Origin of the sequence: Streptomyces adelaidensis, assembly GCF_016598475.1 — a bacterium.
GTDB lineage: Bacteria > Actinomycetota > Actinomycetes > Streptomycetales > Streptomycetaceae > Streptomyces > Streptomyces adelaidensis.
This window is the reverse complement of record NZ_JAEMUX010000036.1, coordinates 1-81,984: the sequence shown is the minus strand read 5'-3', so window position 1 is coordinate 81,984 and position 81,984 is coordinate 1. Positions and strand designations below refer to the sequence as shown.

General features: G+C 71.1%; 70 protein-coding genes and 2 pseudogenes. 26 read left to right on the top strand and 46 right to left on the bottom strand.

Going from position 1 to position 81,984, the window contains the following annotated elements:
• Positions 1 to 116 precede the first annotated feature (116 nt).
• The 5 genes and pseudogenes from I8N67_RS21675 to I8N67_RS21655 form a co-directional block, all read right to left on the bottom strand.
• Positions 117 to 1,604: a lysine N(6)-hydroxylase/L-ornithine N(5)-oxygenase family protein gene (locus I8N67_RS21675; protein WP_200304826.1), complete on the bottom strand. Its 1,488-nt coding sequence runs from the start codon at positions 1,602 to 1,604 to the stop codon at positions 117 to 119.
• Entirely contained in the window at positions 1,601 to 2,968 is a 1,368-nt protein-coding gene (locus tag I8N67_RS21670; RefSeq protein WP_200304825.1) for a pyridoxal phosphate-dependent decarboxylase family protein, read from the bottom strand. Before I8N67_RS21670 ends, I8N67_RS21675 begins: the two co-directional genes overlap by 4 nt.
• 191 nt (positions 2,969 to 3,159) lie before the next feature.
• Positions 3,160 to 5,664 carry an aminopeptidase N gene (gene pepN / locus I8N67_RS21665; protein ID WP_200304824.1) on the bottom strand — a complete coding sequence of 835 codons (2,505 nt, stop codon included), beginning with the start codon at positions 5,662 to 5,664 and terminating at the stop codon, positions 3,160 to 3,162.
• A 48-nt stretch (positions 5,665 to 5,712) separates the two neighbouring features.
• Positions 5,713 to 6,245, bottom strand: a pseudogene (locus I8N67_RS21660) (response regulator).
• Positions 6,246 to 6,478: 233 nt separating this feature from the next.
• The gene (locus I8N67_RS21655) at positions 6,479 to 6,886 is read right to left on the bottom strand and encodes a chorismate mutase (protein ID WP_200304823.1); all 408 of its coding nucleotides are present in this window, start codon (positions 6,884 to 6,886) and stop codon (positions 6,479 to 6,481) included.
• A gap of 83 nt (positions 6,887 to 6,969) precedes the next feature.
• Between I8N67_RS21655 and I8N67_RS21650 the strand changes: the two genes are divergently transcribed.
• Complete coding sequence (locus tag I8N67_RS21650) at positions 6,970 to 7,872, top strand: hypothetical protein (protein WP_200304822.1); 903 nt, start codon at positions 6,970 to 6,972, stop codon at positions 7,870 to 7,872.
• A gap of 243 nt (positions 7,873 to 8,115) precedes the next feature.
• On the opposite strand, the gene I8N67_RS21645 is transcribed toward I8N67_RS21650, so the two are convergent.
• Together I8N67_RS21645 and I8N67_RS21640 are read right to left on the bottom strand one after the other, a co-directional pair.
• Positions 8,116 to 9,036 carry an SDR family oxidoreductase gene (locus I8N67_RS21645; protein ID WP_200304821.1) on the bottom strand — a complete coding sequence of 307 codons (921 nt, stop codon included), beginning with the start codon at positions 9,034 to 9,036 and terminating at the stop codon, positions 8,116 to 8,118.
• A gap of 59 nt (positions 9,037 to 9,095) precedes the next feature.
• Positions 9,096 to 9,845, bottom strand: coding sequence for an SDR family oxidoreductase (locus I8N67_RS21640; protein WP_200304820.1), 750 nt, complete (start codon positions 9,843 to 9,845; stop codon positions 9,096 to 9,098).
• Positions 9,846 to 9,898: 53 nt separating this feature from the next.
• Here I8N67_RS21640 and I8N67_RS21635 point away from each other — a divergent pair, with 53 nt between their 5' ends.
• From I8N67_RS21635 to I8N67_RS21620, 4 genes are read left to right on the top strand one after another with little or no spacing between them, the layout of a single operon-like run.
• A complete protein-coding gene (locus I8N67_RS21635) occupies positions 9,899 to 10,696 on the top strand; it encodes an enoyl-CoA hydratase family protein (RefSeq protein ID WP_200304819.1) in 798 nt (265 codons plus the stop codon).
• Positions 10,689 to 11,537, top strand: coding sequence for a CoA transferase subunit A (locus I8N67_RS21630; RefSeq protein ID WP_200304818.1), 849 nt, complete (start codon positions 10,689 to 10,691; stop codon positions 11,535 to 11,537). The genes I8N67_RS21635 and I8N67_RS21630 overlap by 8 nt, the downstream gene beginning before the upstream one ends.
• Positions 11,537 to 12,310, top strand: a complete 774-nt coding sequence (locus I8N67_RS21625) for a CoA-transferase subunit beta (protein ID WP_200304817.1) — start codon at positions 11,537 to 11,539, stop codon at positions 12,308 to 12,310. The genes I8N67_RS21630 and I8N67_RS21625 overlap by 1 nt, the downstream gene beginning before the upstream one ends.
• The gene (locus tag I8N67_RS21620) at positions 12,310 to 13,362 is read left to right on the top strand and encodes an NAD(P)H-dependent flavin oxidoreductase (RefSeq protein ID WP_200304816.1); all 1,053 of its coding nucleotides are present in this window, start codon (positions 12,310 to 12,312) and stop codon (positions 13,360 to 13,362) included. Before I8N67_RS21625 ends, I8N67_RS21620 begins: the two co-directional genes overlap by 1 nt.
• On the opposite strand, the gene I8N67_RS21615 is transcribed toward I8N67_RS21620, so the two are convergent.
• The 3 genes from I8N67_RS21615 to I8N67_RS21605 all read right to left on the bottom strand — a co-directional run bounded on the left by I8N67_RS21615 (position 13,346) and on the right by I8N67_RS21605 (position 16,073).
• Entirely contained in the window at positions 13,346 to 14,503 is a 1,158-nt protein-coding gene (locus tag I8N67_RS21615) for an acetyl-CoA C-acetyltransferase (protein ID WP_200304815.1), read from the bottom strand. The two genes, I8N67_RS21620 and I8N67_RS21615, sit on opposite strands and share 17 nt — an antisense overlap.
• Before the next feature lie 50 nt (positions 14,504 to 14,553).
• Positions 14,554 to 15,165, bottom strand: coding sequence for a TetR/AcrR family transcriptional regulator (locus I8N67_RS21610; RefSeq protein ID WP_200304814.1), 612 nt, complete (start codon positions 15,163 to 15,165; stop codon positions 14,554 to 14,556).
• 116 nt (positions 15,166 to 15,281) lie between these two features.
• Positions 15,282 to 16,073, bottom strand: a complete 792-nt coding sequence (locus tag I8N67_RS21605; protein ID WP_200304813.1) for an SDR family oxidoreductase — start codon at positions 16,071 to 16,073, stop codon at positions 15,282 to 15,284.
• A 48-nt stretch (positions 16,074 to 16,121) separates the two neighbouring features.
• On the opposite strand from I8N67_RS21605, the gene I8N67_RS21600 reads away from it, so the two are divergent.
• Entirely contained in the window at positions 16,122 to 17,261 is a 1,140-nt protein-coding gene (locus I8N67_RS21600) for an acyl-CoA dehydrogenase family protein (RefSeq protein ID WP_200304812.1), read from the top strand.
• Between the two features lie 31 nt (positions 17,262 to 17,292).
• Positions 17,293 to 18,453: an acyl-CoA dehydrogenase family protein gene (locus tag I8N67_RS21595; RefSeq protein ID WP_200304811.1), complete on the top strand. Its 1,161-nt coding sequence runs from the start codon at positions 17,293 to 17,295 to the stop codon at positions 18,451 to 18,453.
• Here the strand turns inward: I8N67_RS21595 and qcrB are convergent.
• Both qcrB and I8N67_RS21585 read right to left on the bottom strand, forming a co-directional pair.
• Positions 18,428 to 20,077 (bottom strand): cytochrome bc1 complex cytochrome b subunit, encoded by a 1,650-nt coding sequence (gene qcrB, locus I8N67_RS21590; protein WP_200304810.1) that lies wholly within the window; start codon positions 20,075 to 20,077, stop codon positions 18,428 to 18,430. The genes I8N67_RS21595 and qcrB overlap by 26 nt on opposite strands.
• Positions 20,078 to 20,163: 86 nt before the next feature.
• On the bottom strand, positions 20,164 to 20,883 hold the full coding sequence (locus I8N67_RS21585; protein WP_200304809.1) for a vWA domain-containing protein: 720 nt from the start codon (positions 20,881 to 20,883) through the stop codon (positions 20,164 to 20,166).
• A 155-nt stretch (positions 20,884 to 21,038) separates the two neighbouring features.
• On the opposite strand from I8N67_RS21585, the gene I8N67_RS21580 reads away from it, so the two are divergent.
• Positions 21,039 to 21,974: a rhomboid family intramembrane serine protease gene (locus I8N67_RS21580; protein ID WP_200304808.1), complete on the top strand. Its 936-nt coding sequence runs from the start codon at positions 21,039 to 21,041 to the stop codon at positions 21,972 to 21,974.
• A 139-nt stretch (positions 21,975 to 22,113) separates the two neighbouring features.
• Here I8N67_RS21580 and I8N67_RS21575 read toward each other — a convergent pair whose 3' ends face one another.
• The 3 genes from I8N67_RS21575 to I8N67_RS21565 form a co-directional block, all read right to left on the bottom strand.
• The gene (locus tag I8N67_RS21575) at positions 22,114 to 23,574 is read right to left on the bottom strand and encodes a glutamate synthase subunit beta (protein ID WP_200304807.1); all 1,461 of its coding nucleotides are present in this window, start codon (positions 23,572 to 23,574) and stop codon (positions 22,114 to 22,116) included.
• Positions 23,567 to 28,171, bottom strand: coding sequence for a glutamate synthase large subunit (gltB, locus tag I8N67_RS21570; RefSeq protein ID WP_200304806.1), 4,605 nt, complete (start codon positions 28,169 to 28,171; stop codon positions 23,567 to 23,569). Before gltB ends, I8N67_RS21575 begins: the two co-directional genes overlap by 8 nt.
• A gap of 374 nt (positions 28,172 to 28,545) precedes the next feature.
• Positions 28,546 to 29,274 (bottom strand): VIT1/CCC1 transporter family protein, encoded by a 729-nt coding sequence (locus I8N67_RS21565; RefSeq protein ID WP_200304805.1) that lies wholly within the window; start codon positions 29,272 to 29,274, stop codon positions 28,546 to 28,548.
• A 290-nt stretch (positions 29,275 to 29,564) separates the two neighbouring features.
• Here I8N67_RS21565 and I8N67_RS21560 point away from each other — a divergent pair, with 290 nt between their 5' ends.
• The 6 genes from I8N67_RS21560 (at position 29,565) to I8N67_RS21535 (ending at position 36,956) form a co-directional block, all read left to right on the top strand.
• On the top strand, positions 29,565 to 30,659 hold the full coding sequence (locus I8N67_RS21560; protein WP_200304804.1) for an ADP-ribosylglycohydrolase family protein: 1,095 nt from the start codon (positions 29,565 to 29,567) through the stop codon (positions 30,657 to 30,659).
• A gap of 221 nt (positions 30,660 to 30,880) precedes the next feature.
• Entirely contained in the window at positions 30,881 to 32,326 is a 1,446-nt protein-coding gene (locus I8N67_RS21555) for an ADP-ribosylglycohydrolase family protein (RefSeq protein WP_372443772.1), read from the top strand.
• A 7-nt stretch (positions 32,327 to 32,333) separates the two neighbouring features.
• The gene (locus I8N67_RS21550) at positions 32,334 to 33,518 is read left to right on the top strand and encodes an ADP-ribosylglycohydrolase family protein (protein ID WP_200304803.1); all 1,185 of its coding nucleotides are present in this window, start codon (positions 32,334 to 32,336) and stop codon (positions 33,516 to 33,518) included.
• The gene (locus I8N67_RS21545; RefSeq protein ID WP_200304802.1) at positions 33,515 to 34,924 is read left to right on the top strand and encodes an ADP-ribosylglycohydrolase family protein; all 1,410 of its coding nucleotides are present in this window, start codon (positions 33,515 to 33,517) and stop codon (positions 34,922 to 34,924) included. Before I8N67_RS21550 ends, I8N67_RS21545 begins: the two co-directional genes overlap by 4 nt.
• Positions 34,921 to 36,120, top strand: a complete 1,200-nt coding sequence (locus I8N67_RS21540) for a CaiB/BaiF CoA transferase family protein (RefSeq protein ID WP_200304801.1) — start codon at positions 34,921 to 34,923, stop codon at positions 36,118 to 36,120. The genes I8N67_RS21545 and I8N67_RS21540 overlap by 4 nt, the downstream gene beginning before the upstream one ends.
• The gene (locus I8N67_RS21535) at positions 36,117 to 36,956 is read left to right on the top strand and encodes an HpcH/HpaI aldolase/citrate lyase family protein (RefSeq protein WP_200304800.1); all 840 of its coding nucleotides are present in this window, start codon (positions 36,117 to 36,119) and stop codon (positions 36,954 to 36,956) included. Before I8N67_RS21540 ends, I8N67_RS21535 begins: the two co-directional genes overlap by 4 nt.
• Before the next feature lie 78 nt (positions 36,957 to 37,034).
• Here I8N67_RS21535 and lgt read toward each other — a convergent pair whose 3' ends face one another.
• From lgt to hisI, 11 genes are all read right to left on the bottom strand, one after another.
• Positions 37,035 to 38,060, bottom strand: a complete 1,026-nt coding sequence (gene lgt / locus I8N67_RS21530) for a prolipoprotein diacylglyceryl transferase (protein WP_200304799.1) — start codon at positions 38,058 to 38,060, stop codon at positions 37,035 to 37,037.
• Positions 38,061 to 38,186: 126 nt separating this feature from the next.
• Positions 38,187 to 38,960: a DsbA family protein gene (locus tag I8N67_RS21525; protein ID WP_200304798.1), complete on the bottom strand. Its 774-nt coding sequence runs from the start codon at positions 38,958 to 38,960 to the stop codon at positions 38,187 to 38,189.
• A gap of 116 nt (positions 38,961 to 39,076) precedes the next feature.
• Positions 39,077 to 39,895, bottom strand: a complete 819-nt coding sequence (gene trpA, locus I8N67_RS21520) for a tryptophan synthase subunit alpha (RefSeq protein ID WP_200304830.1) — start codon at positions 39,893 to 39,895, stop codon at positions 39,077 to 39,079.
• Positions 39,896 to 39,909: 14 nt separating this feature from the next.
• Complete coding sequence (trpB, locus tag I8N67_RS21515) at positions 39,910 to 41,202, bottom strand: tryptophan synthase subunit beta (RefSeq protein WP_200304797.1); 1,293 nt, start codon at positions 41,200 to 41,202, stop codon at positions 39,910 to 39,912.
• 323 nt (positions 41,203 to 41,525) lie between these two features.
• A complete protein-coding gene (trpM, locus tag I8N67_RS44265; RefSeq protein ID WP_200304829.1) occupies positions 41,526 to 41,720 on the bottom strand; it encodes a tryptophan biosynthesis modulator TrpM in 195 nt (64 codons plus the stop codon).
• Positions 41,721 to 41,876: 156 nt separating this feature from the next.
• Positions 41,877 to 42,686, bottom strand: a complete 810-nt coding sequence (gene trpC / locus I8N67_RS21505; protein ID WP_200304796.1) for an indole-3-glycerol phosphate synthase TrpC — start codon at positions 42,684 to 42,686, stop codon at positions 41,877 to 41,879.
• Positions 42,687 to 42,859: 173 nt separating this feature from the next.
• Positions 42,860 to 43,339 carry a DUF2752 domain-containing protein gene (locus I8N67_RS21500; protein WP_200304795.1) on the bottom strand — a complete coding sequence of 160 codons (480 nt, stop codon included), beginning with the start codon at positions 43,337 to 43,339 and terminating at the stop codon, positions 42,860 to 42,862.
• 78 nt (positions 43,340 to 43,417) lie between these two features.
• Complete coding sequence (locus tag I8N67_RS21495) at positions 43,418 to 43,690, bottom strand: HGxxPAAW family protein (RefSeq protein ID WP_200304794.1); 273 nt, start codon at positions 43,688 to 43,690, stop codon at positions 43,418 to 43,420.
• Between the two features lie 153 nt (positions 43,691 to 43,843).
• Positions 43,844 to 44,488 carry a TIGR02234 family membrane protein gene (locus I8N67_RS21490; RefSeq protein ID WP_200304793.1) on the bottom strand — a complete coding sequence of 215 codons (645 nt, stop codon included), beginning with the start codon at positions 44,486 to 44,488 and terminating at the stop codon, positions 43,844 to 43,846.
• Between the two features lie 52 nt (positions 44,489 to 44,540).
• On the bottom strand, positions 44,541 to 46,028 hold the full coding sequence (locus tag I8N67_RS21485; protein ID WP_200304792.1) for an anthranilate synthase component I: 1,488 nt from the start codon (positions 46,026 to 46,028) through the stop codon (positions 44,541 to 44,543).
• A gap of 11 nt (positions 46,029 to 46,039) precedes the next feature.
• Entirely contained in the window at positions 46,040 to 46,486 is a 447-nt protein-coding gene (hisI, locus tag I8N67_RS21480; RefSeq protein WP_234046050.1) for a phosphoribosyl-AMP cyclohydrolase, read from the bottom strand.
• Positions 46,487 to 46,629: 143 nt separating this feature from the next.
• Between hisI and I8N67_RS21475 the strand changes: the two genes are divergently transcribed.
• Positions 46,630 to 47,265: a TIGR03085 family metal-binding protein gene (locus I8N67_RS21475; RefSeq protein WP_200304791.1), complete on the top strand. Its 636-nt coding sequence runs from the start codon at positions 46,630 to 46,632 to the stop codon at positions 47,263 to 47,265.
• 66 nt (positions 47,266 to 47,331) lie between these two features.
• On the opposite strand, the gene hisF is transcribed toward I8N67_RS21475, so the two are convergent.
• From hisF to hisD, 8 genes are read right to left on the bottom strand one after another with little or no spacing between them, the layout of a single operon-like run.
• On the bottom strand, positions 47,332 to 48,087 hold the full coding sequence (gene hisF / locus I8N67_RS21470; RefSeq protein ID WP_200304790.1) for an imidazole glycerol phosphate synthase subunit HisF: 756 nt from the start codon (positions 48,085 to 48,087) through the stop codon (positions 47,332 to 47,334).
• Entirely contained in the window at positions 48,084 to 48,485 is a 402-nt protein-coding gene (locus tag I8N67_RS21465) for a RidA family protein (RefSeq protein WP_200304789.1), read from the bottom strand. Before I8N67_RS21465 ends, hisF begins: the two co-directional genes overlap by 4 nt.
• Entirely contained in the window at positions 48,482 to 49,207 is a 726-nt protein-coding gene (priA, locus tag I8N67_RS21460; protein ID WP_200304788.1) for a bifunctional 1-(5-phosphoribosyl)-5-((5-phosphoribosylamino)methylideneamino)imidazole-4-carboxamide isomerase/phosphoribosylanthranilate isomerase PriA, read from the bottom strand. The genes I8N67_RS21465 and priA overlap by 4 nt, the downstream gene beginning before the upstream one ends.
• A gap of 2 nt (positions 49,208 to 49,209) precedes the next feature.
• Positions 49,210 to 49,860, bottom strand: a complete 651-nt coding sequence (gene hisH, locus I8N67_RS21455) for an imidazole glycerol phosphate synthase subunit HisH (protein ID WP_200304787.1) — start codon at positions 49,858 to 49,860, stop codon at positions 49,210 to 49,212.
• Positions 49,851 to 50,015 (bottom strand): CG2302 family histidine operon protein, encoded by a 165-nt coding sequence (locus tag I8N67_RS21450; protein WP_200304786.1) that lies wholly within the window; start codon positions 50,013 to 50,015, stop codon positions 49,851 to 49,853. Before I8N67_RS21450 ends, hisH begins: the two co-directional genes overlap by 10 nt.
• Positions 50,012 to 50,605 (bottom strand): imidazoleglycerol-phosphate dehydratase HisB, encoded by a 594-nt coding sequence (gene hisB, locus I8N67_RS21445; RefSeq protein ID WP_200304785.1) that lies wholly within the window; start codon positions 50,603 to 50,605, stop codon positions 50,012 to 50,014. Before hisB ends, I8N67_RS21450 begins: the two co-directional genes overlap by 4 nt.
• Positions 50,602 to 51,714: a histidinol-phosphate transaminase gene (locus I8N67_RS21440; protein ID WP_200304784.1), complete on the bottom strand. Its 1,113-nt coding sequence runs from the start codon at positions 51,712 to 51,714 to the stop codon at positions 50,602 to 50,604. Before I8N67_RS21440 ends, hisB begins: the two co-directional genes overlap by 4 nt.
• Positions 51,711 to 53,054, bottom strand: coding sequence for a histidinol dehydrogenase (gene hisD, locus I8N67_RS21435; protein WP_200304783.1), 1,344 nt, complete (start codon positions 53,052 to 53,054; stop codon positions 51,711 to 51,713). The genes I8N67_RS21440 and hisD overlap by 4 nt, the downstream gene beginning before the upstream one ends.
• 182 nt (positions 53,055 to 53,236) lie before the next feature.
• On the opposite strand from hisD, the gene I8N67_RS21430 reads away from it, so the two are divergent.
• The 4 genes from I8N67_RS21430 to ybaK all read left to right on the top strand — a co-directional run bounded on the left by I8N67_RS21430 (position 53,237) and on the right by ybaK (position 57,329).
• A complete protein-coding gene (locus I8N67_RS21430) occupies positions 53,237 to 54,817 on the top strand; it encodes an oxidoreductase (protein ID WP_200304782.1) in 1,581 nt (526 codons plus the stop codon).
• A gap of 162 nt (positions 54,818 to 54,979) precedes the next feature.
• Positions 54,980 to 56,035 (top strand): hypothetical protein, encoded by a 1,056-nt coding sequence (locus I8N67_RS21425; RefSeq protein ID WP_200304781.1) that lies wholly within the window; start codon positions 54,980 to 54,982, stop codon positions 56,033 to 56,035.
• Between the two features lie 11 nt (positions 56,036 to 56,046).
• A complete protein-coding gene (locus I8N67_RS21420) occupies positions 56,047 to 56,787 on the top strand; it encodes an LON peptidase substrate-binding domain-containing protein (protein ID WP_200304780.1) in 741 nt (246 codons plus the stop codon).
• Between the two features lie 35 nt (positions 56,788 to 56,822).
• Positions 56,823 to 57,329 carry a Cys-tRNA(Pro) deacylase gene (ybaK, locus tag I8N67_RS21415; RefSeq protein ID WP_200304779.1) on the top strand — a complete coding sequence of 169 codons (507 nt, stop codon included), beginning with the start codon at positions 56,823 to 56,825 and terminating at the stop codon, positions 57,327 to 57,329.
• 182 nt (positions 57,330 to 57,511) lie between these two features.
• Here ybaK and I8N67_RS21410 read toward each other — a convergent pair whose 3' ends face one another.
• The 4 genes from I8N67_RS21410 to I8N67_RS21395 form a co-directional block, all read right to left on the bottom strand.
• Positions 57,512 to 58,198: a DUF2567 domain-containing protein gene (locus I8N67_RS21410; protein WP_200304778.1), complete on the bottom strand. Its 687-nt coding sequence runs from the start codon at positions 58,196 to 58,198 to the stop codon at positions 57,512 to 57,514.
• A gap of 34 nt (positions 58,199 to 58,232) precedes the next feature.
• Positions 58,233 to 59,057, bottom strand: a complete 825-nt coding sequence (locus I8N67_RS21405) for an ABC transporter permease (RefSeq protein ID WP_200304777.1) — start codon at positions 59,055 to 59,057, stop codon at positions 58,233 to 58,235.
• 106 nt (positions 59,058 to 59,163) lie between these two features.
• A complete protein-coding gene (locus I8N67_RS21400) occupies positions 59,164 to 60,189 on the bottom strand; it encodes an ABC transporter ATP-binding protein (protein ID WP_200304776.1) in 1,026 nt (341 codons plus the stop codon).
• A 144-nt stretch (positions 60,190 to 60,333) separates the two neighbouring features.
• Positions 60,334 to 61,551, bottom strand: coding sequence for an NYN domain-containing protein (locus tag I8N67_RS21395; protein ID WP_200304775.1), 1,218 nt, complete (start codon positions 61,549 to 61,551; stop codon positions 60,334 to 60,336).
• A gap of 241 nt (positions 61,552 to 61,792) precedes the next feature.
• On the opposite strand from I8N67_RS21395, the gene I8N67_RS21390 reads away from it, so the two are divergent.
• On the top strand, positions 61,793 to 61,957 hold the full coding sequence (locus I8N67_RS21390) for a hypothetical protein (protein ID WP_200304774.1): 165 nt from the start codon (positions 61,793 to 61,795) through the stop codon (positions 61,955 to 61,957).
• 105 nt (positions 61,958 to 62,062) lie between these two features.
• On the opposite strand, the gene dnaE is transcribed toward I8N67_RS21390, so the two are convergent.
• A complete protein-coding gene (dnaE, locus tag I8N67_RS21385; RefSeq protein WP_200304773.1) occupies positions 62,063 to 65,602 on the bottom strand; it encodes a DNA polymerase III subunit alpha in 3,540 nt (1,179 codons plus the stop codon).
• 203 nt (positions 65,603 to 65,805) lie between these two features.
• Here dnaE and I8N67_RS21380 point away from each other — a divergent pair, with 203 nt between their 5' ends.
• The 4 genes from I8N67_RS21380 (at position 65,806) to I8N67_RS21365 (ending at position 70,709) form a co-directional block, all read left to right on the top strand.
• A complete protein-coding gene (locus I8N67_RS21380) occupies positions 65,806 to 67,131 on the top strand; it encodes a DUF2252 domain-containing protein (protein WP_200304772.1) in 1,326 nt (441 codons plus the stop codon).
• Between the two features lie 95 nt (positions 67,132 to 67,226).
• Positions 67,227 to 67,913, top strand: coding sequence for a hypothetical protein (locus I8N67_RS21375; protein WP_200304771.1), 687 nt, complete (start codon positions 67,227 to 67,229; stop codon positions 67,911 to 67,913).
• 82 nt (positions 67,914 to 67,995) lie between these two features.
• Entirely contained in the window at positions 67,996 to 68,796 is an 801-nt protein-coding gene (locus I8N67_RS21370; RefSeq protein ID WP_200304770.1) for a DsbA family protein, read from the top strand.
• A gap of 245 nt (positions 68,797 to 69,041) precedes the next feature.
• On the top strand, positions 69,042 to 70,709 hold the full coding sequence (locus tag I8N67_RS21365; protein WP_200304769.1) for an alkaline phosphatase D family protein: 1,668 nt from the start codon (positions 69,042 to 69,044) through the stop codon (positions 70,707 to 70,709).
• A gap of 64 nt (positions 70,710 to 70,773) precedes the next feature.
• On the opposite strand, the gene I8N67_RS21360 is transcribed toward I8N67_RS21365, so the two are convergent.
• The gene (locus tag I8N67_RS21360) at positions 70,774 to 71,343 is read right to left on the bottom strand and encodes a dienelactone hydrolase family protein (protein WP_200304768.1); all 570 of its coding nucleotides are present in this window, start codon (positions 71,341 to 71,343) and stop codon (positions 70,774 to 70,776) included.
• 107 nt (positions 71,344 to 71,450) lie between these two features.
• Here I8N67_RS21360 and I8N67_RS21355 point away from each other — a divergent pair, with 107 nt between their 5' ends.
• Positions 71,451 to 72,575, top strand: a complete 1,125-nt coding sequence (locus I8N67_RS21355) for a mechanosensitive ion channel family protein (protein ID WP_200304767.1) — start codon at positions 71,451 to 71,453, stop codon at positions 72,573 to 72,575.
• A 7-nt stretch (positions 72,576 to 72,582) separates the two neighbouring features.
• Here I8N67_RS21355 and I8N67_RS21350 read toward each other — a convergent pair.
• The 5 genes and pseudogenes from I8N67_RS21350 to I8N67_RS21330 form a co-directional block, all read right to left on the bottom strand.
• Positions 72,583 to 73,793, bottom strand: a pseudogene (locus I8N67_RS21350) (Na+/H+ antiporter); the annotation flags it as partial.
• Between the two features lie 126 nt (positions 73,794 to 73,919).
• Positions 73,920 to 74,405: a GNAT family N-acetyltransferase gene (locus I8N67_RS21345; RefSeq protein ID WP_307835310.1), complete on the bottom strand. Its 486-nt coding sequence runs from the start codon at positions 74,403 to 74,405 to the stop codon at positions 73,920 to 73,922.
• Entirely contained in the window at positions 74,402 to 75,346 is a 945-nt protein-coding gene (locus tag I8N67_RS21340; RefSeq protein WP_200304766.1) for an RluA family pseudouridine synthase, read from the bottom strand. The genes I8N67_RS21345 and I8N67_RS21340 overlap by 4 nt, the downstream gene beginning before the upstream one ends.
• Positions 75,347 to 75,422: 76 nt before the next feature.
• The gene (gene lspA / locus I8N67_RS21335; RefSeq protein WP_200304765.1) at positions 75,423 to 76,034 is read right to left on the bottom strand and encodes a signal peptidase II; all 612 of its coding nucleotides are present in this window, start codon (positions 76,032 to 76,034) and stop codon (positions 75,423 to 75,425) included.
• Between the two features lie 81 nt (positions 76,035 to 76,115).
• On the bottom strand, positions 76,116 to 76,964 hold the full coding sequence (locus tag I8N67_RS21330; RefSeq protein ID WP_200304764.1) for a TraR/DksA family transcriptional regulator: 849 nt from the start codon (positions 76,962 to 76,964) through the stop codon (positions 76,116 to 76,118).
• Between the two features lie 637 nt (positions 76,965 to 77,601).
• Between I8N67_RS21330 and ileS the strand changes: the two genes are divergently transcribed.
• Positions 77,602 to 80,739: an isoleucine--tRNA ligase gene (ileS, locus tag I8N67_RS21325; protein ID WP_200304763.1), complete on the top strand. Its 3,138-nt coding sequence runs from the start codon at positions 77,602 to 77,604 to the stop codon at positions 80,737 to 80,739.
• 207 nt (positions 80,740 to 80,946) lie between these two features.
• On the opposite strand, the gene I8N67_RS21320 is transcribed toward ileS, so the two are convergent.
• On the bottom strand, positions 80,947 to 81,984 hold a 1,038-nt coding region (locus tag I8N67_RS21320), incomplete at its 5' end, for a V-type ATP synthase subunit E (protein ID WP_200304762.1).

The following is an 81,984-nucleotide window of genomic DNA, read 5'->3' as shown; positions in this document are numbered from 1 at the left end:
GGTCTGTGCCGGAGTGGTCTGTGCCGGAGTGGTCTGTGCGGATGCTGGTCATGGCCGAAAAGTAGGCAGTTTTATTGCAGCCGTCACCACTCCTGCCCTACTTCTTTGCCTTTCGATTACCTTGCGTCGATGAGCGGGGTGAGTGGGGTGAGGGTCTTTTCCTTGCGTGCGGACGGGATTCGTGGCCTGGGTTCGAGGCCGAAGGTGGTGAAGGCGGTGCGGCCGGGGAGGGGGTAGGGCTCCTTGTCGGTGAGGGTGTTGAGGATGGTGGCGCTGCGCCAGGCGGCGAGGCCGAGGTCGGGGGCGCCGACGCCGTGGGTGTGGAGTTCGGCGTTCTGGACGTAGACGTGGCAGCCGGAGGCGGTCACCGAGGGGTCGAGGACCATCCGGAACTTCTCGTCGACTCGGGGGCGCTCGCGGCTGTCGCGTCGGATGTAGGGGTCGAGGCCGGCGAGGACGCGGTCGAGGGGGCGTTCGCGGTAGCCGGTGGCGAGGACGACGGCGTCGGTGGTGAGGCGGGAGCGGGTGCCCTGCTCGATGTGTTCGAGGTGGAGTTCGACCTTGGTGGTCGCGAGGCGGCCGGCGGTGCGGACGTGGACGCCGGGGGTGAGGACGGCGTCGGGCCAGGCGCCGTCGAGGGTGCGGCGGTACAGCTCGTCGTGGATCGCGGCGATGGTGTCGGCGTCGATGCCCTTGTGGAGCTGCCATTGGGCGGTGACCAGGCGGTCGCGGGTCGGTTCGGCGAGCGCGTGGAAGTAGCGGGTGTAGTCGGGGGTGAAGTGTTCCAGGCCCAGTTTGGAGTACTCCATGGGTGCGAACGCCTCCGTACGGCCCAGCCAGTGCAGTCCCTCCCGTCCGGCGGGCCGGTGCCGCAGCAGGTCGAGGAAGACCTCGGCGCCGGACTGGCCGGCGCCGATGACGGTGACGTGTTCGGCGGCGAGGAGGCGGTCGCGGTCGTCGAGGTAGTCCGCGGCGTGGATGACGGGCACGCCGGGTGCCTCGACGAGTGGCTTGAGGGGTTCGGGCACGTACGGTTCGGTGCCGACGCCGAGGACGATGTTCCGGGCGTAGGTACGTCCGTGTGCGGTGCTCTCCGCGTCGTCGTCGAGCTGGGTGAAGTCGACCTCGAACAGGTCGCGTTCGGGGTTCCAGCGCACGGAGTCGACCTGGTGTCCGAAGCGGAGTCCGGGGAGGTTCTCGGCGACCCAGCGGCAGTAGGCGTCGTATTCGGCGCGCTGGATGTGGAAGCGCTCGGCGAAGTAGAAGGGGAAGAGCCGGTCGCGGGCCCTGAGGTGGTTCAGGAAGGACCATGGGCTGGCGGGGTCGGCGAGCGTCACCAGGTCTGCCAGGAAGGGTACTTGGACTGTGGCGCCTTCGATGAGGAGGCCGGGGTGCCAGTCGAATCCGGGGCGCTGTTCGTAGAACACGGCGTCGAGTTCGGCGAGGGGGTGGGCGAGGGCGGCGAGGGAGAGGTTGGCGGGGCCGATTCCGACGCCGATGAGGTCGCGGGGGGCGTCGGGTTCGTCGCTGGGTGGTGGGTCGGCGGGGGTGTTCGGGGGTGTGGGGGACAGCGGAGGCGTAGGGGGCGTCGGGGACGTGCTCATGTGGGGGTGTGTCCTTCTGCGAGTTCTACGAGCTTCAGCAGGGTGGCGAGGTCGCCGGGCCGGGTGTGGGGGTTGAGGAGGGTGGCTTTGAGCCAGAGGCGGCCGTCGAGTACGGCGCGGCCTATGACGGCCCGGCCGTCGTGGAGCAGTTTTCGGCGTACGGCGGCCACGGTGTCGTCGGATGCCCCGGCGGGCCGGAAGAGGACCGTGCTGATGGTGGGCCGGTCGTAGAGCTCGAAGGCGGGGTGTGCCTCGATGAGGGCGGCGAGGTCCTGGGCGAGGGCGCAGACGTGGTCGACGAGTGCGGCGAGTCCGGCGCGGCCCAGGGTTTTGAGGGTGACGGCGGTTTTGAGGATGTCGGGTCGGCGGGTGGTCCGTAGTGAGCGGCCGAGCAGGTCGGGGAGGCCGGCGTGGGTGTCGTCGTCGGCGTTGAGGTAGTCGGCGCGGTGGGTCAGTACGGCGAGGTCGGCGGCGTCGCGTACGGCGAGGAAGCCGGCGGCGGCTGGTTGCCAGCCGAGTTTGTGCAGGTCGAGGGTGATGGTGTGGGCGCGGGTGAGGCCGTCGAGGGCGGGGCGGTGGTGGTCGCTGAAGAGGAGGCCTCCGCCGTAGGCGGCGTCGATGTGGAGGCGGGCGCCGTGGGTTTCGCAGAGGTCGGCGATCTCGGGGAGTGGGTCGATGAGTCCGGCGTCGGTGGTGCCGGCGGTGGCCGCGACGAGGGCTGTGCGGGCGGGTGTCTGGGAGAGGGCGTGGTCGAGGGCGGCGGGGTCCAGGGTGCCGGAGGGTGCGGGGACGGTGAGGGGTTCGGGGAGGCCGAGGAGCCAGGCGGCGCGGGTGAGGGAGTGGTGGGCGTTGGCTCCGATGATCAGTCGTACGCCGGGGTGGGTTTCTCGTGCGAGGAGGACGGCGAGTTGGTTGGACTCGGTGCCGCCGGTGGTGACGAGGGCGTCGGCGGCGCCGGTCTCGGCGGCCAGGGCGCGGGTCACGAGGGCTTCGAGGGCGGAGGCGGCGGGGGCCTGGTCCCAGGAGTCGAGGGAGGGGTTCAATGCGGAGGCGGCGAGGTCCGCGGCGGCGGCGACGGCCAGGGGTGGGGTGTGGAGGTGGGCCGTGCACAGGGGGTCGGCGGGGTCGGCGGTGCCTGCGGCGAGGGCGCGGACCAGCCGGTGGAGTGCGTCGGGGTCGCCTTGGGCGGGGAGCGGGTCGCCGAGTGCGTCGCGCATCCGGGCTGTGACCGCTTGCGGGCCGCCGGCGGGGAGGGGGCCGCCCCGCTCGTGGGCGCCTTCGCGGAGTGCGGTGAGCACTGTGTCCAGCAGTGGTTCGAGTGCGCCGGGGCCTTGGGGACCTGAGGCGAGGGGTGGGGCGGTCATGGGGTCCTCCGGAGCACGGGGAACCCCATCTTGTACGCCAATTGGGTGCTGACACCCGAAAATGCCGCCAATTACAGCCAAAAGAGCGTACGGCAGCGCGCCTTGAAGGGGGGCGGGGAACTGCGCGATCAGCCACACACAGCCGCGAGCCCGCAGTCAACCCCCGCCCCGACGGCGCGTTCGTAAGTCGCCTACGCCTCCCGCGCGCGCAACGCACGCCCCAGGTCGTCCAGTTGGTCCACCAGCTTGCGCCGAAGGGCCGGAATCGGCTGACCGTCTCGGAGACACCGCTCCCCCAGACCGAGGGTCTCCGGGTCCACGGCGTAGAGGGGGAACGCCCACCGTCCGGCCGCCTCCGCGATGGCCGGTCCTCGTCGGGCGGCCAGCGTCACCGCGTCGGTCCAGTAGCGCTCGACGTACTCGTGGAGGAGGTCCGTCTGTTCCGGTTGCCAGAATCCCTGGGCGGTGGCGGTGAAGAGGTAGTTGGAGAGGTCGTCGGTGGTGAACATGGCGTCCCAGGCGGTGCGCTTGGCGTCCGGGTCGGGCAGGGCGGCCCGGCAGCGGGCGGCGCCCTCCTGGCCGGTGGCGCTCGGGTCCCGCTCCAGTTCTTCGGCGATCGCGGCGGTGTCGACCGCACCGAGGGCGGCGAGCCGGCCGAGGACGCGCCAGCGCAGCTCGGGGTCGAGTTCGGGTCCGCCGGGGACGGTGCCTTCGGCGAGCCAGGCGGCGATGGTGTCGGGGTGGGCTGCGACGTCGATGAAGTGGCGTACGGCGGTGAGGCGCAGGCCGGGGTTGTCGCCGTCCTCGGTGCGGCGGATGAGGTCGCGGCACAGGGCGGTGAGGGTGGACAGGCCGGTGGGGCGCTGGGCGGGGGCGAGGAGGCGGTCGGCGACCTGGGTGGTGGCGAAGGCGAGGACGCCTTGGACGATGGCCAGGTCGGTTTCGCGGGGGAGGTGGGCGCGGGCGGCTTCGAGGTAGGCGGCGGGTGGGAGTTCGGCGTCGCGTACGGCGTCGCGCAGGGCGTTCCAGACGACGGCGCGGGTGAGGGGGTCGGGGAGGCCGGAGAGGTGGCCGGTGACGGCGGTGAAGGAGTCGGGGTCGAAGCGGACCTTGGTGTAGGTGAGGTCGCCGTCGTTGAGGAGGAGCAGGGCGGGCCGTTTGCCGATGGGCTGGTCGGTGGTCTGGGGGATGTCTAGTTCGATGCGGTCGCGGAGGGTGAGGTGGCCCTGGTCGTCGCCGAGGTCCTGGTCGTAGAGGCCGACGGTGATGTGGTGGGGGCGGCTGCCGGCGTGGTCGACGGTGAGGGTGTGGGTACCGTCGGGGCTGCGGGTGATCTTGGGGGTGAGGGTGTCGACGCCGGTGGTGCGCAGCCAGGCGTCGGCCCAGGCGTGGACGTCGCGTTCGGTGGCCCCGGCGAGGTTGTCGATGAAGTCGGCGAGGGTGGCGTTGCCGAAGCGGTGGCGGGTGAAGTGGGTGTTGATGCCGGCGAGGAAGTCTTTCTCGCCGAGCCAGGCGACGAGTTGGCGGAGGGCGGAGGCGCCCTTGGCGTAGGAGATGCCATCGAAGTTGAGGAGGGCGGCGGCGGTGTCGTCGACCGCTTCGGGGGCGACGGGGTGGGTGGAGGGGCGCTGGTCGGCGTCGTATCCCCAGGCTTTGCGGGCGATGCCGAAGTCGACCCAGGTGTCGGTGAAGCGGGTGGCTTCGGTGAGGGTCTGGTAGCCCATGTACTCGGCGAAGGACTCGTTGAGCCAGATGTCGTCCCACCATTTGAGGGTGACGAGGTCGCCGAACCACATGTGGGCCATTTCGTGGGCGATGACCATGGCGCGGGTCTGGCGTTCGGTGTCGGTGACGGCGGAGCGGTAGATGAACTCGTCGCGGAAGGTGACGAGGCCGGGGTTCTCCATGGCGCCCGCGTTGAATTCGGGGACGAAGGCCTGGTCGTAGGAGTCGAAGGGGTAGGGCTCCTCGAACTTCTCGTGGTAGCGGTCGAAGCAGGCGCGGGTGACGTCGAGGATTTCGTCGGCGTCGGTGTCGAGGTGGGGGGCGAGGGAGCGGCGGCAGTGGATGCCGAAGGGCAGGCCTCGGTGTTCGGTGTGTACGGAGTGCCAGGGGCCGGCGGCGACGGCGACGAGGTAGGTGGAGATCAGGGGGGTGGTGGCGGCCCGCCAGGTGCCGTCGTCGTGGTGTTCGGTGATGCCGTTGGCGAGGACGGTCCAGGTGTCGGGGGCGGTGACGGTGAGGTCGAAGACGGCCTTGAGGTCGGGTTGGTCGAAGGCGGCGAAGACGCGTTGTACGTCGTCCATGAAGAGCTGGGTGTAGACGTAGGTCTCGCTGTCGGTGGGGTCGGTGAAGCGGTGCATGCCTTCGCCGGTGCGGGAGTAGCGCATGGCGGTGTCGACGCGCAGTTCGTGTTCGCCCGGGGTGAGGCCCTTGAGGGGCAGGCGGTTGCCGTCGAGGGTCTCGGGGTCGAGGGGCTGTCCGTCGAGGGTTGCGGAGCGCAGTTCGGCGGGCTTGAGCTCGACGAAGGTGTCCGCGGCCTTTTTCTTTCCCCGCACGGTGAAGTGGATGGCGGTGCGGGAGTCGAAGGTCTCGTCGCCGCGCGTGAGGTCGAGTGCGATCTCGTAGCGGTGGACGTCGAGGAGCCGGGCACGGGCTTGCGCTTCGTCGCGCGTCAGTACGGACATGAGGGACATGCTGCCTGATGCCTTTGGCACGGGACAGGGGCGGGCCTGGTACGCGACCTATGTCCGGTCGTGTGCGCCGTTCGCGGGGCCGTGTGCGGGCTGTGCCGCGCGGTTCTTCGAGCCGTCGTGCCGCGTGGGGACGCGGCCCTTGTCCTGGTGGTCGGTGAGGCGGGCTCGGAGGTCGCGGACCTCGCGTTCGAGGGCGTGTGAGCGGGCGTGGGTGTCGTAGAGGTCGCGGACCTTGGTGCGCGGGGCCCAGGGGGCGACGGGTTTCATGACGAGGTCGGCGACGCCGAGCCGGAGGGCGGTGGAGGTGAGTTCGGCGTCGGGGCCGAAGCCGGTGAGGAGGATGACGGGAATGTGCTGGGTCTGTTCCACGCGCCGCATGCAGTGGACTACGTCGAGGCCGCTGACGCCGGGCATGCGCACGTCGAGGAGGAGCAGGCCGACGTGGCCGCGGAGGACTTCCTTGAGTGCCGCGTCGCCGCTGGTGGCGCGGGTGAGGCGGTGGCCGAGGGGCGGGTGCTTTCCAGGGCGTACAGCGTGTCCTCGTGGTCGTCGACGATGAGGATGGCGGCTTCGGGCCGCATCGTGGCTTCGGGCCGCATCGTGGCTTCGGGCCGCATCGTGGCTTCGGGCCGCATCGTGGCTTCCGACGGCGTCCTGGCTTCCGGCGGGATGGCGGATGTCCCCGTCCCCTCGCGCGGACCGGGGGTTCGCGATCTGTGGCTGGTGATCGGCGGCCCTGGCCCGCGCCCTCGCTGCGTGCGGTCGGTGCTTGACGAAGAGTGCTCACGCAGGATGCCTCTGGGGAGGCTGGATGTCACTCCCCTGTGCGCGTACCGCCTGTGCCGGTCGCACCGGCTCCGCCGGGCGTGCCGTTCAGGGTGTCGTCCGCGATGCGTTCGTGGTGCCGGATGACCTCGGCGATGATGAAGTTGAGGAGTTTCTCGGCGAATGCCGGGTCGAGCTTGGCGCTTTCGGCGAGGCCGCGCAGCCGGTTGATCTGCTGGGCCTCGCGGGCCGGGTCGGCGGCGGGCAGTTGGTGTCCGGCCTTGAGGTGGCCGACCCGCTGGGTGCACTTGAAGCGCTCGGCGAGCATGTGGACGACGGCGGCGTCGATGTTGTCGATGCTGTCCCGCAGCCGTGCGAGCTCGGCCCGCACGTCCGCGTCGACCTCGCCGGTCGCGGCCGCGCCCGTGTTCGCCTCGTTGGTGTTGCTGGTGGTCATGGTCATCCACCCTACGTCGCTCGGGTCCGCCGCCCGTACCGGCTTAGAGTGGAACGTATCGAGGCGTCTTTGGGGGTGCGGACGTGGCGAACGGCGGGCCTGTCGAGCACGGCTACCCGCACCTGGACATGGTGCGGGCGTCGATCACCGCCCTGTACAAGCGGCTCTCGTACGACACGATCCGGACGTTCGCCGCCAGTGTGGCCCCCGTCGACGTGGCGTTCTGCGACACCGACGACCTCCATCTCGGGGCGCAGCGGGTGGCCCGCGAGCTGGTGCGGCACTATCGGCTGCCGGATGCCCGGGTGATCGTCGCGTTCCGGGAGATGACCCACGCGGCCAATGTCGAGCTGGCGGCGGGCCCCGAGTATTTCGTGGAGCTCAATGACCGTTTCCGCACACATCGCCGGGACATCGGCGCGGCCCTCGCCCACGAGGTCATGCACGTGTATCTGCATCGCCTCGGGCTGTCCTTTCCCGGCACCCGCGACAACGAGATCCTCACGGACACGGCGGCGGCCTATCTGGGGGCGGGGTGGCTGCTGCTGGACGCGTACCGGGAGGACGCCGCGTCGTCGCAGAAGCTGGGGTATCTGACGCCGGAGGAGTTCGGATACGTGCTGGCCAAGCGGGCCCAGCTGTTCGGTGAGGATCCTTCGGTCTGGTTCACCAGTGCGCAGGCGTATGCGGCGTACGCGGAGGGGCGGGCGCGGGCTCGCCGGGATGAGCAGCAGCCGCCGCTCACGGCGGCGGGGTGGGCGGGGCGGCGGCGGTACGCGAGGGATCGGCGTCATGCGCAGGACCCGCGGTCGGCTGGGGCGGGGGTGGGGGTGGGGGTGCCGTATGTGTTCACGGCGGAGGGGCGGGGGGTGTTGCGGGTGTCGTTCGACTGTCCGACGTGTCATCAGAGGATCAGGGTGCCGGTTCGGGGGCGGGTTCGGGCTCGGTGTGGGTTGTGTCGGACGGTTTTGGAGTGCGATACGTAGGTTTTTGGGGCGCGGGCGGGTTTTTGGGGCGCGGGCGGGTTTTTGGGGGCGGGCAGGTTTTTGGGGGCGGGCAGGTTTTTGGGGGCGGGCAGGTTTTTGGGGCGCGGGCGGGTTTTTGGGGCGCGTCAGGGGGGTGGGGGATCGGTTTGTTCGGCGGGTGCGGGTGTGTGTGGGCTGGTCGCGCAGTTCCTCGCTCCTCTGAGGATCCTGGGGCGCGGCCTTGTCCGGAAGGGTGGGCATGGCTCAGCCGGACCCGTACACCTGCCCGGGTGGCTGGGCCTCCGCCAGCAGCTTCCGTACGGTCTCCCCGGCGTCCGTCGGGCTCCATCGTGACTGCTTGTCCGTCGTGGGGCCGGGGCGCCAGCCCTCCATGACGGTGATGCGGCCGCCCTCTGTTTCGAAGACTCGGCCGGTGACGCCCTCGCTCGCGGCGGAGCCCAGCCAGACGACCAAGGGCGACACGTTCTCCGGGGCCATCGTGTCGAAGCCGGTGCCGGGCGCGGTCATGGTTTCGGTGAAGACGCCCTCGGTCATCCGCGTGCGGGCGGCGGGGGCGATGGCGTTGACCTGGACGCCGTAGCGGGCCAGTTCGGCGGCGGCGACGAGGGTGAGGCCCACGATGCCGGCCTTGGCGGCGCTGTAGTTGCTCTGGCCGACCGAGCCGAGCAGGCCCGCTCCGCTGCTGGTGTTGACGATCCTGGCCGTCGGCGGGCGCCCGGCCTTGGTCTCGGCGCGCCAGTGTGCGGCGGCGTGTTTCAGGGGGAGGAAGTGGCCCTTGAGGTGGACTCGGATGACGGCGTCCCAGTCGTCCTCGTCGAGGTTGACGAGCATACGGTCGCGCAGGAACCCGGCGTTGTTGACGAGGGTGTCGAGTCGGCCGTACGTCTCCAGGGCGGTGTGTACGAGGGAGGCGGCGCCCTCGGTCGTGGCGATGTCTGCGCCGTGGGCGATCGCGTCCCCTCCCCCGGCGCGGATCTCCTCGACGACCTGGGCGGCCGGGCTGTCGGGGTCCGGGGTGCCGTCGAGTCCGACGCCGAGGTCGTTGACGACGACGCGGGCGCCCTCGGCGGCGTGGGCGAGCGCGTGTGCGCGGCCGAGGCCACGGCCCGCGCCGGTGACGATCACGACGCGGCCTTCGCAGAGCCGGTGTGTGGTGCTGCTCATTGCGATACCTGTTCCCCTTCGTCCGTTTGTTCTTTTGCCCGTTTGTTCTTGTGTCCGTTTCAGCCGTGGTCTGTCTGTCTGTTGGCCGTCGCCGCGTCGAGGAAGGCGGGGCGTTCGCCGCCGCCGTGGACCAGCAGGGAGGCTCCGGTGATGTATGCCGCCGCGTCCGAGGCGAGGAAGACGGCTGCCTCGCCGACGTCGGAGGGGTCGGCGAGGCGGCCCAGCGGGACTGTGCGGGCCACGGCTGCGATGCCTTGGTCGTCGCCGTAGTGGAGGTGGGACTGTTCCGTGCGGACCATGCCGAGGACGAGGGTGTTGACACGTATCTCGGGGGCCCATTCCACGGCCATCGAGCGGGCCAGGTGCTCCAGGCCGGCCTTGGCCGCGCCGTACGCCGCCGAGCCGGGCGACGGGCGGCTGCCGCTGACGCTGCCGATCATCACGATCGTGCCCCGGGCCCGCCGAAGGTGGTCGTGGGCGGCGAGGGAGACGGTCAGCGGGGCGGTGAGGTTGAGTTCGACGACGCGGGCGTGGCTGCGGGCGTCCGTCCCGGTCAGGGGCCGGTAGGGGGTGCCGCCGACGTTGTTGACGAGGACATCGACTCGGGGCAGGTCGTCGAAGAAGCGGCCTACGGCGTCGGGGTCCCGTACGTCCAGGGGGATGAACTCGGTGCCTTTGAGGGGTGCTTCGGGTGGGTGGCGGGCGCAGGTCACGACCTCGGCGCCGGCTTCGGTGAAGGCGTGGGCGATGCCGGCGCCGACGCCGCGTGTGCCGCCGGTGACGACGGCGAGCTTCCCGTTGAGCCGCATCCGCTGCTACCTTTCACCTAACAAACGTTAGATTGAAGGTAGCTGATGCTCCGATGGGTGTCTCCACCTCGTCCCCCGAAAAGGGGATTTTCGTTGTCACGGTTGACTTCCCGCCCGTCAACGCGCTGCCGGTGCGCGGGTGGTTCGAGCTGGCCGACGCCGTGCGCGAGGCGGGGCGCGATCCCGGCGTCCGGTGTGTCGTGCTGGCGGCGGCGGGGCGCGGGTTCAACGCCGGGGTGGACATCAAGGAGATCCAGGCGGCGGGACGGAACGCGCTGATCGGCGCCAACCACGGCTGCGCGGCGGCCTTCGCGGCGGTGTACGAGTGCGAGGTGCCGGTGGTGGCGGCGGTGCAGGGGTTCTGCCTGGGCGGCGGGATCGGGCTGGCCGGCAACGCGGACATGATCGTGGCGAGCGACGACGCGACCTTCGGGCTGCCCGAGCTGGACCGGGGCGCGCTGGGTGCGGCCACACATCTGTCCCGGCTGGTGCCGCAGCACCTGATGCGCGCCCTGTACTACACCTCGCGTACGGCGACCGCGGCCGAGCTGCGGGCGCACGGCTCGGTGTGGCGAGTGGTGCCGCGTCCCGAACTGCCGGTCGCCGCACTGGAGTTGGCGCGGGAGATCGCCGCGAAGGACGGTCGGCTGATCCGGCTGGCCAAGGCCGCGATCAACGGCATCGACCCCGTCGACGTCCGCCGCAGCTACCGCTTCGAGCAGGGCTTCACCTTCGAGGCGAACCTCAGCGGGGTGGCCGACGAGGTACGCGACACCTTCGGGAAAACCGAGGGGAAGTCCGGGGCGCAGGCCGGGGAACAGGCAGGGAACGAGGGGAACCCAGGTGAGTGACAAGACGATGACCGCTGAGGAGGCCGTCTCGCGGCTGGCGAGCGGGATGACCCTCGGCATCGGCGGCTGGGGCTCGCGCCGCAAGCCGATGGCACTGGTGAGAGCACTGCTCCGGTCCGAGATCACCGATCTCACGGTCGTGTCGTACGGCGGCCCGGACGTCGGCATGCTCGCCGCCGCCGGACGCGTACGGAAACTGGTCGCCGCCTTCGCCACCCTCGACTCCATCCCCCTCGAACCGCACTTCCGGGCGGCGCGCGAGCGGGGCGCCTTCGAGCTGATGGAGATCGACGAGGCGATGTTCATGTGGGGGCTGCGGGCCGCCGCGAACCGGCTGCCCTTCCTGCCGGTACGGGCGGGCATCGGCTCGGACGTCATGCGCGTCAACCCCGGCCTGCGGACCGTGACCTCGCCGTACGACGACGGGGAGACCTTCGTCGCCATGCCCGCCCTGCACCTGGACGCCGCGTTCGTGCACGTCAACCGGGCCGACCGGCAGGGCAACGGCCAGTACCTCGGCCCGGACCCGTACTTCGACGACCTCTTCTGCGAGGCGGCCGGCACGGCGTACGTCTCGTGCGAACGGCTCGTCGACACGGCCGAGCTGACGAAGGACGCCCCGCCCCAGACACTGCTGATCAACCGCCATGTGGTGACGGGCGTGGTCGAGGCGCCGAACGGCGCGCACTTCACGTCCTGCGCCCCCGATCACGGGCGGGACGAGGCGTTCCAGAGGCACTACGCGACCACGCCCTGGGGGGAGTTCGCCGAGCGGTTCCTGGCGGGCGACGAACACGCCTATCAGTCGGCCGTGCAGGCCTGGCACAAGGAGCGCTCCTGATGACCTCGTCCGCCTCGCCCCTCGGGGAGGTCGCGGTCTCGACCGCTCCGCCCACCCGCGCCGAGTACTGCGTGCTCGCCTGCGCCGAAGCCTGGCGCGGGGCCGGGGAGATCCTCGCCGGCCCCATGGGCCTCATCCCGTCGCTGGGCGCACGCCTCGCCAAGTGGACCTTCTCGCCGGATCTGCTGCTGACGGACGGCGAGGCGATGCTCGTGGGCCTCGACGGCACGCCGGAGGGCTGGCTGCCGTACCGCAGGCATCTCGCGCTCGCCACGGGCGGCAGGCGGCACGTGATGATGGGCGCGAGCCAGCTCGACCGCCACGGCAACCAGAACATCTCGTGTATCGGCGACTGGGAGCGCCCCCGGAGGCAGTTGCTCGGGGTGCGCGGCGCGCCGGTGAACTCCCTGAACCACGCGACGAGTTACTGGGTGCCGAAGCACTCCAGGCGGGTCTTCGTGGAGAAGGTCGACATGGTGTGCGGGGTGGGGTACGACCGCGCGGCCGAGCATCCCGTGACGGCCCGGTACCACCATCTGCCGCGTGTCGTGTCCGACCTCGGGGTCTTCGACTTCGCCACGCCCGACCGCTCGATGCGGCTGGCGTCGCTGCATCCGGGGGTCACGGTCGGGCAGGTCAGGGAGGCGACCGGCTTCGATCTCACCGTCCCGGACGAGGTGCCGTACACCCGTGAACCCGGCGCGGCCGAGCTGCGGCTGATCCGCGAGGTGATCGACCCGGAGAACACCCGCGCGCGCGAGGTGCGGGGCTGATGGACACGGCACTCACCCGGCTGGTCGGCGTCCGCCATCCGATCGTGCAGACCGGTATGGGCTGGGTGGCCGGCCCCCGGCTGGTCTCCGCCACGGCGAACGCGGGCGCCCTCGGCATCCTGGCCTCCGCGACCATGACTCCCGATCGGCTTCGGGACGCCGTACGGGAGGTGAGGTCCCGTACGGACGGCAGGCCCTTCGGAGTGAATCTGCGGGCGGACGCGGGGGACGCGCGGGAACGGGTGCGGATCATCATCGAGGAGGGCGTCCGGGTGGCGTCCTTCGCGCTCGCGCCGTCCAGGGAGCTGATCGCCGAGCTCAAGGACGCGGGCGTGGTCGTGATCCCGTCCGTCGGTGCCCGGCGGCACGCCGAGAAGGTGGCCGCGTGGGGTGCGGACGCGGTCGTCGTACAGGGCGGGGAGGGCGGCGGGCACACCGGGGAGGTGGCGACGACCGTGCTGCTGCCGCAGGTCGTGGACGCCGTGGGCATACCCGTGATCGCCGCCGGTGGCTTCCACGACGGGCGCGGTCTGGTCGCCGCGCTGGCCTTCGGGGCGGCCGGGGTCGCGATGGGCACGCGGTTCCTGCTCACCTCGGACTCGACGGTGCCGGACGCGGTGAAGGCCCGGTATCTGGCGGCGGCGGTCAAGGACGTCACCGTCACGAGGGCCGTGGACGGGCTGCCGCACCGCATGCTCCGTACGGAGTTCGTGAACGCCCTGGAGAAGTCGGGCCGTACCCGCGCCCTGCTGCACGCCGTGCGCCACGCGGCCGGCTTCCGGCGGCTCTCCGGGCTCACCTGGCGCCGTATGGTCCGCGACGGGCTCGCGCTGCGGCACGGCAAGGACCTCACCTGGAGTCAGGTCCTGCTGGCCGCCAACACACCGATGCTGCTCAGGTCCGCGATGGTGGAGGGCCGTACGGACCTGGGGGTGATGGCGGCCGGGCAGGTCGCCGGGGTGATCGACGACCTGCCGTCCTGCGCGGAGCTGGTGGAACGGATCATGAAGGAGGCGGAGGAGACCTTGAAGGGCCTCACAGCCGCTCGATGATCGTCACGTTCGCCTGGCCGCCCCCCTCGCACATCGTCTGGAGCCCGAAGCGGCCGCCCGTGCGTTCCAGTTCGTGCAGGAGGGTCGTCATGAGTTTGGCGCCTGTCGCGCCGAGCGGGTGGCCGAGGGCGATCGCGCCGCCGTTGACGTTGACCTTGTCCGGGTCGGCGCCGGTCTCCTTGAGCCAGGCGAGGACGACGGGGGCGAAGGCCTCGTTGATCTCGACGAGGTCGATGGCGTCGAGGGAGAGGCCGGTCTTCTTCAGGGCGTGGGCGGTCGCCGGTATCGGGGCGGTGAGCATACGGATGGGGTCCTCGCCGCGTACGGAGAGGTGGTGCACGCGCGCGCGGGGCGTGAGTCCGTGCTCGCGCACCGCCCGCTCGGAGGCGAGGAGCAGCGCGGCGGCGCCGTCGGAGACCTGGGAGGAGCAGGCGGCGGTGACGGTGCCGCCGTCGATGACCGGCTTCAGCCCGGCCATCTTCTCCAGCGAGGTGTCCCGGCGCGGTCCCTCGTCGACGGTCACGTCGCCGTACGGCACGGTCTCGCGCGTGAAGCGGCCCTCGTCGACGGCGCGTACGGCCCGCTGGTGGGACCGCAGGGCGTACTCCTCCTGGTCGAGGCGGCTGATGCCCCACTTCGCGGCGATCATCTCGGCGCCGGCGAACTGATTGACCGGCCGGTCCCCGTATCGTGCCCGCCAGCCCTCGCTGCCCGCGAAGGGGCCTTCGGTGAGGCCGAGCGGCAGGGCGGCCTGGCGGGAGGCGAAGGCGATGGGGATCATCGTCATGTTCTGGACGCCGCCGGCGACCACCAGGTCCTGGGTGCCGGAGAGGACGGCCTGGGCGGCGAAGTGCACGGCCTGCTGCGAGGAGCCGCACTGCCGGTCGACGGTCGTGCCCGGTACCTCCTCCGGCAGCCCGGCGGCCAGCCAGCTGGTCCGTGCGATGTCCCCGGCCTGCGGTCCGACGGTGTCCAGGCAGCCGAAGACGACGTCCTCGACGGCCGCCGGGTCCACGCCGGCGCGCGCGACGAGTGCTTTCAGCGCGTGCGCGCCGAGGTCGGCCGGATGGACCCCGCCGAGCCCTCCCCCGCGCCGCCCGACGGGCGTCCGGACCGCTTCGACGATGTAGGCCTCGGCCATGTCAACTCCCTTACAGGAAAGGACTGTTCACGCACCAGGAACTGACAGAACTATGCGCGTACGGCGATCCCGTCCAGCACCATCGACAGGTACTGCCGGGCGATCTCCTCCGGGCTGTGCTGTCCGCCGGGCCGGTACCAGGACGCGGCGACCCACACGGTGTCGCGCACGAACCGGTACGTGAGCCTCGTGTCGAGGTCGGCCCGGAAGACCTGGGCGGCGACTCCGTGCTCCAGCGTGGACAGCCACGCCTTCTCGAATCTGCGCTGCGAGTCCGCGAGGAACACGAAGCGCTCCTGCGCGACCAGCTGCTTGGCTTCCTTCTGGTAGATCGCGACGGCGGCGCGGTGCCGGTCGATCTCCCGGAACGACTCGGTGACGAGGGCCTCCAGCGTCTCGCGCGGGCCGAGTCCGGCCGCGAGGACGGTGTCGTAGCCGTCCCAGAGCTCGTCGAGGAAGGTCCGCAGGATCTCTTCGAGCATCGACTCCTTGGAGTCGAAGTGGTAGTAGAGGCTGCCCGCGAGCATGCCCGCGTGGTCCGCGATCTTGCGTACGGTGGTGGCGTTGTAGCCCTGCTCGGCGAAGACCTCGGCGGCGGTGTCGAGGAGTTCACGGCGGCGGGCGGGCGCGGCGGTCACCTGGGGCTTCTTCTTGGTCGGCACGGATCCATTGTGGTCCGTCGGTCCATTGCGATGCGTCGCTCCGTTGTGATCCGACGTTCGGTTGTGATCCGACGTTCCGTTGTGATCCGACGATGCATGGTGGTCCGCTCCGGTCCTCAGGCGTGCTGGCTGCTGACGGAGACGATCTCTCCCGTCATGTACGAGGAGTAGCCGGACGCCAGGAACACGATCACGTTGGCCACCTCCCACGGCTCGGCGTACCGGCCGAAGGCCTCGCGGGCGGTCAGCTCCTCCAGCAGCTCGGGGGTCGTGACCTTCACCAGGTGCGGGTGCATGGCGAGGCTCGGCGAGACCGCGTTGACCCGCACCCCGTACTGCGCCGCCTCCGCGGCCGCGCACCTGGTCAGCGCCATCACGCCCGCCTTCGCCGCCGCGTAGTGCGCCTGGCCGGCCTGGGCGCGCCAGCCGACGACGGAGGCGTTGTTGACGATCACGCCGCCCGCTCCGGCGCTCCTCATCGAGCGGAGTGCCGCCCGGGTGCACCGGAATGTGCCGTTCAGCGTCACGTCGAGGACTCGGGACCACTGGTCGTCGCTCATGTCGACGAGGGCGGAGGTCCCGCCGAGCCCCGCGTTGTTGACCACGATGTCGAGCCGCCCGTGTTCCCGTACGGCGGCGTCGAACAGCGCCCGTATCTGCGCCTCGTCGGTCACGTCGCAGGGCATCGCCCCGACCGACTCCGCCCCGAACTCCCCGGCCAGCTCGGCCTCGTACTCCTTGAGGCGTCGGGTGTGGGCGTCGCTGAGGATGACGCGCGCGCCCTCCTCCAGGAAGCGCCGGGCGGTCGCGCCGCCGATGCCCGCGCCGGCCGCCGCGGTGATCACGGCGGTGCGTCCGCGGAGCAGTTCGTGCCCGGGAACGTACGCCGGACCCTCGACGTTCTTCATGACAGCACGCTAACCTACCAAACACTTGTTAGGGAAGGAGGGTGGCCCGTGGACCTCGCCCGTTCCCCCGCCGAGGAGGCCTTCCGCGCCGAGGCGCGCGCCTGGCTGCGTGCCCATGTCCCGCCGGAGCCGCTGCCCTCCCTGGAGACGGCGGAGGGTTTCGCGGCCCACCGCGGCTGGGAGGCCGAGCTGTCCGCCGGCCGCTGGTCGGTGGTGACCTGGCCGACCGCGTACGGCGGGCGCGACGCGGACCTCCAGCGCTGGCTGATCTTCGAGGAGGAGTACTACGCGGCGGGCGCCCCGGGGCGCGTCAGCCAGAACGGCATCAGTCTCCTCGCCCCGACCCTCTTCGACCACGGCACCCGGGAGCAGCGGGCGCGCGTACTGCCGCCGATGGCCTCCGGCGAGGTGGTGTGGGCCCAGGCCTGGTCGGAGCCCGACGCCGGTTCGGACCTGGCCTCCCTCACTTCCGGAGCCGTGCGCACGGACGGGGGCTGGCTGCTGAGCGGCCAGAAGGCCTGGTCGTCGCGCGCGGCCTTCGCGGATCGCGCGTTCGGCCTGTTCCGCAGCGAGCGTGGCACTCCGAAACCCCATCAGGGGCTGACGTACCTCATGTTCGACCTGCGCGCGCCGGGTGTGACGGTCCGGCCGACCGGCCGCCTGGACGGCAAGCCGGCCTTCGCCGAGCTCTTCCTCGACGAGGTGTTCGTCCCGGACGAGGACGTCATAGGCGAGCCCGGCCAGGGCTGGCGCATCGCGATGTCGGCGGCCGGCAACGAACGCGGCCTGATGCTCCGCTCCCCGGGCCGCTTCCTCGCCTCCGCGAACCGGCTCCTGGCTCTCTGGCATGCCCGGGGCAGCCCGTCGGCCACCCGCGACCGCGTCGCCGACGCACTGATCGGCGCCCGCGCCTACCAGCTCTTCACCAGCGCGAGCGCCTCCCGCTTCCTCGACGGCGAGACGCTCGGCCCGCAGTCCAGCCTGAACAAGGTCTTCTGGTCCGAGTACGACATCGCCCTGCACGAAACGGCGCTCGAACTGCTCGGCGAGGAAGGCGAGTTGGCGGACACCGACTGGTCCGAGGGTTACGTCTTCGCCCTCGCCGGCCCCATCTACGCCGGCACCAACGAGATCCAGCGCGACATCATCGCCGAGCGCCTGCTCGGCCTGCCGAAGGGCCGCCGCTGATGCCTGTCCTCACCCCGAAGGGCCGCCGCTGATGCGCTTCCTCCTCGACAGCGAGCAGCGGGCCTTCGCCGAGTCGTTGGACGCGATGCTGGCGGCCGCGGACACCCCGGCGGTCGTACGGGCCTGGGGGCGCGGCGAGCACGCGGCCGGGCGTGCGCTGTGGTCCCGTGTCGCGCGGGCCGGCGTCTTCGCGCTGGCGGCTCCGGAGGCGTACGAGGGGGTGGGCCCCCTTCCCGTCGAACTGGCGGTCGCCTTCGTGGAGCTGGGGCGGCACGCGGTGCCCGGCCCGCTCGTGGAGACGGTGACGACGGAGGTCCTCCTGGCCGGGCTGGACGACCCGGGCCCGGCCAAGCGCCTGCTCCCGGCGCTGGTGACCGGGGAGGCCATGGCCACGGTCGCGCCTTCGAGGCCGAGGCCGTCGGCGCTCGCGCCGCAGTCGGGGCCGGGGCCGGGGCCGGAGTCGGGGCCGGAGTCGGAGTCGGGGCCGGAGTCGGGGCCGGGGCCGGGGCCGGGGCCGGAGCCGGAGCCGCCGACACCGGGGCGGGAGCCGGGGCCGTACGCCCTCACGCGGGAGCCGAAGTCGCACGCGCTCGGGCTCCCGCTCGCACTGGACGGTGACGCGGCGGCGATCCGTCTGTCGTTCGACGCGGAAGAGCTGCGCCTGTCCCCCGGTCACGGCCCGATCCGCCCCTCCGTGGACCCGGCCCGCCGCCTGACCCCCCTCACCCCCGGCGGCGAACTCCTCGCCACGAACCCGCCGTCCGTCGCCCAAGCCCTCACCTGGGCCCGGCTCGCGGTCGCCGCCCAGGCCCTCGGCGTCGGACTCGCCCTGCTGGACAGGACGGTGGCGTACGTCGGGCAACGCACCCAGTTCGGCGTCCCCATAGGCTCGTTCCAGGCGGTGAAGCACCGGCTGGCCGACGCGAAGGTGGCCCTGGAGTTCGCGCGCCCGCTGGTCTTCGGGGCCGCGGTCACCCTGGACCCGGCCGACGTGGCCGCCGCCAAGGTGACGGCCTGCGAGGCGGCGTACACGACCGCCCGCACCGCACTCCAACTGCACGGCGCGATCGGCTACACGGCCGAGTACGACCTGTCGCTGTGGCTGACCAAGGCGCGGGCGCTGCGGACCGCGTGGGGCAGCCCGGCCGAATGCCGGAGTGCGGTTCTCAGTGGTGGTGGTCGCCGCTGGTGAGTTCCCGGTACTCCTCGACCGTCGGCTTGGGAATCCGTGTCCCGGGCCCGAACATGGCGTGGGCGAGGCGGCCGCGCAGCCGGTCGACGGGCCGGACCCGGCGCCGCACCCCGCCCGCGTCGACGACCGGCCCGACCTCGTACGGCGGGTCCTGATCGTGCTGCGTGAGCGCGAACAGCTGCTCCGGGGAGAGCGCCTCGTGGACCTCGACGTACTCGCCGTGCGGGAGCCGTTTGATGATGCCGGTCTCGCGGCCGTGCAGCACTTTGTCGCGGTCCCGGCGCTGGAGCCCCAGGCAGATCCGTTTGGTGACGATGAAGGCGACGACGGGCACCACGAAGAAGCCGATGCGCACGAACCAGGTGATGGCGTTGATGGAGAGATGGAGATGGGTGGCGACGATGTCGTTGCCGCCGCCGATCAGCAGGACGCCGTACAGACTCAGCCAGGCCACGCCCAGGCCGGTGCGGACGGGCACGTTGCGGGGACGGTCGAGGAGGTGGTGTTCGCGTTTGTCGCCGGTGATCCAGGCCTCGACGAACGGGTAGACGCCGATGGCCAGCATGATCAGCGGGAAGAGGGAGAAGGGGATGAGGACGCCGAGGGCGAGGGTGTGCCCGAAGGCGTTGATCTCCCATCCCGGCATCACCCGGATCAGGCCTTCGGAGAAGCCGAGATACCAGTCCGGCTGGGCGCCGGTGGTGACGAGATCGGGGCGGTAGGGCCCGAAGGCCCACACCGGGTTGATGGTCGCGATCGCGCCCATGAAGGTGAGCACGCCGAAGACGAGGAAGAAGAAGCCGCCGGCCTTGGCCATGTAGACCGGCATGAACGGCATGCCGACCACCGATTTCTGGTCCCGTCCGGGCCCGGGGTACTGCGTGTGCTTGTGGTAGAAGACCAGGATCAGATGGGCGACGACCAGCGCCAGCATGATCCCCGGCAGCAACAGCACATGGATCGGGAAGAGCCGCGAAATGATGTCGTGCCCGGGGAACTCCCCTCCGAAGAGGAAGAAGGAGAAATACGTCCCCACGACCGGGACGGACAGGATGGCGCCCTGCGCGAAGCGGAGACCGGTGCCGGAGAGCAGGTCGTCCGGGAGCGAGTAGCCGGTCAGCCCGGTGATGATGCCGAGGAACAGCAGCGTCCAGCCGAACGCCCAGTTCATCTCGCGCGGCTTGCGGAACGCGCCCGTGAAGAACACCCGCATCATGTGGACGAGCATCCCGGCGACGAAGACCAGCGCCGCCCAGTGGTGGATCTGCCGGATCAGCAGACCGCCGCGCACATCGAAGCTGATCTCCAGCGTGGACTCGTAGGCCCGGGTCATCAGGACGCCGTTGAGCTGCTCGTACGTGCCGTTGTACTCGACCTCGGCACCGCTCGGCTCGAAGAACAGGGTCAGCCAGACGCCGGTGAGGATCAGGATGAGGAAGCTGTAGAGGCAGATCTCGCCGAGCATGAAGGACCAGTGGTCCGGGAACACCTTGCGCAGATTGGTCTTGGCGATGCCGTACAGCCCGAGCCGTCCGTCGGCCCAGTCCGCGACCCGCTCCCCCTTGCCGCCCGTCGCGGCACCCCTCCGACTGCCGCCCGCCCCGACCGCCCGCACGCCGTCCATGCGTCGCCCTCCCCTCGGCCTGTCTCAGGGTGGCACGCACGCTCGATGATGTAAATGGGGCCCACTCCCCACTTCCGTGACTCCCCTCAGGGGACAATCCCCTGAGCGCGCGCCCCGGCCAGCCAACTCGGGAACTCCCCCAACAGCCGGTCGTACAACTCCCCGTCGGACACGGCCCTCGGATCCGAACCGGCATGAAAGAACCCTGCGTTGTCGACGGCCCGCTTGCCCGGCACCGCCAACTCGTCGAGCCTGCGCAGGAAGTCGAACTGCTTGCTGTCCGGGTCACCGAAGCCGATGAACTGCCAGAAGAGGGGGAGGCGGGCGGCCTTGCACACGTACCGTTCGGCTGCGAGCTTGTTGATCGGCCCGCCGTCGGTCTGGAACACGACGAGAGCGGGTGCCGTGGCGCCGCTGTCGAGATAGTGGTCGATCACAGTGTCCATGGCCAGGTGGTAGCTGGTCTTCCCCATGTGTCCGAGCCCGGCCACGATCCGCTCGATCCGCCCCTGGTGCTCGGCGAGGGCGATGTCCGCCACGGCGTCGACATCGGTCGAGAAGAAGATGACGGGCACGCGCCCGTCGTCGTCAAGGTGGGCCGACAGCCCGAGCACCCGATCCGCGAGCGCCTGCACACTCCCGTCCCTGTAGTACGGCTTCATGGAACCGCTGTAGTCGACGACGAGGTACACGGCGGCCCGCAGTCCGTCGAGCCCGTGTTCGTCGAGAGACACCCCGGCGGCCTTGTAGAGATCGACGAGCGCCGGGGCGGTCTCCCGCACCTTGCTGAGGCTGATCGCGGACATACGGGGGGCCTCCTGGCACCGAAGCTCTGCGGAACACCCGAGGCTATGGCACCGCAAACACCTCCCCCTCACCACCAGCCCCTCATCGTTCGCTATTTTGTTCGCCGCCGCCCTCACCGGCTCGTCATCAGTCCCGCACTCCCAAGGAGCCGGTCGTGGAACCAGAATCCCCGTCCCCCTCGCCGTCCGAGCCCGCCGTCACCACCTGCTACCGCCACCCGAAAGTGGAGTCGTACGTCCGCTGCACCCGCTGCGAGCGGTTCATCTGCCCGGACTGCATGCGCGACGCGGCCGTGGGCCACCAGTGCCCGGAGTGTGTGAAGGAGGGCGCGCGAACGGTCCGCCAGGCCCGCACGGCCTTCGGCGGCCGGATCTCGACCGTCCCGCTGGTGACGTACATCCTGATCGGCCTGAACGTCATGGCCTACGTCGCCGAACTGCTCCGTGCGGAGGTCGTGGACGACTTCGCGATGCTGGGCCGGGGCCTGGCCGGCCCGGACGGCCTGCACTACGTCTGGCAGAGCGCCTACCCGGCCGACTTCCACCTCGAAGGCGTGATCGACGGCGAGTGGTACCGCCTGCTCACCGGCGCCTTCCTCCATCTCCCGCCCACCGAGGGCACCTTCGGCATCCTGCACATCGTGATGAACATGGTCACGCTGTGGAACGTCGGCAGGATCGTGGAGTCCCAACTCGGCCGCACCCGCTACCTCGCGCTCTACCTCCTGTCCGCCCTCGGCGGCTCGGTCCTCGTCCTGCTCCTGGCCCCCGACGCCACCACGGTCGGCGCCTCCGGCGCGATCTTCGGCGTCTGCACCGCGTACTACGTCCTCGCCCGCCGCCTGGGCGCCGACCCGGCGGGGATCAACCGCTTCATGGCCGGGCTGCTGGTATGGCTGGTCATCTCGGCGGTCGTCACGTCCTGGCAGGGACACCTCGGCGGTCTGCTCACGGGTGGCCTGATCGCCTTCGCGTTCGCCTACGCACCCCGGGACCGGCGGCGGGTGCTGGTGCAGGCGGGGGCGTGCGCGGGGGTGCTGGCGTTGTTGGTGGTGCTGGCGGTGGGGAAGGTGTCGGGGATGACGGGCTGAGGTGCCCGAGAACATGCGGCGGCGCCTGCCCAGTCGTCCGGTCGGGGACTGGCGGGCAGGCGCCGTCTGTGTTCCGTACGCCTTTGTACGGGACGTATGTGGGGTGACCGTCAGGTCACCGTGTTGATTCGAGCGGCGGTCAGACCATCAACGACCGGTCGGTGGGCCGGATCGGCGAAGGCAGTTCGCTGGCGCCCGTGAGGAACCGGTCGCAGCCCTGAGCCGCGGACCGGCCCTCGGCGATCGCCCAGACGATGAGCGACTGGCCGCGACCCGCGTCACCGGCGACGAAGACGCCCGGAACGTTGGTCTGGAAGTCGGCGTCGCGGGCGATGTTGCCGCGCTCGTCCAGGTCCAGGCCGAACTGGTCGACCAGGCCGTTCTCCCGGTCGGTGCCCGTGAAGCCCATGGCGAGGGTGACCAGCTGGGCGGGGATCTTGCGCTCCGTGCCCGGCTTCGGGGTCAGCCTGCCGTCGATGAACTCGACCTCGGTGAGGTGCAGGAACTGGACGTTGCCGTCCTCGTCGCCCTCGAAGTGGGTGGTGGAGACGGAGTAGACCCGCTCACCGCCCTCCTCGTGCGCCGAGGTGACCTTGTAGAGCATCGGGAAGGTCGGCCACGGCTGGTTCGCGGCACGGTCCTCGCCCGGCCTCGGCATGATCTCCAGCTGTGTGACGGAGGCCGCGCCCTGGCGGTGGGCCGTGCCCACGCAGTCCGCGCCCGTGTCGCCGCCGCCGATGACGACGACGTGCTTGCCCTCGGCCGTGATGGGGGGCGCCACGAAGTCGCCCTCCTGGACCTTGTTGGCCAGGGGCAGGTACTCCATGGCCTGGTGGACGCCCGCCAGTTCACGGCCGGGGACCGGGAGGTCACGGGCGGTCGTTGCGCCGGCGGCGATCACGACGGCGTCGTAACGCTTCTTCAGGTCCGTGGCCTTGAGGTCGCGGCCGATCTCGATGCCCGTACGGAAGCGGGTGCCCTCCGCACGCATCTGCTCGATGCGGCGGTTGATGTGCCGCTTCTCCATCTTGAACTCGGGGATGCCATAGCGCAGCAGGCCGCCGATGCGGTCCGCGCGCTCGTACACCGCGACCGTGTGACCGGCACGCGTCAGCTGCTGCGCGGCCGCCAGGCCCGCCGGGCCCGAGCCGATGACCGCGACCGTCTTGCCGGAGAGGCGCTCGGGAGCCTGCGGGGCGACGTCGCCCGTCTCCCACGCCTTGTCGATGATCGAGACCTCGACGTTCTTGATGGTGACGGCCGGCTGGTTGATGCCGAGCACGCACGCCGACTCGCAGGGGGCCGGGCACAGCCGCCCGGTGAACTCCGGGAAGTTGTTCGTCGCGTGCAGCCGCTCCGACGCCGCCGTCCAGTCCTCGCGGTAGGCGTAGTCGTTCCACTCGGGGATCAGGTTCCCGAGCGGACAGCCGTTGTGGCAGAACGGAATGCCACAGTCCATGCAGCGCGAAGCCTGCTTCGAGATGATCGGGAGCAGGGAGCCCGGAACGTAGACCTCGTTCCAGTCCTTCAGGCGTACGTCGACGGGGCGGGACTTGGCGACCTCGCGCCCGTGGTTCAGAAAGCCCTTCGGGTCAGCCATTGATCGCCGCCTCCATCATCTTCTCGGTGATCTCGGTCTCGGAGAGACCGGCCTGCTCGGCGGCGGCCTTGGCGGCGAGCACTGCCTTGTACGTGCTGGGGATGATCTTGCTGAAGCGCTCCACGGCCACGGGCCACTCGGCGAGCAGCTTCTCGGCGACCGTCGAGGCGGTCTCCTCGGCGTGGCGGCGCACCACACCGTGCAGCCACTGCTTGTCGTCGTCGGACAGGGCCTCGACGGCGCCCACGTTGCCGGCGTTGACGTTGTCGCGGTTCAGGTCGATCACGTAGGCGACGCCGCCCGACATACCGGCCGCGAAGTTGCGGCCCGTCTCGCCGAGGACGACCGCGTGACCGCCGGTCATGTACTCGCAGCCGTGGTCGCCCACGCCCTCGGACACCACCGTCGCGCCGGAGTTGCGGACACAGAACCGCTCGCCCGTACGGCCGCGGAGGAAGAGCTCGCCGCCGGTCGCGCCGTAGGCGATGGTGTTGCCCGCGATCGTCGAGTACTCGGCGAGGTGGTCGGCGCCCCGGTCGGGGCGGACGACGACGCGGCCGCCGGAGAGGCCCTTGCCGACGTAGTCGTTGGCGTCGCCCTCCAGGCGCAGCGTCACACCGCGCGGCAGGAACGCGCCGAACGACTGGCCCGCCGAGCCGGTGAAGGTGATGTCGATGGTGTCGTCGGGCAGACCCGCGCCGCCGAACTTCTTCGTCACCTCGTGGCCGAGCATGGTGCCGACCGTGCGGTTGATGTTGCGGACCTTGACCTGGGCGCGCACCGGCTGGGCGTCGGTGGCGCTGGACGCGGCCAGGGCGTCGGCGGCGAGCTTGATCAGCTCGTTGTCCAGCGCCTTCTCCAGGCCGTGGTCCTGCTCGATCAGCTGGTGGCGCACCGCGCCCTCGGGCAGCTCGGGCACGTGGAACAGCGGGGCCAGGTTCAGGCCCTGGGCCTTCCAGTGGTCGACCGCGCGGGTCACGTCGAGCGTCTCGGCGTGGCCGACGGCCTCCTCGATGGTGCGGAAGCCCAGCTCGGCGAGGATCTCGCGGACCTCTTCGGCGATGAACTGGAAGAAGTTCACGATGTACTCGGCCTTGCCGGAGAACCGCTCGCGGAGCACCGGGTTCTGCGTGGCGATGCCGACCGGGCAGGTGTCCAGGTGGCAGACGCGCATCATGACGCAGCCGGAGACGACGAGCGGCGCGGTGGCGAAGCCGAACTCCTCGGCGCCGAGGAGCGCGGCGATGACGACGTCACGGCCGGTCTTCAGCTGGCCGTCGGTCTGGACGACGATGCGGTCGCGCAGGCCGTTCAGGAGCAGCGTCTGCTGGGTCTCGGCGAGGCCGAGCTCCCAGGGGCCGCCGGCGTGCTTCAGCGAGGTGAGCGGGGAGGCGCCCGTACCGCCGTCGTGGCCGGAGATGAGGACGACGTCCGCGTGTGCCTTGGACACACCCGCCGCGACCGTGCCGACGCCGACCTCGGAGACCAGCTTCACGTGGATCCGCGCCTGCGGGTTCGCGTTCTTCAGGTCGTGGATCAGCTGGGCCAGGTCCTCGATGGAGTAGATGTCGTGGTGCGGGGGCGGGGAGATGAGGCCCACGCCCGGGGTGCTGTGCCGGGTCTTGGCGACCCAGGGGTACACCTTGTGGCCGGGCAGCTGACCGCCCTCGCCGGGCTTGGCGCCCTGGGCCATCTTGATCTGGATGTCGTCGGCGTTGACCAGGTACTCGGAGGTCACACCGAAGCGGCCGGACGCCACCTGCTTGATCGAGGAGCGGCGCGCGGGGTCGTACAGACGGTCCGAGTCCTCGCCGCCCTCACCGGTGTTGGACTTGCCGCCCAGCTGGTTCATGGCGATGGCGAGCGTCTCGTGCGCCTCGCGGGAGATCGAGCCGTACGACATGGCGCCGGTCGAGAAGCGCTTGACGATCTCGGAGACCGGCTCGACCTCGTCGATGGAGATCGCTTCCCGGTCGCTCTTGAAACCGAAGAGCCCGCGGAGGGTCATGAGCCGCTCGGACTGCTCGTTCACGCGGTCCGTGTACTTCTTGAAGATGTCGTAGCGGCGGGTGCGCGTGGAGTGCTGGAGGCGGAAGACCGTGTCCGGGTCGAACAGGTGCGGCTCGCCCTCGCGGCGCCATTGGTACTCGCCGCCTATGTCCAGGGCGCGGTGGGCCGGCGCGATGCCGCTGGCCGGGTACGCCTTGGCGTGGCGGGCGGCGACCTCCTTGGCGACGACGTCGATGCCGATGCCGCCGATCTTGGTGGCGGTGCCGTTGAAGTACTTCGTGACGAACTCGTCCGCGAGGCCGACGGCCTCGAAGACCTGGGCGCCTCGGTAGGAGGCGACCGTGGAGATGCCCATCTTGGACATGACCTTCAGGACGCCCTTGCCGAGGGCGTAGATCAGGTTGCGGATGGCCTGCTCGGGTTCGATGCCTTGCAGGAACGTGCCGGCCCGGACCAGGTCCTCGACGGACTCCATCGCCAGGTACGGGTTCACGGCCGCGGCGCCGAAGCCTATGAGAAGGGCGACGTGGTGGACCTCGCGGACGTCACCGGCCTCGACCAGCAGGCCCACCTGGGTGCGCTGCTTGGTGCGGATGAGGTGGTGGTGGACGGCCGCGGTGAGCAGCAGCGACGGTATCGGCGCGTGCTCGGCGTCCGAGTGGCGGTCGGAGAGGACGATCAGCCGGGCGCCGTTGTCGATGGCGGCGTCGGCCTCGGCGCAGATCTCCTCGATGCGCGCGGCGAGGGCGTCACCGCCGCCGGAGACCCGGTAGAGGCCCGACAGCGTGGCGGCCTTCATGCCGGGCATGTCGCCGTCGGCGTTTATGTGGATGAGCTTGGCCAGCTCGTCGTTGTCGATCACCGGGAAGGGCAGGGTGACGCTCCGGCACGACGCGGCGGTCGGCTCGAGGAGGTTGCCCTGCGGGCCGAGGGAGCTGCGGAGCGAAGTGACCAGCTCTTCGCGGATCGCGTCCAGCGGCGGGTTGGTGACCTGCGCGAACAGCTGGGTGAAGTAGTCGAAGAGCAGGCGCGGGCGCGCGGACAGCGCGGCGATCGGCGAGTCCGTGCCCATCGAACCGATCGGCTCGGCGCCGGCCTTGGCCATCGGCGCGACGAGGACGCGCAGTTCCTCCTCGGTGTAGCCGAAGGTCTGCTGGCGGCGGGTGACCGAGGCGTGGGTGTGCACGATGTGCTCGCGCTCGGGCAGGTCGGAGAGCTCGATCTCCCCGGCCTCCAGCCACTCGGCGTACGGCTGCTCGGTGGCGAGGCCGGCCTTGATCTCGTCGTCCTCGATGATGCGGTGCTCGACGGTGTCGACGAGGAACATGCGGCCGGGCTGGAGGCGGCCCTTGCGGACGACCTTGGCCGGGTCGATGTCGAGGACGCCGACCTCGGAGCCGAGGACGACGAGGCCGTCGTCGGTGACCCAGTAGCGGCCGGGGCGCAGTCCGTTGCGGTCGAGGACCGCGCCGACCTGCTTGCCGTCGGTGAAGGTGACACAGGCCGGGCCGTCCCAGGGCTCCATCATCGTGGAGTGGAACTGGTAGAAGGCGCGGCGGGCCGGGTCCATGGAGTCGTGGTTCTCCCACGCCTCCGGGATCATCATCAGCACGGAGTGCGGCAGGGAGCGGCCGCCGAGGTGGAGCAGTTCCAGGACCTCGTCGAAGGACGCCGAGTCGGAGGCGTCCGGCGTACAGATAGGGAAGATCCGGTCCAGCGTCTCCTGCCCCCCGAAGAGGCCGGAGGCCAGCTGGGACTCGCGGGCCACCATCCAGTTGCGGTTGCCCTTGACCGTGTTGATCTCGCCGTTGTGCGCGACGAAGCGGTACGGGTGGGCGAGCGGCCAGCTCGGGAAGGTGTTCGTGGAGAAGCGGGAGTGCACGAGCGCGATCGCGGAGGCGAAGCGGCGGTCGGACAGGTCCGGGAAGAAGGGCTCCAGCTGGCCGGTGGTCAGCATGCCCTTGTAGACGATGGTCCGCGCGGACAGCGAGGGGAAGTAGACGTCGACCTCACGCTCGGCGCGCTTGCGCAGCACGAAGCTCTTGCGGTCGAGGTCGATGCCCGTGGCGGCCGAGCCGGAACCGTCGGTGACGAAGACCTGACGGAAGACGGGCATCGTCGAGCGGGCGGTCGCGCCGAGCAGCTCGGGGGCGACGGGCACCTCGCGCCAGCCGAGGACGGTCAGGCCCTCCTCGGCCGCGATGGCGTCGATGCGGGCGACGGCGTCCTCGGTGCCCTCCTCGGGCAGGAAGCCCGTACCGACGGCGTACGAGCCCGCCTCGGGCAGCTCGAATCCGGCCACCTCGCGGAAGAAGGCGTCGGGAACCTGCGAGAGGATGCCGGCGCCGTCACCGGAGTCGGGCTCGGAGCCGGTGGCGCCGCGGTGCTCCAGGTTGCGAAGAACCGTGAGCGCCTGCTCGACCAGCGCATGGCTCGCCTCGCCGGTGAGGGTGGCCACGAAGCCGACGCCACAGGCGTCGTGCTCGTTGCGGGGGTCGTACATACCCTGCGCAGCAGGGCGAGCATCCATGAAGGACCACTTCTGGCCATTCGTGGAGTGCTGGGACGGCTGGCGCGGCGTACGCATCGGCTCTCCCGTCGTCGTCATCTGGCATATGCGTGTGCCGAGGGACGACGTTGGCCCTCTGCGTAAAGTGCAAAATTTCGTGCAGGTTACATGATGGAGCGATTCTCGGGAACCGGGATACTTCGTTCCAACATGCGGACGCCGCGCAGGTGCGAAGCGGGTGCGGCGCACGGCGGCGGGATCAGGGGGAGTCAACCGGACAGATCGGTGTCCATCGACTCGGGGGCGCAGGAGACGTCGTCGCCCACTACTTACGGGTGCGGCGCGGGCGTCTTTGCCCGCGCGCTTACGGCTCATGCCCAGCGGTTAAGCATTCGAAACCGCCTAGTAACGACTACTTATGCGGTCCCGCGCATACGTAGCCATCCGATCCATCATACGGCCGCACCGAACAGGCTGCCCAGGGCGTACGTCACACCCGCCGCGGCACCTCCGAGGGCCAGCTGCCGCAGCCCGCTGAACCACCAGGTTCTGGCCGTCACCCTGGCCACCACCGCACCGCACCCGAACAGCCCGACGAGCGCCACCAGCACGGCCGGCCACAGCGCGCTCGCGCCGAGCAGATACGGCAGCACGGGGAGCAGGGCGCCCAGCGCGAAGGAGCCGAAGCTCGACGCGGCGGCGACGGCGGGCGAGGGCAGGTCGCCGGGATCGATGCCCAGCTCCTCGCGCGCGTGGATCTCGAGGGCCTGCTCGGGATCGCGCGAGAGTTGTCTCGCGACCTCGTACGCGAGCCCCGGCTCGACACCACGGGCGGCGTAGAGCGCGGCCAGCTCCTTCTCCTCGTCCTTGGGGTGCTTGCGCAACTCCCGCCGCTCGACATCGAGTTCGGCCTCGACGAGTTCGCGCTGCGCGGCGACGGAGGTGTATTCGCCGGCCGCCATGGAGAAGGCCCCGGCGGCGAGCCCCGCGAGTCCGGCGACGACGATCGCCTCCCGGCCCGCCGACCCGCCCGCGACCCCGGTCATCAGCGCCAGGTTGGACACGAGACCGTCCATCGCCCCGAACACGGCGGGCCGCAGCCAGCCGCCGTTCACGTCCCGGTGGGTGTGGTTGTCGCGGTGCGCCTCGTGCAGCGAGGCCTCAGTGTCGATGATCGCCATAGCTCGAACGTACGCTCGGAAAATCGCTTCTGCCAGCAAGGAAGGCCGTACTTACCCGGGCCTGCGAGGTGGGCCGACGACGACTCTCGACTGTTCGAGGAATCGTTGCCGCTCATTCGTACATGACCATGCACAGATGTCGACCGGGTGATACGGAGGCGTTCCGGGCGCCGGTGGGGCACCCGATGTGGCAGAGATCTTCCCAGCGAATCTTCGAAATCCTCGAAATCTTCAGAGCGGATCAACTGCCCATCGGGCCAGACCTGCCCACCGGGCCAGAGAGGCGCCATATGCCTTCCATCGCCTGCATTCCTCCGGTTTTGGCGCCGGGGGACGCCGCCGACCTCCGCGAGCGGGCACGCGGGGCCATGCTGGGACTCGCCGTCGGGGACGCGCTGGGGGCGCCCGCGGAGAACATGAAGCCGTCCGAGATCCGCGCGCGCTGGGGGCGCATCACGGGGTATGTGGCCGAGCGCCCCTCGGGCACGGACGACACGGAGTACGCGATCTTCTCCGGGCTGCTGCTGGCCCGGCACGGCTCGGCGCTGACTGTCAGCCATGTGGAGACGGCCTGGCACCAGTGGATCGCGGACCGGGACGAGGGCCCCTTCCGGGGCGCCGGCTTCAGCGAACGCGGCACCCTGGAGAACCTCCGCCGGGGCCTCGCCGCGCCGATCTCCGCCCAGCACCGGCATGCCTGGAGCGACGGCCTGGCCATGCGCGCCGCGCCCTTCGGCGTCTTCGCGGCGGGCCGTCCGGCGGAGGCCGCCCGCCTGGTAGCCATCGACGGCTCGGTCAGCCACGACGGCGAGGGCATCTACGGCGGGCAGGCGGTCGCCGCCGGCGTGGCCGCGGCGATGGCGGGCGCCCCCACGATCGCCGTCGTCGCCTCCGCCCTCGCCGTGATCCCCGACGACTCCTGGACCGCCCGCTCACTGCGCCGCGCGGTCGCCATCGCCCACCGCGGCGAACGCGCGGTCCGCTCCGCGGTCGTCATCGGCGGCTACCCCTGGACCGACCTCGCCCCCGAAGCCGTCGCCCTCGCCTTCGGCGCCTACGCGGCGGCCGACGGCGACTTCACCGAGTCGGTCCTCACCGCCGTGAACATGGGCCGCGACGCCGACACGACCGCCGCCGTCGCCGGCGCCCTGGCCGGCGCCACCCGGGGCGCCTCGTCCATCCCGCCCGAGTGGACCGCCGCCATCGGCCCCGCGAGAGGCAGTTGCCTGCCTTCCATGGCCGGCCACCACGTCCTCGACGTAGCCGAGTTGCTGACCCCCGACGAGTCCGGCAAGTGGATCACTGGCCCCCTGCCCGGCGACTGGACGACCCCCGATCCCACCGCGTACGTGCTGGCCACGGACGAGAAGGAGGTACAGCCATGACCCTGACATCGACGGACGAGGCGCCCGACCACAAGGTGGAGCCGGGATCGTATGAACCGCCGCCGGACGGGGCGGACGGCCCCGGCGGGTCCGGCGGGTCCGGCGGGTCCGGCGGGTCCGGCGGGTCCGGCGGGTCCGGCGGGTCCGGCGGGTCCGGCGGCGAACTGGACCATGGGCGACCGCACCTCGGCCGACCGGCCGACAGTGAGCCGCACCCCACCCTGCCGACCGACGCCGAGCCGCCTCCCGGCTGGTCGGCCGACGCCGAGCCGGGCCCCACCCGACCGACTGACACCGAGCCGCACGCCGCCCGACCGACCAACGCCGAGTCGCACCCCGCCGGGTCGACCAACGCCGAGTCGCACCCCGCCGGGTCGACCGACACCGACCCCCACCCCACCCCGACCCCATCGCCGGTCGGCAGCCCCTCGCAGCTCCGCCACCCCGCCACCCCCGCCGCCCTCGCCGCTCCCGACTCCCCAACTCCCCGGCTCCACCACCCCCCCACCCCCACGCCACCCACGCCGCCCAAACCCGCCGCCCCCCACCCCCGCCGCATCGAAGGCCTCCTCCTAGGCCTCGCCGCGGGCGACGCCGCGGGGTGGCCCGCCGCGCGGCATCGGGCCGCGCGGATGCCGGAGTGGACACGTCGCCTCACCCGTGAGCTGGACACGTTCGCCGAGCAGAACGCGACGACCACGCTGCCGGTGCCGATCGCCCTGAACCAACCCCCCGAGCCCCTACGCCTCGGCCCCTCCGACGACGCGGAGTGGGCGGCGTTCGCCGCGGAGGCGGTGCTGCGGGCCGGGGACGCGGGCGCGCTCGGCGACCTGAGCCTGGAGCGGCGCACCCGGGCCTCGATCGACCTGTCCTGGAACGCCGTGGCCAGCGAGATCGCGGCCGCCGCCGAACGCGCCCCCGAGGTCGAGTCCGCCGTACTCCCCCTGCGCGCCCGGATCTCCGTACGCGCCGGACTCGGCAACCTCGCCACCGGTCTGCGCCCGCCCGCCACCGGCCACGACAACCCGCACTACTTCGACGACGCGGCCTGCGTACGCGCCTGCGTGCTGGCGGTGGCGCACCCGGGCGACCCCCGACTCGCCGCCGAACTGGCCGAGTTCGACGCCCGCTACACCCAGGACGGCGACGGCGTGCACGGCGCCCGCGCGATGGCCGCCGCGCTCGCGCTCGCGCTCGTCGGCGCGGACGTCGACGACTGCGTGGCGGCCGCCCTCGCCGAACTCCCCGAGGAGACGGAGATCGGCCGCAACGCCCGGCACGCTCTGGATCTCGCCCAACGCCACAAAAAGGAAGGAACATTCGCCCTCGTCCCGCTCCTTGAGCACCAGATCGTCGACCACGTCTACAGCTACGGCATCGCCGCCGCGGAGACCGTCCCCGTGGCCCTCGCCCTCGCCACCGCCGCCCACGGCCGGATCGCCGAGGCCGTCCCCGCCGCCGCCTGCCTCTCCCGTGTCGCCGACTCCGCGCCCGCCCTCGCCGGCGCCCTGACCGGCGCGCTCGGCGGCGGCATCGCCATCCCCGACACCTGGCGGAACGCCTGCCGCACCCTCTCCGGCTGTGCCCTGCCCAGGCTCACCGGCACGGATCTCGTACACCTCGCCGAACTGCTCGCAGCCACGGAACTCGCCGTCCCAGGAGGATGATTCAGGCATGACACCACCAAACGAAGCCAAATACAACACAGTGGCTGATACCGGAGCGCCCCTCGAAGAGCGCATCACCGGCGCCCTGGTCGGCGCCGCCGTCGGCGACGCCCTCGGCGGCCCGGTCGAGGGCTACACCCCGGAACAGATCCTCGAACGCCACGGCGGCCGCGTCCACGGCATCGTCGGCCCCTGGAACGGCGACGGCTGGCGCACCGCCCGCCCCATCGCCCCGTACCACAAGGGCGACGGCCACGTCACCGACGACACCTTGATGACCCACGCGCTGGTACGGGTGTACGACCACGTCCGCGACCACCTGGACGCGTACGCCATCGCCGAGCACCTGGTGCCGGACATGATGACGACCCCGCGCTGGATCCCCGAACTGGAGGCGGAGGCCCTCCCCCTCCAGCGGGTCTTCCTCGCCGAGAAGTGGCTGGTGGCCCGTATCCACTACGGCCACATCGACCCCCGTGAGGCCGGCACCGGCAACATCGTCAACTGTGGCGCCGCGATGTACATGGCCCCCGTCGGACTGGTCAACGCGGCCGATCCGCCGGGCGCGTACGCCGAGGCACTCGACATCGCGGGCGCCCACCAGTCCTCGTACGGCAGGGAGGCGGCCGGCGTCTTCGCGGCGGCGTGCGCGGCGGCGTGCACGCCGGGCGCGACCGCCGAGTCGGTGATCGAGACCTGCCTCGCCCTGGCGAAGGACGGCACGCGCGCGGCGATCGAGTCGGTGTGCGAGGTGGCGCACCGGTACACGGACTTCGAGTCGGCGCTACGACCGCTCCGCGAGGCGGTGACCCCGTTCGACACGGTGGGCCCCGACTACCGTGCCCCCTCCCTCGGCGCCCGCCGCCCCTCCCGCCTCCACGCGATCGAGGAACTCCCCATCGCCCTGGGCATGTTGCTGGTGGCCCGTGGCGACTACCGCCACGCGGTCCTCGGCTCGGTGAACTACGGCCGCGACTGCGACTCGATCGCGACGATGTCGGGCGCCCTCGCGGGCGCGCTCGGCTCCGAGATCCCGTCCGACTGGGCCAAGACGGTGGCCGAGGCCAGCCGCCTCGACCTGCACGCCCCCGCCACGACGCTCACCGCGGTCACCCGCGAGATCCATGAGCGGGACGTCCGCCGCCGCCGCGCCCACGAGGCCGCCTTCACCACCCTGGCGTCCCTCCGGTGACCCCCCTCCGCCTCACCTGGGTCCAGCCGGAGGACCTCCTCGGCCACGAACTGCACCAGGCCCGCCAGGACGGCCGCGAGCCCTCGGCCATCGCCACCCGCTGGCACACGGCGGGCGGCCCCCCGGCCCCCCTCCGCGCCGGCTCCTCCCCCACCCCCCCGTCCCGCTACCTCCGCCAACTCGCCGAGGACCTCCTCGACGAACTGGCCGACCTGCCAAGCACGTTGACGGACGACGAGCCGACGGACCTGAGCAGTATCAAGGCCCTGTGCCCGAACTGGCCGGGCCGACCCACCCAGCCCGCCACGTACGAGTCAGTCACATACGAGTCAGCCACGTACGAGCCCGCCACGTACACCCCCCGCCTGGAAGCCGCCTGGCTCGGCCGCGCCGTCGGCTGCCTGCTCGGCAAACCCGTCGAGAAGCTCCCCCTCACCGCCATCCGCCAACTCGCCCGCGCCACCGGCAACTGGCCCCTCACCACCTGGTTCACCACCCGGGGCGTCCCTCCGGACCTCCTGGCGGCCCACCCCTGGAACCGCCGCTCGGCCTCCACCTCCCTGGCCGAGAACATCGACGGCATGCCCGAGGACGACGACCTCAACTACCCGCTCCTCAACCTGCTCCTCCTCCACCGCCACGGCCCGCACTTCACCACCGCCGACGTGGCGAGGCTCTGGCTGGACGAGCTCCCCGCCGGCCGCACGTTCACCGCCGAACGCATCGCCTACCGCAACCTCCTCACCGGCATCGAACCCCCGCACACCGCCCGCCACCGCAACCCGTTCCGCGAATGGATCGGCGCCCTGATCCGCGCGGACGTCCACGGCTGGACCCACCCCGGCGACCCGGCCGCGGCGGCCGGACAGGCCCACCGCGACGCCACCCTCACCCACACCGCGAACGGCGTCTACGCGGCGATGTACATCGCGGCCGCCATCGCCGAGGCAGCCACCGGCACCCACGACATCCACCACTGTCTGCGCACCGGCCTGACCGTCGTCCCCCCGGCCTCCCGCCTGGCGCGGGCGATCAACCACGCCCTCCAACTCGCCACCGAGGCCCGCGACTTCGACACGATCGTCGACGCGCTCCACACCGCCTACGCCGACCACCACTGGGTGCACGCCATCCCCAACACGGCCCTGCTCACCGCCGCCCTCACCCACGCGGACGGCGACTTCACGGCCTCCGTCTGCCGCGCGGTGTCGGGCGGTTGGGACACCGACTCCAACGGCGCGACGGCCGGCAGCATCGCCGGTCTGCTGGCCGGTTCCCCGGCGGCGCTCCCCGACCGCTGGACGGCCCCCCTCAAGAACCGCCTGGCCACCTCGATCGCGGACTTCGACGGCATCGGCTTCGACACCCTGGCCCACCTCACCCTCCGGGAGACCCCCCACCCATGACCCAGGCGTACGACCCCCCGCTCACGCACCTCCGCGTCCTCGACCTCGCCACCCTGTTCGCCGGCCCCCTCGCCGCCACCATGCTCGGCGACTTCGGCGCGGAGGTCATCAAGGTCGAGCACCCGACGAAACCGGACCCGTCCCGCGGCCACGGCCCTTCGAAGGACGGCGTGGGCCTGTGGTGGAAACTCCTGGGCCGCAACAAGCGCACCCTGACGCTGAACCTGTCGCGGCCCGGCGGCCGGGACACCCTCCTCCGCCTCGCCGCCACCGCCGACGTGATCATCGAGAACTTCCGCCCCGGCACCCTGGAGAAGTGGGGCCTGGGCTGGAAGGAGCTGTCCGCCGCGAACCCGCGCCTGGTCCTCGCCCGCGTCACCGGCTTCGGCCAGTTCGGCCCGTACGCCAACCGCCCCGGCTTCGGCACGCTCGCCGAGGCGATGAGCGGCTTCGCCGCGATCACCGGCGAACCGGACGCCCCACCGGTCCTCCCGCCCTTCGGCCTCGCCGACTCGATCGCGGGCCTGGCGACGGCGTACGCGGTGATGACGGCCCTGGCCTCCCGCGACCACACCGGCGAGGGCCAGGTCGTCGACATGGCGATCATCGAGCCGATCCTGACCGTCCTCGGCCCCCAGCCCCTCTGGTACGACCAGCTCGGCCACGTCCAGCCGCGCACCGGCAACCGCTCCGCCAACAACGCGCCCCGCAACACCTACCGCACCGCGGACGGCTCCTGGGTGGCCGTCTCCACCTCCGCCCAGTCCATCGCGGAACGGGTGATGCGCCTGGTCGGCCGCCCCGAGCTGATCGACGAGCCCTGGTTCGGCTCGGGCGCCGAGCGGGCCCGCCACGCGGACGTCCTGGACGAGGCGGTCGGCGCGTGGATCGCCCGCCACACCCGCGAGGAGGTCATCGAGGTGTTCGAGAAGGCGGAGGCGGCGGTCGCCCCCATCCAGGACGTGCGGGAGGTGATGACGGACCCGCAGTACCGGGCGCTGGACACCATCACGACCGTCGACGACCCCGACCTCGGCCCGCTGCGCATGCAGAACGTCCTCTTCCGCCTCTCCGCCACCCCGGGCGCCATCCGCTGGGCGGGCCGCCCGCACGGCGCCGACACGGATGCGGTCCTGACCGAGCTGGGCCTGTCCGAGACGGACATCGCGACCCTCCGCCAGGAGGGCGCCCTGTGACGTCCTTCCCCCTGACCTGGTTGTACGTCCCCGGCGACCGCCCGGAGGTGGTGGCCAAGGCCCTCACCGCCGGCGCGGATGTGGTGATCGTGGACCTGGAGGACGCGGTCGCCCCCGACCGCAAGGAGTACGCCCGATCGGCCACCGCCGAACTCCTCTCCGAGCCCCCGCCCGCCCCGGTCCACGTACGCGTGAACGCCCTGGACACCCCGCTCTGCGGAGAGGACCTGAAAGCCCTCTCCTCCCTCCCCGGCCTCGCGGCGCTCCGCCTGCCCAAGGTCACGTCGCCCGCCGAGGTGGTGCGCGTGGCGGAACGGACCGCCCCCGCGGAAGGAGGCGCGATCCCCCTGTACGCCCTGCTGGAATCGGCTCTGGGCGTGGAGCGGTCCTATGAGATCGCCTCTTCCCATCCCGCGCTCCACGGCATCGCGCTCGGCGAGGCGGACCTCCGCGCCGACCTGGGCGTCCAGGACGACAGGGCGCTGGACTGGCCCCGCTCCCGAGTGATCGTCGCCGCCCGCGCCGCCGGCCTGCCCGCCCCCGCCCAGTCCATCCACCCGGACACGAGAGACCTCGAAGGCCTGGCGGTCACCTCCGCCCGCGGCCGCGCTCTCGGCTTCCTGGGCCGCGCCGCCATCCACCCCCGCCAACTCCCGGTGATCGAACGCGCCTACGCCCCCACCCCGGCGGAGATCGAGTCGGCCGAGGAGATCCTCGTAGCCGCGGCAACCGACCCCGGCGCCCAAGCACTCCCCGACGGCCGCTTCATCGACCCGGCCGTGGTGGCGGGCGCCCACCGGACCCTGTCCCTGGCCGACCGCTCCGCCCGACACTGACCGCCCTGCCGACACGAAAAACCCACCCGCCTGTCAGGGCGGGTGGGTTTTTTGAAGCATCCGTCACGGAGCGACGCGTCAGCTCTTCTCGGCGGACTCGGTCTTCTTCCCGACAGCGGAGTCGGAGGTCTCGTCGTCCTTCGTGTCGGACTTCGCCGAGGACTTCGTCGACTCCGAGTCCCCGTCCTTCTCGTCCTTCTTCTCGACGTCCTTCTCGGCGCCCTTCTCAAGGTCCGCCGAAGCCGAGGCCTCGTCGGCGTCGCCCTGGCCGTCCCCCTCACCGTCGGAGACACCCGGCTCGACCACTTCCTCACGCCCCGGCCGCTTCCGCGCCGACAGCACGAGGTAGATCACGGCGAGCAGGAAGACGAACAGCGCGGTCCAGTTGTTGAGCCGCAGCCCGAAGATGTGGTGGGCGTCGTCGACGCGCATGTACTCGATCCAGAACCGCCCCGCGCAGTACGCGGCGACGTACAGCGCGAACGCCCGCCCGTGCCCGAGCTTGAAGCGGCGGTCGGCCCAGATGACGAGGAGCGCGACGCCGATGCACCACAGCGACTCGTAGAGGAAGGTCGGGTGGTAGGTGCCGGGCACCCGCCCGTCCGTGGAGGACGTGATCTCCAGGGCCCACGGCAGATCGGTCGGCTTGCCGTACAGCTCCTGGTTGAACCAGTTGCCCCATCGCCCGATCGCCTGGGCGAGGGCGATGCCGGGCGCGACGGCGTCGGCGTAGGCGGGGAGGGGGATGCCGCGCCTGCGGCATCCGATCCACGCGCCCACCGCGCCGAGGGCGATCGCGCCCCAGATGCCGAGCCCGCCCTCCCAGATCTTGAAGGCGTCCACCCAGTCACGGCCCTCGCTGAAGTACAGCTCGTAGTCCGTGATCACGTGGTAGAGCCGTCCGCCGACGAGGCCGAAGGGCACGGCCCAGACCGCGATGTCGGCGATCGTGCCGGCCCGCCCGCCCCGGGCGAGCCAGCGTTTGTTGCCGAGCCAGACGGCTACGAAGACACCGATGATGATGCAGAAGGCGTAGCCGCGCAGCGGGACGGGACCGAGGTACAGCACCCCGCGCGACGGGCTGGGAATGTAGGCAAGTTCCATGGCAGGGTCGACGCTACCCTGCCGGGCCCGGCCGACGGTGGGCAGCCCCGGCAACGGGTCCATAACGCCGCACCACGACTCCCTTGACGCCTCACGGACCCCGCGGGTCTCACAGCGCCACAGGGCTCACCCCTTGGCCTTCGCCTCCACCATCTCCTTCAGCTTGGCGGGGGTCATGGACTGGTCCGCGTAGATGTTGGTGCCGTTGAGGAAGACACTCGGGGTGCCCCCGAAGCCGCCCTTCTGGAAGGCCTCGTTCGACTTCACCACCCAGCTGTTGTGCGTGCCGTCCTCGACGCAGCCGCGGAAGGCGGAGGTGTCCAGCCCGTCCACCTTCTTCGCGAGGTCGAACAGCTTGGCCTCCTGGGCGAAGTCGTCACTCGTCTCTGCGGGCTGGTTCTCGTACAGCACGTCGTGGTAGGCGGGGAACTTGCCCGCGTTCTGTGCGCAGGCGGCAGCGTTGGCGGCCTTCCGCGAGCCGCTGCCGCCCATGTTCGCGTCGATCAGGGTCGCCAGGTGGTACTCGACCTTCAGCTTTCCGGCCTCGGTCAGCTCGTGGATCGTCGAGCGGTACGCGTCCTCGAAGGACTTGCAGGCCGGGCAGCGGAAGTCCTCCCACACCGTGAGAGTCGCCTTGGCGCCGGTGTCCCCGACGGGGATCGCGAGGCTGTCCTCGCCGTTGGCCCCCGAGGGCGCCACCACGGGGCCCGCGGTGTCGGCGTCGTCCTTGCCCGCGTTCGCCGCGACGACGCCGATCACGGCGGCCAGTCCCAGGACGCCGAGCACCGAGGCGCTCACGATCAGCACCCGACGGCGCTTCTCGGCGGTCTTCTGCTTCTCGCGCTCCTCCGCCAGCCGTTCACGGGCGGTGCGCTTTCCCTCACGGTTCTTCTCGCTCACATCCCGCAGAACGAACCGGGGAGGCGCACCGCGCCTCCCCGATCCCACTTCCACCCGTTCGAGTGAGCGGATTACCCGTTACGTCCAGCCGTTCCCGTACGACAAACGGGTGAACGTCACGCGCTCCGGCGCACACCCTTCGCGAGGTCGCCCGCCAGTTCCCGTACGGCGTCCAGGCCGGCCGCCTCGTCCGGTGCGTCCAGCATCAGCTTCACGAACGCGGAGCCGACGATCACGCCGTCGGCGAATCCGGCGACCTCGGCGGCCTGTTCGGCGTTGGAGACGCCGAGGCCGACGCAGACCGGCAGGCCGGTGCGGGTGGCCCGGGTACGCCGCACCAGGTCCTGGGCCTGGGCGCCCACCGATGCCCGGGTGCCCGTGACGCCCATCAGCGAGGCGGCGTAGACGAAGCCGCTGCCCGCCGCGGTGATCTCGGCGAGGCGAGCGTCCTTGCTGCTGGGCGCGACGACGAAGACCGTGCCGAGCCCGTGCTTCTCGGCGTGCTCCCTCCAGAGGGCGGACTCCTGGACGGGCAGGTCGGGCAGGATGCAGCCCGCGCCGCCCGCCTCCGCGAGCTCGGCGGTGAAGCGCTCGACGCCGTACCGGTCGATCGGGTTCCAGTACGTCATGACGAGTACGGGCTTTCCGGTGGCCTCGAAGGCCTCGCGGACCGTGCGCATCACATCCGCGATCTTGACGCCGCCGCGCAGGGCGATGTCGTCGGCGGTCTGGATGACGGGCCCGTCGAGGACCGGGTCGCTGTGCGGCAGCCCGACCTCGACGATGTCGGCGCCGCCCTCGAAGACCGCCTTGATCGCGGCGATGCCGCCGTCGACGGTCGGGAACCCGGCCGGCAGGTAGGCGATGAGCGCGGACCGCCCCTCCGCCTGCGCGGCGGCGAGGGTGTCACTCAACAGCTGGCCCTTTCCTCCAATAGATGCAGCGCCGCTCACTTGGCGTCCCCCTCGATCTCGGCGATGTCGCCGTCCGCGTCGGCGGCGACCGTCGCGTCGGCCGCGGTGTCGTACAGGTTGAAGTAACGGGCGGCCGTGTCCATGTCCTTGTCGCCACGCCCGGACAGGTTGACGACGATCAGCGCGTCCTTGCCCAGCTCTCTGCCGACCTCCAGGGCGCCGGCGAGCGCGTGGGCGCTCTCGATCGCCGGGATGATGCCCTCGGTGCGCGACAGCAGGCGCAGGGCCTGCATGGCCGCGTCGTCGGTGACCGCGCGGTACTCGCCGCGGCCGCTGTCCTTGAGGTACGCGTGCTCGGGCCCGATGCCCGGGTAGTCCAGCCCCGCCGAGATCGAGTAGGGCTCGGTGATCTGCCCTTCCTCGTCCTGCAGGACGTACGACCGCGAGCCGTGCAGGATGCCCGGCTCACCCGCGGTCAGGGTCGCCGCGTGCTCACCGGTCTCGACGCCGTGCCCGGCCGGCTCGCAGCCGATGAGCCGTACGTCCGCGTCCGGGATGAAGGCGTGGAAGAGCCCGATGGCGTTGGAGCCGCCGCCGACGCAGGCGACGGCCGCGTCGGGAAGCCGTCCGGCCTGCTCCAGCAGCTGTCGCCTCGCCTCCACACCGATCACCCGGTGGAAGTCGCGGACCATGGCGGGGAAGGGGTGGGGGCCCGCGACCGTCCCGAAGAGGTAGTGGGTGCGGTCGACGTTGGCGACCCAGTCCCGGAAGGCCTCGTTGATGGCGTCCTTCAGGGTCCGGGAACCGGACTTCACGGCGACGACCTCGGCGCCCAGCATGCGCATGCGCGCGACGTTGAGGGCCTGGCGCTGGGTGTCGATCTCACCCATGTAGATCGTGCAGTCGAGCCCGAAGAGCGCGCAGGCGGTGGCGGTGGCGACGCCGTGCTGTCCCGCGCCCGTCTCGGCGATGACCCGGGTCTTGCCCATGCGCCTGGTGAGCAGGGCCTGCCCGAGCACGTTGTTGATCTTGTGTGAGCCGGTGTGGTTGAGGTCCTCGCGCTTGAGGAACACCCGTGCGCCACCGGCGTGCTCGGCGAACCGCGGCACCTCGGTCAGGGAGCTGGGACGGCCGGTGTAGTGCACCAGCAGGTCGTCGAGCTCGCACGCGAACTCGGGGTCGGACTTCGCCTTGTCGTACTCCACGGCGACCTCGTCCACGGCGGCGACCAGCGCCTCCGGAATGAACTTGCCGCCGTACGCGCCGAAATACCCCTCGGCGCTGGGGACCTGACCCTCGGGGTCCGGGATGAAGAACTCACTGGACATACGGCTACCTCGCAGGGGCGTGGCCCCATGGTTGATCGGACATCGGAATCACACGCTCACGTACGCGCACGCTGTCCCCGGGGGCCGTTCGCCCGGCGGTCCGGGCGGCCGAGGCGTCCCTGAGCGGCGAGGTGCCGGCCCGCGACAGCCGGGGACCGGGAGCGGCCCGTGGAGTCACGGAGCGGTCGAACCTCGCACGACGGAAGGAACCCTCGATCGAACCACGGCGGCACGGATCGGTGGTGCCGAAGCGGCCGGAAGGGACGGGTTCACGGACCGGCGGGGCGCAAGCACCCGGCGTTCACGAGGCGGCGGACTCGGTGTCAGCCACCCGCGGAGGACCGGCGCGTACGCCGGCGGGGCCATCGCATGCCGTTGACCTGGCCCGGCTCGTCACCGATGACATAGCGGACCCGGCGCCCGTGGACGCGGCGGGCGGGCGCCCGGCAGCCACGGGGACGGCACCCGCGCGCGAGGCGGGCGTAGGGGTCCTTGACAGTCATGGTGATCGAGAACATCGGGGCACAGCCTACCGGCCCCGCATCACTCATGTGGGCGACATCGGCGCCCGGCTGCGACGGCACGGCGGCCGACCACGCGCACCCCACGGCTCCGGCCGCCGAAGCGGTCCCCGGCCGGCCGGTGGTGGAGCGGTGGTCGGCTGCGCTCATCGGTCAGCCGCGCCCGTGCCGCAGGGCCGGGTGCTCGCCGGCGGCGACGAGGTCGGCGACGGCGGTCCTGGGGTCCTTGCCGGTGACGAGGGACTCGCCCACGAGGACCGCGTCGGCGCCGGCGTTGGCGTAGGCGATGAGGTCGTGCGGGCCGCGGATGCCCGACTCGGCGATCTTGACAATGGAGTCGGGGATCTCCGGGGCGACGCGCTCGAAGGTGGTGCGGTCGACCTCGAGGGTCTTGAGGTTGCGCGCGTTGACGCCGATCACCCGGGCGCCCGCGTCCACCGCGCGCTCGACCTCGTCCTCGTCGTGCACCTCGACGAGCGGGGTGAGCCCGATGGACTCGGCGCGCTCGATCAGGGATTCGAGGGCGGGCTGGTCGAGGGCCGCGACGATCAGCAGGACCACGTCGGCGCCGTACGCCCGGGCCTCCCACAGCTGGTAGGAGGTGACGATGAAGTCCTTGCGCAGGACGGGGATGTCCACGCGCGCGCGGACGGCCTCCAGGTCCGCGAGCGAGCCGCCGAAGCGGCGCTGCTCGGTGAGGACGGAGATGACGGCCGCGCCACCCGCCTCGTAGTCGGCCGCGAGGGCGGCCGGGTCGGCGATCGCGGCGAGCGCGCCCTTGGAGGGGCTGGACCGCTTGACCTCGCAGATGACCTTGACGCCGTCGCCGCGCAGGGCGGCCGCGCCGTCCTTGGCCGCTGGAGCCCTCGCCGCACGCTCCTTGAGTTCGTCGAGGCTGACCCGCGCCTGCCGCTCCGCGAGGTCGGCACGGACTCCGTCGATGATCTCGTCGAGCACACTCACGCGAGCGGCCCCCTTTCAGACGGTGGAAAATCGGTGACAACGTTTGACAGCCGGGTGACGACTGTCGAGCGGTTCTCAGGGTTCTGGCGGTTCACTGCGATGGTATCCGGAGGAGGGCGTAGGCCTCGCATCGTGTTGACGGCGGTCCCATTACCTGGACGTTCGCCATTCGATCAAGGATGAAGCCAGCCGCCGAACGGCGAGTTCCGGACAACTGTGAAGACCAGCGCCAATCCGCCGAGCGTCCACAGCTGGACGGGGCCGAGTGCTATGCGCAGCGGTCGTCCGCGCGCCACTTGGACCACCCAGACCGTCCACAGCACCGCGAGGCCCAGGAAACCGGCCACGGCCAGCGCGTTGTCGGTGAGGGCGGTCGCGAGGTCCCCGTGCGCGAAGGCGTGCGCGCTGCGCAGGCCGCCGCAGCCGGGGCAGTAGAGGCCGGTGAAGCGCCACAGGGGGCAGACCGGGTAGTGACCGGGCTCGTTCGGATCCACGGCCCCGACATACGCGAAGGCCCCGCCGACGGCCACGAGCACTGCGGCGGGCACCCCCAGCCGACGCCACATGGCCGTGCCGGTCGTACCTGCCGTATCTGTCCTGTCGGCGCGCGGTGGCGGTGCCACTGGCTGAGTCTCGGCGTTCACACACCGCATTGTGCCCCGTGCGGGCCGTACGCGCGCGTGAGGGGCGGCCCGGCGGTGATGGCCGCCGGGCCGCCCCTCACGCGGAGCTCAGCTCTTGGCGCCGGCCGGCTCGGGGGTCGCGGTCGCGGTGGCGCTGCGCCCCGCCGTCTCGTACGCGGCGTGCGCGTCCTTCGGCTGGCCCAGGCCCATGGACCGCATGATCATGCCGACGACGCCACCGAGGACCGTGATGACCATGCCGGCCCAGAATCCCAGCGGCTGGGCCATCACCATGTACGCGCCCGAGACGCAGAATCCGATGATGGCAATGGTGACGCCGGTCCAGGCGGCCGGGGTGTGACCGTGGCTGCTGCCCGCCATGACTTGCTCCTCGTTGCTGTGTGCGTGGTGCTCGACGCGTCTCGGTCGATGCATGTCGCTCGATATCTGTGCTGAGTCGGACGCTCGTCGTCCATTGTCCCGTACGCGCGCGGCTGCCTTGAGCGGGGGTCGCGCCCCGGGTCCCGCCCCGGCCTACGCCGGGTCCGGGCCCGTCGGGTCCTCCCCCCGGTCCAGGGCTTTCCACATGTCCTCGGGCCGGTCGGGGTCGACGGGCTGGGCCTTGCGTGGCCGGGGGGTGCCGTCGCGCTCGTAGCGGCCGGACATCGCGGGCCACAGGCGTCCGTAGCGGAGCGCGAGCAGCCCGGCGAGGAGGATGAGCGCGCCGCCGACGGCCGCGACGTACGGCCAGCCGGTGTGGCTGAGCGTGCCGACGGTCGCGGCGCTGTCGCCGGAGGCCTCGGCGGCCTTGTCGTCGAGCGCCGAACTGTCGTACGCGCCGAGCAGCGCGGCGACGCCGGTGCCCACGCCGGAGAGCGCGAGCAGCGCGGCGACCAGGACGCGCCCGGACCGGCGGACGGCGAAGACGGCGACGAGCGCGGCGAGGCCCACTACGGCGAGGGCCGCGGGCACGCCCGTGATGTCGCTGCCCTTGGCGGTCAGCGGGAAGGCACCGCCGGCCACCGAGGCGGTGCCCTCCGACCAGCGCTGACGGCTGGCGAGCAGCGTGACGGCCGCGCCGAGCGCGCCGCTGGACAGTGCCAGGGCGAGGCTGCGCCGGCTGGAGCGGACGAACGCGGGTTCGGAAGGGGGCTGAGGTGCTGCGGTCACGTGGTCCACTATCGCCTGCGCCCCGGGGGGGTTGTCACCCGGGGTTCACGTGAGAAGCGCCCTATTGTCCGAGTCGGTTGGCCGTGTGCACCGCGCGCAGGACCGCCGCCGCCTTGTTGCGGCACTCCGTGTCCTCGGCGACTGGGTCCGAGTCTGCGACGATGCCGGCGCCGGCCTGGACGTAGGCCGTGCCGTCCCGGAGGAGGGCCGTACGGATGGCGATGGCGGTGTCGGAGTCGCCCGCGAAATCGAGGTAGCCGACGCAGCCGCCGTACAGGCCCCGCCGGGACGGCTCCAGCTCGTCGATGATCTGCATGGCGCGCGGCTTCGGGGCTCCGGAGAGGGTGCCTGCGGGGAAGCAGGCGGTCAGCACGTCGAAGGCGGTGCGGCCCTCCGAGACCCGGCCGGTGACGGTGGACACGATGTGCATGACGTGGGAGTACCGCTCGACGGACATGAAGTCGACGACCTCGACCGAGCCCGGTTCGCAGACCCGGCCCAGGTCGTTGCGGCCCAGGTCGACGAGCATGAGGTGCTCGGCGCGCTCCTTGGGGTCGGCGAGCAGTTCGTCGGCGAGGGCCTGGTCCTCCTGCGGGGTCGCCCCTCTGTGCCGCGTACCGGCGATGGGGTGGACCATGGCCTGTCCGTCCTCGACCTTGACCAGGGCCTCGGGGGAGGAACCGACGACGTCGAAGCCGTCGAAGCGGAACAGGTACATGTACGGGGAGGGGTTGGTCGCCCTGAGGACCCGGTACACGTCCAACGCGCTTGCGGTGCAGGGGGTTTCGAAGCGCTGGGAGGGGACGACCTGGAAGGCCTCGCCGGCCCGGATGCGCTCCTTGATGTCCTCGACGGCCTCCTGGAAGTCGGGGCCGCCCCAGAGCGCGGTGTACTCGGGCAGTTCGGAGGGCGGGAGGGCCGCCGGGGGCTGGGCGACGGGCCTGGCCAGGTCGGCCTGCATGGCGTCGAGGCGGGCGACGGCGTCGGCGTAGGCCTCGTCGACGCCCGTGTCCAGGTCGTTGTGGTTGATGGCGTTGGCGATCAGCAGGACCGAGCCCTCCCAGTGGTCCATCACCGCCAGGTCGCTCGTCAGCAGCATGGTCAGCTCGGGGAGTCGCAGGTCGTCCCGCTCGCCGGGGCCGATCTTCTCCAGGCGGCGCACGATGTCGTAGCCGAGGTAGCCGACCATGCCGCCGGTGAACGGCGGCATGCCCTCCTCGTGGGGGGTGTGGAGTGCCTCGATGGTGGCGCGCAGGGCGGCGAGGGGGTCGCCGTCGACGGGGACGCCGACCGGTGGGGAGCCGAGCCAGTGGGCCTCGCCGTCGCGGGCGGTGAGGGTGGCGTGGTTGCGGACGCCCACGAAGGAGTAGCGAGACCATTGAAACGCCGTGCGGCCGTTCTCGGCGGACTCCAGGAGGAAGGTGCCGGTCCGCTCGGCGGCGAGCTTGCGGTAGAGCGCGACCGGGGTGTCGCCGTCGGCGAGGAGCTTGCGGCTGACGGGGATGACACGGCGGTCGGCGGCGAGCTTGCGGAACGTCTCGAGGTCCATGGCGGCTGACCTTACTGATCCAGTGGCGGTACGCCGGAATCGGCGCCGCCCTCGACGGCCTGGAGGACGTCCTCGTCGAAGCAGGTGCGGGCGCCGGTGTGACAGGCGGCGCCGACCTGGTCGACCTTGACGAGGACGGTGTCGGTGTCGCAGTCCAGGGCGACGGACTTCACCCACTGGAAGTGGCCGGAGGTGTCGCCCTTCACCCAGTACTCGCGGCGGCTGCGCGACCAGTAGGTGCAGCGCCCGGTGGTGAGGGTGCGATGCAGTGCCTCGTCGTCCATCCAGCCGAGCATGAGCACCTCACCGGTGTCGTACTGCTGGGCGATGGCGGGCAGGAGCCCGTCGGCGCCGCGCTTGAGGCGCGCGGCGATCCCGGGGTCCAGCGCGCTGGGAGCGCCGGGGCCTGCGGGGGCTCCGGGACTGTGGGGGCTGCTGGAGGACGGCGTGCTGGTCATGCGTGTCATTGTGCCGCGCCGCGGTGACCTGCCTCGTCCGTTGTCCACAGGCCGGACCTTCTTGTCATACCAACGGCATCCCTGCCGCGTATCGGCCGGACCTGCGCTGGGCGGACGGGTGGCCCGGTCGTAGGCTGGCTGTCATGTCGACCCATGCCAAGCGTGAACGGCTTCTCTTCGCCGACCTGTTGGAGACCGCGGGGCCAGAGGCTCCCACCCTGTGCGAGGGATGGAAGGCTCGTGACCTGGCCGCGCATGTGGTGGTGCGCGAGCGCCGCCCCGACGCCGCCGGGGGCATCCTCATCAAGCAGCTCGCGTCGCGCCTGGACCGGGTGATGGAGGAGTTCGCCGCGAAGCCGTACGAGGAGCTGATCCAGCTCGTCCGGACCGGTCCGCCGCGTTTCTCGCCCTTCTCCCTCAAGCAGATCGACGAGGCGTCCAACACGATCGAGTTCTACGTCCACACCGAGGACCTCCGCCGCGCCCAGCCCGAGTGGGCCCCGCGCGAGCTCGACCACGTCTTCCAGGACGCCCTCTGGTCGCGTTTGGAGCGCACCGCCCGCCTCATGGGCCGTGGCTCCCCAACGGGTCTGGTGCTGCGCCGCCCCGACGGCCGGACCGCGGTCGCCCACAAGGGCACCCCCGTCGTCACGGTCACCGGCGAGCCCTCGGAGCTGCTGCTCTTCCTGTACGGCCGCCAGCAGGCGGCCGATGTGGAGCTGGAGGGCGACAAGGAGGCGATCACCAAGCTGCACGAGACGAAGCAGCTGGGTATCTGAGCGGTATCCGAAGCGGTGTAAGCCCCGGCCACCAGGTGACCGGGGCTTACATCAGCGTCTGCCGCGTCACCTCACAGGGTGACCCGCACCCCGCAGCGCGTCCTTCACCTCGCCGATCCGCAGATCGCCGAAGTGGAAGACGGAGGCGGCCAGCACCGCATCCGCGCCTGCCGCGATGGCCGGGGGGAAGTCCGTGAGGCGTCCCGCTCCGCCGCTGGCGATCAGCGGTACCGTCACGTGCTTGCGGACGGCCTCGATCATCTCGATGTCGTAGCCGTCCTTCGTGCCGTCCGCGTCCATCGAGTTGAGCAGGATCTCGCCCGCGCCCAGTTCGGCGGCCCGGTGGGCCCACTCGACGGCATCGAGGCCGGTGCCCTTGCGGCCGCCGTGGGTGGTGACCTCGAAGGAGCCGGATTCCGTACGGCGGGCGTCGACCGACAGCACCAGCACCTGGCGGCCGAAGCGCTCGGCGATCTCACGGATCAGCTCCGGGCGGGCGATCGCCGCCGTGTTGACGCCGACCTTGTCCGCGCCCGCCCGCAGCAGCTTGTCCACGTCCTCGGCCGTACGGACGCCGCCGCCGACCGTCAGCGGGATGAAGACCTGCTCGGCGGTGCGGCGCACCACGTCGTACGTCGTCTCGCGGTTGCCGGACGACGCGGTGATGTCCAGGAACGTCAGCTCGTCGGCGCCCTCGGCGTCGTACACCTTGGCCATCTCGACGGGGTCGCCCGCGTCGCGCAGGTTCTGGAAGTTGACGCCCTTGACGACCCGGCCGTTGTCGACGTCCAGGCAGGGGATGACTCGGACCGCCAGGGTCATGAATCCACGGCTCCTCTGAATGCTTCGATCTCTACTTCGACAAGGACGCGCGGGTCGATGAAACCCTCCACGACCAGCAGGGTCGCGGCCGGTCGCACCGGGTCGAAGAGTTCCTTGTGGGCCCGCCCCACCTCGTCGACGTCCCGCAGGTGCGCCAGATACATCCTCGTACGGACCACGGACCCGACGCCGAGCCCGAATTCGCCGATCGCCTCGATCGCGCTCGCGAAGGCGACCCTGGCCTGTTCGTACGGGTCGCCCTCCCCGTACAGCACATCGCCCTTGAAGGACGTCGTGCCCGCCACCAGGACGCGGTCGCCGACCGCGACGGCGCGCGCGAACCCGAAGGACTCCTCCCAGGGACTGCCGCTCTGCACGCGCCGCGCGGATCCGGTCATGACGCCACAGCCTCCAAGGCCTCTTCCAGGGTGAACGCCTTCGCGTACAGCGCCTTTCCGACGATGGAACCCTCGACCCCGAGGGGTGCCAGCGCGGCGATGGCCCGCAGGTCGTCGAGGGACGACACGCCGCCGGACGCCACGATCGGGCGGTCCGTCGCGGCACACACGTTGCGGAGCAGCTCCAGGTTCGGGCCCTGGAGGGTGCCGTCCTTGGCGATGTCCGTGACGACGTAGCGGGCGCAGCCCTCCTTGTCGAGGCGCTCCAGCGTCTCGTAGAGGTCGCCGCCGTCGCGGGTCCAGCCGCGGCCTCGCAGGGTCGTGCCCTTCACGTCGAGGCCGACCGCGATCTTGTCGCCGTGCTCGGCGATGATCTTGGCGACCCACTCGGGGGTCTCCAGCGCGGCGGTGCCGAGGTTGACCCGGGTGCAGCCGGTGGCGAGGGCCTTCGCCAGGGAGGCGTCGTCCCGGATGCCGCCGGACAGTTCGACCTTGATGTCCATCGCCCGGGTGACCTCGGCGACCAGGGACCGGTTGTCGCCGGTGCCGAACGCGGCGTCCAGGTCGACCAGGTGCAGCCACTCGGCGCCCGCGCGCTGCCAGGCGAGGGCGGCCTCCAGGGGGGAGCCGTAGGAGGTCTCCGTGCCGGACTCGCCGTGCACGAGCCGGACCGCCTGGCCGTCACGCACGTCGACGGCGGGGAGGAGTTCGAGCTTTGCCATGGCTACAGGGTTCCGATCCAGTTGTTCAGCAGCTGCGCTCCGGCGTCGCCGGACTTCTCGGGGTGGAACTGCGTGGCCCAGAGGGGGCCGTTCTCGACGGCCGCCACGAAGGGCTTGCCGTGCGTCGACCAGGTGACCCTGGGAGCGGCGAAGGCGGGGTTGCGCGTCTCCAGGGACCAGTCGTGGACGGCGTAGGAGTGCACGAAGTAGAAGCGGGCGTCGGCGTCCAGGCCGGCGAACAGCTCCGTGCCGGCCGGGGGCTCGACGGTGTTCCAGCCCATGTGGGGCACGATCTCGGCCTGGAGCGGCTCGACCGCGCCGGGCCACTCGTCGAGGCCCTCGGTCTCGACCCCGTGTTCGATGCCGCGCGCGAAGAGGATCTGCATGCCGACGCAGATGCCCATCACCGGACGCCCGCCGGAGAGCCGGCGGTCGATGATCCAGTCGCCGCGCGCCTCCTTCAGCCCCTTCATGCAGGCGGCGAAGGCGCCGACGCCCGGCACCAGCAGCCCGTCCGCGTTCATGGCCCTGTCGAAGTCACGCGTGATCTCGACGTCGGCCCCCACGCGCGCGAGGGCGCGCTCGGCGGAGCGGACGTTGCCGAAGCCGTAGTCGAAGACCACTACCTTCTTGGACGCGGTGCTCAATTCCACACCTCCAGCCTCATGGCGCCGGCGACGAGACACATCCCGGCGGCGATGGAGAGCAGCACGATGAGGCTCTTCGGCATCTGCTGCTTGGCGAAGGAGATGATGCCGCCGACCAGGAAGAGGCCGACGACGATCAGGACCGTGGAGAGGCCGTTCACAGCGCGCCCTTCGTGGAGGGCAGGATGCCGACCGCGCGCGGGTCGCGCTCGGAGGCGTAGCGCAGGGCCCGGGCCAGCGCCTTGAACTGGCACTCGACGATGTGGTGCGCGTTACGGCCGTACGGCACGTGCACGTGCAGGGCGATCTGGGCCTGGGCGACGAAGGACTCCAGGATGTGCCGGGTCATCGTGGTGTCGTACTCGCCGATCATCGGCGCCATCTTCTCGGGCTCGGTGTGCACGAGGTAGGGGCGGCCGGACAGGTCGACGGTGACCTGGGCGAGGGACTCGTCCAGCGGGACCGTGCAGTTGCCGAAGCGGTAGATGCCCACCTTGTCGCCGAGGGCCTGCTTGAAGGCGGCGCCCAGCGCGAGGGCGGTGTCCTCGATGGTGTGGTGCGAGTCGATGTGCAGGTCACCGTCGGTCTTCACGGTCAGGTCGAACAGACCGTGCCGGCCGAGCTGGTCGAGCATGTGGTCGTAGAAGCCGACCCCGGTGGAGATCTCCGTCCTGCCGGTGCCGTCGAGATCGATCTCGACGAGGACCGACGTCTCCTTGGTGGTCCGCTCCACGCGTCCTACCCGGCTCATGTGCTCTGCTCCTTCTTCAGTTCACGTACCGCGTCGAGGAACGCGTCGTTCTCGGCGGGGGTTCCCGCGGTCACCCGCAGCCACCCCGGTACGCCGTTGTCCCGGACCAGGACGCCCCGGTCGAGGATCTTCCGCCAGATCTCGTGCGCGTCCTCGAACCTGCCGAACTGCACGAAGTTCGCGTCGGACTCGGTGACTTCGTAGCCGATCGCGCGTAGCTCCTCGACCAGCCGGTCCCGCTCCGCCTTCAGCTGCTCGACATAGCCGAGCAGGGTGTCGGTGTGCTCGAGGGCGGCCAGGGCGGTCGCCTGGGTGACGGCCGAGAGGTGGTACGGCAGCCGGACGAGCTGGACCGCGTCCACGACCGCCGGGTGCGCGGCGAGGTAGCCGAGGCGCAGTCCGGCCGCGCCGAAGGCCTTGGACATCGTCCGCGAGACGACGAGATTCGGCCGTCCTTCGATGAGGGACAGCAGCGAGTCGCCGTGGCTGAACTCGATGTACGCCTCGTCCACGACCACCATCGACGGCTTGGCCGCCTGCGCGGCCTCGTACAGCGCGAGGACGGTGTCTGCCGAGACCGCGTTGCCCGTGGGGTTGTTGGGGGTGGTGATGAAGACGACGTCCGGCCGGTGCTCGGCGATCGCCTTCTCGGCGGCCGGGAGGTCGATCGTGAAGTCGTCTTCGCGCGGGCCGGAGATCCAGCCCGTGCCCGTGCCGCGCGCGATGAGGCCGTGCATCGAGTACGACGGCTCGAACCCGATGGCCGTACGGCCGGGCCCGCCGAAGGTCTGCAGCAGCTGCTGGATGACCTCGTTGGAGCCGTTCGCGGCCCACACGTTGGCGAGGCCGACCTCGTACCCGCACGTCTTCGTCAGATACTCGGCGAGCCGCGTGCGCAGCTCCACCGCGTCCCGGTCCGGGTAGCGGTTGAGGTGCCGGGCCGCCTCCCGGACCCGCTCGGTGATCCGCTCGACCAGCGGCTCGGGCAGCGGGTACGGGTTCTCGTTGGTGTTCAGCCGGACGGGGACGTCGAGCTGGGGCGCGCCGTAAGGGCTCTTGCCGCGCAGTTCGTCCCGTACGGGGAGATCGTCGATGCGTACGTCGCTCACTTGCCCTCAGGTACCTTCCAGCCGAACCGAGCCTTGATCGCCGCGCCGTGCGCGGGCAGGTCCTCCGCCTCCGCCAGCGTCACCACGTGGTGCGCGACCTCGGCCAGCGCGTCCCGTGTGTAGTCGACGATGTGGATGCCGCGCAGGAAGGACTGGACGGACAGACCGGAGGAATGGCAGGCGCAGCCGCCGGTCGGGAGCACGTGGTTGGAGCCGGCCGCGTAGTCGCCCAGCGAGACCGGGGCCCAGGGGCCGATGAAGATCGCGCCGGCGTTCACCACGCGCTCGGCGACCTCCTGCGGACGGGCCGTCTGGATCTCCAGGTGCTCGGCGCCGTACGCGTTGACGACCCGCAGGCCCTCGTCGAGGCCGTCGACCAGGACGATCGCGGACTGCCGGCCCGCGAGCGCGGGGCGGATCCGGTCCTCGATGTGCTTGGTGGCCTCGACCTGCGGCTGAAGCTCCTTCTCGACCGCGTCGGCGAGCGTGACGGAGTCGGTGACGAGCACGGCGGCGGCGAGCGGGTCGTGCTCGGCCTGGCTGATCAGGTCGGCGGCGACGTGCACCGGGTCGGCGGTGTCGTCCGCGAGGACCGCGATCTCGGTCGGGCCCGCCTCGGAGTCGATGCCGATGACACCGGTGAAGTACCGCTTGGCGGCGGCCACCCAGATGTTGCCCGGCCCGGTGACCATGGGAGCGGGCGGGCAGGACTCGGTGCCGTACGCGAACATCGCGACGGCGGTGGCGCCACCGGCCGCGTAGACCTCGTCGACGCCGAGCAGCGCGCAGGCGGCGAGGATCGTGGGGTGCGGCAGCCCGTCGGCCGGGTCATTTTCAAAAGCGGAGGCCTGCGCCGGCGAGGCGAGGGCGATCGACGGGACACCGGCCTCCTGCGCGGGGACCACGTTCATGATCACGGACGAGGGGTAGACCGACCGGCCGCCGGGGGCGTAGAGGCCCACGCGCTCGACCGGTACCCACTTCTCGGTGACCGTGCCGCCGGGGACGACCTGGGTGGTGTGCGTGGTGCGGCGCTGCTCCCGGTGGACGATGCGGGCGCGGCGGATCGACTCCTCCAGGGCCGCGCGGACGGCCGGGTCGAGCTGCTCCAGCGCCTGCGTGAGGGCCTCGGCCGGGACCCGTACCGACGTCAGACGTACGCCGTCGAACTTCTCCGCGAAGTCGATCAGCGCCGCGTCGCCCCGATGATGCACTGCCTCGCAGATCGGACGCACCTTCTCCAGGGCGGCCGAGACGTCGAAGTCGGCTCGGGGCAGCAGGTCGCGCAGGGCGGGTCCCTCGGGGAGGGCGTCGCCGCGCAGATCGATTCGGGAGATCACGCGGTCAATTCTCTCAGACCCGCGTCGGCCGTCATCCGCGCGTTCCACTGGGTGATACGCGCCGACCGGGAACCTGGAAGATCACCTTCACGTCTAGCGTTCAAGGCGTCACTCAGCGGGCATCACCAGCTTGAACAGTTGTGCGATACACGTGAGTGCAGGGGACGGAGGAAGGAAGAGCTGTGACCGAGGGTGCGGGCGTCCGGGACGGGGACCTGCCGGACGACCTGTCCGCCGCCGAGGCCGGTATGTGGCAGGCGTTCCGCAATGGCAGCGTGTACGACCTGCGGGACGGGGACACCGCCGTGGACGATCCGCACGGCGGCCATCCCTGGGGGCCCGAGCGCAGCGTGCGGGCCCGGATCGTGGCCTGGCTGCTGCTGGACGGGCCGCCCGCGCTGGCCGGCCGGGTGTCCGCGCTGAAGCTGGTCGGCGTCCAGATCAAGGGCACCCTGGAGCTCGCGGGCGGCAATGTGGTGCCGTACGTGGAGATGAGGGCCTGCCGGTTCGAGAAGCAGATCCTGCTGCCGGAGGCACGGTTCACGACCGTACGGCTGGTGGACTGCTCGGTGCCGCGGCTGGAGGCGGCGCGGCTGCACACGGAGGGCGATCTGCATCTGCCGCGCTGCCGGTTCCACAACGGGGTGCGGCTCGCGGACGCGCACATCGGCACCGATCTGCTGCTCAACCAGGCGGTCGTCTACCGCGACCGGCACGGCCGCTCGCTCTCGGCCGACGGTCTGACCGTCGCCCAGGACGTCCAGGCCGAGATGCTGGAGTCGCACGGCGAGCTGAGCCTGCGCGGCGCGACCATCGGCGCCTCGCTCAGCCTGCGCGGCAGCCGGCTCTCCAACCCGTACGGCCGTCTCGCCCTCAACGCGCCCCAGCTGACCGTCGAGCGCACCCTCTATCTGACCCCGGCCGGCGTCGGCAATCCGCTGCACACCAGCGGGAGCACGCCCGCGCGCGGGACCCGCGTCCAGCGGTTCGTGTGCCAGGGCGGGATCCGGCTGGACGACGGGCGGTTCGGGGACGCCGTCGACCTGGAGCGGGCCCGGTTCACCCTCACGGATGACCAGGAGGTGTCCCTGCGCCGCGTCCAGGCGCCCGAGCTCCGCTTTCTCGGCGAGAGGCCGGAGCGCGGCAAGGTCGTCCTGTCCGGCGCCCGGGTCGGCGTCCTGATCGACGAGGCGGACAGCTGGCCGGGCCCCGGCAACCTCCACATGGGCGGCTTCCAGTACGAGACCCTCGTACCGCGCGGCCGGTTCCCGCTGGCCGAGCGGCTGGCATGGGTGGCGGCGGCGACCGCCGAGTACAACCCGGAGCCGTACGAGCGGCTCGCGGCCGTCCTGCGCACCGGTGGCGACGACGAGGGCGCCCGCGAGGTGCTGCTGGCCAAGCAGCGCCACCGGCGGGAGAACCTGCCGTTCGCGGCCAAGCTCTGGGGCCACGCGCAGGACTGGACGGTCGCGTACGGGTACCGGCCGGGCCGGGCCGCGGTGTGGATGGCGGTGCTGTGGGCGCTGACCTCGTACGCCTTTTCACACGCCGACCATCCGCCGATGAAGAGCGGCGAGCACCCGAACTGGAGCCCCACCCTGTTCGCCCTGGACCTGCTGCTGCCGGTCATCGAGCTCGGCCAGGTCGGCTACTGGCAGCTGCGCGGCGGCTGGCAGTGGCTGGCCGCGGCGGTGATCATCCTGGGCTGGATCCTCGCGACGACGGTCGCGGCGGGGGCGACCCGGCTCCTGAGCAGGAACTGATCAGCACTGACCAGCTCTGAGCAGCGATCCGGACCGTAACCTGAAGGCACACAACCTGAACCGTCTTCCCACCGTCTTGATACCGAAACCATCAATTGCGAAACCACGACGGTGAGCACCCGGTCCGCGAGAGCGGCGCCGGCCTAGGCGCAAGGGGCCGCCATGGATCCACTGCGCGCGCTCGTCCGTACCGCCCGGATGGTCCGTCACACCTCAGGGCTCGCCGCCGGGCTGCCCGCCGACGACGAGGTGTTGCTCGACGCCCCCGACGAGCGGCTCGGGGCCGTGCTGGTGGCGGCGGGGCGCGGCGAGTACGTGCCCGCGGCCAAGCTGCTGGGGATCACCCGGGAGTCCGCCGAGTGGGAGAACCGCGACCGGTACGCGCTGCGGCTCGCCGCCTTCGCCCACGCCCGCGACGGGTGGCTGCGGGCCTGGCAGGCGGCCGCCCCGCACGACCCGGACGTCCTGCTGATCAAGGCCGAGCTGACGGTGGCCCGGGGCCTGCGCTCCCCGGCCCGGGTCGAACTGCTGCGCGAGGTAGGCCCGCTGATCGCCGCGGCCGCCGAGGGTGAGCCCCGTGACCCGGTGCCCTGGCGGATCGCCCTGGACCACGCCCGGGGCACCGGCCTCGGCCACACCGGCTTCGAGCAGCTGTGGGCGGAGGCGGTCCGCCGCTCCCCGCACCACTACGGCTGCCATGTCTCGGCCCTGAAGTACCTCTCGGCCTCCTGGTACGGATCGCACCGCGAGTGCTTCGACTTCGCCGAGCGGGCCGCCGAGGACGCGCTCCCCGGCTCCCTCGTCCGTGCCCTGCCGGTCCGCGCGGCCTTCGCCTACCTCACCGAGGGCGGCGGGGCCGTGGTCCCGCGCGCCCGCCTGGACGAGGCGGCGGACGGCGCGATCGCCCTCTCCGCCGAGTACGCGCCCGGCGACCCGTGGCCCGCCGAGGTCCGCAACCTCCTGACCTACGTCCTCGTCCGCCTGGAACGCTGGCCGGACGCCCTGGCCCAGCTGCGCATGATCGGCCCGTACGCCACGTCGTTCCCCTGGGACCGTGTCTCGGACGATCCGCTGGGCCAGTTCCTCGAATTGCGGGACGGCGTACGGCTCGAAGTGGCGTCGGCGATGCCGCTGCGGGCGCGGACGGGGAGGACCGGGAGGTCACATGGGAGGTCACAAACGAGTACGAGCGAACGCGCGCGCCCCGACGACCATTAGGCTCTGGCCTCGTGACCACCGTCCGGCTGCCACTCTTCCCCCTGAACTCGGTGTTGTACCCGGGGCTCGTGCTTCCTCTGAACATCTTCGAGGAGCGCTACCGCGCCATGATGCGCGAGTTGCTGAAGACCCCCGAGGACCAACCCCGCCGCTTCGCCGTCGTCGCCATCCGCGACGGCCACGAGGTCGCGCCGAGCGCACCCGGTATGCCGGATCCGACCGCCCTGCCCGAGCGCGGCCCGACCGCCGGCTTCGGCGGCGAACCGTCCAAGGCGTTCCACCCCGTGGGCTGTATCGCGGACGCGGCCACCATCCGGGAGCGCGACAACGGCACGTTCGAGGTCCTCGCGACCGGCACCACCCGGGTGCGGCTGCTCTCGGTGGACACCTCCGGCCCGTTCCTCATGGCGGACCTCGAAGAGCTTCCGGAGGACCCGGGCGACGAGGCGGGCGCGCTCGCGGAGGGTGTGCTGCGGGCGTTCCGCCAGTACCAGAAGCGGCTCGCGGGCGCCCGTGAGCGCTCGCTGTCGACGGGTGCGGACCTCCCGGACGAGCCGGCCGTCGTCTCCTACCTGGTCGCCGCCGCGATGATGCTCGACACCCCCGCCAAGCAGCTGCTCCTCCAGGCCCCCGACACCGCGGCCCGCCTGCGCGACGAGCTGAAACTCCTGCGCGCCGAGACCGCCATCATCCGTAATCTGCCGTCGTTGCCTGCGTCGGAGCTGACGCGCGGGCCGACGAGTCTCAACTGATCGCAACCACCTCAACTGACGCACGCGAGAGGCTGATGGCGAAGAAGTCGAAGAAGCAGCAGTCGGGCGCGGGTGGCACGCCCGCGACCGTGGCGCTGAGCGCGGCGGGTGTGCGGTTCACCGTCCACGCCTACGAGCACGATCCCGCCCACCCGTCCTACGGCGAGGAGGCGGCCGAGGCCATGGGTGTGTCCCCCGAGCGGGTCTTCAAGACCCTGGTCGCGGACGTCGACGGCTCCCTCGTGGTCGCGGTCGTGCCGGTGGCGGGTTCGCTGGACCTGAAGTCCCTGGCGACGGCGGTCGGCGGCAAGCGAGCGGCGATGGCCGACCCCACCCTCGCGGAACGCACGACGGGCTATGTCCGCGGTGGCATCTCCCCGCTGGGCCAGCGCAAGAGGCTCCGCACGGTACTGGACGCCTCGGCGGACGGCCACGACACGATCTGCGTCTCCGCCGGCCGCCGGGGCCTGGAGGTCGAACTCGCCCCCACCGATCTCCAGCGCCTCACGGAAGCGGTCTCCGCGCCCATCGCCCGCGCGTGAGTTCCTTGACCGCGCCCCCAAAGGCGAAGAGCATGGGGGCGCAGCCCCTGCTTTTCTTTTCAGGGGCGCGGGGAACTGCGCGACAAGCCCCCACCGAACCCGCAGACAAAGAGCCGGGGTAGAAGGGGCAGCGCCCCTGGGGATGGGACGGGTAGGGGCGGCGGGGGCGAGAACAAACGCCCTTATGCCGCCGGCGGCCCGAGCGGCGCACCGTACTCGTCCGTCATCTGACGCTGCTGCCCGTACGGATCGGGATCCCGCGGCCCGAACAACGCCGTCAGCCCGAGATGGACCAGCAACCCGGCCAACGGCCAGGCCAACAGCGCCCCCTTCGCCCCGAGCTTCAGAGGCGCGGAGAAGGTCACCCCCTCCCCCACCTCCTTCGCCCGAGCCACGACATCCGTATCGGGCCCGAGCCACACCCCCAGCCGCCACGCCAGCACGGCCCCCAGCACCCCACCGACCGTGAGCGCAACGACGAGCGGCACGCCCCCACGCCGCCGCAGCACGAAGACGACGAGCGCGCTGAGCGCACCCGCACCGAGGGCCAGCAGCGTGAACGTTCCATCGACGCCGACGGCCTGCTCGCCCTCGGTGTCCTTGAAGTAGACCGCCGACCCGTCGGAGACGAGCGGTACGTGCGGCGCCAGCCACCACCACAGCAGGCCGAGCAGCACACCACCGATGAGCGCCATGACCGCGGTGACGACGGCGGCCTCGATCAGCTCCGTCCTCAGCCCGGGCCCGGACGGCTTGTCCGGCTCGTACCCGTGGTGCCCCGCACCCCCGTCGCCGGCGGGCGGAGGCGCCCAGGAGTCGTGCGAAGGCTGGCCGTGCGGCGGCGGAGGGGGAGTCAACGGTGCGGTCACTCTGACATCGTGCCAGGCGCGGCTGTGCGGCGCGTCACCGGACGGCGGCCCGCCGGTACGCCCAGGTGGCGACCGCGAGGGAGATGACCCCGACCCCGGCGCACACGGCGAGGTCACCGAGCACGAACGCCCAGTCGGGATTCGGCCCGAACGTCCGCGCGAAGGCCTCCACCCCGTACGTCGACGGGAGCAGGTCCCGGGCGAACTGGATGAAGGCCGGCATCCGGTCGGCCGGCAGTACGCCGAGCAGCAGCGCGGCCGACATGCCCAGCTGACCGAGCACGGTGGCGAGTTCCGGGCGCGGGGCGAGCAGGCCCAGCGCGGCGCCGAGACCGGCGAGCGCGGCCCCGGCGAGCGGGATCACGGCGGCGAGAATCCAGAGGTGGGACAGCGGCAGCCCGAAGAGCACACACCCGAACACCGCGGTCACCACGGTGCCGGGGACGGTGAAGGAGGCGTACGCCCCGGCCGCGCCGAGCACCACGGCCGCCGGCGGCACCGGCAGGGTCGCGTAGTGGTCGAGGCCGCCGCTCGCCCGCAGCTGCCCGAAGTACTGCGCCAGCAGGTTGAGCGCGACGAAGGCGACGACGAGCACCGCCGAACCGGCGACGACGGTCCGCGCCTCGGCCCCGCCGTCCACCACTCCGCGCATCAGGATCATGATCCCGATCGACTGGAAGGTGGCCACGAACAGCAGCGGGATCCGCGCGACCCGCGCCCGGGAGAGCTGCGCCCGGTACACCGCGCAGAGCGACGGCCACAGCCGCGCGCGGGGCCCGAGCTCGGCGGCTCCGCGCTCCACGCGCTCCTCTACGGCCAGGGTGCTGCCCGGCAGAATCTCGGCGGGTACGACACTCACGTCGAGTTGCTCCCCTTCGCTTCGGCTGTCGCCCATTTTCGTACGGCTGCGGCAGCCCTGCCGTTCATCTCCGCACCGACTGCTCTCCGGCTCACGCCCGCGATCCTCACCCCTTGACCAGCCCCTGTGCGCTGCCCGCGCTGCCGCCGAGCGCCAGGTAGACGTCCTCCAGGCTCGGCGTGGCGAGCGTGAAGTCGTCGAGCGCGACGAAGGCGGCGCCCCCGGTCACCGTGGCCACCACCGCGCGCGCCTCGTCCGGCGCGAGCCGGAGCGTCCAGCGGCGCCCGGACTCCACGGCGCGCGGGCGCAGCGCGGCGACCTCGGGTACGTCCAGCGGGGCCCTCTCCCGCCACACCAGCTCGACGCGGACCTCGCCCGCGACCTTCTCCTTCAGCCCGGCTGGGGTGTCGCAGGCGATGACGCGCCCTTTGTCGAGGACGGCGACCCGGTCGAGGACGGTCTCGGCCTCGATGACGTTGTGGGTGACCAGCAGGACGGTGGTGCCGGACTCGGCGCGGCGCCGGTCGACGGCGGCCCACACGGCCCGCCGGGCCAACGGGTCCATGCCGCTGGTCGGCTCGTCCAGCACGAGCAGCGGCCGTTCCCCGACGAGGGCGGTGGCGAAACAGGCGAGCCGCCGCTGTCCGCCGGACAGCTTCTTCAGCGGCCGCGAGGCGAGCGCGGTCAGCCCCAGCTCCGCCAGCACGGCGTCCCGCTCGGCCCGCGCCCGCCGTACCTCCAGGCCGCGCAGCCGTCCGGTGGTCTCCGCGGCCAGCGCCACGGTCAGTTCGTCGAGGGCGGTCGACTCCTGCCCCAGGTACGCGAGGATCCGCGCGGCCCGCTCCGGGTGCCGCACGATGTCGTGGCCCAGAATCTCGACGGTGCCGTCGTCGGGCCGCATCAGCCCGGTCAGCTGCCGTACGAGTGTGGTCTTGCCGGCCCCGTTAGGCCCGAGCAGCCCGAAGATCTCCCCGCGCCGGACCTCCAGCGCGACCGCGTCATTGGCCCGCACCTCGGGCGTCCCCGGCTCCCCGCGCCGCCCCCGCGTGGCCGCATACGTCTTGGTGAGCCCCCGCACAGCACACACGACATCCCGACCGTGCCGGATCGTCTGTGCCGTACGCGTACTCACGAGGAGCGAGCCTACGGGGTCTTCAGTACCGATTTTCTCCCGGGGGCACCAGCAGCGGGCCCCAAAGGGGCGCGGGGAACCGCGCGACCAGCCACAACAAAGCCGCAGTCGCCCACAAACAGAACAGCCCGAGCTATTGGGCGCTCATTCCCCCGCCGGCAGGCGCTCCGCGGCGGTCCGCACATCGATCTCTCGCCAGAACCCGGCTCTGATCGCATAGCGGTCGTGCTCATCGATCTGGTCGTCCTTGTGCGCGAGCAGCCCGAACCGTGCCGCGTACCGCAGCAGCTCCCCGTCCACCCGGTGCGGAACCCGCGGATACATCCCGGAGACCTTCTGCAGATGGGACTGATCGGTCAGCCGCGACATCCACCGCCGGGCGAACACCTGCCCGACCTCGAAGGGGTCGCCACCGACCGTCGTGATGTCCTCCTCCCGGTCGGCCCACCGCTGCTCCGCGCTGGTGAGCTGCGCCAGCGTCGGCATCGCCGCCGCGTCCGGCCCCTCCGCCGCGACGCCGGGCCGGTCCACCCAGCCCTTGTCGGAGGACCACCGCAGCGTGGCGGTCGCCGGATGCTGCGCGGAATGGGCCCCGGGGCCCCGCATCGCCGCGAGGTCCTTGGGCGTCGGTACGCCCTTGGGAGTCGACGCCCGATCCTCCGCGCCGTTGCGCCCCGCGTCGGCGGCCGAGGCGTGCTCGGGCTCCCCGGTCGCCCGCTCGGCGGCCGCGAGGGCCGACTCGGGCAGCGGCGCCGACAGGATCGCGGCGATCTCCGTGCGCGGCACCGGCTGCGGGGCGCAGGTCCCGCCGAACTCCCTGGCCCGTACGGCCTTGGTGATCCACGCCCGGTCGAGCACCCGCCGCTCGTCGGCCTCGGCGACCAGGTCCTCGGACTGGTTGTAGTCCCCGTCGGCGGCCTGCACCGCCCACAGGTGCACGGCGACGCCGTGCTCCTTGGCCGCCATCATGCCCGGCAGCAGATCCCCGTCGCCGGTCACGAGGACCACGTCGGAGCACGCGCGGTTGCGGGCCAGCTCGGTCAGTTCGGCGTGCATGGCGGCGTCCACGCCCTTCTGCGCCCACCGCCCGTCGCTGCGGGTCAGCGCGCCGAGCCGTACGGTCACCCGGGGCATCACGCGCAGCCTGCGGTGCTCGGGCTGCGGGACGCGGTCGGGGGCGCCGTCGAACCAGTAGATGCGCAGCAGCGGCCGCTCGGTGTCGGCCTCGGCGCGCTCGCGCAGCCCCTGGATGAGGGAGGCGTGATCGACGGTGATCCGGGAGCGGGAAGGTTCTCCGGCGAGGAGGCTGGCGGCCGCGCCGAGCAGATACCCGGCGTCCACCAGGACGATGCAGCGGTCCACTCGATCCACCCTCTTTCCGGGAGGTTTGCTTCGGGCTTCCTTCGAGTCTGCCCGACCACGCGGAGGTTAACGGCCGGAACTCGATCTTCGGCGTGGCGTATTCGCCGTACACCCCTCCAACACGACATACGCTCCGACAACTGTCGTAACGGACGGTGATTTTCGGAAATGCGCGGCTTGTCAGGCTATGTGAATCTGGTCGCGGCCCTGGCCCCTAGATCCCCCGCAGGAGGCAGTCACCATGGCCAAGAACAAGAAGCAGGACCGTAAGCAGCCGCAGTCCGAGCGTGGTCAGCAGGAGGCCCAGCAGTCCTCGATGGAGTCGCAGACGGAGCAGCGCGCCTCCCAGGTGACACCCGGCGACATGGCCCGCAAGGGCCGTCAGAAGCGCTTCGGTCACAACTGACCTCCGCACAAAGGGCTGTTGCAGCCCAGATACACCGAGGGGGCGCATCCGGAAGTCCGGATGCGCCCCCTCGCGCGCTTGCGCCTGTAAGTCCGCCGTCGGCCGCTAGCCGGCCAGGCAGGACGGGCCGAGCAGGACCTTCAAGTCGCCGAACAGCGCCGGGTCGGGCTTCACCCGGTGCCGGTCGAGGCGCAGCACCGTCGTCTTGGTGGGTCCCTGGAGCCTGATCCGGACCTCGCTGTCGCCCTTGTGGTGGCTGAGGATCTCACCGAGGCGGCTGACCATGGGCGGGGTGACCCTGGTGGCCGGGATGGTGAGGATCACGGGCGCGTTGGTGCCCGCGTTCGACAGGTCCGGGACCTGCATCTCCATCGCGACCAGCCGCGGTACCTCCTCGCGCTTGTCGAGGCGGCCCTTGACGAACACGACGGCGTCCTCGACGAGTTGGGTCGAGACGAGCTGGTAGGTCGCCGGGAAGAACATGCACTCGATGGAACCGGCGAGGTCCTCCACGGTGGCGATGGCCCAGGCGTTGCCCTGCTTGGTCATCTTGCGCTGGAGGCCCGAGATGATGCCGCCGATGGTGACGACCGCGCCGTCCGCGTGTTCACCGCCGGTGAGCTGGGCGATGCCCGCGTCGGCCTTGTCGGAGAGCACGTGCTCCAGGCCGAAGAGCGGGTGGTCGGAGACGTAGAGACCGAGCATCTCCCGCTCCTGGGCGAGGAGATAGGTCTTCTCCCACTCGTCGGTGGTGAACTCGACGTCGAGGCCGAAGCCCGGCTCGCTGGTCTCCTCCTCGCCCATGCCGCCGAAGAGGTCGAACTGGCCCTCGGCCTCCTTGCGCTTGACCGCGACCACGTTGTCGATCATCGAGTCGAAGTGCGCGGTCAGGCCCTTGCGGGTGTGCCCCATGGAGTCGAAGGCACCCGCCTTGATCAGCGACTCCGTGGTCCGCTTGTTGCAGGCCACCGCCTCGACCTTGTCGAGGTAGTCGGGGAAGGAGGCGTACTTCCCCTTGGCCTTGCGGCTGCGGATGATCGACTCGACGACGTTCGTGCCGACGTTGCGGACGGCGGAGAGGCCGAAGAGGATCACGTCGTCGCCCTGGGCGGCGAAGTTCTGCTCGGACTCGTTGACGTTCGGCGGCAGCACCTTGATGCGCATGCGCCGGCACTCGTTGAGGTAGACCGCCGACTTGTCCTTGTCGTCCTTGACCGAGGTGAGCAGCGCGGCCATGTACTCGGCCGGGTAGTTCGCCTTCAGATAGCCGGTCCAGTACGAGACCAGTCCGTACGCGGCGGAGTGGGCCTTGTTGAACGCGTAGCCGGCGAAGGGGACCAGTACGTCCCACAGGGCCTGGATCGCCTCGTCGCTGTAGCCGTTCTTCTTGGCTCCGGCCTGGAAGATGGTGAAGTTCTTCGCCAGTTCGTCGGGCTTCTTCTTGCCCATCACGCGGCGCAGGATGTCGGCCTCGCCGAGCGAGTACCCGGCGATGATCTGGGCGGCCTTCTGCACCTGCTCCTGGTACACGATCAGGCCGTAGGTGACCGCGAGGACCTCCTGGAGCGGCTCTTCCAGCTCCTTGTGGATCGGCGTGATCTCCTGGCGCTTGTTCTTGCGCTCCGCGTAGTTGATGTGCGAGTTCATGCCCATGGGGCCCGGCCGGTAGAGGGCCGAGACGGCGGAGATGTCCTCGAAGTTGTCGGGCTGCATCTGGCGGAGCAGGGAGCGCATGGGGCCGCCGTCGAACTGGAAGACGCCGAGGGTGTCACCGCGGCAGAGCAGTTCGAACGTCGTGGGGTCGTCCAGCGGGAGGGCGAGCATCTCCAGGTCGATGCCCTTGTTGGCCTTCACCATCTTGATGGCGTCGTCCATGATCGTGAGGTTGCGCAGGCCCAGGAAGTCCATCTTGAGCAGGCCGAGCGACTCGCACTGCGGGTAGTCCCACTGTGTGATGGTCACACCGTCGGTGTGGCGCACCCAGATCGGGGCGTGGTCGACGATGGGCTCGCTGGACATGATCACACCGGCCGCGTGCACACCCATCTGCCGCACCAGGCCCTCGACGCCCTTGGCGGTGTCGATGACCTTCTTCACATCCGGTTCGTTCTCGTACATCGACCGGATCTCGCCCGCCTCGCTGTAACGCGGGTGCGAGGGGTCGGTGATGCCGTTCAGGTCGATGCCCTTGCCGAGGACGTCGGCGGGCATCGCCTTGGTGAGCCGGTCGCCCATCGCGTACGGGTAGCCCAGCACACGCGCGGAGTCCTTGATGGCGTTCTTCGCCTTGATCTTGCCGTACGTGCCGATCATGGCGACCTTGTCGGCGCCGTACTTCTCGGTCACATACCTGATCACCTCGACGCGCCTGCGCTCGTCGAAGTCGATGTCGACATCGGGCATGGAGACGCGCTCGGGGTTGAGGAACCGCTCGAAGATCAGGCCGTGCGGGATCGGGTCGAGGTCGGTGATGCCCATGGCGTACGCGACGATCGAACCGGCCGCCGAGCCACGGCCCGGACCGACCGCGATGCCCTGCTTCTTGGCCCACATGATGAAGTCGGCGACGACGAGGAAGTACCCCGGGAACCCCATCTGGATGATGACGTCCATCTCGTACTCGGCCTGCTTCTGGCGGTCGTCGGGGACGCCGCCGGGGAAGCGGCGCTCCATGCCGAGGCGGACCTCCTCCTGGAACCAGGTGACCTCGGTGAAGCCCTCCGGAATGTCGAACTTGGGCATGAGGTTCTTCGCCTCGAACATGCCCGCCGTGTCGATCTGTTCGGCGACCAGGAGGGTGTTGGCACAGCCCTCCTGCCAGGCGTCCGAGGAGTCGACGGCGTACATCTCGTCGGTCGACTTCAGGTAGTAGCCGGTGCCGTCGAAGCGGAAGCGGTCCGGGTCGGAGAGGTTCTTGCCGGTCTGGATGCACAGCAGCGCGTCGTGCGCCGTCGCCTCGTGCGCGTACGTGTAGTGCGAGTCGTTGGTGACCAGCGGCGGGATGCCGAGCTTCTTGCCGACCCGGAGCAGGTCCTCGCGGACCCTGCTCTCGATCTCGATGCCGTGGTCCATCAGCTCCAGGAAGTAGCGGTCCTTGCCGAAGATGTCCTGGTACTCGGCGGCCGCCTTCACCGCCTCGTCGAACTGGCCGAGGCGCAGCCGGGTCTGCAGCTCGCCGGACGGGCAGCCCGTGGAGGCGATGAGGCCCTCGGACCACTGGGAGATGGTCTCCTTGTCCATCCGGGGCCACTTCTGCAGCCAGCCCTCGGCGTACGCGTCCGAGGAGAGCTTGAAGAGGTTGTGCAGGCCCGTGCTGTTCGACGCCCAGATCGTCTTGTGCGTGTAACCACCCGAACCGGACACGTCGTCGCGCTTCTGGTGCGGCTGGCCCCACTGGATCTTGCGCTTGTTGCGCCGGGACTCGGGGGCGACGTACGCCTCGATGCCGATGATCGGGGTGACGCCGGCCTTCTTGGCCGTGTGGAAGAAGTCGTACGCCCCGTGGAGGTTGCCGTGGTCGGACATGGCGATATGGGTCATGCCCATCTCGTTGCACGCGTCGAACATGTCCTTGAGCCGCGCGGCACCGTCCAGCAGCGAGTACTGGGTGTGGACGTGCAGGTGCGTGAACGGCGGTTTTGACACGGCTTCGGCCTCCAGGGAAACGGCAGTGGACGAGTTCCCCACGGGCTGCGGACAGTCTGGGGGACAGCGTCGAAGTCTATGCCTCGGCACTGACACCGGGAGGGCTCTCCCCCGTACCTTCATGGAGGGGTCGCGGGCACTCCCGCGTACCTTCGGACGTTGAAAAACCGACCCACCCGTGAACCACCAGGAGGCACCCAGCGATGTCGGTCCCGCAGCTCAACGACGAGCGACGTGGCGAGGAGATCCTCGCCGTCTTCGACACCGCCTTCGGCCAGCTCCTGGCCGCCGACCCGGCCGCGTTCCGCGTGAAGTTCCGGAAGATGGCGGCCTCGGCCTTCGCGTTCTACCGGGGCACGGCGTGTCTCTTCTACCACGACCTGGACGCCGCGGAGCCGAGCGGGCCGTATCTGGACGAGCGCACCTCGCGCGTGTGGATCCACGGCGATCTGCACGCGGAGAACTTCGGCACGTACATGGACTCCACGGGCCGACTGATCTTCAACGTGAACGACTTCGACGAGGCCTACGTCGCCCCCTTCACCTGGGACCTGAAGCGCTTCGCGGCCTCCGTGGCGCTCATCGGGTACGCGAAGGCGCTCAGCGACGGGCAGATCACCGAGCTGGTGGAGACCTACGCGGCCGCCTACCGCGAGCGGATCCACGCCGTCGCGGCCGGTGCCAAGCGGGACGAGGTGCCTCCGTTCACGCTGGACACCGCGCAGGGCCCGCTCCTGGACGCGCTGCGCGACGCCCGCTCACTGACCCGTTTCGGGCTGCTCGACTCGATGACCGAGATCCGTGATTTCGAGCGCCGCTTCGCGCCGGGCGGCGGCTCCATCGAGCTGGACGCGGCCACCCGCTACAAAGTGCTGGCCGCGTTCGACGGCTATCTGGAGACGCTCCCGGAGTCCTCCCTGACCCGCCCGGACTCGTACCGCGTGAAGGACGTCGTCGGCCGCCGGGGCATCGGCATCGGCTCGGCGGGGCTGCCGTCGTACAACATCCTGCTGGAGGGGCAGAGCGACGCGCTGGAGAACGACGTCGTGATCTACATCAAGCAGGCCCAGACCCCGGCCGTCTCCCGCCACATCACCGACCAGCGGATCCGTGACTACTTCGAGCACGAGGGCCACCGCACGGTGATCTCGCAGCGCGCCCTCCAGGCGCACGCGGACCCGTGGCTGGGCTGGACCGAGCTGGACGGCGCCGGGCAGCTGGTCGCCGAGGTGTCGCCGTACGCGGTGGACCTGGACTGGAGCGACATCGACGACCCGGAGGAGATCGCGGCGGTCGTCGCCGACCTCGGCCGGGCCACGGCCACGATGCACGCGGCGGCGGACGACCTGAGCGGGCAGTCCCTGGTGCCGTTCTCCACGGAGCGGGCGATCGACGCGGCCATCGCCGCCGACGAGGACGGCTTCGCGCCCCTCCTCGTGGACTTCGCGCACGCCTACGGGGCACGCGCGCGTGCGGACCACCAGACCTTCGTCGACCTGTTCCGCAACGGCCGGATCCCCGGCCTGTAGACGTGCCGGCCACCGCACCCACACCTGAGGCATCGCGCACTCACAGGCGCCTTTTAGCGGTCCCTTACGTGGGTGGTGGGAGACTCGCCAACGCCATGGCCATATCCGGGACCCACTTCAGAGCCGTACGCGCGGCGCTGTTCACGGCACTCGCCGTGACGCTCAGCGCCGCGTCGCACGTGCTGCTGTCCGGGGTCCCGCTGCCGCCGGCCACCGTCGCCGCGATCGCCGCCGCCGTCTTCGCCGTCGCGTACGCGCTGGCCGGCCGCGAGCGCGGCTTCGGCCGGATCGCCGGCGTGCTGATCCCGCTGGAGCTGACCGCCGACACGGTGTTCACCACGGGCCAGCACGCCTGTTACGGCGCGGCGGGCGGCCCGGTCACGGGTCCGCTGCGTCAGGTCGGGCTCGACCTGCTGTGCGGCGGCAGCGTCGGCACGCCGCTGGCGCGGGTCACCGGCGACTCCGAGCGGGCGGCCAACCTGCTGGCAGGCGCCGGCCCGTCCACCGCCTGGCTGCTGCTCGCCGCGCACCTCGCCGTGGGGCTGCTGGCCGCCGCCTGGCTGCGGCGCGGCGAGCGGGCGCTGGCCCAGCTGCTGGACGCCGCGGTCGCCACCGGCTTCCGGCCGCTGCTGATCGCGGTCGCCTCGGTCACGCCGCGGCCCGCCCCGGCGGAGCATCGGCCGACGCGACGCACCGCGCACCGTACGAGCACCGCCCGCACCCTGCTCTTCGCGCACTCCCTGGGACGGCGTGGACCGCCGTGCTCGGTCACCTTCGCGTGACCACCCGCTGAGCACGAGCAAGTCCCCCTCACATACGTATTCCGCGCACGGCATGTGCGCGGCCCACAGGGAGTTCACCCCCATGAGCAAGCGGAACAGCAAGACGGCGAAGTCGGCGGCCCGTGAGCGGCTGCGGCTGGAGCGCGAGCGTCAGGCCAAGCGCTCGAAGGTCAGGCGGCAGGCGATCGTGGCGGGTTCGATCGTCGCGGTCCTCGCCATAGCCGGCGGCATCGGCTACGCCGTCGTCCAGAACAACCAGCCGACGAAGTGGGAGGAGGCCGCCAAGGCGACGGTGGTCGCGCCGGCCAACACCTCGGGCAAGAACGGCACCACCGTGCTGATCGGCGACTCCAAGACCGCCAACGTCGTCCACCTCTTCGAGGACCCGCGCTGCCCGGCCTGCGCCAGCTTCGAGCAGACCGTCGGCGAGACCGTCAACAAGGGCATGACGGACGGCGACTACAAGCTCTCCTTCACCATCGGCACCTTCCTCGACGGCAACCTCGGCGGCGAGGGCTCCAAGAACGCGCTGAGCGCGCTCGGCGCCGCCCTCGACGTCAGTCCCGAGGCCTTCCTCGACTACAAGACGGCCCTGTACTCGACGAAGTACCACCCGCAGGAGACGACCGACGAACTCGCCAACGACAGCTACCTGATCAAGGTGGCGAACACCGTCGACGCGCTGAAGAACAACACGAAGTTCCAGAACGCCGTCGAAAAGGGCACCTACGACGCCTGGGCGATGAAGATGAGCAAGACCTTCGACGACGCCGAGGGCGTCAAATCGACGCCGACCATCAAGGTCAACGACAAGGCGATCACCAACCCGTCGACGGTCGCGGACTGGGAGACGGCGCTGAAGGACGCGGGCGTCACCAAGTAAGGCGGGGGACGAGAGCGGGCGGACTTCTCACGGTCCGCCCGCCCGTACGACCGGGGGCTACGCGACGCGCGCCGGGTGACGGTATGTCAGTCCTTACGCCGGGCCGCCGAGCCGTGTCCTGTCCTGTCCTGTCCTGTCCTGTCCTGTTCGTCGACCGACGAGCAGGACACAGCGATCTGAACACTGAGCGGATTTCACCGCGTCCGCCTTACCCCAGTCCGTACCGATCAGTAATCTGATCGGCCGTGACCAGTCGCAGATCTCACTCCAGCCCCAACTCCCCCACCCCGAACCGCCGTACGGTCGTCAAGACGGCCGCGGCCGGAGCCGTTCTCGCCGCGCCGCTCGCCGCATCGCTGGCTTCCGCGAGCTCGGCGGGCGCCGCCGAGGCACCGGCCTTCGTGCACGGCGTCGCCTCGGGCGACCCGCTGCCCGACGGCGTCCTGCTGTGGACCCGGGTGACGCCCACCGCACAGGCCGTACCCGGTTCCGGACTCGGCCCGGACGTCGAGGTCGGCTGGACCGTGGCCCTGGACAAGGCGTTCGCGAACATCGTCGCCAAGGGGTCGATCACCGCGACCGCCGCCTCCGACCACACCGTCAAGGCGGACGTACGGGGCCTCACGCCCGCCACCGCCTACTGGTTCCGCTTCTCCGCGGGCGGCACCGACTCGCCCGCCGCCCGCACCCGTACCGCCCCGGCCACCGAAGCCGCGGCTGCCGGTCTGCGCTTCGGCGTGGTCTCCTGCGCCAACTGGGAGGGCGGCCGCTTCGCCGCCTACCGCCATCTCGCCGCGCGCGGCGATCTGGACGCCTGGCTGCACCTCGGCGACTACATCTATGAGTACGGCACCGGCGAGTACGGCACCCGCGACAAGGTCGTACGCCCGCACGCGCCGACCCACGAGATCGTCACCCTCGCCGACTACCGCGTCCGGCACGCCCGTTACAAGACCGACCCCGACCTCCAGGCCCTGCACGCCGTCGCGCCGGTCATCGCCATCTGGGACGACCACGAGATAGCCAACGACGCCTGGTCGGGCGGCGCCGAGAACCACGCCGAGGGCACGGAGGGCACCTGGGCCGCCCGTCAGTCGGCGGCCAAGCAGGCGTACTTCGAGTGGATGCCGGTGCGCCCGGCGATCGCGGGCACCACCTACCGCCGGCTGCGCTTCGGCAAGCTCGTCGACCTCTCCCTGCTGGACCTGCGCTCCTTCCGCTCGCAGCAGGTGGGGATAGGCGACGGTGAGGTCGACGACCCGGACCGTACGCTGACCGGCCGGGCCCAGCTCGACTGGCTGAAGGCCGGGTTGAAGTCCTCCGACACGACCTGGCGGCTGGTCGGCAACTCGGTGATGATCGCCCCGTTCGCCCTCGGCAACCTCACCGCCGACCTCTTCGAACCGCTCGCCGAGCTGCTCGGCCTGCCGAAGGAGGGCCTCGCCCTCAACCCCGACCAGTGGGACGGCTACACCGACGACCGCCGCGAACTCCTCGCCCACCTGCGGGACAACGCCATCCGCAACACGGTCTTCCTCACCGGCGACATCCACATGGCCTGGGCCAACGACGTGCCGGTCAACGCCGGTACGTACCCGCTGTCGGCCTCCGCCGCCACCGAGTTCGTCGTCACCTCGGTCACCTCCGACAACCTCGACGACCTCGTCAAGGTCCCCGAGGGCACCGTCTCCGCAGTGGCCTCCCCACTGATCCGCGCGGCCAACCGGCACGTCCACTGGGTCGACACCGACCGGCACGGCTATGCCGTACTCGACATCACCGCCACGCGGGCGCAGATGGACTTCTACGTCCTCTCCGACCGTACGAAGGCCGACGCGACGTCGTCCTGGGCGCGCTCGTACCGGACGCGCAGCGGCACGCAGAAGGTGGAGCGCACGTACGACCCCGTATAAGCCGGCACGTCCAGGTTCTTCAAGTCCAGCACGTCCGGGTCCTATAGTCCGGCAGGTCCAGGTCTTACAGGGTTTCGAGGAAGCCGAGAGCCACCCGCCAGGTGGCCTCGGCGGCCTCCTCGTCGTAGTCGGGCAGGTCCGGGTCGGTGTAGAGGTGCCCGGCACCCGCGTATCTGTAGACCTCGACGTCGGCGCCCGCCTTGCGCATCTGGAGATACCAGGCGCTCAGCCAGTCGTCCGGCTCGAAGGAGTCGGGCTCGGCGACATGCAACTGGACGGGCAGGCCGTCGACGGAGGCGCTGGCGGCGATGTCCGACGTGCCGTGCAGAAGCAGCAGCCCGCGGGCGTTCTTGTCGCCCAGGGCCAGGGTCTGCGCGGTCGCGGCGCCCAGCGAGAAGCCGGCGTAGACGAGCCCTCGCTCGGAGTAGGGCGCGGCGGCCAGGACCGCCCGCTTGAGCAGCTCCTCCCGGCCCAGCTCCTGGTTGAAGGCCATGCCCTCCTCGACCGTGCCGAACGTCCGTCCGTCGAAGAGGTCGGGGGTCCACACCTCGTGTCCGGCGGCGCGCAGCCGGTCCGCCGCCTGGCGCACGGCGGGCCGCAGACCATAGGTCGAGTGGAAGAGCATGATGTTCATGAGGCCATGGTGCCAGCCGGGTACGACAACGGGCTCGGGCGCCCGTACCCCGAAGGCGGCCGAAGTCACATGTTCATCACCCCTCGCGGCCGGTTACGTTCGAAGGCATGGAGAACCTGCTCCGCCCCCTGATCGTCATCGGTGGCTCGGTCGTCCTCACGCTGCTCATCGGCTGGACCACCGACCTGCTGCTGCGCAAGGCCGACCAGCGGCACCACGAGACACCACTGTGGGGCCTGCTGCGCCGCGGCCGCATCCCTTACCAGCTGGTTCTGTGCGCCGCCTTCCTCAGAGCGTCGTTCGACCAGGCGCAGTTGCTGGAGCAGCACCGGACCGCCGTCGGCCGGGCCCTGACACTCGTCCTGATCGGGGCGACGGCCTGGCTGATGGTCCGGATCGCGGCCGCGATAGTGGAAACGACCTACAGCCGCTATGCCCGCGCCCACCGCGATCCGGCCCGGGTGCGCCGGGTGCGGACCCAGGTGACGCTGATCATGCGGGTGGTCACCGCGGTCGTCGGTGTGGTGGCCGTGGCCTCGATGCTGCTGACCTTCCCCGCGATGCGCGCGGCCGGCGCCTCACTGCTGGCCTCGGCCGGGGTCCTGGGCATCGTCGCCGGTATCGCCGCGCAGTCCACGCTGAGCAACCTCTTCGCGGGGCTGCAGATCGCCTTCGGCGACATGGTCCGCCTCGGTGACGTGGTCGTGGTGGAGGGCGAGTGGGGCACGGTGGACGAGATCACCCTCACCTTCCTGACGGTCCGCACCTGGGACGAGCGCCGCATCACGATGCCCGTCTCCTACTTCACCTCGAAGCCCTTCGAGAACTGGTCCCGAGGCGGCACCCAGATGACCGGCACGGTCTTCCTCCATGTCGACCACGCGGCCCCGATGCCCGAGATGCGCGAGCAGCTCCGCGACATCCTGCGGGCCTGCCGCGCCTGGGACGGCCGCCACTTCGACCTCACCGTCACCGACTCGACGCCCACCACCATCGAGGTCCGCGCCCTCGTCACCGCCAAGGACCCGGACGACCTCTGGACCGTCCGCGTCACGGTCCGCGAACACCTCGTACGCTGGCTCACCGAAACCCACCCCTACACCCTCCCCCGCGTCAACACGGCCGACGCGGTCCTCCCCCCGACCCACCCCAACGCCCACTCGGACGGCATGATCCCCCGCGCCACCCGCGGCCGCGTCCACGAACCACCGAGGTCGACGGGCAGGGGCTGAGCGGCAGCACGAGCCACGGCAGAGTGAGCCCCTGGAGCACAAGCGTCCCCATGATCACGCCGAACGCGATGAACACGATCTCGTCCCGGTCGGGAAACGCCGCCCCGCTGTCCGTCTCCAACGGAATCGCGAGCGCCAGCGCCACGGACGCCACCCCCCGCATCCCCGCCCACCACATCACCACGGTCTCGCGCCACGACATCGGGATCTCTTCGTCGTAGTCCCGCTTCGCGTGCAACCTCCGCGCGAGCCACGTCGCCGGGAGCAGCCACACCAGCCGTACGAGGACGACGACGGCCACGACGGCCGCCGCCCAGCCGAGCATCTCGCCCCACCGGCCCGACGCCGTCCGGATCGCGTTGTGCAGCTCCAGCCCGATCAGCCCGAACGCGACACCGGTGACCAGCGTGTCCACGACGTCCCAGACCGTGTGCCCGGCGAGCCGCGTCAGCACGTCGTCCGCGCCGAGCGCGTACTCCGCGAGGAACAGCGCGGTGGTGAGCACCGCGAGCACCCCGGACCCGTGCAGCTCCTCGGCCAGCACATACGACGCGTACGGCACGAGCAGGGTCAGCCCGATCTGCAGCGTGGCGTCGTCGAGGAAGTCCATCAGCTTGTTGGCGGCCCAGCCGAGCGCGAGCCCCACGGCGACGGCGACGCCGCCCGACAGTACGAGCTGGAGGGCGGCGCGGGGCAGCGAGAAGGATCCGCCGACGGCGGCCGCGATGGCCACGTGGTAGAGCACGATGGCCGTGACGTCGTTGAAGAGGCCCTCGCCCTCCAGGATGGACACCAGCCGCCGCGGCAGCCCCAGCTGCCCCGCCACGGCCGTCGCCGCGACGGGGTCGGGCGGCGCGACCATCGCGCCGAGCGCCACCGCCGCCGCGATCGGCAGCCCGGGCACGATCGCGCGCGCCACGGCGGCCACCACTGCGGTGGTCACGAAACCAGCGCCACGGCCAGCAGGAAGATCGGCCGCCGGTTGGCCGCGAACTGCCGCCAGGACGTCCGCCGCACCGCCGCGTACAGCAACGGCGGCAACAGCAGCGGCAGGATGAACTCCGGCGGGATCTCCACATTGGGCACGAACCCCGGCACCGCGAGCCCGATCCCCAGCAACGTCACCAGCACCGGCGCCGGCAGCCTCAGCCGCTCCCCCACCGGCACACTGACCACGGCCCCGAGCAACAGCACAAAGAACAGGGCCAACTGATCCACGTTCAGCACTCCGCGGGACGAGATCCGGACATTCGGCTCAACCCCAGCCTGCCACGCCCACTCGGCTTGCTCCGCAGCCGTCTTCCCAGACCCCGGTCGGCGGACTCCGGTCCAGGAGACTCCGGTCTACAGACTCCGCCGCATCGCCCGGTGAGGTATCCCCGCGTCCAGGAACTCCGCCCCGTACGCCACGTACCCCAGCCGCTCGTAGAACCCCAGCGCATGCGTCTGCGCGCCCAGATCGACCGCCGTCAGCCCACGCGCGCGAGCCGCGTCCTCGACGGCCCGCACCAGCGCCACCCCGACGCCCAGCCCACGCGCCGCCGGTACGACCGCCAGCCGCCCCAGGGACCCCACACCGGGAGCCCCACCGGTCTTGCCCGCGGCGGCCTCCCCGTACAGCAGCCGTCCGGCGCCGAGCGGCACCCCGTCGTCCCGTACGGCGAGGACATGCAGGGCCCCGGCGTCGTACACGTCGTACTCCAGGTCCTCCGGCACGCCCTGCTCGACGACGAAGACCTCCTTGCGCACCGCGAAGCACGCCTCACGGTCACCTGGGTCCTCGGCGACCCGCACCGCGTACGGCACGGGGGACGCGGCGGCCGGGCTCACGCGTACGTCTCCTCCCGGACCTTGTCCAGGGCTTCCTGCAGATCAGCGGGGTAGTCGCTCTCGAACTCGACCCAGCTCCCGTCACCGGGGTGCTCGAAGCCGAGCCGTACGGCCTGCAGCCACTGGCGGGTGAGGCCGAGCCGCTTGGAGAGCGTCGGGTCGGCGCCGTACGTGAGGTCGCCCACGCACGGGTGCCGGTGGGCGGACATGTGGACGCGGATCTGGTGGGTGCGCCCGGTCTCCAGCTTGATGTCGAGCAGGGAGGCGGCACGGAACGCCTCGACCAGGTCGTAGTGCGTGACCGACGGCTTGCCCTCGGCGGTGACGGCCCACTTGTAGTCGTGCTGGGGGTGCCGGCCGATGGGCGCGTCGATGGTGCCGCTCGTGGGGTCGGGGTGGCCCTGGACCAGCGCGTGGTACCGCTTGTCGACGGTCCGCTCCTTGAACTGGCGCTTGAGGGACGTGTACGCGTACTCCGACTTGGCGACCACCATCAGACCGGAGGTGCCCACGTCGAGCCGGTGCACGATGCCCTGGCGCTCGGCGGCGCCGGACGTCGAGATCCGGTACCCGGCGGCGGCGAGCCCGCCGATGACGGTCGGCCCGGACCAGCCGGGGCTGGGGTGCGCGGCCACGCCGACCGGCTTGACGATCACGACCACGTCATCGTCGTCGTGCACGATCTCCATGCCCTCGACCGGCTCGGCGACGACCCGCACCGGCGCGGGCGCCTGCGGCATCTCGACCTCCAGCCAGGCCCCGCCGTGCACCCGCTCGGACTTCCCGACCACCGACCCGTCGACCGTGACCTTCCCCGCGGCGGCGAGCTCGGCGGCCTTGGTACGGGAGAAGCCGAACATGCGGGAGATGGCGGCGTCGACACGCTCGCCCTCCAGGCCGTCGGGCACGGGCAGGTTACGGATCTCGGGAATCGTGCTCACCCGTCGAGTATGCCGGACGGGTGACGCACCCCCGACCGAGCCTGTGGACAAGTCCCCTCGACGCGGCCGGTGATCCTCAGTCCTTGTGGACGGTCCCGTCCGGGTCGAGCCCCCGGAAGGACAGCAGCACGATCAGGATGCCGCCGCACACGATGGCCGAATCCGCGAGGTTGAACACCGCGAAGCCCTTGGGCGCGATGAAGTCGACGACCGCGCCCTCGAAGACGCCCGGCGACCGGAAGATCCGGTCGGTGAGGTTGCCCAGCGCACCGCCCAGCAGCAGGCCGAGCGCGATCGCCCAGGGCAGGCTGTACAGCTTGCGGGCGAGCCTGGCGATCACCACGATCACGATCGTCGCGATCATCGTGAAGATGATCGTGAAGGCCTCGCCGAAGCCGAACGCCGCGCCCGCGTTGCGGATCGCCTCGAACTTCAGCCAGTCCCCGATGATCTCGATCGGCTCGTGGTGCTCCAGCTTCGCGACCACGATCATCTTGCTGATCAGGTCGAGCGCGTACGCCAGCGCGGCCACCCCGAACAGCACGGCGATACGGCGCTTGCCGCGCGGCTGCGCGGCCGCGTCGGCCTGCGCCGCCGCGGTGCCGTTCTCGCCGTCGGACTGCTCCGGGCCGGCCCCCGCCGCTTCTGGAATGTCCGGCGTACCGATGATGCGCTCCGCCTCTGCCACGTGAGTCCCTCAACCTAGGTTCCTGACTGAGGACAAAGGTACGACACGACCCCCGCGGACCAGGGGCTCAGGCGGTGATCACTAGCGGCGTTCCTGCTTCTGCTTGCACTCCACGCAGAGCGTGGCCCTGGGGAAGGCCTGCATGCGCGCCTTGCCGATCGGATTGCCGCAGTTCTCGCAGAGCCCGTACGTGCCCGAGGCGAGCCGGTGCAGGGCGCGCTCGGTCTGGTCGAGCATCTCGCGCGCGTTGTTGGCGAGCGCCATCTCGTGCTCGCGCGTGATGTTCTTCGCCCCGGTGTCGGCCTGGTCGTCGCCCGCGCCGTCCCCGGAGTCCCGCATCAGGCCGGTGAGCGACCGCTCGGAGGCCTCCAGCTCCGCCCGCAGCCGCATCGCCTCGGACTGGAGCTCCGTCCGGGCCTCGTCGACCTCGGCCGGGCTCCAGGGGTCCTCACCGGGGCGTACCGCCAGCTCGCCGGGCTCCACCGCTGCGGGCCGTGCCTTGGGGACGGCGGTGGGCTTCTTCGCCGCCGTAGCCGTACCAGGAGTGTTCTTCGCAACCACCGTCGTGGCTCCCGTCGTCTCGGCGGCCTCGGCCGCGTCCGCCTTCTTGACCATGCTCTTCTTCGTGGACGTGTTGGTACTGGAGGTGCTCTTGGATGTGCTCTTGGTGGCGCTCTTCTTGACCGCGCCCTTCGCAGCGGCGCTCTTCCCGGCAACGGCCTCCTCGGCGACGGCCGCCACCGCCTTGTCCGCCACCGCCTTCCCTGCCGTCTCCCCGACCGCCGCCTTCTTGGACACCGCCTTCTTGGCCACCCGCTTCTTGCCGGCCGCCCTCTCACCCGTGTCGTCGGCCTTCTCACCCGTGTCGTCGGAGGCCACCGTGGATCTGCCGGACGCCGACTGCTGTTCGGCGGTCTTCTTCGCCACCATGGCCGCGGCCCCTTCACATATCGTGATCTTGCACGCGAATCGTGCTGGGACGATAAATCGACCCGAGTCCCGCGGCAACGGGGCGGACCACTCATTCCACCCGCCCCACGACCGTCGCGCGGCAAGCCTGCAAGCGTTGTGCCCAGCTCCCCGCCGGGTATTCCGCCGTGCCGGACGTCCCAGGATCCGGACGCCCGACCCGCTCCATTCGGGTCACCGCGCAGGTCACCCCGCCCACCACCGACGAGGCCCCGCCCACCCCCGCCGCACCCGCCCACGGCCGCCGGAAAACCGGTCGGCCGCTGTCCGCGCGGCCCCGTACACTGGGCGGAGCGAAAAGCGTGGATGGGGACGAGTAGCGTCGGACGCAGCCCAGAGCGACCCGGGGACGGTGGAAGCCCGGGGGCGAGCGCGGCGCGAAGATCACCCCGGAGCCGCCGGAAGAAAGCCGAAGCCCCTGGGGCGCGGCGAGTAGATCCGGCATCGCGACCCCAATGAGGGGGCTCCCTGGCGCGTACGGCGCACAGGAGAGCCAAGGAGGGTGGTACCGCGGGAGCGCGCCGCACACGGCGTACGAAGGATCGAAGCTCTCGTCCCTCCGACGGAAGGCAGCAAGTCCGTTGGAGGAAGTTCGCTCATGACAGAGCCGACGTATCGCCAGGTGCCCGCCCAGGTCGACCTGCCCGCGCTCGAGCACGCGGTGCTCGACTTCTGGCGCGAGCAGAAGATCTTCGCCAAGAGCCTGGAGCAGTCCGCAGGCCGCCCCGAATGGGTGTTCTACGAGGGCCCGCCCACCGCCAACGGCATGCCGGGCGCCCACCACATCGAGGCGCGCGTCTTCAAGGACGTCTTCCCCCGCTTCCGCACGATGCGCGGCTATCACGTGGCCCGCAAGGCCGGCTGGGACTGCCACGGCCTCCCGGTGGAGCTCACCGTGGAGAAGGAGCTCGGCTTCAGCGGCAAGAAGGACATCGAGGCGTACGGCATCGCCGAGTTCAACGCCAAGTGCCGCGACTCCGTGCTGCGCCACACCGACGCCTTCGAAGAGCTCACGACCCGCATGGGCTACTGGGTCGACCTGGGCGACGCCTACGTCACGATGGACCCCGAGTACATCGAATCGGTCTGGTGGTCGCTCAAGGAGATCTTCAACAAGGGCCTGCTGGTCCAGGACCACCGCGTCGCCCCCTGGTGCCCCCGCTGCGGCACCGGCCTGTCGGACCACGAGCTGGCGCAGGGCTACGAGACGGTCGTCGACCCCTCGGTGTACGTCCGTTTCCCGCTCACCTCCGGTCCGCTCGCGGGCGAGGCCGCGCTCCTGGTGTGGACGACCACGCCGTGGACGCTGGTGTCCAACACCGCGGTCGCCGCGCACGCCGAGGTCACCTACGTGGTCGCCACGAACGGCGAGGAGAAGCTCGTCGTCGCCGAGCCGCTCGTCGCCAAGGCGCTCGGCGAGGGCTGGGAGACCACCGGTCAGACCTTCACCGGCGCCGAAATGGAGCGCTGGACGTATCAACGTCCGTTCGAGCTGGTCGAGTTCCCGGCGGAAGCCCATTTCGTCGTCAACGCCGAGTACGTCACGACCGAGGACGGTACGGGTCTGGTCCACCAGTCCCCCGCCTTCGGTGAGGACGACCTCAAGGTCTGCCGCGCGTACGGCCTGCCGATGGTCAACCCGGTCCGCCAGGACGGCACCTTCGAGGAGGACGTCCCGCTGGTCGGCGGCGTCTTCTTCAAGAAGGCCGACGAACGGCTCACCGAGGACCTCCAGCAGCGCGGCCTGCTCTTCAAGCACATCCCGTACGAGCACAGCTACCCCCACTGCTGGCGCTGCCACACCGCGCTGCTCTACTACGCGCAGCCGTCCTGGTACATCCGCACCACCGCCGTCAAGGACCGTCTCCTTGAGGAGAACGAGAAGACCAACTGGTTCCCGGACTCGGTCAAGAGCGGCCGGTACGGCGACTGGCTGAACAACAACATCGACTGGGCCCTGTCCCGCAACCGCTACTGGGGCACGCCGCTGCCGATCTGGCACTGCGAGGACGACCACCTCACGGTCGTCGGCTCCCGCGCCGAGCTCACCGAGCTCACCGGCACCGACCAGTCGGAGCTGGACCCCCACCGCCCGTTCATCGACGACGTCACCTTCGCCTGCCCGAAGTGCCAGAAGACGGCCACGCGCGTGCCGGAGGTCATCGACGCCTGGTACGACTCGGGTTCGATGCCGTTCGCGCAGTGGGGCTACCCGTACAAGAACAAGGAACTCTTCGAGTCCCGCTACCCGGCCCAGTTCATCAGCGAGGCCATCGACCAGACCCGCGGCTGGTTCTACACGCTGATGGCCATCGGCACCCTGGTCTTCGACAAGTCCTCGTACGAGAACGTCGTGTGCCTCGGCCACATCCTCGCCGAGGACGGCCGCAAGATGTCCAAGCACCTCGGCAACATCCTGCAGCCGCTCCCGCTGATGGACCAGCACGGCGCCGACGCCGTCCGCTGGTTCATGGCGGCCGGCGGCTCCCCCTGGGCGGCCCGCCGTGTCGGCCACGGCACCATCCAGGAGGTCGTCCGCAAGACCCTCCTCACCTACTGGAACACGGTCGCCTTCCAGGCCCTGTACGCGCGCATGTCCGACTGGGCGCCCAGCGCGGCGGACCCGGCCCCGGCGGACCGGCCGGTCCTGGACCGCTGGCTGCTGTCCGAACTCCACGCGCTCACCGACCAGGTGACCCAGTCCCTGGAGGCGTACGACACCCAGCGCGCCGGCAAGCTGCTCTCGGCGTTCGTCGACGACCTCTCGAACTGGTACGTACGCCGGTCGCGCCGCCGCTTCTGGCAGGGCGACAAGGCCGCGCTGCGCACCCTGCACGAGGTCGTCGAGACGGTCACCAGACTGATGGCCCCGCTGACCCCGTTCATCACCGAGCGGGTCTGGCAGGACCTGATCGTGCCGGTCTCCCCGGGCGCCCCCGACTCCGTCCACCTGGCCTCCTGGCCCGAGGCGGACCTCGCCGCCATCGACCCGGAGCTGTCCCGCCAGATGGTCCTCGTACGCCGCCTCGTGGAGCTGGGCCGCGCCACCCGCGCGGAGTCGGGCGTCAAGACCCGCCAGCCCCTCTCCCGCGCCCTGGTGGCCGCGACCGGTTTCGAGTCCCTCGATCCCGAGCTGCACGCCCAGATCACGGAAGAGCTCAACGTGAGCTCGCTCGCCTCCCTGAGCGAGGTGGGCGGCTCGCTCGTCGACACCACGGCGAAGGCCAACTTCCGCGCCCTGGGCAAGCGGTTCGGCAAACGCGTCCAGGACGTCGCCAAGGCCGTCGCCGCGGCCGACGCCGCCGCCCTGTCCCTCGCCCTCCGCGAGGGCACGGCCTCGGTCGAGATCGACGGCGAGACGGTCGCCCTCGCACCCGACGAGGTCATCATCACGGAGACCCCGCGCGAAGGCTGGTCCGTGGCCTCCGACTCGGGCGCCACGGTCGCCCTGGACCTGGAGATCACGGAGGAGCTGCGTCAGGCGGGCCTGGCCCGCGACGCGATCCGTCTGATCCAGGAGGCCCGCAAGAACAGCGGGCTGGACGTGGCCGACCGGATCGCGCTCCGCTGGACGGCCACGGACCCGGCGGTGACCGCGGCCCTGGCCGAGCACTCGTCCCTGATCGCCGACGAGGTCCTCGCCACGGACTTCGCCGAGGGCGAGGCCGACGAGACGTACGGCACACCGTTCACGGACGAGGGCCTGACCCTGACCTTCCGGCTGCGCAAGGCGTAACCGCCTCCTCGTCGAACCCGAAGGCCTGGGGCACCGAGAAATCTCGGTGCCCCAGGCCTTCGGCGTTGCGTACGCCGTACATCCGCGCCCACTCCCGAACAACCACCCCACGCACCCCGAACGCGCACAGCGAAAGGGCGGGGCCCCGGATCGAAATCCGGGGCCCCGCCCTGAACGCTGCCGACGCCTACGGCGTACCAGTAATCGTCAGTTGTCGTCCTCGTCGATGAGGAACCCGCGCATCGGCGAGGGAGCCTGTCCCATCGGAGAGGGACCCTGCGGCCGGACCGGAGCCATCGGCTGGGTCATGGCCGGAGACATCTGCTGCTGACCGCCGTAGGAAGGCGCGGCGGGGGACGGCGCACCACCCATGCCGCCACCACCCATGCCTCCACCCATGCCCTGGTTGCCGCCGCCGTACGACGGGGCGCTCGCGCCGGCCGGAGCCATGGAAGGCGCCGGGGACGGCGGCAGCGACGCGGTCGCCGGAGTACGCGGCGGTGCCAGCGAGTCGTCGGCCTGGGTCTCCAGCTGACGCAGCTGCGACTCCAGATAGGACTTCAGGCGGGTGCGGTACTCGCGCTCGAAGCCACGCAGATCCTCGACCTTGCGCTCCAGCGTGGCGCGGGCGGACTCCAGGGAGCCCATCGCGACGCGGTGCTTCTCCTGCGCGTCCCGCTCCAGGGCGTCGGCCTTGGCACGGGCGTCGCGCTCCAGACCCTCGGCGCGGCTGCGGGCCTCACCGACGATCTTGTTGGCCTCGGAACGGGCCTCGGCGATCGCCTGGTCGGCGGTCTGCTGGGCCAGCGAGAGCACACGCGCGGCGCTGTCGCCGCCGGGACCCTGACCGGGGCCGCCCATCGGACCACCCATGGGGCCGCCCATCGGGCCACCCATCTGCTGCTGCATGGGAGGCTGGCCGCCCATGGGTCCCTGGCCCATCTGGCCCTGACCCATCTGGCCCTGACCCATCTGGCCCTGACCCATCTGGCCCTGGCCCATTTGACCCTGACCCATCTGCTGCTGCATCTGGCCCTGACCCATCGGGCCCTGGCCCATCGGTCCCTGACCCATCGGGCCGGGACCCTGCTGCCCCTGGCCACCAGGGCCGGCGGGCAGCTGCGGCGCACCGCTCGGCAGCTGGGGCGGCCCACCCATGGGGCCCCCCATCTGCTGCGGCGGGCCCGATATCCCAGCGGGCACAGGTCCACCGGGACCTCGCATGCCCTGCTGCTGCATACCGCC

Coding starts and splice junctions, on each gene's coding strand:
- I8N67_RS21675 (WP_200304826.1), bottom strand. CDS start 1,604: ATGAGCACGTCCCCGACGCCCCCTACGCCTCCGCTGTCCCCCACACCC.
- I8N67_RS21670 (WP_200304825.1), bottom strand. CDS start 2,968: ATGACCGCCCCACCCCTCGCCTCAGGTCCCCAAGGCCCCGGCGCACTC.
- pepN (WP_200304824.1), bottom strand. CDS start 5,664: ATGTCCCTCATGTCCGTACTGACGCGCGACGAAGCGCAAGCCCGTGCC.
- I8N67_RS21655 (WP_200304823.1), bottom strand. CDS start 6,886: ATGACCACCAGCAACACCAACGAGGCGAACACGGGCGCGGCCGCGACC.
- I8N67_RS21645 (WP_200304821.1), bottom strand. CDS start 9,036: ATGAGCAGCACCACACACCGGCTCTGCGAAGGCCGCGTCGTGATCGTC.
- I8N67_RS21640 (WP_200304820.1), bottom strand. CDS start 9,845: ATGCGGCTCAACGGGAAGCTCGCCGTCGTCACCGGCGGCACACGCGGC.
- I8N67_RS21635 (WP_200304819.1), top strand. CDS start 9,899: ATGGGTGTCTCCACCTCGTCCCCCGAAAAGGGGATTTTCGTTGTCACG.
- I8N67_RS21625 (WP_200304817.1), top strand. CDS start 11,537: ATGACCTCGTCCGCCTCGCCCCTCGGGGAGGTCGCGGTCTCGACCGCT.
- I8N67_RS21620 (WP_200304816.1), top strand. CDS start 12,310: ATGGACACGGCACTCACCCGGCTGGTCGGCGTCCGCCATCCGATCGTG.
- I8N67_RS21615 (WP_200304815.1), bottom strand. CDS start 14,503: ATGGCCGAGGCCTACATCGTCGAAGCGGTCCGGACGCCCGTCGGGCGG.
- I8N67_RS21605 (WP_200304813.1), bottom strand. CDS start 16,073: ATGAAGAACGTCGAGGGTCCGGCGTACGTTCCCGGGCACGAACTGCTC.
- I8N67_RS21595 (WP_200304811.1), top strand. CDS start 17,293: ATGCGCTTCCTCCTCGACAGCGAGCAGCGGGCCTTCGCCGAGTCGTTG.
- qcrB (WP_200304810.1), bottom strand. CDS start 20,077: ATGGACGGCGTGCGGGCGGTCGGGGCGGGCGGCAGTCGGAGGGGTGCC.
- I8N67_RS21585 (WP_200304809.1), bottom strand. CDS start 20,883: ATGTCCGCGATCAGCCTCAGCAAGGTGCGGGAGACCGCCCCGGCGCTC.
- I8N67_RS21575 (WP_200304807.1), bottom strand. CDS start 23,574: ATGGCTGACCCGAAGGGCTTTCTGAACCACGGGCGCGAGGTCGCCAAG.
- gltB (WP_200304806.1), bottom strand. CDS start 28,171: ATGCGTACGCCGCGCCAGCCGTCCCAGCACTCCACGAATGGCCAGAAG.
- I8N67_RS21565 (WP_200304805.1), bottom strand. CDS start 29,274: ATGGCGATCATCGACACTGAGGCCTCGCTGCACGAGGCGCACCGCGAC.
- I8N67_RS21560 (WP_200304804.1), top strand. CDS start 29,565: ATGCCTTCCATCGCCTGCATTCCTCCGGTTTTGGCGCCGGGGGACGCC.
- I8N67_RS21550 (WP_200304803.1), top strand. CDS start 32,334: ATGACACCACCAAACGAAGCCAAATACAACACAGTGGCTGATACCGGA.
- I8N67_RS21540 (WP_200304801.1), top strand. CDS start 34,921: ATGACCCAGGCGTACGACCCCCCGCTCACGCACCTCCGCGTCCTCGAC.
- lgt (WP_200304799.1), bottom strand. CDS start 38,060: ATGGAACTTGCCTACATTCCCAGCCCGTCGCGCGGGGTGCTGTACCTC.
- trpB (WP_200304797.1), bottom strand. CDS start 41,202: ATGTCCAGTGAGTTCTTCATCCCGGACCCCGAGGGTCAGGTCCCCAGC.
- trpM (WP_200304829.1), bottom strand. CDS start 41,720: ATGTTCTCGATCACCATGACTGTCAAGGACCCCTACGCCCGCCTCGCG.
- I8N67_RS21500 (WP_200304795.1), bottom strand. CDS start 43,339: ATGCGGTGTGTGAACGCCGAGACTCAGCCAGTGGCACCGCCACCGCGC.
- I8N67_RS21495 (WP_200304794.1), bottom strand. CDS start 43,690: ATGGCGGGCAGCAGCCACGGTCACACCCCGGCCGCCTGGACCGGCGTC.
- I8N67_RS21485 (WP_200304792.1), bottom strand. CDS start 46,028: ATGGACCTCGAGACGTTCCGCAAGCTCGCCGCCGACCGCCGTGTCATC.
- hisI (WP_234046050.1), bottom strand. CDS start 46,486: ATGACCAGCACGCCGTCCTCCAGCAGCCCCCACAGTCCCGGAGCCCCC.
- I8N67_RS21475 (WP_200304791.1), top strand. CDS start 46,630: ATGTCGACCCATGCCAAGCGTGAACGGCTTCTCTTCGCCGACCTGTTG.
- hisF (WP_200304790.1), bottom strand. CDS start 48,087: ATGACCCTGGCGGTCCGAGTCATCCCCTGCCTGGACGTCGACAACGGC.
- I8N67_RS21465 (WP_200304789.1), bottom strand. CDS start 48,485: ATGACCGGATCCGCGCGGCGCGTGCAGAGCGGCAGTCCCTGGGAGGAG.
- priA (WP_200304788.1), bottom strand. CDS start 49,207: ATGGCAAAGCTCGAACTCCTCCCCGCCGTCGACGTGCGTGACGGCCAG.
- hisB (WP_200304785.1), bottom strand. CDS start 50,605: ATGAGCCGGGTAGGACGCGTGGAGCGGACCACCAAGGAGACGTCGGTC.
- I8N67_RS21425 (WP_200304781.1), top strand. CDS start 54,980: ATGGATCCACTGCGCGCGCTCGTCCGTACCGCCCGGATGGTCCGTCAC.
- ybaK (WP_200304779.1), top strand. CDS start 56,823: ATGGCGAAGAAGTCGAAGAAGCAGCAGTCGGGCGCGGGTGGCACGCCC.
- I8N67_RS21390 (WP_200304774.1), top strand. CDS start 61,793: ATGGCCAAGAACAAGAAGCAGGACCGTAAGCAGCCGCAGTCCGAGCGT.
- I8N67_RS21380 (WP_200304772.1), top strand. CDS start 65,806: ATGTCGGTCCCGCAGCTCAACGACGAGCGACGTGGCGAGGAGATCCTC.
- I8N67_RS21375 (WP_200304771.1), top strand. CDS start 67,227: ATGGCCATATCCGGGACCCACTTCAGAGCCGTACGCGCGGCGCTGTTC.
- I8N67_RS21370 (WP_200304770.1), top strand. CDS start 67,996: ATGAGCAAGCGGAACAGCAAGACGGCGAAGTCGGCGGCCCGTGAGCGG.
- I8N67_RS21360 (WP_200304768.1), bottom strand. CDS start 71,343: ATGAACATCATGCTCTTCCACTCGACCTATGGTCTGCGGCCCGCCGTG.
- I8N67_RS21355 (WP_200304767.1), top strand. CDS start 71,451: ATGGAGAACCTGCTCCGCCCCCTGATCGTCATCGGTGGCTCGGTCGTC.
- I8N67_RS21330 (WP_200304764.1), bottom strand. CDS start 76,964: ATGGTGGCGAAGAAGACCGCCGAACAGCAGTCGGCGTCCGGCAGATCC.
- ileS (WP_200304763.1), top strand. CDS start 77,602: ATGACAGAGCCGACGTATCGCCAGGTGCCCGCCCAGGTCGACCTGCCC.